Here is a 111633-nt window from a genome sequence, read left to right as displayed (position 1 = left end):
CTCGTTGTGACGGAGCTCCTCGTCGACGCCGACGATGACGTAAGCAGCGAAGTAGATGATCTTTTCGAGATCCTTCGGAGCCAGGTCGAGCAGGTAACCGAGACGGCTCGGAACACCCTTGAAGTACCAGATGTGCGTGACCGGTGCGGCCAGTTCGATGTGACCCATGCGCTCACGACGAACCTTGGCGCGAGTGACCTCGACGCCACAGCGCTCACAGATGATGCCCTTGAAGCGGACACGCTTGTACTTACCGCAGTAGCACTCCCAGTCCCGAGTGGGGCCGAAGATCTTCTCGCAGAAGAGGCCGTCCTTCTCGGGCTTGAGCGTGCGGTAGTTGATGGTCTCCGGCTTCTTGACCTCGCCGTAGGACCAATTGCGGATGTCCTCTGCACTGGCCAAGCCAATGCGGAGTTCATCGAAGAAGTTGACGTCGAGCACGTAACTTCCTTTCCCCGTTGGGGTTACGGTTGCCGGTCACCCGGCAACCTGACTGCCAATTCAAATGTGAACTACGCCCCCGGGCCGCTCTTTCAAAGAGCAACCCGGGGACCGAAACCTAGTTCGCGAGGTCGTCGACCGTCGCAGCTTCGTTCCTGGACAGGTTGATGCCCAGGTTCGCTGCGGCCCGCTCCAAGTCCTCGTCGTCGCCGTCCGCCATCGTGATGGCCGCGCCGTCCGAGGACAGCACCTCCACGTTGAGGCAGAGCGACTGGAGCTCCTTGAGGAGCACCTTGAACGACTCGGGGATGCCGGGTTCGGGGATGTTCTCGCCCTTGACGATGGCTTCGTACACCTTGACTCGACCGACCACGTCGTCCGACTTGATGGTCAGCAGTTCCTGCAGCGTGTAAGCCGCGCCGTAGGCCTGCATCGCCCAGCACTCCATCTCACCGAAGCGCTGGCCACCGAACTGGGCCTTACCACCGAGAGGCTGCTGCGTGATCATCGAGTACGGACCGGTCGAACGAGCGTGGATCTTGTCGTCGACCAAGTGGTGCAGCTTGATGATGTACATGTAACCGACCGAGACCGGGTACGGGAACGGCTCGCCGGAGCGGCCGTCGAACAAGGTGGCCTTTCCGTCGGGCCCGACCATCTGCTCGCCGTCACGGTTCGGCAGCGTCGCGCCGAGGAGACCGGTGAGCTCGTCTTCCTTCGCACCGTCGAACACCGGGGTGGCGATGTTCGAGTCGGCCGGAGCGGACAGCATCTCTTCCGGCAGGGTCGCAGCCCAGTCGGGTCGAGTGCCGTCGGACGCGATCTGAATGTTCCAGCCGGTCTTGCCGATCCACCCGAGGTGGGTCTCCAGAACCTGACCGATATTCATACGACGCGGGACGCCGTGCGTGTTCAAGATGATGTCGACAGGCGTGCCGTCCGAGAGGAACGGCATGTCTTCCTGCGGCAGGATCTTGCCGATGACGCCCTTGTTACCGTGGCGGCCGGCGAGCTTGTCGCCGTCCTGGATCTTGCGCTTCTGTGCCACGTAGACGCGGACCAACTCGTTGACACCGGGAGGCAGATCGTCGTCTTCGTCACGCGAGAACACGCGGATTCCGATGACCTTGCCGGTCTCACCGTGAGGAACCTTGAGGGACGTGTCACGAACCTCGCGAGCCTTCTCACCGAAGATGGCGCGAAGGAGGCGCTCTTCGGGGGTCAGCTCGGTCTCGCCCTTCGGCGTGACCTTTCCGACCAGCACGTCGCCGTCACGAACCTCGGCACCGATACGGATGATGCCGCGCTCGTCGAGGTCAGCGAGGACCTCGTCGGAGACGTTCGGGATGTCGCGAGTGATTTCCTCGGCACCGAGCTTGGTGTCGCGGGCATCGATCTCGTGCTCCTCGATGTGAATCGAGGTCAGGACGTCCTCTTCCACGAGACGCTGCGACAGAATGATCGCGTCCTCGTAGTTGTGGCCTTCCCACGGCATGATCGCGACGAGCAAGTTCTTGCCCAGCGCCATCTCACCGTTCTCGGTGCAAGGGCCGTCGGCCAGAACCTGGCCGGCCTCGACACGCTGCCCCTCGTCCACGATCGGACGCTGGTTGGCGCACGTGCCCTGGTTGGAACGCGCGAACTTGCGCATCCGGTACGTCTTGCGGCTTCCGTCGTCGGCCATCACCGTGACGTAGTCCGCGGAGATCTCCTCCACGACACCGGTCTTCTCGGTGATGATGACGTCGCCGGCATCCACAGCTGCACGCAGCTCCATGCCGGTACCGACGAGAGGCGCCTCGCTGCGAACCAGCGGGACAGCCTGACGCTGCATGTTCGCGCCCATCAGGGCACGGTTTGCATCGTCGTGCTCGAGGAACGGGATCATCGCGGTTGCGACGGACACCATCTGACGCGGCGAAACGTCCATGTAGTCGATGTCGGAGGACGCGACGAACTCGACCTCGCCACCCTTACGGCGGACGAGAATCTTCGAGTCGGTGAAGCGGCCCTCACGGTCGATGGCCGAGTTGGCCTGCGCGACTACGTGGCGGTCTTCTTCGTCAGCAGTCAGGTAGTCGACGTCGTCGGTCACCTGTCCGTCGACGACGCGACGGTACGGGGTCTCGATGAAACCGAACGGGTTGACGCGTGCGTAGACCGACAGCGAACCGATCAGGCCGATGTTCGGGCCTTCCGGGGTCTCGATCGGGCACATGCGGCCGTAGTGCGACGGGTGAACGTCGCGAACCTCGAGGCCGGCGCGCTCACGAGACAGACCACCCGGGCCCAGGGCGGACAGACGACGCTTGTGCGTCAGCCCCGACAGCGGGTTGTTCTGGTCCATGAACTGCGACAGCTGGGAGGTTCCGAAGAACTCCCTGATCGCAGCGACGACGGGACGGATGTTGATCAGCGTCTGAGGCGTGATTGCCTCGACGTCCTGCGTGGTCATGCGCTCACGAACCACACGCTCCATGCGGGACAGGCCCACGCGGATCTGGTTCTGGATGAGCTCGCCGACCGTACGCAGACGACGGTTGCCGAAGTGGTCGATGTCGTCGACCTCGACGGGAACCTCGACGCCGCCCGGAGCCGTCATCGAGGTGTCACCTGCGTGCAGACGCACGAGGTACTCGACAGTGGCGACGATGTCTTCTTCGGTGAGAGTCGATGCAACGATCGGCTGACCCGCGTTCAGGCCGAGCTTCTTGTTGATCTTGTAACGACCAACGCGAGCGAGGTCGTAGCGCTTGTCCTTGAAGAACAAGTTCTCCAGCAGAGTCTGCGCGCTCTCCTTGGTGGGGGGCTCGCCCGGACGCAGCTTGCGGTAGATGTCGAGCAACGCCTCATCGGTGCCGGCGGTGTTGTCCTTCTCCAGCGTGGCCATGAGGATCTCGGAGAAGCCGAAGCGCTCCGTGATCTGCTCGGTGGTCCAGCCGAGTGCCTTGAGCAGGACGGTGACAGGCTGACGACGCTTGCGGTCGATACGGACACCAACGGTGTCGCGCTTGTCGACGTCGAACTCGAGCCATGCGCCGCGACCCGGGATCACCTTGACGCTGTGCAGATCCTTCTCGGTGCTCTTGTCGACGCTCATGTCGAAGTACACACCGGGGGAACGCACGAGCTGCGAGACGACCACACGCTCGGTGCCGTTGATGATGAAGGTGCCCTTGTCGGTCATCATCGGGAAATCTCCCATGAAGACCGTCTGGCTCTTGATCTCACCAGTGTTGTTGTTGATGAACTCCGCGGTGACGAACAACGGCGCCGCGTAGGTCATGTCCTTGTCTTTGCACTCGTCCGTCGAGGCCTTGACCTCGTCGAATCGAGGGTCGGAGAAGGACAGCGACATAGTGCCGTTGAAATCCTCGATCGGAGAAAGCTCCGCGAGGATGTCCTCGAGACCACCGGACACTGCATTGTCGCCGAGTGCCGCTGCTCGTTCGCGCCAACTCTGCGCGCCGACCAGCCACTCGAACGAATCTGTCTGTACGTCAAGAAGCCCGGGAACTTCGAGGGGTTCGCGAACTTTCGCGAACGAAACCCTCTTCGGGGCTCCGGGGATTCCGGAAACTGCCTTGGTCTGGCTAGAGACTGCCAAGATGCGTCCTTCCAGCACCTCACGCGGGCCGCTCCGTACTGTTGCGACCGCCGCTGTATCTGCTTCGAATTTCGCTGGTTACAACCCGAACGAAACCCGTCGCAGAAAGCAAGAAGTTCTTGACTTCGCAGCGGTTGAGACGAGGGGTGGACAGGAGGCAGCCAGCGCAACGTCCAAAAGTACACCCTTACTCAGGAAATGTCGAGTCGGGTGTAACTGAGGGTCTGATTCAGATACTGACGTGAGACTGCCGATCACTCGTCCGTGCATGTTCACCGATCAGAGTGGACCTTGCGGACCGCCCCGTCAAGGGCGAGAGCGCGTGTCGCAGCATTCGAACATTCGTCACCTGAATTCGAACACTGCCACCGGAAGTGTAGCGAGCAACGGCGTCGCACACGAAAAATCTGGACCGACATCGTGCGTCGGTCCAGATCTTCGCGCTGGTACGCAGGTGCTACTGGTCGCGAATCACCGAGCTACTGGTCGCGAATCACCGAGCTACTGGTCGCGAATCTCCGAGCTACTGGTCGCGAATCTCCGAGATCAGCCAGTTTCCGTCCTGCTTCTCCAGGCTCACGATGACCATCCCGGAGCGAGAGTCTGCCGCCACGCCGTTCTGCGTCGAACTGACGTTCAGTTGGGCGAGCAACTGCGCCCGGTCCTTCTCGAGTCGCGTGATCCCGATCAGCGGGACATCAGCGGTCGTTGCCGTCTGGGTTTGTTCGACACCGGCCTTCTGAGTGTCCTTGTACTGCGTCAGTTGGTCACGCATCGACTGATTCAGGCCCTGGACGCCCTTGTCGAAATCGGCGTCGAACGTGTCGGGCGAGAACGTGAAGACTGCGGCCAACGCCGACGGCGTCACACGAAGAACCTCGGCCGTGGCACCTTCGTCCACCCAGGCGACGTCCTCCGTCTTCGCTCCGACTTTGAAGAAGGCGACGCCGGCGAGGATCGCGACGACCAACGCTGCTGCCCCCAGGATCGCGACCAGGCGCCAGCCGGCCTTGGATGGCGGGGAGGTTGTCGCCGACTCCCCCGCGTCTGTCTCCGGGGCAGCGGGGGCGTCGGCCTTCGACTCGTCGGCGACGGTCTTCGGTTCGTCTGCGACGGCCTTCGCCGGCTTGGTGAGATCGGGGCCTGGTGTGGATTCCGGCGCGTCGCTTTCCGTCGTCGCCGGCTCGGCACTCGAGGCTTGCGCCTTCGCCAGGTTCGGCTTGACTGCTTCGGGCGTCGCTGCTTCGGGCGTCGCTGCTTCCGGGGTCGCTGCTTCCGGCTGCTCGATCGTGGGCTCGACCGGATCCGAATCGGGAGTCCCCGCGGGGACGTTGAGCGAGCGAGCGCTTCCCGCGATCTTCGGCCGACGGTTCTGCGGGGAGGACGGTCCGCCGGTACGACGTTTGGGTGGCATTACGCGCTTCTCCTTCGAGGGATGTCGGTGTAGAGGTTCGAAGAACTACTGGCCACCGGAATCACCACCCTCGGTTGTCGGTGCAGGAGCACTGGATGCGGGTGCTTCGGTCCCCGAGCCGGGGGCGGGCGTCGCATCAGGTGCCGGCGTGGAGCCGTCGGCGGCCGGCAGAGTGCCGGAGCCGAGGTCGACCCGCGATCCGACCGGATCGGCCGACTGCGCCTTCCAGACCCCGTCCACCTCGACCATCCCGAGCCGCATCCCGAGCTGGTTCTTGACGAACTGGTTGCCCTGGGTCGTGGTCACTCGAACGACGACCAGAGCCGTGGCGGTCCGATCATCGGTGTTGAGTTCGGTCAGAGCGGACTGCACAACTTCGGTGTCAGCCTTCGAGCCGGAGTTACGCAATTCGTCGGTGATGGAATCCTGAACGGTCTGCAGATACGTCGTCATCTCGTCACCGGTCACCGAAGAACGCATGTTTTCGATCGACTGGTCAAGATTGGCCGAGTCCGCGTTGTTGAGGTTGATCGCGACTTGCTGCGCACCGATCAGAGCGTCGTCACGCATCTCGGCGGTGGTGCGGTCGGTGGTAAGCGCCCGAACGTACGGGACGCCGAACACACCGAGCGCAACCACAGCGGCCAGAAGCAAGACACCGACCGCAATCAGAGACGCTGTCAGCCCCTTCGGTTTGCCGGTTGTCGGCGTTCCCGATTCGACCTGTTCGGTCTCGGGCCCGCCGGACTGCGGGGAACTGTTTCTCTGAATCACACTCACTACCCTACTTACCTGTTTTACCCAGCCTCTGGCCGCGAATCGTCAACTGCCACAACTCAGTAGCCTGAACTGCACAAACTCGATCACATTCGGATCGGTCTACTTCGGTGTCACTCCGAGCATCGGCGCCAACTGCGTCGCGATCGGGTTGAGATTCAACTTGTCCGGATCGACCTTCGGCTTGAAGTCCCAAGGCTGGATGGTGTCGGGATCTGCGTAAACCACGCGGTTGGCACTACGAACACCCGTCTCGCTGCCCAACGGCACCTCACACGACGCCGCGGTGTTGAGCGGGAAATCCTGCTGGGTGTCGTCGAAATTGGGATTCTGACGCTTCATCTCGTCCAGGATCGCCATCGTGCCTTCATAACCCACCGTGCAGGAGAGCGGATTGTTGGTCTCCAACACCAAGCCCTGATGGACCGTTCCGTCGCCGGGAGCAACCGTCGGTGCGGCAGCAGCAAGGCCAGGAAGGAAGATCAGGAACGGCTGCAGCGCGATCGTTCGCGGCGCAAGCGTCTTGGTAGTGGCCGCCAGGTTTGTCAGGTCGGTCGTCAGGCTCGGACCGCCCTCGTCGATGAGAGCGCCAATCTGATCGCTGGCCGGAATTCCGTTGTCGATCAAGCGTCGGATGTCCGGATCGCTCGTCCGCAACTGCGCCGTGACAGCATCCAGATCTGTGCTGAACTGCTTGATCGCGGAAGACTGATCCGACTGCGTCGTCAGAACCGTCTCACTGTTCCGAATCAGCGCGAGCGTCTGAGGCAGGGTGTCGAGACCGGACTGCGAGAGACCGGACAACGAATCGGCCAGGACCTGAATGTCCTCACCCTTGCCGTTGAACGCAGCACCGAGTTCGACGGCGACGGTGTGGAGTGCATCGACCGGCACGGACTTGACCAAGCCGTTGGCACTGGTCAGGACATCCTCGATCGGGATCGGAGTTGTGGTGTCCCCCACCGCAATCACCGACCCGTCCTCGAGGAAAGGTCCCTGATCGGTATCGGGCTGGAGGTCGACGTACTGCTCGCCGATGGCGGAGCGGTTAGCCACGACTGCACGGGCCGACGCGGGAATCTCCGGAGCACTGTTGTCGATCTTCAGGTCTACCTGAATTCCGTCCTCGGTCAGCGACATGTCACCCACTCGCCCGACCGGCACGCCGCGATACGTCACTTCGGCGTTCGTGAAAATTCCACCGGACGTGGCCAATTCGGTCTTGACCGTGTACTGCCCGAACCCCATGAGGTTGTCCAGACGCACGTACTTGGCACCGACGTAGATGAGACCCAGAAGCGCAACCAAGACAAAGCCCACGAGCTGCCATTTGACCAGAGCTGATCTCACTGTCCATCACCACCAATTCCGAACTGTTCCAGCATTCCCTGGATGGGATTGAGTGGGTCCGCTGCCGGACCCGGGGTTGCCGGGTCACCCGCCGTTGTGGCGGGAAGACCAGCGACGACGGGGATCTGCGGCAGGATCGGAGCGATCGGCAGCAGTGACACCGTCGGCCAACCCGGGCGCGGTCCGTTGCCGTTGTAGTACGGATTGGACGGATCGACTACCGGCTTGGGATTGCCGAACTTCGGCTGACGGTATTCCGGTTCACCCTGTCCGACACCAAGACCCGAGAGAGTATTGCCGATCTGCAGGTCAACGCTCAGGAAGAGATTCACGGAACCACCCTGCGCAATCTTCTCGACGCCGTCCGGGAACGGGAATGTCGGGAGGAAAGGAAGTGCCCCGACGAAGTCGTCACCGGAGTCGGCGAGCGCCTGCAGCGTCGGACGAAGAGCCTGAAGATCAGCGATCAGATCGTCCTTGGACTGCGTGAGAACGTCGGTTCCCACTGTTCCGAGTCGATCCACCTGAGCGAGCATCTGCGTCAACTGCGGACGCTGCTCGTTGAGAACCTGTGTCGCAACGGGCAGTTCCTCGAGAATCTTGCCGATCTTCTCGTTCTGATCGTTGACTCGACTCGACAGCACGTCGAGTCCGTCGAGGGCGCGCGTGATGTCGTCACGCTGCTCGTTGAGTCCACCGATGAGAGTGTTCGCCTGCTCCAGAAGACTTCTTGTCTTGCCTTCGCGGCCGTCGAACGCAGCCCCGAGTTCTTCGACGATGGGCTGCAACTGGCCGACACCGCCGCCGTTGAGCAGCAGCGACAATGCGCCGAGAACCTGCTCGATCTCCGTAGCGTGTCGGGTGCGATCGAGCGGGATCAGATCGCCGTCGGCCAGCTTCGCAGAATCCGGTCCGGACGGCGGGGCCGACAGCTGGATGAACTTCTCGCCGAGCAGGTTGGTCTGCTCGACCGCGGCAATTGCGTTGGCGGGCAGATCAACCGACGAGTCGAGGATGATGCCGACGTCCGCGGTCCATCCGTCCGGTCCGACTGACACGTCGTCGACGCGACCGACGGGAACGCCGTCGACCTTCACAGCGGATTGCGGAACAAGGTCCAGGACATCGTCGAACTGAACGGTCAAGTGCATCGGATCCGAGCCCACATCAGGACCGCCGGGAAGCGGGACCGCGTAGATGCCCTCGGACGAGCAGGCGGTTGCCGAGATCAGGACGGCGCACAATCCGGCGCCGACTATAAGTGAACGCTTCACTCGCCCTCCCCGTTTCCACTGGTCAGCCGCGGTGACACGACGCCGGGCACAGTGCCCGGAACTACCTGCATCTGTCGTTCGGAACCGGCAAGGATGCCGAAGGGAAGGTTCAGGCCTGCGGCCTGATTGGCCGCGTCGGTCATCGCTGCGACATTTGCGCACTGGTCGATTGCGGGCTGCATCTGCCGTCCCAACGCCTCGAACCGCGGATCGCCGGGCAACAGTTTGCCGAGGTCCATCAACTTGCAGAGCACTCCGGCCGGGTTCTGAAGATCCGGGAACGCCAGACGCGAAGCGAGTACACCGGATTCGGCGTCGTAAGAGTTGACCAGGTTGGAGATCGCCAACGGCAGCATGGTGAGCGTGTTGGCCAGGCCTTCCTTGTTGTTAGCCAATGTCTGCGTCGGTTCGACCAGTCCCTCGGCTGTCTGGACCAGTTGATCTCGGTTGTCTGCGACGAACTTCGCGACGTCGCCGAGAGCGATCGACAGCTGATTCAGGGCGGCACCGAGATCGTCGCGTTCACCTGCCAAGAATCCGGTCAGGTCCGACAACTGAGTGTTGAACTGACGCACCTGCTGATCGTTGGCAGCGAGCGCACCCACAAACGTATCGAGGTTCTTGATGGTGAGCGAGATGTTGTCACGCGAATCGTTCAGCGTCCGTGCGGCATCCGAGAGGTTGGTGATGCTGTCCCCCAACGCTTCACCGTTGCCTTCCAGGTTTGCCGCACCGGTCTCGACGAAATCGGACAGCGCACCGTTCTTGTTGGCACCTTCGGGACCAAGTGCCGACGCGAGTTCGTCGATGCTGGAGTACAACTGGTCGACCTCGACGGGCGTTGCCGTCTTCTCGATCGGAATGACCGCACCGCTGGTCATCTTGTCGCCGCCGGTGAAGACCGGCGTCAGCTGGATGTAGCGATCGGCAACCACCGAAGGCGTGATCTGTGCGGCACTGGCGTCAGCGGGGATGTCGATCCCACGATCGACACGCAACTCGACCTTGACCTGATCTCCCTGAGGTTCGACGGATTCGACGGTGCCGACCTTGACACCGAGAACACGAATGTCGGAACCGTCGTAGATACCCACCGACTTGTCGAAGTAGGCGGTGATCTTGGTCGTTCCAGCGCGCGTGAACACCCACCACAGCGCTCCACCGATTACGAGTAACCCGATCAGAACAGCGGCGATGATCGCGACCGAGCGCTTCTTGGAGCCGCTTCCGGCTTCGGCAGTATCAGCCATCAGTTGCCTCCCAACGTACGAACGGGGTCACGGTAGCCCGGAATATCCGGCAGACCTGGCGGAAGGAGGTTCACGACGACCTGGTCGAACCAACGGCCGTTGCCGACGACGTTGGCGTACAGCCGAATGAAGGGTTCGTAGAGCTTCAGTGCCTTGTCCAAGTTCTCGTTGTTGGCCTTCAAGATGTCGATGACGCCGTTGAGTTGCGTCAGCGCCGGCCCGATTGCCGCCTCGTTGTCACGAACGAGACCGGTGAGCTGCTGAGAGACTCGCTGAGTTCCGGTGAGTAGCTGCGAAATCGCCTGCTGACGATTGTTGAGCTCCTGCACCAGAAGTCCACCGTCGCGGATCAGCTGGGTGAATTCCTTGTTGCGATCAGCAAGAATCTGTGACGTCTTCCCGGTCGCGTCGAAGAGTTTTTGCAAGTCCTGATCGCGGCTCGCGATCGTCTGGGACAACCGACTGACACCGTCGAGCGAGGCTCGCACGTCGCCAGGTGTCTCGGAGAAGGCTTGAGACAACGTCTCCATGCTCTTCGCCAACTGGTCGGTGTCGATGTCGCCGACTGTGTCCGCCGCGGCCGAGAAAGCCTGAACGACGTCATACGGAGACGTGGTGCGCTCGAGCGGAATCCGGTCCTTGGGATCGAGGTTGTCGGTTCCGCGCGGATCGAGTGCGAGGTACTTCTGTCCCAGAATCGTCTTGATCTGGATGGACGCCGAGGTTTGATCGCCGACCCACGCGTCACTCACCTTGAAGTCGACGAGTACACGGTCTCCGTCGAGATCGACGGAGGTGACCTTTCCGACCTTCACTCCGGCGATACGAACCTCGTTGCCGGGCTTGAGCCCAGCGGCTTCGGAGAACTCGGCGGAGTAGGACGAACCTGCCCCTACGAACGGAAGCGAATCGAGGAAGAACGCTGACAAAGTGGCCAACAGCACCACAAAAATACCGATGGCTCCGGCCATTGCCGGACTGCGACGTTTACTCATCGACCTTGCAACTCCCTCATACCGTCTTGAGTGCATCGCGTGGCCGCGTTGGTGTAGATCGGCTGGTTGACCGTCGGCAGGCCGGTGGGCAGATTCAGCGACGCAGACTGTCCGGGACCGGCGACGATGTCGATTCCACACAGGTAGAACTGGAACCAGGAACCGTAACTCGCGACACGAGCGAGCTTGTCGAGCTTGACCGGCAAAGTCTCGAGCACAGCATTCACGTCGTCACTACGACGGTTGAGTGTGGTCGCCAACGTGTTGAGTGCCGTGATCGAGCCCTGGATGGACGGCCTTGTGGGCTCCAGCAGGTCAGCCGTCGCATCGGTCAGGCCGGCGAGTGAGGTGACGGCCGAACCGACCACACCACGCTCGTTGGCCAACCCGGTGACCAGTTGCTGGGTGTTGACGATCAGCGAATCGAGGTTCTTGTCATTCGCGTTGACGGTGTCGAGGACGTCGTTGAGGTTCTTGATCACCGCGCCGATGACAGCGTCCTTGTCGGCAACGGTGTTGGTCAGGCTCGCGGTGTTGCGTACGAGCTCACTGATGGTGCCCGACTCACCCTGGAAGACCTGGATGATCTGGTACGACAGCTTGTTCACGTCGTCCGCGCTCAGGGTCGTGAACAACGGCTTGAACCCGTTGAAGAGCGTTGTGAGATTGACCGCCGGACGCGTCTGCGCCAACGGCAGGGTGTCGCCGCCGGTAATCTTCTTGCCCTGGCTACCTTCGCCTTGTGAGAGGGAGATGTACCGCTGCCCCACCAGGTTTCGGAACCGGATCGTGGCGATGGAACTCGCTGGCAACCAGTCACGGTCGGATACCGAGAACTGCACCTCGGCCTGGTTGTCGTTGACGATGGCGATCTTCTCGACCTGCCCGACCCGAACACCGGCAATGCGTACCTCGTCGCCCTCGTTCAGCGAAGTGACGTCGGAGAATACTGCGTTGAACTTGGTGCCTCCGCCACCGCCGAGGTTGGCGATACTGGCCGCCAGCAATCCCGTCGCCAGGATGGTGACCACCACGAAGATGATGAGCTTTGTCAGCGGAGCTGCGAGTCCTCTCATTGGACGCTCACCTCCGCACCGGCGAATGCCGGAGCACTGACCATTGTGGTCCACGCCGGAACGTCGTCCGGCGCAACACCGTTGGCCTGTCCGTAGATCACCTTCAACGTATCCTCTTCGAGTCGCGAGCCCGCGTAGCCGGCCTGCTGTGCCGGACCACTGTTGTTGGTCGAGAAGAGCTGCGGTCCGGAGCCCTCGGGTGCGGGCATGAATTCCATGGTCGCGGGTCCTGGGTTGCGGGACGGCACCTGGTAGGAACCGTCACCGTACGACCCGCCGGGGTACTGCGGGAACGGACGACCGGGCTCGGTGACATTGTCGTAGCAAACCGGGCCGCGGTTGTCGACCAGCCGAGGCTCGTCCTGGTTGGGCAGGTAGCGGCCCTTCGGGTTCACGATCTGAATACTCGCACGCACACCGGGATTGGGCGCGTCGGTCGACAGAATCTTGGCCGCTTCCGGAGCAGTGTCCGAGAAGCCCTTGAACGTGCACCCGAACGTCGGCGAGTATTGCGCCAACAGCTGGAGCGCATCGGTCGAATCCGCAGCGAGCGTGATGATCGAGGACGAGTTCGTCTCGAGGAATGCTGCTGTGTTCGACGAGGTCGCGGTGAGCGACGCCAGCAGTGTTCGCAACTGATCCTGCTTCTGCACCACCGTGTTACCCGTGGTCCGCAGATTGTCGAGAGCGTTGACCAGATCGGGCGCAGCGTCCGAGTACGTCTGGGAGAAGTCCGCGAACTTGCGCAGATCCTCTTGCACGGCAGGTAGTTCCGTGTTGACGCCGCGGAAGATCTCTTCGAGACGATCGACGGTCAAACCGAGCTCGGCACCGCGTCCCGTCAGGCCCTGAGCGAGAGACCCGAGAGTGTTCGCCAGATCCTGCGGCGGAATGGCCTGCAGGAGTGGAAGCAGCCCGTCCAGAACGTCACCGACCTCGACAGCGTTGCCGCTCTTGTCCTGGTGGATCACCGTTCCCGCGGAAATCGGGGTCGCGGTCGTTCCCTCCGGAATGATCAGGGAGACGTATCGCTCACCGAAAAGCGTCTTCGGAAGCAGACGCGCCGTGACGTTGGACGGAATCAGATCAGCCTTGTCCGGTTCGATCGCGAGGACCGACGTGACCTGGCCGTCTTTTGTCGACGCGGATCGCACCTCCCCCACCAGCAGCCCACGGACCTTGACGTCCGCGTTGGGCGGCAAAGCATTTCCGACGGTATCGGTCACGAGGTCGATCTTCACGACGTCCTTGAACGTCTTGTTGAAAGTTCCGATTGTGAAGGCCAGGAACAAGGCCAACACCACGAAGAACACGAGTCCGAGCACACGGCGGCGCAGGACTGACGGAGCCTCGATCATCCGGCCACCCTCACTGTCGTCGTGGTGCCCCAGATTGCGAGGCTGAGGAAGAAGTCGAGAACGGCGATCGTCACGATTGCGGCGCGAACAGCGCGGCCGACGGCCACACCCACGCCTGCGGGACCACCCGAGGCGTGGAAACCGTAGTAGCAGTGGATCAGGATCAGCACGAAGGCGAAGACCAAGACTTTCGCAAACGAATACAGCACGTCCTGCGGTGGCAGGAAAAGGTTGAAGTAGTGGTCGTACGAGCCCGTCGACTGCCCGTTGAACACCGTACTGATCACTCTCGAGGCGAGGTACGCCGCAAGCAGACCCACGATGTACAGCGGGATGACGGCGACGAAGCCGGCGATCATGCGCGTCGTGACCAGGAACGGCACCGACGGCACCGCCATGACCTCGAGGGCGTCGATCTCCTCCGAGATTCGCATGGCGCCGAGCTGAGCGGTGAAACCACAGCCCACCGTGGCCGAGAGCGCAAGGGCCGCAACGATCGGAGCGATCTCACGGGTGTTGACGTAAGCGGAGAGGAAGCCGGTCAGAACCGAGCTACCCAACTGTTCGAGAGCTGCGAAGCCCTGCAGACCGACGACGACACCGGTGAATCCCGACATCATCGCGATGACGCCGATCGTTCCGCCGATGACTGCGAGCGCGCCGCTACCGAACGTCACTTCGGCGAGCAGTCGAAGAGTCTCCTTCCGGTACCGGTGCAGGGTGCGCGGAGTCCACGCGATTGCGCGCGCGTAGAACGACATCTGCTCGCCCGCGCGGTCCAACGCGTTCAGTGGAATCTTGGCAACTTTGCGGCTCTTCAGCAGAAACTGATCGCCGCGGCCTCGTGCGATGGTCATTTAGGTCAAGATCCCTTCGCCGGCACGATCTGGAGGTACACCATCGTCAGAATCAGATTGGCGAAGAACAACAGCAGGAACGTGATGACGACGGCCTGGTTCACCGCCTCACCGACGCCTTTGGGGCCACCGGACGGGTGAAGTCCCTTGTACGCGGAGATCACACCTGCGATGACACCGAACACCGCGGCTTTGATCTCACCGCTCCAAATGTCCGGTAGCTGCGCAAAAGCTGAGAACGACGAGATGTAGGCACCGGGGTTACCTCCCTGCAGGACCACGTTGAAGAAGTAGCCACCCGCGATACCGACCACGGACACCAGTCCGTTGAGCAGTACAGCAATCAGCACCATCGCGAGTACTCGCGGAACCACCAGGCGCTGAATCGGATTGATGCCGAGGACTTCCATCGCGTCGATCTCTTCGCGGATGGTTCGTGAACCGAGGTCGGCCGTCACGGCCGATCCGGCCGCACCGGCGACCAGCAACGCTGTCACCAGAGGGCTACCCTGCTGGATCACCGCCAGGACGCTGGCAGCGCCGGTGAACGATTCTGCACCCAACTGCTTGATCAGCGAACCGGTCTGCAGTGAGACAACGGCGCCGAAAGGAATGGCTACCAATGCCGTCGGCAAAATCGTCACGCTGGCGATGAACCAGGCCTGCTCGATGAACTCACGGAACTGAAATGGACGCCGGAACGTATTCCTGACGACGTCGACAAACAGTTCGACGATGTTTCCGGCCTGAGTTAATGCTCCGTTGACCGGACTCAGAACCGAGTTGCGGGTAACCCCCATCCGATATGCCTACCCTTGCCCGTGTGTCGTGTTTCCGTAGGGATCGCCCTCGTATGCAGGAATGACCTGCGTGTCTTGCGAGTTGTCGTTCCACTCCCCCTGATAGCCGCTCGCTTCGGCGTACTGGGGATCGTACTGCCCAGTTCCGTTAACTTCGTCCAGGCTGTCCTGAATTGCCGCCTGAGCGTTAGCTGGGAGGGTGTGCATGATCTGCCGGACGCGCTCCTGGCGACGACGAACAGCCTGACGCTCCGGGTTTCCGGGGGTGGCCTTCATCTGCGGCACGATGCCCTCGACGTCGTCGACACCACCAGCGTGGTGACCTGCGTCGACGAGCGCCTGCTCGTGCGCCATCTGAGCCTCGTCCTTCTCCTCCGACATACCGATCGGACCGATCATCGTTCCGTTGAGGAACTGCTTGACGACGGGTTCGTCCGAGGTGAGCAGCACCTCGCGAGGGCCGAACATCACCAACTGACGACGGAAGAGCATGCCGATGTTGTCAGGCACCGTGCGCGCGAGGTTGATGTTGTGCGAGACGATCAGAATCGTGGCGTCGGACTGGGCGTTGATGTCGATCAGCGTCTGGCTGATGTACGTCGTACGCACCGGGTCCAGACCGGAGTCAGGCTCGTCGACGAGGATGATCTCGGGGTCGAGAACGAGTGCACGCGCCAGACCGGCACGCTTGCGCATGCCGCCGGAGATCTCGCCGGGGAGCTTGTCCTCGGCGCCGACCAGACCGGTGAGGTCCAACTTCTCCATCACGATCTTGCGGATATCGGATTCCGACTTCTTGGTGTGCTCGCGAAGCGGGAAGGCGATGTTGTCGTACAAGTTCATCGAGCCGAACAGCGCGCCGTCCTGGAACAGAACGCCGAACAGCTTGCGGATCTCGTAGAGCTCCTTGGAGGAGCACTGCAGGATATCCGTGCCGTCGATGACGATGGAGCCTTGTTCAGGGCGGAGCAGTCCGATCAGGGACTTCAGGAACACCGACTTACCGGTACCCGAAGGCCCGAGCAGTGCACTGACCTCACCCGCGGGAAGTGTCAACGACACGTCCTGCCAAATCCTCTGCGACCCGAAAGACTTTGTCAGTCCTTGTACCGCTACCTCGACTCCCACCATTACCTCCGCGACGTCCGTTGCATGCATGCACCCGTGTGGGTTGGGTCACTCTATCGCATGGGAGTGGTACCCGTGACTGCGAATACTACTAACGAGTAGGGAAGAAGCATAATTCAGGTCACAGCCTAGTTCGGACGCCCCTCCCACCTGCACCAATTCCGAAATATCACCGGCGAAAAAAGTTCAAAAAAAGAGGGCCACTCCCCGTGGGGAGTGGCCCTCTTCGTTACTACTCGCGAAGAGCAGCGGGAAAACCGTCTTACTTGATGACGATCTTTGCGCCGGCAGCTTCGAGCTTTTCCTTGGCAGCCTCTGCGGCGTCCTTGGCAACCTTCTCGAGGATGGCCTTCGGAGCGCTCTCGACGAGGTCCTTGGCTTCCTTCAGGCCGAGGCCGGAAACGACCTCACGGACGACCTTGATGACCTGGATCTTCTTGTCGCCAGCCGACTCGAGGACGACGTCGAACTCGTCCTGCTCTTCAGCAGCTTCTGCGGCAGCCGGTGCGCCTGCAGCGGCGACGGCGACGGGAGCAGCAGCGGTGACCTCGAAGGTCTCCTCGAATGCCTTAACGAACTCCGAGAGCTCGAGGAGGGTGAGCTCCTTGAACTGGTCCAACAACTCTTCGGTGCTGAGCTTCGCCATTGTGGCGGTCCTTCCTGTAAGTCCCATGTCGCTGATCCGCGACCGGGCGGGGTTATAGCAGTGATGCGCGGGTGCGGATCAGCTTTCGGCTTCGGCCTCGGCCGGAGCCTCGGTGGCAGCCTCTGCGGGGGCCTCTGCGGCTCCGCCTTCTGCAGCCTTCTTCTCCTGCAGCGCAGCGGCCAGACGGGCCATCTGCGAAGCGGGAGCGTTGAACAGGCCTGCGGCCTTTGCCAAGTTGCCCTTCATCGCGCCGGCAAGCTTTGCCAACAGGATTTCGCGGGATTCGAGATCCGCGATCTTGTTGACCTCTTCCACGGACAGCGCAGCGCCGTCCATGTAGCCGCCCTTGATGATGAGCGCCTTGTTGTCCTTAGCGAAGTTCTTCAGAGCCTTCGCAGCGTCGACCGGTTCGCCCTTGATGAATGCAATGGCGGTCGGACCAACGAACAGGTCATCAAGGCCCTCGATGCCAGCCTCTGCGGCGGCACGCTTGACCAGGGTGTTCTTGGCGACGGAGTAGGTGGCACCTTCTCCGAGAGCGCGTCGCAGTGTCGTGATGTTGCCAACCGAAAGGCCACGGTATTCCGTGACCACAGCGGCGGTCGAACCCTTGAACTGCTCGGTGATTTCCGCAACTGCGGAAACCTTCTCAGGCTTTGCCATACTTCGCCTCCTCTCGTGACAGTCGTTGTCCCACTCAGGAACCGCTGCACCTCATCGGGGATGAACCCGAGAAGACACAGTCCGCGACATGCAAAACGCCCCGGCGCAAGCGCACGGGGCGTACAGAGGAAACATGAAGAAGAGGCTTACGAATCAGCGTAACGATGCAACGCAAAGCAGTGCATAACCAGGCGAACTGTAGAACCACTACATCAAGCTATCCCCCTACCTCGTTCACCTACGTGGGCCGCCGGGCACTCCCGGACTTTCAACCACACTCATTACTGAGTGCAATCACCAACGGTCTTGGGTAGAACATGATTTTGGGGTGAAGTTCATATCCAGCACTGAACTCCGCATCGAAGACTACCTGACGGCATACCGATTCACCAATTCGGGCCCGTCACGCGCCCGGTTTCCTCACGCCCCGGGTTTCTTCACGCACCTATGGCCCTGGCGATCTTGTGTTCGATCTCCGCCCGAGCTCGGTCCGGCAATACAAGCAGTCCATCGAGTTCCTTGTGTGCCTTCTTGTACGCGCTCTGACGTTCCTGTGGCGTCGCGCCCTCGTCCATGGCCAGTCGCAGCAGACGCTGTGCTCGTACCAGACGCTCTTGTTCGTCGAGGCTGAAGCCGCTGCGTCTACGGCGCTTGGCCTCCGCTTCCGCGATTTCGAATGCGATCGCGTAAGCGTGTACCGCCTCGCGGTACTCGGTTTGTACCTGCTGGTTGCCGATCATCGTCTCCGGATTGCCTGGTCGGAGCAGATCGGCACGATATTTGGCTCGATGAAAATCGGCCGTCAAAGCCTCGCGCATGTCCGTCATCATCGGGGTGTCGAGCAGCGTGACCGGATCTAGTTCGTAGGAGAACCATCGGGCATCGACCTCATCGTGCTGCTCGATGGCTTTCGCCAACTCGCGACGCTGCGTCTCCTCATCGGCGTGATGTTGTGCGTTGACTTGCGCGATGGCGACCTTGGTCTGCTGCTTGAGCCGGAAACGCTCTTGCCGGCGCTCGATCCGCCTTTCGTTGGCAACCGCGACACCTTTCAGCGCCCCACCGATGGTGCCGCCGAAAACAAACAGCAGCCACCAGAAATTTCCGAGGAACTGGAACGCTTCGTGCATACACCCGATGATGCCACTGCTGGACCTGATGGCACTGCTGGACCGGATACCACTGCTGGACCGAATACCACTGGCGCAGCGAGGCAGACCCCCACAACAGACAAGAAGGCCGGTAGGGAGCGATCCCTACCGGCCTTCTTGTTCGTATGCGAACTGCTTACGCGTCTGCAGCATCCTCGAGGAGGTTGCGGGTACGGTTCGGATCCACCGGGATGCCCGGACCGGTGGTGGTCGAGACCGTGATCTTCTTCACGTAGCGGCCCTTGGCCGACGAGGGCTTCGCACGCAGGATCTCGTCCAGGGCTGCGCCGTAGTTCTCCACCAGCTTCTCATCGTCGAACGATGCCTTGCCGATGACGAAGTGCAGGTTGGCCTGCTTGTCGACGCGGAAGTTGATCTTTCCGCCCTTGATGTCGTTGACAGCCTTGGTGACATCCGCCGTGACGGTGCCCGTCTTCGGGTTCGGCATCAGGCCACGCGGTCCGAGGACACGGGCGATGCGGCCGACCTTGGCCATCTGATCAGGAGTCGCGATTGCGGCGTCGAAATCGACCCATCCACCCTGGATGCGCTCGATCAGGTCTTCTGCACCGACTACGTCAGCGCCTGCAGCCTCTGCTTCTGCTGCCTTCTCGCCAACAGCGAACACGATGACGCGAGCGGTCTTACCGGTGCCGTGGGGCAGGTTGACCGTTCCGCGGACCATCTGGTCAGCCTTGCGGGGGTCGACGCCCAGACGAACTGCAACCTCAACGGTTGAGTCCATCTTGGTGGACGACGTCTCCTTGGCGAGCTTTGCAGCCTGAAGCGGGCTGTAGAGCTTGTCTGCGTCGATCTTCTCAGCGGCGGCGAGGTACGCCTTGCTGCGCTTTGCCATTTGTTCTGTCCTTACTTATCACTGCAGTGAGTTACTTGGTGCAGTGGTGAATGGTTCAGTTGTGGTCGGGGCCTGGCCGGCCCTCCCACGTAATGCTGTGGAGCGGGCTACTAGCCCTGGACCGTGATGCCCATGGAGCGAGCGGTGCCGGCGATGATCTTCGCGGCCTGCTCGATGTCATTGGCATTGAGGTCTTCAGCCTTGGTCTTCGCGATTTCGCGCACCTGATCCATGGTCACCGAGGCAACCTTGGTCTTGTGCGGTTCGCCGGAGCCCTTGGCGACGCCGGCTGCCTTGAGGAGCAGCTTGGCGGCGGGAGGGGTCTTCAGCTTGAAATCGAAGGTCCGGTCTTCGTAGACCGAGATCTCGACCGGCACAACATTGCCGCGCTGGGACTCAGTCGCCGCGTTGTAGGCCTTGCAGAACTCCATGATGTTCACGCCGTGCTGACCGAGCGCGGGACCCACGGGAGGTGCAGGGTTAGCCTGACCTGCCTGGATCTGCAGCTTGATGAGCCCGGCGAGCTTCTTCTTCTTTGGGGGCATCTCTAGTTCCTAGTTTCTAGCTTGGGTGTGTGTCTTGCGTCGAACAAATTGCAAGTTTTGGGGTGGTCAGATCTTCGCGACCTGGTTGAAGTTGAGCTCAACCGGGGTTTCACGACCGAAGATCGACACGAGAACCTTGAGCTTCTGCTGCTCGCCGTTGACCTCGCTGATGCTGGCCGGAAGGGTCGCGAAGGGGCCGTCCATGACGGTGACCGACTCGCCGACCTCGAAGTCGACCTCGATGAGGGGCTTGCCGAAGGACTCGGACGGTGCCTCGCCAGCTGCGACGGCCGCCGCTGCAGCCTGCTGCTTCTTCTGCTCCTGCTGCGGGAGCAGGAACTTGACGACCTCGTTGAGGGTCAGCGGCGAGGGACGCGACGTGGCACCGACGAAACCGGTGACACCAGGCGTGTTGCGCACTGCGCCCCACGACTCGTCGTTGAGCTCCATGCGAACGAGGATGTATCCGGGCAGAACCTTGCGGTTGACCTGCTTGCGCTGGCCGTTCTTGATCTCGGTGACCTCTTCGGTGGGAACTTCCACCTGGAAGATGTAGTCACCGACGTCGAGGTTCTGAACGCGAGTCTCGAGGTTGGTCTTGACCTTGTTCTCGTAACCGGCGTACGAGTGGATGACGTACCAGTCACCCGGGGCGCGACGCAGCGCAGCCTTGAGTTCGGCAACGGGATCCTCGACCTCGAGTTCGGCGGCCGGGGCGGCCTCGTCGGAGTTCTCGGCATCGTCGGAGATGACGTCCTCGGTCGCTGCAGTGTCGGCAGCGTCTTCAGCAACGTCTGCATCGGTGCCTTCGGCAACGTCTGCATCGGTGCCTTCGGCAACCACGACGTCTACTTCGGCTGCCGCCTCGGCAGAAACACGCTCTTCGGCCAAAGCCTCATTCGTGTCGTTCTCGGGGGTGCTCACTGGGGCACTCGCTTCCTCTCGTTACTCGGACCCGGGTCGGGTCTTGTCGCGCTCGCAGGCAAAGACGCCCGACTGCTACGGCGATCAGCCGAACAGCCAGGTGACACCCTTGATCACAGCGATATCGACGCCGCTGATGAAAGCGACCATGAAGACCACGAACGTCAGCACGACGCTGGTGTAGGTGATCATCTGCTTGCGGTTCGGCCAGATGACCTTACGGAGTTCTGCGATGACCTCGCGGAAGAATTTGCGCAGGCGCTTGAAGATGTTGTCTTTCTTCGCCTTGGGCTTCTTGCCGGGGTTCGTTGCAGTCGGCTTGGCCGATGATGTCCGGGACGCCGTCCGGGCCGGAGTCTTCACGGTGGACGCGCTGACCGAGGCGCCGCGCGCAGCGCGCTTGCCGGTCGGCTTGTTGGAAACCCCACTGGATGCGGAGGGAACCTCTTCGGCGCCGTCCTTGTCCAGCGACAGATCGGAACGCGTAGTCGCGTCAGCTGCAGTGTCGTCGACACCGGTCGAATCGGCAGACGTTGAAGTCTCCGCATCCGAAGTGTCGGCGTCGCGCTTGGCGCGCTCCTCGCTCACGTCGTTCCTCTCAGTCGCTGGCATCCGGGGGCAGGGGCGACAGGACTTGAACCTGCAACCTGCGGTTTTGGAGACCGCTGCTCTGCCAGTTGAGCTACGCCCCTTTGGTTGACCTCGACAGGTAGACCCTGCCTGAATCAACCGTTCTGCGATCACACAACATACGCGCTACCCGAGGTGAATGCCTTGCAACATTCAGGGCAGCGCGCAGCGCTGAGGAATCCCAGAAATCTCAGTGTACTTCAAAGCCCCGGAACAAACACAATCCGCCCTGCGATCAGGCTAGACGGACCGTGGCAGTGGCACGACCGAAGATCTTCTTACCTTCGGACTTGGCCACGATTGCCAGTACTGCGGTCTTGCTTTCTTCGTCGACCGACTTCACCTTGGCGGTGAAATCGATCTCGGCAGCCTTGGCGGCCGCCACGATGACCGGGCTCGTGAACCGTACGTTGTACTCGGTCACTGCGCCCGGATCTCCCAGCCATTCGGTAACGTAACCGGCACCGATGCCCATGGAGAGCATGCCGTGCGCAACCACGTCCGGCAAGCCGGCAAGTCGTGCGACCTCGTCACTGAAGTGAATCGGGTTCGGATCTCCCGAGACACCCGCATAGTTGGCGAGGTTTCCGCGCGTCAAGGTGACGGACTTCTCGGGGAGAAGTTCGCCGACACTCACGTCGGAGAATTTACGAAGCGACATGCATCATCACGTCCTTGACTGCGTGGGCGATGTTCTCGTCCACTTCCCCACCCGTTCGAGCGACAAGCGTTGTCCACGTGGTGACAACTGCTTCGTCGTTCTGATCGGTGATGATGTTCTTGGTCACGATGATGTCGCTACCTGCGGCCTGCCTGAAGGAATCCAGATAGACGTCGCAGAAGAGTCGGTCACCGACCTGCATAGGCTTGTGCAGCACCAAACGCTGATCGGTCTGAAGAATCTGACTCAAGTCGTAGCCTGTGACGATCTCTTCGAACAGACGTCGCTGAGCAATGGCACCCACGATCGCGACAAACGTGATGGGAGCGATCAGACCGTCGTATCCGAGGCCTTTGGCTGCCGACTCGTCGTAGTGCGCGGGATGCGCGTCCTGGACGGCGCGAGCGAACTCGCGCACCTTCTCGCGTCCGACCTCGTAGAAGTCTTCGACACGATAGTGGTGACCGACCATCTGGACGGCATGAGCGGCCGGGTCCGTAGGGACCTCGGCCGCTGCCTGGTTCTCTTGCAAATCTGTCACGCGGTGAGACTCTCTTCTAGCTAGGACCCGAAGACGCAGGCCCGGAGAGGGTCTTCCGCGAAAATCGTCGTCCTGTTAAGGACTTACTACTTCGACTCGCGGTGCGACTGGTGGGTTCCGCAGTTGGGGCAGAACTTCTTGAGCTCCAGGCGATCGGGGTCGTTGCGCCGATTCTTCTTGGTGATGTAGTTGCGGTGCTTGCATACCTCGCAGGCCAAGGTGATCTTGGGCCGAACGTCGGTCGAGGAGGCCACGGGATGCCTTCTTTCGGGTGTATCTGATTACGAGCAATCAGGGTGGATCATGCATATTGTGTAGCGGTGACCGGACTTGAACCGGCGACGCAACGATTATGAGTCGTTTGCTCTACCAACTGAGCTACACCGCCTCGGTGTCGAGTGTCGCGCGGAAAGCACGGCACCACAATCCAGCGAGCCCCCTAACGGAATCGAACCGTTGACCTTTTCCTTACCATGGAAACGCTCTACCGACTGAGCTAAGGGGGCGTGGCTCAGGAGTGCGTTGCCGCTCTCTTGAAGCCTCCGAAAGATTACACACGAACGAGCGCCAGCACCAAATCCGCTGGTCATCGGGGCAAAAATGGTGCCGGAGCCCATTCTTGCACTGATCGGGGCCTGTGGCGAGGGCTTTGCGGGAACCAGCTTGACCCCGCACTCCCCCGAAGTCCTCCCCTGAGCCGCAGCAGATACGCGTCACCTGCAAGCAATCGACATCGGAACAAGCACAAAAAAGTCAGCCCCGACTCTCGGAAAGAGAATCGGGGCTGACTTGGTGTGGCAGATGTAGGATTCGAACCTACGTAGGCATAAGCCGACGGATTTACAGTCCGCTCCCATTGGCCGCTCGGGCAATCTGCCGTGCTTGCACCAGGCTTCGATCCGGCGCATTCGCAAGTATATCGCGACGTGCGGCGGCCGAAAACGGCTTCCTCGGTGCGGTGAGAAGAATACAACGAACACACCCCCATTTTGCAAACCGGGTGGTAACGGGCGGTGCCGACCCGATAACGTCGAGGTGTCCACCGGTATGGAAGGTGGGCGGAACTCGATGTTCGTGAACTACCGGAAAGCGGGAGTGTGAAGTGGCTGATTCGTCCTTCGACGTGGTGAGCAAAGTAGACCGTCAAGAGGTGGACAACGCTCTGCATCAGGCTGCCAAGGAGTTGACCACGCGTTTCGACTTCCGAAACACGGGTGCGTCGATCGAGTGGTCTGGTGAAGAGACGATCACGTTGAACGCCGACACCGAGGAGCGACTGCTGGCCGCCCTCGACGTGTTCAAGGAGAAGCTGATCCGTCGTGACATCTCGCTGAAGGCATTCGATGCCGGCGAGCCAGCGCAATCCGGAAAGATCTACAAGCTGTCCGGAACCTTGGTCCAGGGCATCACCAGCGAGAACGCGAAGAAGATCACCAAGAAGATCCGCGACGAGGGCCCCAAGGGCGTCAAGGCGCAGATCCAGGGTGAAGAGCTTCGGGTGAGCAGCAAGAAGCGCGACGACCTCCAGGGTGTCATCTCCCTGCTCAAGGGTGAGGACTTCGGGATCGCCTTGCAGTTCGTGAACTACCGGTAGTAGGGGCTGCGCCCCTGTGCGCCTTTTTGGTAGTTCCGACGACCAGAAAGGCGCACAGGGGCCGAAGGCCCTACATCCCCGCCATCTTCTCCAAACGCTCGATCCGGTCCGCCATGGGCGGATGCGTCGAGAACAGCTTGCTCACCTTGTCCCCCGCTCTGAAGGGGTTGGCAATCATCAGGTGGGACTGCGCCGCGAGTTTCGGCTCAGGCGGCAACGGCGCGGCCGCGACGCCCGACTCGAGCTTGCGCAGCGCCGACGCCAACGCCAACGGGTCACCGGTGAGCTCGGCTCCCGATTGATCCGCCTGGTACTCGCGAGAGCGCGAGACGGCCAGCTTGACCACGGTTGCCGCGATCGGTCCCAGCAGGGAGACGAGCAGCAGCGCGATCGGATTACTTCCCTGCCCGTTCCCTCGGCCGCCGAAGATGCTCGCGTACATCGCGAAGTTGGCCAGGCCCGAGATGACGCTGGCCATCGCGCCGGCCACGGACGAGATCAAAATGTCCCGGTTGTAGACGTGGGAGAGTTCGTGCCCGAGCACGGCCCGCAATTCGCGTTCGTTCAAGATCTGCATGATGCCGCTGGTCACGCACACGGCGGCGTGACGAGGGTTACGACCGGTGGCAAACGCATTCGGGGCGTTCGTGGGGCTGATGTACAGCCGGGGCATCGGTTGGTGCGCCGTCGTGGCGAGTTCGCGCACGATGCGGTAGATCGCCGGTGCCTCGACCTCGGTGATGGGCTGGGCACGCATCGATCGGAGCGCCAGCTTGTCGCTGTTGAAGTAGACGTAGGCATTCATGCCGACGGCAAAGAGAACGGATCCCCACAGAAGCACCGGGCTGCCGAACAGCGAGCCGATGAAGACGATCAGCGCCGACATCCCCACCAACAACCCGAATGTCTTCGCACCGTTCGCGTAGCCGTGCAAACTGCTCACCTCTTGCCTCGCCGGAGCCGAAGGCTCACCCGAACTCCCCGGCGTGTGCACCGGTTCCGTTCAGTCAACGAAGGACAGGGCCATCAGGGTTCCCACCCAGTGACTATCAGGGTTCCCACCCGGAAACCCCGATTCGTCGCGGTGTCAGCCGACTCGTTCGATCGTGTAGTCCACCAGACGCACCAGAGCTTCGTTTGCCGGTCCCTGCGGGAGTTCGGCCAACTGAGCCTTCGCCGCGACGGCGTACTCACCCAGCTTTGCCTTCGCCTTGACCATGCCGGGAGAACGCTCGAGCAGTTCGAGTGCCTCTTCTACCAGGGCATCTTCGGTTACCGGGCCCGCGAGCAGCTCCCGCAGGCGATCTGCGTCGGCCCCTTCTTCGCGGAATGCGTACAGGACGGGCAGGGTGTGGACGCCCTCACGCAGGTCGGTGCCGGGCGTCTTGCCGGACTGGGCCGAGACGGACGAGATGTCGATGATGTCGTCGGAAATCTGGAACGCGGTGCCGACGGCATCACCCAAGCGCTCGAGGCGCTCGATGTGAGCTGCGTCGGCGCCGGAGAAGGTGCCGCCGAATCGTCCGGAGGCAGCGATCAGCGAACCGGTCTTCTCCCACACGACCTTGAGGTAGTGCTCGACCGGATCCTGCTCCTTCTTGACGCCGATCGTCTCGCGCATCTGGCCGGTGACCAGCTCGGCGAAGGTTTCGGCGATGATCCGCACTGCTTCGGGCCCGAGCGTCGACACCAGTCGTGACGCGTGCGCGAACAGGTAGTCGCCGGCCAGGATCGCCACGCTGTTGCCCCAGCGGGCGTTGGCGCTGGGCGCCCCGCGGCGCATGGACGCCTCGTCCATGACGTCGTCGTGGTAGAGCGTCGCGAGGTGAACGAGTTCGGTGACGGTCGCTGCGGTGATGATCGACGGATCGTTCGGCACCGGTCCGAGCTGCGCGGTCAGGATCGTGAACAACGGACGGAAGCGCTTGCCACCAGCTCGCGCGAGGTGCAGCGCGGCCTCGGTGAGGAAGTCTTCGCCGTCGGACAGCTCGCTGACCAACAACTCCTCGACATCGGAGAGTCCACCACGCACTACTGCGGCGAGCTGTTCGTCGCCCAGGTCGATGCCTGCAACGACGGTGCTCGATGCGGTTGCGTCGGCAGCAGTCTTTTCGGTGCTCACGATGTCAGTACCCATTCCTGTCGTCAGTGACGGCTCGGTTCCCACGGTAGTGAACCTAGCGGTTCGCACTCGGGACGGCCTCGCCACGGTGGCGATCGCGAGCCTGGGAAGATGTGAGTGTGTCCGTAGAAGAGCAGTCCCCCGTCGTCGATTCACCTCCGACCGAAACCGACATTGTGGTCATCGGTGCTGGTCCCGCGGGTTCTTCGGCTGCGGCGTGGGCCGCCCGTAGCGGTCGCGACGTCGTGTTGGTCGACGCGGCAGTGTTTCCTCGGGACAAGACGTGTGGTGATGGACTCACTCCGCGCGCCGTAGCCGAGCTGGATCTCCTCGGCCTTGGCGAGTGGGTTCGATCACATACGACGAACAAGGGACTGCGGTTGTCCGGATTCGGCCAGGAACTCGAACTCGAATGGCCGGGAACGTCGTTTCCACCGATCGGCAGCGCGATCCCCCGTACCGAACTCGACGACGCCATTCGCCGGTGCGCCGTCGAATCCGGGGCGGTGATGGTGGAGGGCACGAAGGCGGTGGACGTCGAACTCGACGGCGATCGGGTAGCCGCTGTCGTTCTAGCCGGCCCCTCGGGACGCAGCGCCCTTCGTTGTCGCACGCTGATCATCGCCGACGGTGTTCGCTCGACGCTCGGCAAGAAGCTGGGGCGGCAGTGGCACCGGGACACCGCTTACGGCGTCGCGGCACGCGCGTATGTCGCAACTCCGCGCAGCGCCGATCCGTGGATCACCTCGCATCTGGAACTGCGGGACGCCGAGGGCACGTTGCAGGCGGGGTACGGCTGGATCTTCCCACTCGGAACCGGCGAGGTGAACATCGGCGTCGGAACACTGGCGACGTCCAAGCGCCCGGCACCAGGTGCCTTACGTCCTCTGCTGGATCTGTACACCGATCAGCGCCGAAGCGAGTGGCAGTGGAGCAGCGAAATACATTCCGTCGCTTCGGCTTTACTACCCATGGGCGGAGCCGTCTCCAACATCGCCGGACGCAACTGGGCCGTGATCGGTGACGCCGCAGCCTGTGTGAACCCGCTCAACGGTGAGGGCATCGACTACGGCCTCGAAGGCGGACGCTTGGTGGTCGAAGCGCTCGGCGCCGACGACCTCACGGAACTGTGGCCGAGGGTACTGCGGGAGCATTACGGGCAGGCATTCTCGGTCGCGCGCCGACTCGCAGGTCTGCTGACGGTTCCGCAGTTCCTGCCCGCGTCGGGTCCGATTGCGATGCGCTCACGGGCACTGATGACGGTCGCCGTTCGGGTTATGGGAAACCTCGTCACCGACGCCGACGCCGATCTGACGGCGAGGGCATGGCGTGCGTCGGGAGCCGCATCGAGAAAGATCGACTCCCGACCGCTGTTCGGTTGAGCCAGTGCTGTGCGCAGCAGTTCAGGCAGTGGCGTAGTGCAGCGCCACGATGCCGCCGGTGAGGTTGCGCCACTTGACGTTCTTCCATCCGGCAGCCCCGATCTTGCGTGCCAGCTCTTCCTGGGTCGGCCAGGCACGGATCGACTCGGCGAGGTAGACGTAGGCGTCGGGGTTGCTGCTGACGGTGCGTGCGACCTGCGGGAGCGCCTTCATGAGGTACTCCATGTAGACCGTGCGGAACGGTCCGAAGACGGGCGTCGAGAACTCGCTGACGACGAGGCGTCCACCCGGCTTGGTGACGCGGGCGATCTCGCGAAGTCCGGCCTCGAAGTCGGAGACGTTGCGCAGACCGAAGGAAATCGTCGCGGCATCGAATACGTTGTCGGCGTACGGCAGGTACATCGCGTCACCTGCGACCATCGGGACCTTGCGCGAGATTCCGGCCTCGAGCATTCCCTTGGAGAAGTCGGTGGCGACGCACCAGGCACCGGAGCGGCCTAGCTCGACGGTCGAGACTCCGGTTCCGGCGGCGAGGTCGAGCACCTTCTCGCCCGGCTTGAGGTCGAGGGCTTCGCGGGTGGCCTTGCGCCAACCCTTGTCCTGGCCGAAGGACAGCACGGTGTTGGTGAGGTCGTATCGCTCCGCGACGTCGTCGAACATCGACGCGACTTCGTGCGGTTGCTTATCGAGAGTTGCTCGGGTTCCGTGTGTAGTGGCCACACCCGAAACGCTACCAACCCTCGGGCAGCGAGGGCGTTCAGGCTGCTCTGGCACCCGTTCGTCGCCCGAGGCCCTGCACGTCTTCGTAGTGACGGAGCAGCTCTTCGCAGATGGCCGGCCAGGTGCGGTTCCGCACCGAGCGCCTCGCTGCGGAGCCGAACTGCACCCGCAGGTCACGCTGGCGAAGTGCGTCGACGGCGCTGGGCAGGAGTTCGGTGAACCTGTCCGTCGGCAGGAGGTAGCCGTTGCGGCAATGGGAGATCAGGTCACGTGGGCCACCCGCATCCGGTCCGACGACGGGCACACCGCTCGCGAGGGCTTCCTGAACTGCCTGGCAGAAGGTCTCGTGCTCGCCGGGGTGAACGAACACGTCCAGGCTCGCATAGGCGTCAGCAAGCGCAGTACCGCCGAGTTGTCCGGTGAAGATCGCGTCCGGCATCAGTCGCTGCAGATTCTGGCGGACCGGGCCGTCGCCGACGACGACGATCTGCACACTGGGGTCGGTGGCCAGCGCCGCCAACCGTTCGACGTGCTTTTCGGGCGCGAGGCGACCGACGAAACCGACCACCAATCGGTCGCTGTCGCCGATCCACGACTGCCGCAAAGCCGAGCTACGACGCGAAGGCGCGAATCGTTGTGCGTCGACGCCGCGGGCCCACCGGTGAACGCGCGGAATGCTGTGCTCTTCGAGGGCGTCGACCGCCGAGGTGGAGGGCGCGAGGGTCCTGTTGCAGCTCTTGTGGATTCGACGGGTCCACGCCCACGCCGCGCGGCTGGTGACGCCGAGCCCGTAGCTTTCGGCAAATCCGGCAACGTCGGTCTGGTAAACCGCGACGGTGGGGATTCCGAGGCGTTTGGCGACGGCCACTCCCCCGGCACCGAGCAGGAACGGCGACGCCAGATGGACGACGTCGGGCGCGAAGGTCCGCACGGCCGTAGTCAGACGTGGTTGTGGCAGGCCGACGGGGAGTGAACTGACTTTGGGAACCATGACGGCGGGCACCCGAACCACCTGAACACCTTCGTGTTCGGTGGCGGCGGAGGTGTCGGATCCGACGGTGTCCGGCGCAATGACCATGGCGTCGTGGCCAGTGCGATCGAGGTGTTCGAGCACGCGTAGTACCGAGTTGGTGACGCCGTTCATGTTGGGCAGGAATGACTCCGCAACGATGGCTACTCTCACACCGAGAACGGTGACAGGGCCAGGATAAGTCCACGTCATGTTCGCGTGAAGTTCGGGCGAAGTTCGGGCGAACTAACTCGAGGCGACCGGCGCCGATCGTGGAGCCCCCGCTTCCCGCTTGCGCAGGTACCAGATCGACGGTCCAGCCAGGAGCCACGTCACCACGATCACGGATCCGGCCGGGATCAGCGCCACCGTCGCGTTGCGTCCGGCTACCCGGACCAAATCGGGGTCCGTCTTGTAATACTCCACCTCGATACGTTGTCCCACAGTCAGATTGGTGGGATAGAGCACGCCCAGTTCGGGGTTGTGATTCGCGCCGTCCGGTGTCACGAAGCTGATCGCCGACCGAAGCGAGCCCGCCGAGAGCACCTCGGCGGTTGCGGTCCCCATGTTCGATTCGATGGTCCGATCGTTGCGCCAGGCACCGAGAACGAGGATGACCGCGAGCACCGAAATGCCGACGGCAACCACCAGCACTCCGATGCGGAAGCGACGCAGAACTGTTTGTGTCACAGCTGTGCCCGCACGGAAGCGTGGAGTTCGCGCAGCCCACTGCGATCTGTCGCGACCTCGAGAACACGGATGCCGTTGGCTGGTTGTGCCAGCGTCGTGGCCAGGGCGTCGACGGTGACAGCTGCGTGTGGCACGCGGTACGCCGCACAGAGCGCGGCCAGGTCCATGCCGTGCGGTGTTCCGAAGACTCGCTCGAAGACGCCGGCGTACTGCGGGTCGCCTTGCTCGAGAAGTTCGAAGATGCCGCCGCCGTCGTCGTTGGCGACGACGATGGTGAGGTCGCTCGGCCTCGGCTCACCGGTCCCGATGAGCAGTCCGGAAGCGTCGTGCAGGAATGTCAGGTCGCCCATGAGAGCGACGGTCCGGCCACCGTCGTACGCCAACGCGGCGCCGACCGCCGCCGAGACCGTGCCGTCGATACCTGCGACGCCGCGGTTGGACAGCACCCGCACAGCGGGCTTGGGATAGCTCACGAGGGCCGCGTCGCGAACGGGGTTGGAGGCGCCGAGCAGAAGCTGGTCACCGTTGGCCAGCGCATTCATCACGGCGGCTGCGACGTGCAGACCGGTGGCCTTGGGGTGGGCGTCGAGTTGCTTGCGCACGGCAGTTTCGGCGTGTTCGGTCAGCGCGGCGCACCGAGCAATCCAGGCGGGATCGGGCGTTCCGGTGACCACTGCCCTGGTACCGGTGGCGAGTACGTTGCCGGACACGTCAGGCCAGCGCGGCCCCGTTGTCAGTGCATAGACGTCGACGCTCGGGTCGGCCAACACCTTCGAGACCTGGCGATGCAGCGTCGGGCGGCCGGTGATGATCGCCTGCTTGGGCTTGAGTTGCGAGAGAGCGAGTGGATGCAGCGCGATCCCGTGCATCGGAGCCGTGGGCTCGGCCACCGTCGGCAAGCCGGCCAGCTCGGGTCGAAGCGCACTGCCGTGTCCGGAGATGACCACCGTGTCCGCGGTGAGGTCCAGATCGACCGGAACATCGAGCGTCGCGTTCTGCGTGGTGGTCCAGGCCGCACCGCCGGGACGGCCCTCCGGAACCGGTCCCTGCACGTGCGCGTCCGGCACCAGCGGCTCACGGAGCGGGATGTCGAAATGCACCGGCCCGGCGTTGCCGGATCGGGTTCCGCGGGCAGCGGCGAGAACCCGGCAGACTGCCGAGCGCCACTGGCTGTTCTGCGTCGAGTCGTCTTCGGCCAGGCCCAGGCTGATGGTTGCGCGGACCTGACTGCCGAAGAGCCCGAGCTGTTCGACGGTCTGATTGGCGCCGGTGCCGAGCATCTCGTACGGCCGGTTCGCGCTCAGGACGACGAGCGGCACTCGCGCGTAGTTGGCCTCGAGGACAGCAGGTCCGAGGTTGGCGACGGCGGTCCCGGAGGTCATCACGATGGGGACCGGACGTTTCCCGGCGATTGCCAGTCCAAGTGCCAGAAAGCCTGCGGTCCGCTCGTCGATCCGCATGTGCAGACGCAACCGGCCGTCGAGGTCGGCAGCTTGTAGGGCAAATGCGAGGGGTGCATTGCGAGAGCCTGGACACAGCACGACTTCACGCACGCCACCACGAACCAGTTCGTCGACGACGGCTGTGGCTTGTGCAGTGGACGGATTCACGCCTTCAAGAGTGTCAGATGTTCGGGCGCAAGCATGCCCAGGGTCGGGGACAGCGGCATTATGTGTGGGTGCGCACACTCTTCGATCCAGCCGAGCTCGAACCCCGCCGGTTCTATCAGTTACTCACCGCTTCGGTGGTCCCCCGGCCGATTGCCTGGGTGTCCACAGTGTCGGCCGACGGCGTCGGCAATCTGGCTCCGTACAGCTTTTTCACCGTGGCCAGTTCGGCGCCGCCGATCGTGCAGTTCACGTCGGTCGGACGCAAGGACAGTCTGCGCAACATCGAAGCGACCGGCGAATTCGTCGTCAATCTCGCGACTGCTTCTCTCGCGGACGTCGTGAATGCCAGTTCGGCGTTCTACGACGCCGATGCCGACGAATTTCTCGAGCTCGGTATCGCGAGTGAGCCGAGTGAGCGGGTTCGACCCGTCCGGGTCGCCGACTCCCCGATCGCTATCGAATGCACACTCCACCAGGTCATCGAGGTCGGTAATTCGTTTGTCGTGATGGGAAATGTGGTCGCCGTCGCTGTTCGTCCCGAGGCTGTCGCCGACGACGGGCTACCGGACTTCGCGGCTATCGCGCCGATGAGCCGCCTGGGCCGAGCGCAGTGGGGTCTTCCGCCCGAAGTCGTCGAAAAGGACAGACCCACCACTCCACAGCGACGCTAAATCAGGTTAGGGTTACCTGATTAGGTTCGAGTAACAGATAATCAGGGAGCAACCAGTCATGGCCAAGCGCGCCAAGTTCGTGAAACCGGCCTCACGCAGCATCGTGTCGGCGCAGGTCGTGGCGAACAAGCGAATCAGCCCCAGCTTCATCCGAGTGACCATTGCGGGCGAGGAACTGTCCACCATCGCACCGATGGGTGCCGATCAGTGGTTCCGCATGTTCCTCCCGCAGGTCGGCCAGAGTGAACTCCGGTTGCCGAGCGCGGCGAGCAATCTCTGGTACGCGCAGTATCTGTTGATGTCCAAGGACACGCGACCTGTCGTGCGCAACTACACGATTCGCGCCTACCGCGCAGCTGGATCAGGCCTCTTCGGCGAGACCACGGAGATCGACATCGACTTCGCGTACCACGGGGATATCGGCCCGGCATCCGCGTGGGCGAACACCGCGTCGGCCGGCGACAAGGTCGCCCTCCTGGACGAAGGCTGCATCTACAACCCCACACCCGAAGCCACGTGGCAACTGCTCGTCGGCGACGAGAGTGCGCTTCCCGCGATCATCGGCATTCTGGAAACCGCGCCCGCAGATCTGCGTGCCGAGGTCTTCGTCGAGATTCCGAACATCGAAGACAAGCAAGACATTCCGGAGCTGGCGAACGTCAACGTTCATTGGCTGGTTCGCGAGGACGAACACGCAACACCGGGTGTTCTGACCCTCGAGACCGTCCGCGATGCCAAACTGCCCGAGGGGCCGTCGTACACGTTTGTCGCCGGCGAACAGGCACTCACCACTGGGCTGCGTCGGCATCTCGTGAACGACCGGAAGTTCGCCAAAACCGACATCACCTTCACCGGCTTCTGGCGCCACGGCCATTCGGCTCACTGACGGACGCACCGAAAACGAGCGGCCCGGGAGAAACTCCCGGGCCGCTCGTTGTTTTATGTTCGCCTATGCAGCGTGCTTCTGGATCAGTTCGCCCAGACGGGGCAGAGCTGCAGTCACATGCTTCTTGGCCGAACCGCGCAGCTTCGAGTACATCGACTTGACGACGGCCTTGTCGCTGCCGTCGATACGCTCGTCCGTCACTTCGAGGAGGGAATCGGCAACCGCGTCACCGCGGGCGCTGATGAAATCGGCGAAGCTTCCTTCGCCGGATGCCGAGAAGTCCTGCCAGTACGGCTCGAGTTTTGACACGAAAGCCGGCAGAAGCGCGGTGACGGCGTCCGGCACGATGGACGGGCTCACCTTCTTGACCGCGCCGTAGCCACCCTTGAGAGCCAGCCCTGAGGCCCCCGACTTATCCGAAACCTCTGCGTCGATCAAGGTCTGCACGTCCGCGACGACCGCGGGAACCCGTGATTCCTCGAGCAGGGTTTCGTTCAGAGCTGCAACCACTTTCGATCCCTTCGTTCTTGACTGATGTTCATCAGGTCGGGCCCGAGACTATACGAAATTCGGCTGGTCTCTACTGCCGAGTATCCGATGGCAGCGCCGAGCGCGGTCCAGCCACCAGTCGCGCCGGTCCGCCGGCGCGGCCAGCGTCTCGAGCAGAACAGGGTCGGGCTCGACCGCGCCAACGGACAAAGCGCCGTCGACGGCTGCCCCGGTGACCGCGACATCCCGGACGAACAGGCCGCCCGTACCGAGGCCGCAGGCAAACGGAAGCGAAGGCAAGGCTGCCGCGGCCGCCAATCCCGCGGACATCCCCACAGCCGTGTCCAAGGCACTCGAGACCACCACCGGCACCCCGTAGTCCGCCAGTTGCGCCGACAGCGCCACCACAGCACGCATTCCGCCCAGTGGCGGCACCTTCACGACGGCTACGTCCGCTCCCCCGGCTCGTACGACGCGCAGCGGGTCCTCGGCACGGCGAATGCTCTCGTCGGCAGCGATCCGCACACCGGTCCCCGCGGCGCGGACCCTGACCAGTTCCTCGACGCTTGCACACGGCTGCTCGGCGTATTCGAGTTCACCGCCTTCGGTGATCGCTCGCAGTGCCGTGATCGCCTCGTCCACGCTCCAACCGCCGTTGGCGTCGACGCGCACGTTCGGGATGTGCCGACGCACCTCGTTCACCCGAGCGACGTCCTGCGCCAGAGACTGTCCCTTCTCGGCGACCTTGACCTTGGCGGTCCGGGCCCCGGGGAAGCGTTCCAACAATTCCGGGACGGTAGACGCGTCGATCGCCGGCACGGTGGCGTTGACGGGAACCGCGTGACGAAGCGCCGGCGGCGGACCCAGCCACGCCGCCTCGATCCCGGCGAGTAGCCATTGCGACGCCTCTTCGTCGTCGTACTCGACGAACGGGGCGAATTCTCCCCACCCGGCCGGGCCACGAACGAGCAGGGCCTCACGAGTCGTGATGCCGCGAAAGCGAACTCGCATCGGCAGCGCGAGCACCACGGCGTCCGCGATCAGATCGTCGAACGAGGGAAACATGTCAGGGCTGACCCGGAAGCAGTTCGATCATGAGCGCCTCACCGTCGGCGAGGAGTTTGCCGTCGAGGTCGGTCAGGCGCGCGCTGACAAAAGTCTTGCGACCCTCGACCCGATCCACCTTCCCCTCGATCACCAGTTGGGTGTTGAGCGGAGTGATGGCGCGGTAGTTGATGTGGAGGTAGCCGGTGCGGGAGATGGGGCGGCCACCCGCGTGGACCGTCATCCCGAAGACGTCGTCGAAAAGCAGGGGCAATACGCCGCCGTGAGCGGCGCCGTTACCGCCGAGGTGGTAGCGACGGAAGACACCGGTACTGCGGACTCCTTCGGTGTCGAACTGCTCGACCATCCACGGGAGCATGAGGAGGCTGCCGCGACCGGGCAGTTGAATGTTGGAACCCGCGGGCGACTTGCCTTCCGGGACCTCGTACGGCGTCAACCGATCGGCAAGCTCTTCGGCCTGTGTCGCGATCTCTGCGAGTACGTCGTCGGGCACGTTGGTCGAGACCGCAAGGTCCTGCAACCTCCGCATCGCTTCGACGAAACGGCCGAAGTCCGGACCTGCGGGAGTGTGCCGGAACCGCGGAAATCCGCCCCGCTGCTCACCGTCTGTGACGATCTCCGTGCCATCTGCGGTTTGTTCGCTCATGACCTGCACGTTAGCGCGCCTGGGAACGTGTTCTACCTCAGGTATCCGTTAGACGCGCGAAGCTTGCCTCTATCGTGACTCAGGTGACCTTCAACCCGCAGCTCTGGCGCCCTGTCCCCGGATTCGAGAACCTCACCGACATCACGTACCACCGACACGTCAGCCAAGGCACCGTTCGCGTTGCCTTCAACCGACCGGAAGTACGTAATGCGTTCCGCCCGCACACCGTCGACGAGTTGTACCGGGCACTCGACCACGCCCGCATGACCTCCGACGTGGGAGCGGTGCTCCTCACCGGCAACGGACCGAGCGAGAAGGACGGCGGCTGGGCGTTCTGCTCGGGCGGAGACCAGCGCATCCGTGGCCGCAGCGGCTACCAGTATGCCGAAGGTGAAACAGCGGACACCGTCGACAAGGCACGCGCCGGACGCCTGCACATCCTCGAGGTTCAGCGCCTGATCCGCTTCATGCCGAAGGTAGTCATCTGCCTGGTCAACGGCTGGGCTGCCGGCGGCGGCCACAGCCTGCACGTGGTGTGCGACCTGACGCTCGCCAGCCGCGAGCATGCGCGCTTCAAGCAGACCGACGCCGATGTCGGAAGCTTCGACGGCGGATACGGCAGCGCTTACCTGGCAAAGATGGTGGGCCAGAAGTTCGCCCGCGAGATCTTCTTCCTGGGTGAGACGTACACCGCCGAGGAAATGCATCAGATGGGCGCCGTCAACAAGGTTGTCGACCACGCGGAACTCGAGAACGTCGCGATCGACTGGGCCGGCAAGATCAACGGCAAGTCGCCGCAGGCGCAGCGGATGCTCAAGTACGCATTCAACCTGCAGGACGACGGACTGGTCGGTCAGCAGTTGTTCGCCGGTGAGGCAACACGTTTGGCGTACATGACCGACGAGGCCGTCGAGGGTCGTGACTCGTTCCTCGAAAAGCGTGATCCCGACTGGTCACCATATCCCTGGTATTTCTGAGACAGTAGTTGTGAGAGGGGAGGTCGGACGTGGAAATTCTGAGCAGTCGGACGATTTTACGTCCGAGCGACTACGAACGAACGCTGAGCTTCTACCGAGATACCCTCGGTTTGGCGATCGCTCGTGAATATCCCGGCGGCACAGTCTTCTTCGCCGGCCAAGGGCTGATCGAGGTCGCCGCACACGGCGGCACCGGCGAGGGTGGGTTTCGCGGCGCGATCTGGCTGCAGGTCCGTGACCTCACTGCCGTTCAGACCGAACTGGTTCTCGCCGGGGTCAAGATCGCCCGCGAGGCCAGGCAAGAACCGTGGGGTCTGCACGAGATGTGGATCGCTGACCCCGACGGGACGCCGATCGTGATGGTGCAGATTCCGGAGGACCATCCCATCCGACGCGATTCCCGGCCGCCGGCGGTGTAGTCGAGACACTGCTGTAGCCGAGACACTGCTGTAGCCGAGACCGACAGATGCGGCCAGGAAGAGCGCAGCGCCGACCACTCCGACGACCATGAGCACCAGGCCCCGGCGGCGGTTGGCGCTCGCCGCCCGAGTCAGGAGAATCAGGACTGCGGCTTGATGACGTTCGCGTTCTAATACTTCGTCGACACGCGGTCGGCGCCGAGTTCGGTTCCCCAGGTGCTCTTGTCGGTCGCGACGAGGTACTTGGGATCACACTTGAATTCGCCCGCGGTGGACGGGAACGCCGGCGAGTGGGTATTGCCCTTGAGCGAGGTCATGGGTCCGCAAGTGGCCGGCATGTTCTTGCCGGGATCGGTGACGGCGTGCAGTCCGCCGCCGTCCCACTCGTGAATGTAGTTCCAATCGGAGACCGTCGCGCCGCACCAGGTGGCCTCACCGAAGAAGATGGGGTCGATCCCGACCTGGTCGAGAGCCTTCACGAAGTTCAGTTCAGACGGGCTCGCCGATCGTGACGTCCAGATACCCTTCGCGCCGCACTCCTTGTACTTCTCGGCAAACGGCACGTAACTCGATTCACCCTCGTAGTTGAGGGTCACGCCACAATCCTTGACCTTGAAGCCGCAGCCTCCGCGATCGAACGAATCTTCGTGGTGGAGGCGATGATCGTGCATCATGAAACTGACGTGCGCACGCTTCCTGCATGGCCGAGTTGGCCTGCGTCATCGCAGCGTCGTATCCGGTTCCGACGACCTTGCGACCGTTGAAGCCACCCTGATCGTTGCACCACGAGATGAGTGCGTTCACCGCGTCGCTCATTTCCTTGTTCAGCCCGGGCGACTTCACGTACCCGCGGTTGCCCCGGTGGCATCGCCTTCGCCACACGGCGAATCGGGTGTGCCGAACTTCGGATCGGAGGTGCTCGACGCGACGTCGGCACTGACGCCTGATCCGCCGACAGCGACGGCGTAGTGATCAGCTTCGTGGACTTGTCGGGCTTCACGGTCGGAGCTCTCCTTCTCTCTGACAGACACCGAGATACAGGGGTGAAACCCCTGTTCCGGTGCGCTCGGCGCCCGTAGGTAATCAGCGTTTAAAACGGCCCGAATGTGCCTTCCCGGCGAGTGAGACCAAAAAGTGTGGTCCCACACAGGGTTCGAATTTCGTGGCGCTGAACACATCACGAAGGGCAGCGCCGCAGCCCACGCGAGGGGACCTACTCCACGGAGCGCCTGTTCGCATCCCGTTCGCTGTACTTTTACGCGTTCGATACGCACAATTCACGTTGTGACCGCAGAGCTTTTAATCCTCCTGGTGGTAGTTGTCACCGCCCTCGCGTTCGATTTCACGAATGGTTTTCACGACACGGGTAACGCAATGGCCACCTCCATCGCTACCGGTGCACTCAAGCCCAAAGTTGCGGTCACACTTTCCGCGATCCTGAACCTGGTGGGTGCGTTCCTGTCCGTCGAGGTCGCCGCAACCGTGGCCAAAGGAGTTGTCAACCTCGGCGCGGTCAGTGGGCAGGATCTGCTGCTTATCGTCTTCGCCGGTCTTGTCGGCGGAATCATCTGGAACCTGGCCACCTGGCTGCTCGGATTGCCGTCGAGCTCCTCGCACGCACTGTTCGGCGGATTGATCGGCGCCGCGATCGCCTCCATCGGTATGGGCGGCGTCGAGTGGGGCGGGGTCCTGACCAAGGTCGTCGTCCCCGCGATCCTCGCGCCGGTGGTCGCTGCGCTGGTCGCAGGCGTCGGCACCAAGCTCGTCTACCGAATCACCGCATCCGTCAAGGAAGACGAGCGTGAGCGCGGTTTCCGTTTCGGCCAGATCGGCACCGCCTCACTGATCTCACTTGCGCACGGCACCAATGACGCCCAGAAGACGATGGGCGTCATCTTTTTGGCCCTGGTCGCTCACGGCACCATCACGGCCGAGACCGAGATGCCGTTCTGGGTGAAGTTCACCTGCGCCGTCGCGATCGCTCTCGGCACCTACCTCGGCGGTTGGCGCATCATCCGCACCCTGGGCAAGGGCCTTGTCGAGATTGCCGCGCCGCAGGGTCTGGCAGCCGAAGCGTCGTCGGCCGCAATCATCCTCACGTCGAGCCATCTCGGACTCCCCCTCTCGACCACCCACGTCGCCACCGGATCCATCCTCGGTACCGGCATCGGCCGCAAGGGCGCAGAGGTCCGCTGGGGCGTCGCAGGCCGGATGGCCGCCGCCTGGCTGATCACGCTGCCGTCGGCCGCCGTCGTCGGCGCTATCTGCTGGGCGCTCGCGCATCTGGTCGGCGGACTGGCCGGAGTGCTCGTCGTCTTCGCCGCTCTCATCGCGTTCGCGATCTTCATGTACCTGCGTTCGCGTAAGGAACCCGTAGACGCGGCCAACGTGACCGCCGAATGGGACGAGAATCCGGATGTGACGGTTCAAGAGATTCCGGCCGCCGATCCAACTCCGTCCACCGAACCCACTCGCAACTCCTGAAAGGGGCGCAAGAGAATGCATCTACTCACCGATACCCTCGATTCGCTCTGGCAGGTAGTGGCAGTCGGACTGCTCTTCGGAGCCGGACTGCCGGCGATCTTCGCCTTCGGACTCAAGTCGCTGAGCCTGCCGAACGCCGATGGCACCGAAGGACCGTCCACCCTGGGTAAAATGGGTGCGTACCTCTGTTTTGCGGTCGTGCTCGTCACGATCTTCGCCGGAATACTGTTGTTGATGAAGAACTTCTTGGCCAGCACGTTCGGAATCCACGTCTTCTGAGTGGTCGTCGCGGCACACCACTGAAACCACCGAAACGAAAATGAGGCCGAGGATTTGAGCAAGTATTCATTGCGCAGCGTGCTCGACTGGCTGCGTGCCGGGTACCCCGAGGGCATCCCGGACAAGGATCATTTTGCACTGCTCGCCGTTCTCCGTCGTCGTCTGACCGCCGAGGAGATCGAGCAGGTCGTTTCGATGTCCATCGAGTCCGCACACGAGGTACCGGACCGGCACGTCGACTACGACACCATCCGCGCCATCATCGAGGGAATCCTCAACGAGGAGCCTTCCGAGGACGACGTCGATCGTGTCAGCGAGAGACTGCGTGCAGGCGGGTGGCCGGTCATCGAAGATGTGGAATCCGACAACGAAGTTCGAGACGTGAGCTGACGTCATGGCCCTTCCGCCCTTCCTCACGTCGATAGTCGGCTGGTTGCGGGCCGGCTATCCCAATGGCGTCCCCGAGCAGGACTACATCCCTCTCTTCGCACTTCTCACCCGCAGACTCTCCGAAACCGAGGTCGACGCCGTCGCCGACGCGTTGATCGAGGACGGTGATCTTCCCATCGAGAAGACCGACATCCAGGTCCTCATCACGAAGATCACCAACGAGATGCCACTCGAAACCGACGTCGACCGCGTGCGAAGCCATCTGGCTGCTGGCGGTTGGCCGCTGGCCGGGCCGGACGTCCGGTGAACGTTCTTCGCACACTGGCCGTTCCGCAGGGGGAGGCGGTTTTCGAGGTACTGCCGCGCATCGCGCAGATCCTGGGCGGCGAGCACGACGCCGTGCTCCCCGTCCCGGCGGCCGACGCACGCGAGACGGCTCGCCTGAGCGATGCTCTGCACCCCGATCAGCCCATCGACCACGGTGTTTCGCTGGTAGTCGCAACCTCGGGAACCACCGGCACTCCGAAGGGTGCGATGCTCACGGCGAGCGCACTGCGGGCCAGCGGCGACGCTACCCACGAACGGCTCGGTGGACCGGGATCCTGGTTGCTGGTTCTCCCCCCGCACCACATCGCCGGTATGCAGGTTCTGTTGCGCAGTGTCCTCGCCGGAACGCAACCGGTAATCGTCGACGTCGGTGCGGGTTTCGACCCGGCGGCATTGCCGGGCGCTGTCGCCGCAATGAGCGGACCGCGCCGCTACACCTCGTTGGTGCCGACGCAGTTGGTCAAGGCGCTCGGTGATCGCGCCGCTGTCGAGGCGTTGGCTTCGCTCGACGCTGTCCTGCTCGGCGGCGCTGCGACTCCCGAACCGGTGCTCGCGCAGGCCACCGAAGCGGGCATCACCGTCGTCCGAACCTACGGGATGAGTGAGACGTCCGGCGGCTGTGTGTACGACGGAATCCCGTTGTCCGGGGCACAGATTCGTATCGACGACGGGCGTGTGCTACTGGGCGGGCCGATGCTCGCGTCCGGGTACCGCGGGCTTCCCGACCACCCTGCCTTCGCCGAGCCCGGGTGGTTCCGGACCGACGACGCCGGATCAGTGGTCGACGAGGTCCTGCGCATCAGCGGCCGACTGGACGAGGCTATCTCCACCGGCGGGCTGACCGTCGTACCGCAGGTGGTCGAGGCCGCGTTGGCCGATCACCCCGCCGTTCGCGAGTGCGCGGTGATCGGCATCGAGGACCAGCGTCTCGGGCAGCGGGTGGTGGCCGTCGTCGTACCAGAAGGCGAAGCTCCGACGCTCGAGGAACTGCGCACACATGCTCAGCGGACACTCGACGTCACCGCAGCGCCGCGGGAGTTGTTCGTCGTGGACGCGCTCCCCCTGCGTGGACCGGGCAAGCTCGACCGCGCCGCTCTGGTAACGCGGTTCAGCTAGCAGCCGCAGCACTATTCTTCAGCCGCAGGCCTGATCAGCTCCGCGGCTGAACAATCAGCGCGCGGCTCCGCGGAAGCAAGCCCGCTCGAACCTTTCCCGGACACGTTCGAAGTCGCGTAGATCCGCCCACACCCAGCGGAACACCTCGAACCCCGCGTCCCGGATCGCGTCCTCGCGCAGTTTCTCGCGCTCCACCGCCCTACCCGGATTACCGCCGCGGTACTTGACCATCCCGTCGAACTCGCCCACCACACTGTGCTCTTTCCAGAAGAAGTCGACTCTCCCGATGAATCGGCCACCATGACGGATCTCGTGCTGCAACGTCGGCATCGGCCAACCGTCGGAGCGCATGCGTACGCGACTGATCGACTCCCCTGGACTCTCGGCACCCGGTTCTATGAACTCGGCCACGACCCGCGCCCGGCTCATCCCCAGCCGTCCGCGCGCATGATCGAGCGAAGCGTCGACGTCCTCGCGCCTCATCCCGCGTCGCAAGGCGCAATCACCGATCACCACGGCGTTCTCGAACGACGTCGTACGTGCGAGGTCGACGAACGTTCGCGCGACCGACGTGGTTGCGACACCGTCGACCAGCACGACCTCCTCGGGCGGGACCACCGCTGGATGAAGATGCAAGGTCTGACTCTTCCGCCCACCCGAGCACCGGTTACGCGTCATGTGCACGGTGTCCAATCGCAATCCGCCGCAATCCAATCCGTGCATGACCGCTGCCGAAACATGGCTCACGATTACACCTGGACCACAGGTTTCAGCGGCCGCGAGGACAGCGCATCGGTGGCGTGCTCCAGCATCGAGTTCTCGGAAGTGATCGGCGCGGATGTAGATACCCGCTGCGATTCGGTGCAGCTCGCCGCGCTTGACCGCCCGCTGCAACTGTTCGTCGCTGGTGCCGTCCCGGTGAGCCTGTGCACGGGTGAGAATTTCCATGCACCGAGCGTGATGCCGCCGCACCCGCACACCGACAAGCAAGACCCATCTGGGGATTGTTTGCCGATTGTGGAGCACCGACCTCGCGCGCTGTGCAAGTAACCGCAAGTTCCACGCAAGGTCCATGCAAGATCGGTCTGCCAAGCTTCATCCCATGAACCACACAGCTTCGCCTCTTGCCATCGAGGCCGACGGACTCGTCAAGAAGTTCGGCGAGCACCGCGCGGTCGACGGCGTCAGCCTCACCGTCCCCACCGGCTCGGTCTTCGGCGTCCTCGGGCCGAACGGCGCCGGCAAGACCACCACCGTCCGCATGCTCGCCACCCTTCTACGCCCCGACGGCGGTGAGGCACGCATCTTCGGCCACGACGTCAGCCGTGAACCCACCGCAGTCCGTTCCCTGATCGGCGTCACCGGGCAGTACGCCTCCGTCGACGAGGACCTGACCGCAACCGAGAACCTCGTGATCTTCTCGCGGCTACTCGGTCTGAGCCGCCGCGATGCGCGCACCAAGTCCCTCGAACTCCTCGAGGAGTTCGACCTGGTCGAGGCCGCGACCAAACCTCTGAAGAACTTCTCCGGCGGTATGCGTCGACGCCTGGATCTGGCGGCCAGCCTGATCGCCCGCCCGCCGCTGCTGTTCCTCGACGAGCCCACCACCGGCCTCGATCCGCGCACCCGCGCCCAGATGTGGGTGACCATCCGACGATTGGTCGCCGAGGGTTCGACGGTGTTGCTCACCACGCAGTACCTGGACGAGGCCGATCAGTTGGCGGATCGCATCGCGGTGATCGACCGCGGCCGCGTGATCGCCAACGGCACCGCCGACGAACTCAAGGCTTCGGTCGGGGTCTCCTCGCTCCAGCTCAAGCTGGTCGATCGTGATCGCACCGAGGAAGCTCGCTCGCTCATCGCGTCGGCGCTCGGCGTCGAGGTAGGTGTCACGCCCGAGGTCGGGCGGATCACCGCCCCGTTGAGCGACCCGTCGATCACCGCCGACCTGTTGATCCGTCTGCGTGAGCAAGGAATTGCCGTCGACGAGATCAACGTACAGAAACCCAGCCTGGACGAAGTGTTCCTGACCATCACCGGGCACCAGCCCGAAGACGGTGGACGCAACGACGCCCAGTCCGACAACGACTCCGATCGGAGCGTCGCATGACAACCACCCTCACCAAACCCCGGTCGCCGATAGCGCAGCCGGATGCCGCACCCCGCCGCATCAGCCTGCAGCAGAGCTTCGCGAACACGTTCACGATGGCGTACCGCGGAATTCTCAAGATCAAGCACAACCCCGAGCAGCTGTTCGACGTCGTCATCCAGCCGATCATCTTCACGTTGATGTTCACCTACATCTTCGGCGGCGCACTCGCCGGTGACGTGACGGCGTATCTGCCGACGATCATCCCCGGCATCCTGGTTCAGACCGTCATCACCGGTTCCATCGTCACGGGCACCCAGCTTCGTGAGGACATGGACAAGGGCGTGTTCGACCGCTTCAAGTCCCTTCCCATCGCTCGTATCGCCCCGCTGTCCGGTGCATTACTCGCTGACGTCGTCCGCTACGGCATCGCCACGACCATCACGTTCATCGTCGGTTTCGCGATGGGATACCGTCCGGCAGGCGGCGTGGTCGGCATTCTGTCTGCCGCGATCCTGGTCATGGTGTGCGCGTTCTCGATCAGCTGGATCTTCGCCCTCATGGGCGTGCTGATGAACAAAGCGTCCACGGTGCAGGGCGTTTCGATGCTCGTGCTGTTCCCGCTGACGTTCCTGTCGAATGCGTTCGTCGATCCTGCCACCATGCCGAGTTGGCTTCAGAAGTTCGTGAGTATCAACCCGGTCTCTCACTTGGTGACCGCGGTTCGCGAGCTGGCCAACGACGGACACTTCGGCATCCACGTCGTCTGGTCGTTGGTCGGCGCCGCGGTGATCGTCGCCGTCATGGCACCTCTGACCGTCCGGATGTACATGCGCAAGACATAAGTCCCGCAGCACTTTCCAGCTCTAATCGAGCACCGGTCCGCGAAGCGCAGCCAACACTGCTTCGCGGACCGCTCTGCGTGAGTAGCCCGACACCTTCTCGGTTTCCACACACCACCTGTCGGCTCCGACTACACCAACCGCGAAGTCGGAGAGACGCGCATGGTGGAGCGAGACGAAGTCTTGTCTCCCCGGCATTTTCAACGACAGAGCCATCAGTTCGACCCCGCGTTCGATGTTGCCCGTGACAAGATCGAACGACCCGATCGCCGACGCCAAGGAACCCGCGAGCGGCAGGTCCGCATAACCGTTGGGATCGAACTTGAGAGCACTCGAATCCTTCATCTGCAGAACACGACGTGCCACGAGTTCATGTCGGCCGTGAACGACGTGAGCGCACACTGCCGCGGCACCGAGCAGAACGACGAAAGGGTCACCGAAGATGTTCTCGATTGCAGAACCCAACAGCTCCAGCGCTTCTCGATACCGAGCCAGGCCGTCCTCGATACGGCCGTCGGCGAGATCCGCCTCTGCGATGCTCGCCATCAGTGCCGCGCGCCGTTGATCGGTTTCGATGGCACCGCTCCCAGTCGAGTGCGCCAAGGCCGGGCGTGCCCGATCGAGAAGTGTTCGCCCGCCGGCGGTGTCACCGGCTGCGATCATTGCTCCGGCTTGAAAGCAGATGAGCTGCATCGCCTCGTCACGCGCACCGAGACGTTCCATCGACGCCGCCGCAATCGCGTAGAACTCGATGGCCTCGCCATAACGGGCGGATTGGCTGTGAACCGACCCGACATGTTGGGCCGCCATCGCCAGTCCCCACTCGTCACCGGCACTGGTCGCGTAGTCGAACAACGCTTCCCCATCGAGCAATGCGCCGCGAAGATCGCCGATGTTCTCGCGCATGTTCGAACGCGCGGACAGCGCAGCCATTCGGGTCTCGGGGTCGGAACTGCGAACACCCTCTGCAACCAACCGTGCGAGTTTGTGGTTCGCGATCCCACTCGTCGTCAGTTTGATCAGGAACGCGAGCAAAGGACCGAGATCATCGCGCTCACGCAACAGCTTTCGAAGACGAACCCGCGCACGGGCATGGTTTCGATCGGCCTCCTCGAAGAAGAGATGCATCGCCACCAGGATGAACGTAGCGCCCACCAGTTCCGCATTCACGTCGCGCAGATCGTTGTCCGCGGTCGCCCCGACGATCTTCGACGCCCAGTTCGAGATTTCCGAGTTCGATCCTCGTACTGCCCACAGAATCGCGAGGACGGGAAAGACGTTGGCGACGGTGACCGCGTCGCCGCGCTCCACGGCCCAGCGAAGAACGGCGAGAAGGTTGTCGTGCTCGGCGTCGAGGTCGGCAATCAGACGCAGCTGATCCGTGCGTGCACGCACGACGGCGTCCTCGGCGATCGCGATTGCCCAGTCATCCAGGCGCCGGATAACTTCCGGCGCCTCGCCGGACGCGGTGAGTTGCTCCTCGCCGTATTCACGGACAGTCTCGAGCATGTAGTACCGAAGCTCACCCTCCCCGTCGCTGACGGAAAGAAGTGACTGATTCACCAGCGCTTCGACGGCGCCGGCCACATCGGTCAACTCGCCCCACCCGGCAACGGCCTGCGCCGAGGAAAGTGTGAAACCTGCCGGGAATCGGCACAACCGACGCAGCGCAATCTGATCTCCGCCGCCCAGCAGATTCCAACTCCAGTCGATCACCGCGTGCAGAGTGCGATGCCGATCCGGAGACGTCGGATCATCGGAGCGCAACAACGCGAACCGATCTCGCAGTCTCGAACCGATTTCGTCGACGCTCATCGTCCGGACCCGAGCGGCCGCGAGTTCGATCGCCAACGGAAGACCGTCGAGCGTCGTACACAGCTTGACGACCGCGTCGACGTCCAGATGAACCGAAGGCCGCACCGCGCGGGCTCTCGCCGAGAAGAGTTCGACTGCCGAGCCGGTTCCGTCGTCGATCGCCAACGGCGGCAACGGGTACACCGCCTCGGCGCTGATCATGAGCGGAGATCGACTGGTGGTCAGTACCGTCAGCTGACGGCCGGCGGCGATCATTTCGGCCACGATCTCCGAACACGCGCCGATCACGTGCTCGCAGTTGTCGAGGATGAGCAACATCGGACCGGCCGACAGCGCCTCTTTGAGTCGCTCTCGAGCCGAATGCGTCCGGCCGACGGTCAATTTGCCTGGTGCCAGGTCTGATTCACTGATTCCGAGGGTGCCGCCGATGGCCGCGATCACATCTTCGCTACTGCGCAACGACGCCAGTTCCACGAGCACCACCGACACGCCTGGCTGGTTCACGGATTCACGCAGGCCCAATTCGTGTGCAAGACGGGTCTTTCCGGCACCGCCGGGTCCGAGAATCGTCACCACACGTGAGCGGGCGAGCAAGGATTCGATTTGGTCGATGTCGTTGTCGCGACCGAGCAGGGTGTTGGGGGCAGCGCGCAGACCGATCGCACGCGCGGCCCGCGGTGTTGCCGTCGGCGCCCCCAGAAGTTCCGCGTTCAGAGTCACCAATGCAGGTGACGGATCAGCGCCCAGACGGTTGGCGAGATGGTTGCGGAACTCCGCGAACACCTCGAGCGCCTCGTTGACTCGGCCGGCTCCGGCGAGCGCACGCATCAACGCTTCGGATGCCGTGTCGTCGAATGGGTTCGCCAGGTGCCGTCCGCGCACCAGTGGAATTGCTGACGCGTACTCCCCCAACGTGAGGAACGCGTCGATCTGCGCCGTCTCCAGTTCGTCGTACACGCGGCCCGCGTCGAGCGCGAGACGATCTGCGACGTTTCCGACGACGTCGCTCCCGGGCGTACCGCGCCACAGGCGCAGCGCCTCGGCCGTGACGGCAAGTACCTCGGACGCGTCAGCGCCGCCGGCGCGCAGACGACGGGCCGCGTCCGCTGCCCGGGCCAGGTCGACGCGTGCCCTGGCGAGAGTGAGCCGGTAGCCGGCCGCCGTGACCTCGAGGGCCCCGTCCGGGAGTACAGATCGCAGGCGCGAGACCTGAGTGTGGAGGGCGTTCATCGGTGAGCGCGGCGGCTCCAGCCCCCAGACGTCGTCGATCAGGCTCTGCGCGGTACGTGGCTCACCCGGATTGCGAGCCAGCGCAACCAGCAGAGTTCGAGCTCGCGGACCCGGCAGCGGAACCAGTCGATCGCCCACTTTGGTCGAAACGGGTCCGAGCAAGGCAATGTCAGCCAGGTCTTCGCCCGACTGCGCGTACCTGGCGCGCTCACTCACGTCTCGAGTCATGTACTGATCCACCGCGTTCGATCGTATTGCACAGTGCAAAGATCGTTGTATGGCAACAGCTGCTCAATGGATCGAAGGCGCGAGGCCGCGCACACTCCCGAACGCGATTGCGCCCGTGCTGGTCGGCACCGGAGCCGCAGCGTCCCTGGACCTCGCAGTGTGGTGGAAGGCGCTCCTGGCACTGGTCGTCTCCTTGGCCTTGATCGTCGGGGTGAACTTCGCGAACGATTACTCCGACGGAATCCGCGGAACGGACGACGACCGCGTCGGGCCGCTGCGCTTGGTCGGATCGAAGTTGGTCAGTCCCGGAGCTGTGAAGGCCGCAGCGATCGGCTGCTTCACCGTTGCCGCGGTAGCCGGGTTCGTTCTGGCGGCGACCACAGCCTGGTGGCTGGTCGCGGTCGGCGTGTTCTGCATCATCGGTGCCTGGTTCTACACCGGCGGCAAGAAGCCGTACGGATACAGCGGGTTCGGCGAGATCGCCGTTTTCATCTTCTTCGGGCTGATCGCAGTGCTGGGAACTCAGTTCGTGCAGGCCGAGCGGGTGGATCTGGCCGGGCTGGCCGGAGCGATCGCCATCGGTTCGTTCTCGAGCGCGGTGCTCGTTGCCAACAATCTTCGAGACATCCCGACCGACACCGAGTCCGGAAAGATCACTCTCGCAGTACGGCTCGGCGACGCGAAGACCCGCACGCTGCACGTGATCCTGCTGGCCGTTCCGTTCGTCGCGACCCTGATGCTGATCCTACGTACTCCGTGGGCGTTGCTCGGATTGCTCGCGTTGCCACTGGCAATCCGAGCCAACGCCCCGCTGCGTTCAGGCGGCCAGGGAATGGCTCTGATCCCCGCGCTGCGCGACACCGGACTCGCCATGCTCGTCTGGGGTGCCGCGACCGCAGTTGCGCTCAGTCTCGCCTGAACGTCGACGCGCTCAACGGCTGTCGGGGACGAACGCGCTGAGCAGGAAGTTCACGATCGAAATGATCAGCGCGCCCCAGACTGCCGTCCAGAAGCCGTCGACCGTCAAGCCGTAGGACGTTCCGGACGAGATCCACGCCGTCAGCATCAGCATCAGGGCGTTGATCACGAGCGTGAACAGTCCGAGCGTCAGGATGAGCAGCGGTAGCGAGAGAAGCTGCACTACCGGCTTGATGAAGGCATTGACCACCGTGAAGATCAGGGCGATCACCGCGATCACGAGAACCGTGCCCCAGGTGCCGTTGTCGTGGTTGGCGATCGTGATGCCGGTGACCCACGCCGACGCCAGCCAGATGGCTATGCCGTTGATGATGAGACGTGCCAGAAATGTCATGTCTGAATGCTGGCACATCTCGTCCCGTGCATGCGGAGCCGTGCCGAATCTAGGCGGCGCGATTCATCTTCGCTTCCAACCGCTCACGGATCACCGACATCGTGACCTGCGTTTCGAGGGCCTCACGGGTGGGTCCGTCAGCGACACGCAGGATGCCGAGCAGGATGTGTTCGGCGCCGATGCGATTGTCCTTGTGCGCGAGCGCTTCACGAAGCGAGAGTTCCAGCACCTTCTTGGAGTCCTTCTCGAATCGTGAACGCGGGAACCCGAATCGGCTCTTACGAGAAGTATCGACGCCGTCCGGCACTGGAGTCTCGTCCAGCACACCTTCACCGAAGGACTGCTCGAGACTTTCCCGAACCGCATCGAGATCGATGCCGATCGACTTGAGTATCTCGGCGTCGTCGTCGAGATTGTTCGAGCTACCTTCGTTCGAGCCGGTGCCGGCGTGGCGGATCGCATCGAGCGTGACACCCGACTCGGTGAGCACCTCGGTGGCGATGCCCCGATCAACTGTGACCAGGGCGGTCAAAAGTTCCATCGGCGTGACAGGACCGGAGCCGGCGACAGCATCGACGACGACTCCCCTCGCCTGCGCTGAGAACCTTTCGAACATGGCACTTACCTGCCCTTCTCGCGCAGTGAACGCAGCATCGATTCCGATTGCGCGGACGCATATTTCTTGTGGACGGCTTGACGGCTGACCTCGAGGGTTTCCGCGATTGCCTGCCAGGACCATCCATGACGACGCGCATTGGCGACCTGAATGGCCTCGAGTTTTTCGAGTAGACGTCGCAGCGCTCGAACGGCACGCAATCCCTCGGCGGGATCCGGGCTGCCGGCGGCAGCGGCGAGAGAGGTTGCTTCGGTCATATTGTCAATTTAGATTGACAACTTGTTGTTGTCAACCAAAATTGACACCGCCATGTCAGTACCCGGCAACCGCCCCGTCCACTGCCAACTGCAAGTCAGCCTGCACAGTTCGGGCGATATCCATCGGCTTGCCGGGAAGTTCGGTCACTGGCATTCCGACAAAGACGCTCGCAGCCTTGACGTCGCCGGTCACCGGGCCGTAGTTGATGCCGATCGACACCAAGGCCGGCGAGCACCCCAACTTCTCGGCTCGGGCGACGATGTGACCGATACCGCTGTTGACGTGCTGCAGCCGCGCCGGATCCTCGGTATTGCACGTCCCCTCCGGGAAAATCGCCAGACAATCCCCATTGCCCAGACGCTCGGCCGCGACGTCCATCATCACGCGGCCGGCATCCGAGACAGCGCGAAGGCCGTAGTTCTTGCTGCGAAAAACCGGAATGCTGCCCATCATGTCGACCTTCTTGCGCTGCGAAGGATCAACGAAGAGTTCGTCTTTGGCGAGGACCCTGGTCCGCCCGATCACTCGCCGCAACGGAGTACACCACGCGGTCGCGGCGAGCGTGAATTGGTCGCTCTCCGTCAGATGATTGACTGCCACGACCAATTGCGTCTTGCGTTCGAGCAGAGTCTTCAGCGCAGCTTCCGCCCCCGGCGCGTACCTCACCCGCGGGCGGTATTTCAGCGCCAGAGCGGCATAGGCGAGCTTCGCCATCAACCGGTTCTGTTGATGGCTGCGGTAGTACTCGTACACAGCCTCGTAATTGTCGAGTGAAACTTCAGGATTGCCCATGACCCGCCCTCGCTGGAGAAGTGCCCCTTGGACAAACGATACACAACCTACGGTTGCGTAGGTTTCCCCGAGAGCGCTTCACCAGAGGCCACCTGACGTGGCATCCGCTGGCCCGTCATCACGAAGACGAGGTCCAATTCCGCGAACGCACAGACGCGGGTGACTTCCTCGACGCCGAACTCGACCTTGCCAATCATGCGCGAGGACAGCATCTGCTGAGTCATGCCCGTTGCCTCGGCAATGCTCGCCTGCGAGATCCTCCGCGGCTTCCCCGCCAACTCCTGGCGCACTCGTCGGGCTACTGCCGACGCCACTGTTTCGCCTTCGTTGCCCATCAAGTCCGTTGCGCTCGTCATGGAATGGATATTACATGCACAGCTTGTAACCGCAAGGTCAGAATCATTTGACGCGCTGCCAAAGATCACATCGAGGTCATTACATGCTTGTGTTTCACTTCCTCAGGACGTAACTTCACTCTCGTGAACATGACACCGGCCCAAGAAGTGGCGGCGAATGTTCGCAGTGAAGCTGCAAGACGACGCATCTCCCAGAAGCAGCTCGCCAAGGCGCTCGGCATGAGTCAGCAGATGCTCTCTCAGCGAATGCTCGGCCGGATTGCTTTCAACGTAAACGAGTTGACCGCGGTCGCAAATTTCCTCGAAATACCCGTCAGTCATCTTCACTGCGAGCCGTCGCACGTGTGATCCCCAGAAAAAATGCCCGCCCGGTGCTCGAACACCGAACGGGCAGACCCCCAGAAAGGACCTCTGATGACAGATTCTACGTCTCCTGCTCGGGATGGCAACGAGGCAGGCATCCCACTTACCCGTGACGACATCGTTTCCGCCGTTACTGAGGCACTCCAGTCTGTGACTATCCAGACCGAATCGAAGCCGTTCACCGCGGTGAATTACACGATCAACACCAGTGACATGACCTTTCCCGGCCTTGATGCGTTCAGCGATAAGGCTTCCACGCCTGCCGATCGCGGCGTGCGGAAAGTGTCACCTCATCGTCGAATCGACGTCACGCCCGAGATTCTCGAGGCCGTCGCAGAATTCCTATTCGACACTGGCGTCGAAACTCCGATGATCAACAGTCTCCGTTCGATCGCAGCCTGTCATCGCGTCGATCTCGACGATCCCGTCGACGTCGTGCCACCTTCCGCCGACCCCACTCTCGACGAGCTGGGCAAGCAACTCGCCGACGCCCTGGAACTTCAGAGCGAGCGGAAGCTGGTCTTCCACTCGGCTCAGCGAACGCAGGTCGTAGCTGCGAAACGCTTCGAGGACGCGAGTAGTGCGGTTCTGGACATCGAGAAGCAGATTCGCCGACATGTGAGCGGGGAACCGTCATGAACGACTTCGAACGCCAGTATGCGATCCAACTCCCGAACGGTGAACTGTTCACGTACCCGGAACCGGAGTCGTTGCTGCCGAGTTTCATGCGACCAGCTGTGCCCGCGCGGAAACCACGTCCCGCAGTCTTCGACACTGAGGCCGACGCAATGAAGATTCTCGATCAGATCCGTATCGAAGCGGCGAAGGTCGGCGTCACAAACATCGGAGCGGTCATAATCTCCCGCGTCGTTGGACCCTGGGCCGAGCCTGACCTCGACAGCTTCATTGCCGCGGTCGAAGGTCATGCGAACGGAGATCCGTCATGAGCCATCCATACGAGGGCGATCTCGACTCAGTGCTCGAGAACGTCCCGCCGACCGACCGTGCTCGAGCCCTCGTCGATCACCACACCAGCCTTGCCGACCAGTTCGTTGCCGAGTTCGAGGCCGGCGTCATCGACCACGGCCTCGCTCCGAACCACTTCGTTACCTAAAGCCCCGGTGGCGCCTCCCAAGTAAGACCGTTGCCCGGCCCAGATGACCGGAAGTCGGCGCCACCGGCTCACCTTCTCCCCATTCATTCCCCCAAGACAGGACCCTCCGCGATGACGCATGTCCAAATGCCGATGATCAGCACCTCACCACTCCCCCCGATTGCTGCCGAAGTCTGGCGCAACGTGGTCGCGACCGAGATCCAGAACCACCCGCAGCGAGCTCTGATCGGTGATCCGTCCGAACCCGAAGCTCGGGCGGTTGTCGTGGCCGATCTCGCGCGTCGTGATTTCGATGGCGCCGAGACCGTTCGGCCCTACGTGAAGTTCGATGCGACCGATCCGGATCGCCTCGCGCAGCTCGTGAAGATCTGCAGGTTCCTCGTCGTTGTCCTAGCCGTCGCGGTCTTCGTCGGAATGTGCATCGCGTACACCACCTACCCGGAATTGCGGTGACGAAATGTTCTGGCTCGCACTGATGATCATCGGAGGAATCGCGGCTGTGTTCACCCTCATCGGTTTGGTGGTGGAGCCGTGAGCGCACACCCCACCCTTCGCGAGATGGCATTCAAACTCGACACTCTCGCAATCGAACTCGCAGACAAGGGAAAGCACCGCGAGGCTCGGACTGCGATCAGTCTGGCTATCGCGCTTGAGAATCGTCAGCAGCAGATCAACGCTTCCGACTTCAATCGCCGCGGCGTGGTGGACGACCGATGAGCAACCTCGACGCCGAGGGTGTCATCTTCGCGACAGTTGAAAACCTCTCTGCCGTAGAGGGTTACGGACACTGGCAGCAGACGGATATGGAGACCTTCGCCAATGCGAAGCGCCTCGGATTCTCAACGGCGTACATCGAGATCACCACCCCCGATGACGACGACGACATGATCCACCTCATCGCCGAGAAGCTTCCCGCTCAACAGCAGCACTCCCCCGAATTCGGCGCTGCAGTTGACCACGCCTACGACATGACCGACCACAAGAACGGGATCTGAGATGTCCTCCCCTGCAGCAATGCCCGGAGCCTCGGCAGCTAAGCGCAGACGTCGAGTGCTCGTCGAATACGAACGCATCGCAGGCGAGCGCCCTTGTGCGGTCATCGGCCGCCCGCTAGTCGACTCCGACACCTCCAGCGTGTACACGCGGCACGGGTTCCTCGAACTTCGCGGCGAGTGGCCGAGAACAGACGACATCGCTATCGCGCACCGCCGAGTCATCACAGTCACGTTCATCGACGTGAACGCCGAAATCCCTGCGCTGCTCCGAGATCACGGGCTCGCGCCGAGCGAGGAGCCCCCGTACTGATGAATCTCCTCGCAGCGAAATCCAATCCGGGCGGACGAGTCATCTACACCAACCCGTCGACCGGAGAGAAAGAGTCCGGCGTCATCTCGCACTGCGACAACAGGAACGTTTACGTCCACTACGGCGAACCGCCGATCATTCACCCAACTCACTCCGACAATCTTGAATTCGATAGGAGCAGAGGATGATCCACACCGAACCGCATCCACTTGCAGGCCAGACCGTCGAGATCAAGATCGAAGGCGAGACGCTGGAGTACCGCCTCGAAGACTGGTGGGACCGCGTACACGGATCGTCCTGGATGTTCGCGTACCCAAACCCAGCCGCACTCAAGTATGCGATGCGCGCTGGTTTCGCTGGACTCCCCGTCGACGACGAGGTTGTCTACGGCAAGGTCGACATCTTCGGCCACCTGATCCACGTCTCCGAGATCGTCACGCAGCCATGAGTTCCGACCCGGCCTGGGGTGACCTCGAGGACTTCACGCCTGACGAGCCTGACCCCTTCCACGAGTTCGATCCTCGCGACGACTACCCAGATTGGCGGCGGCGATGAACGAACACATCGACGGGCACAACCGAGTCGTCGTCACCCCTGAGCCTGACAACAAGCTCCGCATCGACTGCTATCGCCGCGACTCCTGGTCCGGCAAATGGCTCCACGAGTACGGCGGAATCCACCCCGCCGCAATCTTTTCCACGCCAAACGACAAGGAAGCAAAATGACCGAGTCCACCACCGTCGGCTACCACGTCATCAATCTCGTCGCCGAGAACTACAAGCGGATCAAGGCGGTCGACATCACGCCCGACCCGAATTCGTCGACGGTGACGATCGCCGGACGCAATGCGCAGGGCAAGTCGTCCGTCATCGACGCAATCTGGGCAGCGCTCGCCGGCACTGCGGCGACCAAGGGCACCGCGACAACCCGACCTATCCGCGACGGCGAGAACACTGCCCGCGTCACTGTCGACCTGGGCAACATCATCGTCACCCGAACGTGGGAAGGCGACAAGACCGCGCTCAAGGTCGAGTCTCGCGAAGGTGCACGCTTCGGCTCTCCACAGAAGATGCTCGACGAGCTGATCGGTCGACTGTCCTTCGACCCACTGGCGTTCGCATCACTCGCACCGAAGGCGCAGCAGGCCGAGCTACTCCAGTTGGTCGAGTTGCCATTCGATCCCGCGACGCTGGCGAGCCAGCGAAAGGCAGCATTCGACGACCGAACCGACGTCGGGCGCGTGGTTAAGCAACTGCAGGGCCAACTCGCCGGATTCCCTGAGATCGGCGATGACGTACCGGACGAGCCCGTTTCGGTGGCCGCATTGATTGAAGAACTGGACATCGCGACATCGCTGCAAGTCGACGCAGAGAACGCGGCCATCAACGCGAATCATGCCGCGCGAGCGGTTGCCGATGCGGAGCAGGGTGTCACTCGAGCCGAGGAACATCTCGCTGCCATGCGCGCTGATTTGGCTAAAGCCGAGGCACACCGGAATCTCCTGCCGGAACCTCCCGAGGTCGAACCGATCCGCACCCGCATCAACAATGTCGAAGAGGTCAATGCTGCGGTCCGCCAGAAGCATCAGCGGCAGGAAGTCGTCGACCTGCTCGACGCCGAGAAGTCGAAGCGGGACGCACTCACCGACAAGATTGCCGAACTCGACAAGACGAAGACCGACGGACTCGCAGCCGCGACGTTCCCCATCGACGGCCTCGGATTCGACGACGAGGGCGTGACCTATCGCGGAGTGCCGTTCGCGCAATCGTCGGCAGCTGAACGCCTTCGCGTGTCCGTTGCAATGGCGATGGCGATGAATCCCAAGATCCGCGTCATCCGCATCACCGACGGCTCGCTCCTGGACTCCGAGAATCTGGCGCTCATCGAGGAGTTGGCGGCTGCCGAGGGATTCCAGGTCTGGATCGAGCGTGTCGACGAAACCGGCAAGGTCGGCGTCGTCATCGAAGACGGCGAGGTCAAGGCATGAGCGCGGGCATGCGACTTGATATCTCAGCCGTTCTCAACGAAGCCGCCGAGGCAATCGAGCGCGAAGGGTGGGGACAGGGCGAGTATCGCAACCCCCGAACGGGTTGCCTCTGCACACTCGGCGCCATCCGCGTCGCAACCGGCGTAGATCAACACGAAGGGCGAATTAGGGACTACTTCAAAGCGGTAGACGCTCTGGTCAAACACGTTGGAGACGTAGCTGTTTGGAATGATGAACCCGATCGCACGCAAGCGGAAGTCGTTGCCAAACTGCGCGAAGCCGCAAAAGGATGCGAGGTCTCAGTATGAGTGCACCCACCGAACCCGGCCTCTACGACGGCATCCCGGATCACGTATACCACGGAGACAGGAACTCGCTCTCGTCGTCCGGGGCACGGAAGCTCCTCCCGCCAAGCACGCCGGCGCTCTTCAAGTACGAACAGGATCACCCGGTCTTCAAGAACACGTTCGACTTTGGACATGCCGCCCACGCCGAGGTTCTCGGTACCGGCATGGACATCGTCGAGGTCATCGCCGACGACTGGCGCACGAAGGCGGCGAAGGAAACCAAGGCTGCGATCCACGCGGAGGGCAAAACCCCGCTGCTGACGAAGGATCTCGCGAAGGTTCACGAAATGGCCGACGCGCTCCGTAGTCACGAGACCGCGGCGACGCTGCTCAGCAACGGCAAGGCGGAGCAGTCGCTCTACTGGCGAGATCAGGCAACCGGCATCATGCGACGGGCGCGCCCCGACTGGCTCCCGAACGTGACCGGTTCGCGCATGGTCGTCGTGGACTACAAGAGCGCGGTATCCGCCGACGAGACCGACTTTGCCAAGGCTGCAGGAGATTACGGCTACCACTGCCAAGCGCCGTGGTATCTCGACGGCATCATCGATCTCGGCATCCACCCCGACCCCGAGTTTGTGTTCGTCGTCCAGGAGAAGGAACCGCCCTACCTGGTCAATGTCGTTCAGCTCGCACCCGATGCGCTCGAACTCGGTCGTCAGCTCAACCGCATCGCGATCGAAACCTACGTGACGTGCAGGCAAACCGGCATCTGGCCCGGCTATGGCGAGGACATCAAGCTCGTCGACCTTCCCCCGTGGGTCTATAACCAGCATGGAGACCCCGAACCCGAAATGGTGTTGTGACAATGGATCTCACCGAATCAATCGCCCCGAAGTCCGACCAACTCAACGCCGAGGATCTGCTGACCGGTCCGCGCACCGTACGGATCGAGAAGGTCACGGCCGGATCGGCCGAGCAGCCGTTCGACTTTCACCTCGTCGAGTTCCCCGGCCGTCCGTTTCGTCCGAGCAAGACTGTCCGACGCATCATCGTCAACGCCTGGGGCAAAGAGTCGTCCGCGTACGCCGGCCGACGCATGACCCTCTACCGCGACCCCGAGATCACGTTCGGCCGCGACAAGGTCGGCGGCATTCGGGTGTCACACATGTCGCACATCACGAAGCCGGAGACGGTGTCGCTCACGGTCACCCGAGGTAAGCGGGCGCCGCACACCGTCCAACCACTGCCCGACATCGCGCCGATCATCACCACCGAGCAGTCAGACGAGATCGCCGCAGCCATCGCGAAGGCTGCCAACCGCGCGGAACTCGACGCGATCGGCGGACAGCTCACGACGTTCGACCTTGCTGACCATCGTGGACGCCTGCAAGGGCTATGGAAATCGCGACTGTCCGAGCTGGAATCCGCCTCAAATCCGGGCGCAAAACCGGAACCCTCGCAGGTCACGCCACCGACGCTTCGCGAACGTCTCGTCGCAGCGCTCGTCCGCGAAGGAAAGGCAGACGAGCCTGAGCAGGCCGGTTACCTGTCCGGCGAGTTCCAGCGTGCAATCCAGACCCTCGACGATCTCACCGACGCCGAGACAATCGAGATCACGGAGTTCCTCGAGGCCGAGCAGGCGAAGGCATCGACATAACCGCCCTCGCACCCGAACCCAAAAACCCCACCAAAAAAGGAGATTCACAATGAACCAGCCCCTGATCGACTCCGCACGTCTCAAGTTCACCGGCATCTCGTCCGAAGACTTCGAGGATATCCCCGACATCGGCGAGATCCGTGTCTTCACCATTCGCGCTCAGTGCACGAAGCACATCGAAGAGCAGATGGCGAACGAAGGTACTCGCAAGATCGCCAACATGAAGATCGAGCGAATCCTCGTCGGTGTCGACAAGAAGATTGCCGAAGAGACGAAACCCGAACCGAGCCTGTTTGATACGCCCGAAGCTGGCGGATCCGACGAGGACGACGAGACCGGTGAAGGATCCGAATCAGGCGACTCTGACACGGAATCGGGCGAATCTGGCGCGGAATCCGAGGGTGATGAATCGGATTCAGGCGAGTCTGAAACGCCGTCGAACGTGGTCGGCATCGGACACGCAGGGCCGCAGTTCTCCGCCGGCGACTAGCCAAACCCCGCAGTAGATCCCGGGCCGCCGTCGTATTGGCGGCGGCCCGCTTATGCACAGGAGCTATCCACAATGGGCACAAACAAAATCGAATGCCTTTGTTGGCCAGTCGAAAACCCCTGGACTTACTACGGGATTGTCGAGCCGGGTGGAGCGCCGGAGCCGAACCCCGATTGCCCCCAACACTTCCCCGCTGAACCTTTGGAGACATTATGAGCCACTACATCACCGTCCGCGTTGAACTTGAAGACGGAACCATTGCTGAAAAGCGCACGGAGATCGACAGGATCGGCAACCCGCGCTTCATCGCATTTGAAACCCGACAGAGTGCAGCGGTCGCAGTTGATGAGGTTGTCGCGATGCTGACAGCGACCCAGCCTAAGCAGATTTTCCCCGATCAGGTGTCCTCATGACCGCGCCCGATCCGGAGAAGCGCGGCAAGGTGTTCCGCGTCGTCGTCGCCTCCTACCCGACACCGGACGGGAAGCCGTTCGTAGACCAGCCAGACGAGTTCTGGGAAGAGATCGTAGGCAACCACAACGACGGACTAGCAGAAAACACAACACCCGACTGGGTGCCTGACATCTCGGAATACCTTTGGACGTCAACCCAACACGGCATTGCACCGCCAGAACGGAAGGGTGCACCGGTCTCGCAGGACGATGAGGGCTATCCACTGCTCGTAGTGCCCGCGCTGACTCGCAAGCATTTCTTCGCACGACATGCAGCAAAGGCCCGCGTCGATCAGCTCGTTGAGTGGGGATGCGTTGCCCGGGTGGAGACGGCAGAGATCGGCCCATGGATGCCATGACCGAGCGACGCTGCCCCGTGTGCTGGCGCCCCATCCCCATCGCGGACGACTGGCGGTTCGCACGCCATCGCGACAAGGCCGGCAACTCGTGCCCGATGTCCAAGCGCTACGTCGAACGCTCCGAACGAGACCACACCGAACCACTCCCAAGGAAGGAGCCCGAGCACCATGCCCAGCGACTACACGCGAATGAACCGCGACATCTGGTCAAGTGACGAGTTTCTCGACCTCTCCCAAGCGGCTCAGCACCTCTACTTCGCGCTGTGGACCCATCCGAATCTGAGCTTCTGCGGCTCCGTTGAATGGCACCCCGGAAGGCTCGCGACTCGCGCTGCAGACCTCACTCCCGAGTCTGTCGTCGAGTCCGGAATCGAGCTATCTCAGAGCCTGTTCATCGCCGTAGATCTGGACACCGAAGAGGCTCTGGTGCGGTCCTGGATCAAGCATGACGGCCTCTGCAGGCAGCCCAATATGGCAGTCGCAATGTCGAAGGATCGAGCCGCTCTGTCGTCTCGGGGGCTACGCGGAATCGTCGTGCACGAAGTCGCGAAACTGCGCACCGCTGAGCCTGATCTGTCGGCGTGGAAGCGCGATCAGGTCGTGAACATGTTGACTCAGAAGGCGATTGACCCGGCCGATTTCCTCGCGTCGAACCCCTGGACAAAGGGTTCGGTTAACCCCTCGGGAAACCCTTCGGGAAAGGGTTCGGTTAACCCTTCCGAAAACCCTTCGCCTAACCCATCGGTTAACCCCTCGGGAAAGGGTTTTCGAAAGGGTCCCGTTAACCCCGGCCCTACTCCTACTCCTACTCCTACTCCACATACTCCAAAGACAAAAGAGGGTGGTGAAGTAAGCGCGGAAGGTTACGAGGGCGACCCAAAATCACCCCCACCCCTCCACTGCTCTCAGCACATCGACGAACCGACGTCCGCGCCCTGTCGGGCATGCGGCGACGCCCGTCGAGCTCGCGAAGTCTGGGACCGGAACGAAGCCCACGCCGTCAAGCGCGCTCAGTCCTCCGAAGCCAAGCGTCGAGCCGAGCTGATCCAAGCCGCGATAGACGAGTGCGGCCTCTGTGACGAGAACGGCTACTTCGGCACGACCGTCTGCGAGCACAACCCCGAGCGAGTCGAGACCAACCGGCGAGGCGCGGCACGTGTCCGCGAAGCACTCGCCGAAGTTGCGAAGCGAAAGGCTGACGATGAACAACTTTGAGGATCTGATGAATCACGAGAAGGCGCTCACGGTTTCGTGCCAGGAGTGCGGCGCCAAGGTTGACGAGGTGTGCACTCGGATCGACATCAAGGGCGATCGCTGGCCGTTGAAGAACTTCCCGGCGCACCTGTCCCGACTCAAGCGCGTCGATCGCCTGGAGCGCTTGCACCAGCTCGACGCTGAGCGCTCGAAGACCTTCCAGACCGACCGAACCCCTTCGGGAACCGTTTCAATCGCTCCTGAGGGCGATCAGCCGGTCGGAATCGACACCGAGGGGCGTGGACGATGAGCGGCGAAGTGATCTCGATCAACCGAAAGGCCCCTGAACCGCCCACGCTCATCTGCGCCTGCGGAAGCGGATGGTTCACCGCACTCGTCTGCTTCGACGGGCAGACGGTGACCGGATACAGCCTGCCGGTCAAGTGCATCGACTGCGGCCAGGAGGTCACACCGTGACCACCGTCGTCGGACTCGATCCGAGCCTTACGGCCGCCGGAGTGGCAATTCTCAGCCATCCGAAAGCGGCTGAGACACCCAACGTCCCAAAACTCGCCACCGTTGGCATGAGTGGGTCCGAATCGGCGACCCTTGCCGAGCGAAGCATCCGGATCGTCGACCAACGCGATCGCATCATCCGTTCGATGCCTCCGAGCGTCCGCCTTGTCGTCATCGAGGCGCTGCCGTTCAGCGCTCCGAAGTTCGCAGGTCTCTATCAGGAGCGATGCGCGCTCTACTACGCGCTCGTCGAGTTCCTGGCGCGTCGGAAGATCCCTGTCGTCGAGGTGGGAGTGACCACGCTCAAGAAATTCGCGACAGGAGATGGCAAGGCCGAGAAACGCGATGTGGTCGCTTCGATGCGCGAACTGTGGCCGCATGCGAAGGTCCGCAACGACAACGAAGCTGATGCACTGACCCTGGGAACGATGGGCGCGATGCACCTTGGTTGGCACGAACCCGAACTGATGCACCACTTTTCACCGAATGTGAACTGGACAGGACTGAACCGATGACCGACATCATCGACGAAATCGACGCGCTGGTTGACGAGCAGCTGGGCGGCTACCACAACCGAAGTGGCTACGACTACAACGTGAATCAAGAGCGGTGCCCTCACTGCGAGCGCCAATGGCATGGGCTGAAAATCACCAGGCGTATCGAAGGCATGGCTGCGCAGGTCGCCTACGACGAGGACTATCGCTACGCCGATGATGACAGCGAAGTTCTGTGCCCTGGTTCGAGTTTCATTGGACCCTGGGCGACGAACCGTCAGATACAAGCCATTCGGACAGCTCGTCTCCTCGGTGGCGTTCCGTCGGTGTCGTACACGCGGATACGCGAGCCCGGCGATCGCGGTATCGAAAGCACGCCGTGGAGTGCACCTCGAATCCGCAACAATCCGTTCTCTCGCCGCAATGGTGAACTGCGGGTGCGACCGTTGGGATATTCGCTGCCAAACAGCGACGAGCACGGGTGGAGCGAAATTGGTCGAGTTACCGAGTTTGGATTGGGCCCTGTCGAGGACTTACGCCGCCGCGAACCTGCCTGGCAGCCCAGCCAGTTGACGCGGGGCGATGTGATTGCCATGGACCTGGCTGGCGGTCGTCGACAATTCGCGGTCATTGTCGACATCGTCGAGCATGACGACGGCACGACCTCGTTTGTCACCGAGGATCCGCGGTACAGCGCACGGGCACAACAGCTTCGCGATGCATTGGCATGTGAGCGCGTCTCGGCTAGGGAAGCGCAGATCCGGGGCGCCGAAGTCTCGCAGACGATCGTGGACGAGACGCACATGTTCGACGACTCACAGTGGTCCATCCTTACGTCCCGATTCCGAGATTCTGGGCCGATCCCGCCTGAATTGCAGTTCCCACGGGAATGGCCGGACTTCATCGAGGCAACCCTGCGCATGCTTAGGAGTCCGAACCCCTTCCTGAACGCAGAGCCTCAACATGGGCCACAGCCCGAACCCGACACCCGCACTCCGCAAGAGCGCGCGCTACCTCGGCCGAGCACAACACCACCGTTCTGGGCCAAGGATGCCGGAACGCAGCGCAGGTCTCGCACCAACTCACGAAGGAGGCACCGATGAACGCACCGAAGCGGGTCGAATGCGAAAGCCTGCCAACGCCGGCCGGCACTGTGTATGTAAGCCAGGATTCGAAGTGGGAATGCCCGATAACCTTCTCCGACGTCGGCGCGCAGTACCCCAGTCTCGACATGGCGCAGGTCGGCAATCTGATCAATCAGGACTTTCGTGTACTCGCACGGAAGGGCCGACTGTCGTTTCCGAACTGGCGATATCTTGGCGGACGCCGCGGTCCCGTCACTTGGACTTACCCGAGCTTGGCCGAGATCCGCGCTGAGTTGGCTGGCAAGGATCTCGCATGTTGGTGCCCTATCGACGAGCCGTGCCATGCAGATGTTTTGCTCGAAATTGCGAACGGGAGCGTCCAATGAACGACCACACTCCCCTTGATCTGAACTTCGAGTTCGGGACTGATTGCACAAACGGAAATCCTTGGTGCGTCTATCCAGAACCTCACAAACATGGTGGGTTCGCATGCGATGAGACTTGCCCGTGCAGAGGGCCGGAGACTAATGCGCGCGGTGCCGCAAAAGTCCTCCGAGGGGAGAGCGGACGATGAGCGAGCCGAAGCGTATCCAGCGCAAGCGAACCAAGGGTTGGAAGATGCCCGAGAATGCCGTGTACGTCGGCCGTCCGACGAAGTGGGGAAATCCGTTTCGTGTAGTCAAGTCGTCATGCTGCCCCACCTGGGATGTCGTGGACGACAATGGTTCGGCTTACGTGGTTGACCATGCTTGGGCGCACGCGAACCAGTGGAAGGACCTGCGACTACCAGGGGCGCTGAATTGGGCAAGAAGTGAAGCGGTTCGGCTGTACCGATTGGACATCACCGAGTTGCTGGTAAGTCCCCCGCTAATCGCCATGGCGCCTAAGGAACTTGCAGGGAAGGATCTGGCCTGCTGGTGCCCGCTCGATTCCCCCTGCCATGTAGACGTTCTGCTCGAACTCGCGAACGGAGCGGCATCATGACTACGGATTGTCACAACTGCGGGCGCACGGTGGCCGACGATTTCGACCTGTGTCACGACTGCATGGCCACGCTCGTCAAGAATCTGGAGCGGGTGCCAGGGCTCGTCTCGGACATCCTGATTACACGCTCGCGTCAGGATCGCATGAGCAGCAACCTTGCTCGCGGTAAGAGTGCCGAGACCGCGTTACCGATCCGGCTGGATCAGTACGACCAGCGTCCGACGCAACGCCCCTTCGATGCACTGACGAATGAGTTGGTCACGTGGGCGCGTGATCTCGACGCGCTGATCGGCGGCGAACTGGATGCGGCCCTGGATTCGCGAGGGCTGCGCGACATGGTTCATCGTCATCGGCACAGTCGCCGGCCGGATCCGGCATCACTGTCGCAGGATGGTGCACTCGACGCCGAGCTCGCGGCGATCTGGCTCTCGCTGTACGCCAACGAGCTGCGCCGCCACCCTGCCGTTGCCGAACTGTTCGACGGAATCGAGGACGCGATTGCTCGGTGCCGCAAGGCGATCGACCGCCTTCCCGAGTTGTCGTACAAGGGACCGTGCCCGCACGTGAGCTACGACGAGGAGCGGCAACCGTTCACCTGCTCGGCCGACCTGTACGTCGAACGCGGCGAGGATTACGTGAGCTGCCCGCGCTGCTGGACGCATCACCGGATTTCGGACCTCGAGCGCGCAATGATGCGCGAGATCGACGATCGCCTGTTCACTGCTGCGGAGATCGAACGTCTCACGCGCGAACTCGGCGAACCTATTCCTGCAGGCACGATCCGGTCATGGCACAGTCGCGACGTGATCGCGCCGCACGCATGGAAACAGGCTGACGGCACTGTCTCTCAATACTGGATGAGAAGGAGTGATCCGCCGATGTACAAGTTCAGTGAAGTGCGAGACGTACGAAACCGGGGTGAAGCGTGAATAAGATCGACGCTATGGACATCGTAGAGTTCCTCGAAGCGCGTCTAGATGAGGATGAGGCTGACGCCACGGAGGCTGACGGGGACCGCCTCTTAGCCTGGTCTAAGCACGACAAGATGGTCATTGTCGATTCGGGATTCATGCAGACATTCACTCCCTCAAGAATCCTCCGCGAGGTCGCAGCTAAACGAGCGATCATTGCCGCACTCAAAGATGGTGACCTGAGGCTCTTTCCCGGGTTATGGAAAGCCGCCGAGCTACTCGCGATCCCGTACTCCGATCACCCGGACTACGCGAAAGTGGAGTCGATATTTCCGGATCGCCCAACCGGCAAGACACGCCTGATGTAACCCCAGACTTGAAACCGCTCTGACCTGCGTGCAACACTTGACCTCGCGCGAGCAATCGTGCACCCCAAATACTGAAACGACACCCCCGGCCAACGTCGGGGGTTGTTTTCGTTTAGGCCCCATTAAAGCCACCCAGCCCTGTTGCAGAGTGCCGCCCCTCGCCGGCTGTGCGCTCCGGGGCTGGGTGCACATAGACCTCCGCTCAGGTGTAAGTCGCCCACCCTGTTCTAATGCGTGACAGGGCACGGAATCCAAGCAACTCCCAATGGCGTCGAGCCCTTTCCCGGGCGCCGAGTTGCTGCCTGCAGCGGACCTTCGTCCCCGCTCTCAGTGGGGTACGCGGCGATCCAATGGCCTGATGTGCCGAGGTAGCCGAACAACTGAATAGGGATTCCCTGTAGCTCAAAGGCAGAGCTGCCCGCCATGATCGGGTGAAGGTGCTGGTTCGAATCCAGCCAGGGGAACTGCCGTTCCAGGTCGAGCCTCTGCTCGCTTCTAAGTCCAGACCAAGTGACCGTCCCTGAATCTTTCTCAGGCGAAGGCGGGGCCAGTCATTCACCCAAGAAACACCGGCCCCGCCGACGGACACTCAACCACAAGGTGGTGACAGCGATGAGCGATACCCTCGTGTCTCTTGCAGAGCGTGAGTTCACACCGGAAGAGCATCAACAGTTCTCGGCGTGGCTGCGGACGATGCCGTATCGGAATCGCTGCGAGTTGCTCGACGTACTCGTGGAGATGAATCGGTCGGTGCTGGCGCCGTTCGATGCCTGCAACATGGCGCACGACATTGCGACTGGATACGCGGTGCAGCTCGATCACCTGGCGGCAGCATGATCTGTCAACTGATCGACGTCGTGCTGATTGGCTGGTCGCTGTTCCGGTTCTGGGTGCTCGGATGCCCACCTTCCGGCTGATCCGTTGGGTCATCGAGGGACTCGTTCGGATGTGGAGGTCGTGAATGGTCACCAGGACCACGACCGAGCGCGGTCTCGGATGGGATCACCAGAAGCAGCGCGAGCGACTGATCCGAGCCCACGTCGACGGCACGCCCTGTTGGTGGTGCACGCGTCCGATGTTTCGCGATCGCGTGCACAACTGGGACTACGACCCGTCATCGCCTGACTCTGCCTCGGGTTCACTCGCCGCCGATCACTCCCACGCCAGAGCGCACGGCGGACTCAAGGCCGACCGCCTGTTGCATGGCAAGTGCAACAAGGAACGCGGAGATGGGTCGAGAGATCACCTGCGCCCCGCTGTCACTGGAAAGCCAATTGCACAGGCTCAGGCCGACCATGAACTCCTCGGCGTCCGCGTGATGCCCTGGCCATGACCGACAGAAGAGGACCATGACCACACTCGAAGTTGAGATGCCCTGGCACTCGGCCGCCCTTGGCATGGTCGAGTTGAGCGAGTCCAGTGCGATCTCGGTACCCAGGCAGAGTGGGCGAACCAGAGTCGCCCTCGACGCGTCACTGCGTGCGTCAGTCCGAGGCGATCGTGTCCTGTACTTGACGGACGGATGGGAACAGTCGAAGGACGCGATGTCTCGTTTCGTTCATCCGCTCAAGCTGAATGACCCACACGTGCTGGCCCGCGTACGCAAAGCTGATGGCGCCCGTGAGGTTGAGCTGACGAACGGTGGGCGCGTTCACTTCGCGCCTTACGGTTCGCGAGGCATTCGAGGGCGCTTCGATCTCACCGTCTGTGACGACTACCGAGGGTATTCGATCGACGACGCACTCATGAACACCGACCGCATCCTCTATGCAGGACTTGGGTCGACGCATTCTGGCGTCCCCACGTTCCGGATCAGTGCCAACCGCGGTGATGACATTGACGATGAGGACGTCTGGAAGCGAGTTCATCCTGGCGTCGGCATCACGACGACCATCGCAATCCTGCGTCGCCTTCACCAATCGTTGACCCGCGAGCGTTTCGCAGTCGAGATCCTCAATATCGAACCCTGATCGTCGCAGGTCAGAGGCTCGTGACCCCGCCCCCGAAAATATTCGAGGGGGTGGGGGTCTCCTGACTGGCCGCCCTAGTCAGGACGATTTTTTTGCTCGGCCTCAAAACTTTCGTGCAAGGGGGCGGAGATGGACGACGAAGCGGACAGTCTCGGACCGCGAGGGCGCCAACTTTTCGACGAAATGTCCCTCGAAGAAGACCCTTACGAGCTCACAACGCTGATTCTCGAGACCTGCCGCGTCAAGGATCGCCTCGACTTCTGTCACCGCGTGCTGAGTGGTGAGAACGCGCTATGGATGCGCCTGATTCCCTCGCGTGGAGATTCGACGGTCCTCGAAGTGCGGATCGACTCGGCGGCACAGGAAGCGCGACAACTCCTGACGTTGTATCGCCAGATGCTCGCCGAGATCAAGAGGAGGCGTGCCGATGACGTCGACCCCGGTGCTGGCGGATACGGAAATCCCCTCGACGATCTGTGACGAGGACATCGACGAGAAGTTCGCGCAGATCATCGCCACCGAGTGGCCGAAACTCGAAGGCCGACAGACACCGAACTCGCTGGCCTACACGCCTGGCGATATGCAACTCGGTCTCAAGGCTGCCGAACTCGCGCGCCGATCATCCTCGCGCATCCGCGCGATGCCGTGGCAGTCCTGGTCTCTCGAACGGATCATGTCGAAGTCGGCAGATGGGACATGGACTCATCCCGAGTGCTGCCTGATCGTCCCCCGCCAGAACGGCAAATCGCTGATCCTCTCGATCCGCGTGCTGTACGGCCTGTACAAACTCGGCGAGAACATCGTCTTCACCGCCCAGCAGTGGGAAACGGCGAAGTCGCTGTGGAAGCGCACGTGGGCGATCGTCAAGAGCACGCCGTGGTTGCGTGAACTGGTCGAGTCCAAGACGTGCTCGCAAGGCCGCGGCACGATCGTTCTCAAGTCCGGCGCCCAGGTCGTGTTCACCACCCGATCGAAAGACGCCGGCCGCGGTCTCGACACCGTCGATCTCGAAATCTACGACGAGGCATATGACCTCACCGAAGCCGACATGGCCGCACTCTCGCCGACCAAGATGGCCGCCGAGGATCCGCAGACGATCTACACCTCGTCGGCGGTCAATCAGGACCAGCATCCGAACGGATCCGTCCTCGCTGCAGTCCGTGAACGTGGCCTTGCTGGCGAAGAGGGATTGTTCTTCGCCGAATGGATGGCGCCCGACGGACTCGACCGAACCGACCACGAGACCTGGCGATGGGCGAACCCGTCTTTCGGGGTGATCCAGACGGTCAAGAAGCTCACGGCAGAACTCAGGAAGTTCTCGACCGCAGCGGGAAAGAAGAGCTTCGACGTCGAATACCTCGGCCGCGGAGACTGGCCCAAACTTGCCAGCGACGTCCCAACCTGGACTGTGATCGGCCGGACCGCCTGGCATGACCTCCACGACGAAGCGCCTGCTCTGACCGGTCCTGTCGCAGTGTCGATCGACCGGACGATGGATGGCTCACTGTGGGTCATCGCCGCCGCCCAACGGACAGAACTCGGTCGGATTCACGTCGAGATCGGCTACTACCAGGCGGGCACACACGAGCAAATCTTGTTGCTCCTGCTGGCGGTGGTTGCCGCCTGGAACCCGTGCGTCATTGCGACGGATTCGAGATCGCATGCCGCAGTGCTCGAGCCGCACCTGACAGCGGCCGGACTCGAACTGATCAAGATGACGACGAATCAGATGGCTACATCGTGTCGTGCTTTCGTCGATGACGCCGAAGGTGCCGTCATCAGTCACTCGAATCAGAAGGCTCTCAACGATTCTGTCGAAGGTGCCGTCGAACGCACGTTACCCGGTGGGGATTTCGTCTTCGACAAGCGAGCTGACGCAGTCGTGGCACCGCTCAACGCGGTGCAAATCGCACGGTGGGGGCTGCTCACCTTTGGATCTCGGGTTTCCACCAAGACTGCCGCACCGAAGGTCGAACAATCGCTGGATTCGATCGGCGCATGGTCCGGGAGTCGCGGATACGAGACCGATGTAAGTCAATTCGACGCTCTCGCAGCGGGATTCTGAAGGGAGGTGCACGGTGGTCGAACTCAAGAAGACGGCAGTGCCCCGGAACGAAATCGGTTACGTCACTACCCAAGGGCAAAACACCGACTGGCAGCAGTGGGATTCCGACGAGCGAGTGCCGGAACTGCAGTGGCCGCAATGCAATCACGTCTACAGCCGCATGATGAAAGAGGACGGCCGCGTTTCATCGGTCTTGTCAGCAATCGGATTGCCGATTCGAAGCGCACATTGGTGGGTTGATCCCAATGGCTCGCGCGACGAAGTGGCCGAGTTCGTCTCACGCAATCTCGGATTGCCGATCCTCGGAACCGAGCCGGACACGCAGCCGCGCATGAAGGGTCGCTTCTCGTGGGCGCAGCATCTGCAGAACGTGCTGTTGATGCTCCCGTATGGGCACAGCATTTTCGAGCAGGTCTATTCGATCAACGAGGATGCGACGCGCGCCATGCTGCACAAGCTCGCGCCGCGCCCACAAAAGACAATTTCGAAGATCAACGTCGCGCTCGACGGTGGCCTGGAATCCATCAGGCAGCACCCTCCGGCGAGCACTGAACGTGTCATGTATGGCATTGGCGGTGTAGAGATTCCCGTCTCGCGCCTTGTGGCATATGTCCGCGATCCCGAGCCAGGAGATTGGCGGGGCAATTCGATCCTGCGGCCGGCCTATAAACATTGGCTGCTTAAGGACGAGTTCATGCGTATCCAGGCAGGCGCCGCCAGGCGCCACGGCATGGGTGTTCCCGTTGGCACCGCGTCGAAAGACGACGACCAGGAAGAGGTCGACCACATGCAGGCGGTCGCCTCCAACTACAGGGGCGGCTCGAACTCTGGCGTCGGACTCGCGAAAGGCCAGAAGCTCGACCTTCTCGCGCCCACCGGCACGGTTTTCGATATGCAACCCGCGATCAACTTCCACGACAAGTCGATCGCGCTCGCTGGCCTCGCCCACTTTCTCAACCTCGACCGAGGCGGGTCGTATGCGTTGGCGTCAGTCCTTGCGGATCCATTCGTGCAGTCGGTACAGGCACTCGGCGAATTCATCCGTGACACCTCGAACGCCCATGTCGTAGAGGACCTCGTCGACATCAACTTCGGTGAAGACGAGCCCGCTCCGCGAATCGTGTTCGACGAGATCGGTTCCCGGCAGGACGCAACCGCTGCCGCCCTCGGAATCCTCGTCCAGAACGGACTCCTCGAGCCCGACGACGAGCTCAAGATCATGCTCCGTCAGAAGTTCGGCCTCACCACGCCCGACTCCCAAAGCGCCAAGGGCGCACCCGATCCCAACGAAGGAGGGGCAGAGTGAGCCGAGCATCCATACGCAACGGCATGCGCGTCCCAATCAATGCCGCTGCCAACAAGCGTGATTGGTACCGAATCCGCAACGCAGCGGACGACGACGATGGCCCTGCCGAGATCCTGATCTACGACGAGATTGGCTACGGCTGGTGGGGTGGCGTCAGCGCACAGGACTTCGCCAAGGATCTCGGCGCCATCACTGCCGACGAGATCACCGTGCGCCTGAACTCCCCCGGCGGCGACGTCTTCGACGGCATCGCGATCCTCAACGCGCTCCGCTCGCACAAAGCAACCATCACCGTCTACGTCGATGGACTCGCGGCCTCAGCGGCGAGCTTCATTGCAATGGCGGGCGACGAGGTTGTCATGCGGCGCAACAGCGAAATGATGATCCACGACGCGTCCAGCTTCGGCGCCGGCAATGCGGGCGACCTACGCAAGCGCGCAGATGATCTCGACCGCGTCAGCAACAACATCGCGTCGATCTACGCCGAACGAACTGGCGGAACTACCGAAGAATGGCGCGACTTCATGCTCGCCGAAACCTGGTATTCCGCACAGGAAGCCGTCGACGCTGGCCTCGCCAATCGAGTCGATACGAAGGACGAGCCCGAGAAAGACGACAAGGACTCGGCGAAGAACTCGTTCGACCTTTCGCTCTTCAACTATGCGGGTCGCCGTGAAGCGCCGGCGCCGCCACAAATCATCCGCCACGCAGACCGTGCCGGATCTCGCCCGAACGCATCGCGTCGGGCGCCCACAACCCCAGCCGCAAGCTCGGTCGGGTCTACACGAAAAGGAGGCTCGACAGTGGCAATGACACTGACTGACGAGCAGGAAACCTCCGTCCTCGAGGCCCTCGGGCTTGAGGAAGGTGCCACCGCCGACGAGGTCGTGACGGCGGTCGAGGAACTGGCCACTGCGCCCGCGGAGAGCGAACCCGAATCGGAGAACGCCGCCACCCGCACCACGACGGCACGTCTGCCCGAGGGAGTTGTCGCGATCGACGCAACCGCGCTCGACGAACTGACGCGCAATGCCGAAGAGGGCGTGCGCGCGAGAGCACAGCAGTTGCGCGACGCCGACGAAACGCTGGTCTCCAACGCAATCCGCGACGGCAAGTTCGGTCCCGCACGCCGCACCGACTGGCTCAAAGCGCTCGCGACCGACCGCGACGGTGCAACCAAGGATATCGACAGCCTTGCCAAGGGATTGGTGCCTGTAGCCGAACTCGGACACGGCCAGAACGAGTCCGAGACCACCGACAACGTCGAAGAGAACGACAAGTTCAAGAGCTGGATGGAGGCCTGAAATGTCCGCAGTCGTACAGGTAACACAGGGCGGCCCGAAGAGTTTCACGCCCACCGAGGTCATCCTCGGCGGCAAACTCGTCGAGGGCCGCGACAACGGCCGAGTCGGCCTCGCCGCCGCCAACAGTCTGCGAGTCCTTGGCGTATCCGTCACCGACGGTCAGAGTCCCGAGACCGCACAGGGCGGAACGACACTCGACGCGATCGGTCGACCGGTCATCAACGCGATGCCGATTCCCACCGTGATCTCTGTGGCCTACTCGGGTACCGAGGTCAAGGTCGAATACTCGGCCGCAGCCAAGTTCGGTGAGCACCTCGTTTCGACCGGCGCAGGCAAGGTCGGGCCAGCCGGTGCCGACCCGGACCCCCGAACCATCGTCGGCAAGTGCACCCAGCCCGCCGGAGTCGCGGCTAACGCCGTCGGCCTCATCCGGATCGCCTGACCCACCTCACACAGGAGAAAATCAACATGGCACCAAGAACTGTCGTGAGTTCGTCGGATGGCGCGGCGATGACAGTCGCCGACTTCCAGGCGAACCCAATGTTCATTCCCACCAAGCTCAAGAAGCTGCTCGAGAATCAGTTCATCGCGGAGGCGCTCCTGCGCAACGCCGGTGCGAACGTCTCGGGCATCTTCACCTACAACGAGGGCGACCCGACGTTCCTCCTCGACGACATCGACGATCTCGCCGAGTTCTCCGAGATTCCGGTCAGTGCTGCAGCGCGCGGCATCCCGAAGGTCGTGTTCTCGACCAAGAAGGGCAAGGGAATTCGTGTCACCCTCGACATGATTCGCAAGAATCAGATCGACGACGTCAACAAGCAGATCACCGCGCTGAAGAACTCGTTCATCCGCGCCAATGATCGCCAGATCAAGATGCTGTTCAACAGCATTCCCTCGTTTCCTGTCTCAACCGCATGGGACGTGGCGAACAGCCGACCGCGTCGGGATATCGCCGACGGCATCTTCGAGATCGCCAGCGCTGCGCCGACGATCGACGAAGGCGGCAGCGAGGACGAGGGCTACGAATTCGCGGCCGACACCATCGTCATCAATCCCGCGCTCAAGCCGATCCTGCTGGACAACGACGACCTGCTCAAGGTCTACCAGGGCAACATCGCCGACAAGAACATCGCCTACGTCGGCGCGCTCCCCGAGTCCATCTCGGGACTGCGGATCATCGAATCCCGCTCGTGGCCCAAGGACAAGGTTCTCTTGCTCGAGCGCCAGACCATCGGCTTCTACGGCGATGCACGGCCCCTCACCTTCACCGAGCTCTACGCCGAAGGCAACGGTCCGAACGGTGGACCTCGCGAGACGTGGCGTTCCGATGCCACGCAGGAACGCGGCGCCGCACTCGATCAGCCCAAGGCTGGCCTGTGGCTGACGGGAGTGACCACACCATGACCGCATACCAACTCGTTGCACTGCGCTTCGATCAGGTGATCAAGCGCAACAGCGAAGGTCGCCCCATCGAAGTGGTCAAACACCGCACCGGCTCTATCATCTCGCGCCTCGACCGTTCCGAAGTTGAGCGCCTACTCAAAGCCGGCGCCATCGTCCCCATCGACGACGACGACGAGGGCACCAACGCTGAGCGGGAGACGGCAGAGGCGGTCGAAGCTGCGGCCGAGGCGGAACGGATCAAAGCCTGGCTCTCCGCCGAAACGCAGTGGACCGAGCAGCAGTCCACCAAGACGGCCGAATCCGCACAGCCCCCGGCAGCACAGCCCTTGGTCCGCCCGAAGGCAGCTTCGACCAAACCGCTGTGGGAGGCCTACGCGACCGAGCGCGGAATCAACGTCGCCGGCCTCGATAAGGACGAGATCATCGCAGCTGTCGACGCTCTCGACGCGAAGTAGCGGGAGGGCGCGACATGACCGATTTCGCTGACAAGAATGACATCTCGAACGGTTGGCGCGCCCTCACTCCCGCCGAGGAGATCGACGTTCCCGCGAAGATCGCCGCTGTGTCGCACTGGATTCGGGAACGCAAACCCGAGTTGGCGACCGACCATCCGCAAGCAAAGTATGTGGTGGTCGACGTCGTCCGGTTCGCGCTGGGTACGGCGAAGTATGCCGGCCACAGTTCCTACTCACGGACTGTCGGCGGGGTGACCCGATCGGGAACCCTCGTCGACCCGGGTGGAACGTTGGTGATCACCGACTTCCACAAGGAGCTGCTCGGAATCTCGAAAGTCGCTGTCCCGCGGTGGAAGTTCGGAGATGGCGATGATGGATGAGCTTGGCAACCAAACAGTTCGCGTGATCAAGCGAGTTCGACTCAAGCGCGGAGTCATGAGCGATGTCACCGATGCCGAGTTTCCTGGCTGCTCAGTCCAGCCCGTGACATCAACCGACGGCGTTCCGATCGCCAAGTCGCAAAAGTGGGTCATCTACGCCCCGCTCGGGTTCCCGGAGTCGAACGAAAACGTCCTCGCCGTCGACGGCATTGGCGATCGGCTACACGTCGACGGCGATCTTCAGACGTGGTTCGACGACGACGGAATCGCGGACCACGTCTGGGGCCATCTAGTGAAGTGGAAAGGCGCTGGCAATGGCTGATCCGAAGCCAGGAACACTCAAGTTCACCTCGCGTGATGCGAAGGCGATCATGAAATCGAAAGCCGTCCAGGCTGCCACGAGTCGCGGCGCAGATCGAGGCATGGCTGCGTTCCGCCGAGCTGCCCGCGTCCCGGGTGGTACCGGAAACCTCGCGGCGAAGGTCCGCAAGGAACCTGCTGTCGGGCGGGACGGTCGCCCGGGCAAGCGCCTCGTCGCCTACTCCGAGGGCAATGCTCCAGCGCTGCTCGGCACGCGGCGCTCGCGCAGGGTTCGGGCGATCGCGGCGGCAGTGCAAGCGATCAACCGGGGAGGTCGGTAGATGGTTGTGCAAGTCGACGAGACGCTCTATCCGAACGTCGAGGACGTCCTCATGTCCTACCTAGCATCGCTGGCCGAGACGGACACCGAGCCGCCGGCCGACGACGACGGAATCGGAATACAGGTAAACAGGGTCGGCGGCAGCGACGACGGAATCACGGACTATCCGCGAGTGGTGATCACGTGCCATCACCCTGACCCTCGCGGCGCTTCGAAACTCGCGCGCCAGGTGCAACAGAGGATGGCAAACATCTCCGGCATCGACATCGACGTCGAGGACGAACCGAAACCGATCTGCGTCGACTTCTGCCGCACCGACACCCCGCCGGAATCCGAGCCGTACGAGAACCCGGACCAGCGCACCGAGGTCGCGTACTACGTCCTCGGATTGCAACGCCCGCGTCCGTAAATCACCGAAACACTTTCCAGCCCATCGGCGTCTGCCATGGGCTTTTTTCATTTGCCGAGGAGGCAACTCATGGTCAGCACACGAGTAGGCGAACTCGAAATCGCCCGGCATCAGCGTCAGCTGATCCTCAAGCCCAACGAGGCCCACATCTTCGGCTTCCCGATGTCCGTGGCCCCGGTTCAGAAAATCACCGAGGGTGTCGACGGCAAGCTCGCCGAGCTGCCCGTCGGCGCGTTCGACTTTGGACTCCTCAACAAGGAAGACGCGATCACGCTCTCTCGTGAGGTCGAGAAGTCCGACATCAACGCGATCGGTTACTCCAACCCGGTCAAGTCTGACTTCACTTCCGACATCTCCGGTATCAATTTCACCGGCCTCGAGACCAACCGCCACAACATCGAGAACAACCTCGGCATGGACCTCTCGGCGATGGTCGCCGACCCAGTCACCGGCGAGATTGCGTTCGACCAGGCAGCCATCGCGCAGATTCGTCAGCTGCGATACCTGCTGATCTCCAAGGCGAATTCCGGCGTCGACACCATCTACATCGGTCGCCAGTTCTACTGCGGCGAGGTCACGGAGATGGGCGAGCAGACCATCACCGACGGAGAAGGTGCGCTGACGTGGCCCACCGTCGTCAACGGCATGGTCGACACCGAGTTCGGCGTCTCGATCCGCCACCACTTCGCTGGTCCCGGCTGGCAGCGCGTCCTCGAAGATGCCGGATTCGCGGGTGGCCCCTTGGCCAATAGCCTGACGATCACCACGACATCGCTCCCCGCGGGCGTCGTCGGCACGCCGTACTCGCAGACCCTGCTCGCCACCGGCGGCAGCGGCGCGAAGACCTGGACCGTGAACTCCGGAACCCTCCCGGCCGGACTCGCCCTCTCGAGCACGGGCGTCATCTCCGGAACACCGACGGCCGCAGGCACACCGAGCGTCACCTTCAAGGTCACCGACAGCGGCGCCACCTCGGTCACCAAGGCACTGACGGTCACCGTCACCGCCTGACCCTCACACGCACCGGACAGGCGGGGATTGGCGGTCGACCGCCTGCCCGGTGTTTCCAGACCGCCCCACCGACCACCACCTCAAGGAGAAATCTCATGGGAACCATGCAAAGCGCAGACGATCCGAAGAACTATCAGCCGACGAGGCTCATCGCCCCAGACGGCCGAGGCTTCACTGCCAGTTCTCGTCGCGAACACAACGAACTCATCAGCCTCGGATACCGCATCGCACCGGCGGTCCCCGAAGAGTCGGCGCCCGCAGCTGTCGAGACGCCGTCGCCCGCCGAGGCATCGTCCGGCGACGTGCAGACAGTCGCCCCGGCGACCGCTGAGACCGCCGCGCCGTCGACGAGTCCCGCTGCTGCCACAACCGCTTCCGCCACTTCCGTCGCCGCTGCACCACGCGGCAAGGGAGCAACCAAGTGAGCGACCTCGACACCGACCGCACTGTCATCGACCCCAGGAGTATTCCCGTGAGCACATACGACGCTGATCGCACGCCCGACTACGACGACTCCGATGTCGTCAAGTTCGGCGGTGGAGAGTCCAAGAAGCCGTTCAAGTTCCAGATCGGCGACTCCCCCACCTTCCATGTCCCCGAGCCGGATTCGGACACTGTCATGGATATCGAGGAGGCCCGGACCACGCGGCAGGTGCTCAAGCTGTTCCTCGGTGAGCAGTACGAGGACGTCGCGGATTTCCTCGGGCCGCAGCACCCGGACAACCTGATCGACATCACGCGCGCGATGTCGCGATACTTCGGTCTCTTCGACGCCGATATCGCGATGAATCGCGCCGAAAAGCGTAGCCGCGCTCGCCGCGGCGGCTCTCGCCGCTGACGATGACCGCGAACGAAAACGGGCCGACGGACTCCTATTTCGAGATTCTTCTCGACGAGGCCGTCGGCCCGTTCTTCGTCACTGTCGGCAAAGGCATCGACCTCGTGCTCGACGTGCCGCTGGCGGACAGTGTCGCGGAACTCGACTCCATCGTCTCCGTGCACACCATGCTCGACACCCTCGTCGGAGAAGAGACGGCAGACACCATCGCCGAGGCGTACGCGCGACGCCCGATCAGCGATCTCGTCGACCTCGTGGACGACATCCGTGAGCACTTCGGGATCCTCGTCGCCCCGGATGCCGGATGGGCGTACCTGGTCGACGAGCTCAACAACTACGGCGTGGCGATCGAGCGCGAGCTGATTGACCACCGCCTCAACCTCTACGACTGGGTGCGCGATCACCGGAACACTCCGTGGAACAAGCTCTTTCGCATCCTGTCTCACCCGATCGACGGCGGCTACTACATCGGCGAAGTGAGCAGCGACATCAATCGCGCGAAGAAAATGCTCGAGAAGGAAGAGAAGGGCGAACTGCCCAAGCCGTCGCCACGCCCGTCGATCATCGGGTGGACCGCGCAGCGCGAACTTCTCACCGAATTCGTCGAGACTGCGCGTCGAATCGAACACGCCACCTATGCCGCGAGTCCGAAGTTCAAAGGCAAGGGCGGCAAAGCCCCCAAGAACTTTCTCCGGCCTCGCACCGCGCGCGACGTCGCAAAGGAATTGCGCAGCTTCGCCGATCACGACGAAATCGGCGCCCAAGTGCTCGGCGATCGCTACAAACCGATCCTGGCATAACCCCTACGGAGGTCTTTCATGCCCGCAATGCAGGGTGCCGAGACGTACATCAACGTCATGCCTTCCATGAATGGCTACTTCAAAAGGGTCTCCGCAGAAGTCAAGCGCAACAGGGTTACTCAGCATGTCGATGTCGAGTTCGATCAGCGTCAGCTCAAGAAGGCGAAGTCCGATCTCGACACCGCTGCAAAAAGCGCAGCCGACGCGAGACGTCGCGAATCTGCGGCCACTCGCGAGGCGGTCACCGCAGAGCGTCAACTGCAGGCCCTTCGCAACAAAGGCATTACCGACGCGAGCCGACTCGCCGCCGCAGAAGACAAAGTTGCGAAGGCGAAGACCAATAGTCGAGCTGCTGCCAATGCACTGAATGCCGCTGAGTCACAGCGCTCGACGGCGGGCGCTCGCGTCACTCGCATCGAGGCCAAGCTCGACAGCAGGCGAGCCGAGGCTGACAGCGAAACTCTCCTCCAGCGGATTACTTCGAAGTTCGAACGAGGCGGCCAGGAGGCGGGTTCGAAGTTCGCCGGCGGCGTCAGTGCAGCCATGAACTCGCACTCGCGCGGCAACGACGAGGGCCGCAGTTTCGCTGCCGGGTTCATCTCGGCACTCGGTAGCGGAATGCGCATGGCTGCTGTCGGTTTCACGCTCGTCAACGACGGGGCGCGCTCGGTCATCCGCAATGTCGGCATGGTGGCCACCGGTGTCGGCCTAGCGGCACGAGCACTGAAGGTCTTCAGCGCGGGACTGCTCGTCAGTTCCTCACTGCTGCGGGTCATGACCGGCGCCGGCATCGCACGACTTGCAGGCGTACTGCGCCTCGCCGCAGCTGCCGCCGGCATCCTCGCCCGCGATATCGCACGCGTGACCTCCGCTCTCCTGCTCATGGCAGCAGCTGCCAGGCTGGTCGGGATCCTGACACGCGTCGGCAAAGCCCTCGGGATGGTCACTGTCGGGTCTGCGGTTGCCCTCGGCGCCATGTCGGCGCTGGGTTCGGTTGTGTCGTCTTTCGTCACCGGGCCCCTGGTAGCAGGTCTGACCGCAGTGGCCGGCGCGATGGGCACTGTCGCCGCGGCTGCAGCGGGCATCCTCGGCCCAGCTATCGGCGTCGCGAAGATGGCATTCGCAGGTCTGTCCGCTGGGGCGAAGGCCTGGGACAAGTCTCAGAATGCGGTCGGTGCCTCGGCAACCAAGGGTGCGTCTGCACTCAAGGCCATCGAGAGCGCCAAGAAGTCGCAGGCCCGCACTGCCGAGCAGGGTGCGCGCCAGATCGTCTCCGCCGAAAAGCAGGTCGTCAAAGCACAGAAGGACGTCAAGGAGGCTCAGGACGAGGTCAATAAGGCGAGGCAGGAAGCCAAGCGAGACGCTGAAGGCTACGCCCGCACGCTCGCCGGCCTCGCTCTCGACGAGGAGAGTGCCTCGCTGGCGCTGGCCGAAGCCAAGAAAACTCTCCGCGAGACGAAGGCCGACCCCGATGCAGACAGCCTCGACATGTGGCGAGCGAACCTCGGTGTTCGCGAGGCACAGCAGGCTTACGACGAGATCAAGGCATCGAACGCGCAGCAGCGCGGGGAGATCGCCGACGCGCAGGCGAAGGGTATCGAAGGATCCGACCGTGTTGTCGAGGCAAAGCAGCGCGAGGTCGATGCGCAGGAGCAGCTGCAAGAGGCTCAGTCCGATCTAGCCCAGACGCAGAAGGATGTGGCGCAAGCCAACATCGACGCCGCAGAGGCGGTTGCGGATGCGTACGAGAGCATGGCCGAATCGCAGCAGTCGGCCGCATCCGGGGATGATCCGTTCGCCGCGATGATCGGGCAACGACTCGCACCGCTGCTCCAGGCACTGAAGAACCTCCGGGAGGAGATCACTGATCGCTTCAGTGGGGCGATGTCCGGTGCGTTCGTCAAACTCGGTGGACTGCTTGACCATCTGAAGCCGAGTCTCGGCGGCCTTGCCACGACGCTCGGTAACCTCGGCTCGCAGATCGTTTCGTCGATCTCGAGTCCGGCCGCACTGGCTGGCTGGGATCGGATGATCGACGGATCGAACCGGTTCTTCCAAAGCCTCTCGCAGGGCGAAAACGGTATCGGCTCTGTCTTTTCCGGACTGATCCAAGTCCTGGGCACGGCAGCGCAGACCTTCGCAGACAGCGGGGCCGGCATCAATGCCTGGCTGCTCGACCTCGGGGAGAAGCTACGGAACATCAGCGCCGACGATCTCCGGGGCACGTTCGACAGCGTCCGGCAGATCTTCCAGAACATCAGCGTGATCGCCGGTCCGCTATTCGATCTCTTCCGAGGATTCGGCTCGGAAGCGGCATCCGGTCTCGCACCGGGATTCTCGGCTATGGGTCAAGCGATCCAAGACTCGATTCCCGGACTCATGGACATGGCGCGCGAGCTGATGCCCGCACTCGGTCAGGCGCTCGTCAACCTCGCCCCAGTCCTTCCCGGACTGGTGGATGCGTTCTCACCGTGGGCGGACATTCTCGCTCTCGTCGCACCGCATTTGGCGACGGTCATCGAGAAACTGGTGCCGTTCGCGCCCTTGCTTCTCGGCATCATTACTGCCGTCAAGCTCATGGGTGTCGCGGTGACGGTGTGGAACGGCATCATGTTCGCCGCGTCGGTCGCGCAGGGCATCTTCGCTGCCGCAACGGGGCGGTCGAGTTTGTCGCTCGCAGGCAACACGATCGCTCTCGCTGCGCATCGAGTCGCGTTGATTGCGGGAGCAGTCGCACAAGGGGCGTGGAACGCGGTCACGAACCTCGGCATCATCGCGGCAGCGCGAACCGCCGCGGGATTCATTGCAAGCCGCGTCGCAATGCTTGCGAGCTCGGCAGCTACCGGCATCGCAGCGGCAGCGCAATGGGCTCTCAACGCCGCAATGACGGCCAACCCGATCGGCATAGTCATCGCCGTTCTCGCGGGACTGGTCGCGGCAGTTGTGCTCGCGTACAAGAACTCTGAGACCTTCCGGGGCATCGTGCAAGCAGCATGGCAGGGCATCCAAGACGCTGTGTCGTTTGCGTGGAACAACATCATCAGTCCCGTCCTCGGATTTTTCGGCGACAAGATCGGCGAAGTCGGACGCGTCGTGTCGTTCTTCTACGACAACGTCGTGAAACCGTACTTCGAGCTCGTCGGCACCGTGATTTCAACGGTGGTCGACGGGGCGAAGCGCGCGTTTTCCGCCTTCACCGACGCCCTCGGCAGTGTTGGAAATTTCTTCTCCAGCACCGTCGAAGGAATCGATAACAAGTGGTCGAGCCTGCGCGGTCTCTTGGCCAAGCCGATCAACTTCATGATCAACACGGTGTGGAACGACGGCATCCTCAAGGCCTGGAACATGGCATCGGGATTGCTCGGGATGGAGCCAACGTCACGGCTTCCGTCGATTCCGGAACATGCCACTGGCGGGCGCATCAAGGGGCCGGGCACAGGCACCTCCGACGACGTCCTGATGTGGGGCTCGAACAGCGAGCACATGGTGACCGCAAAGGAGGTCGAGCGCGCAGGCGGACACAACGTCGTCTACGCGATCCGCGACATGATCATGCGCGGCGTCCCGTTCACGTGGGACGGCGGCAACCTCATTCGCGAGATGGGTCGCGACAACCTCAACGCCTACGGCGCTCAGGTGGCTGCGAAGGGTCTCGGGAACGTCGACCCGCAGGGAATGTTCGACTGGCTTCTCCCGAAGTACAAGGACGGCGGCGAAGTTCGTGCCGGCGCACCGTGGGAGAAGGCACTCGAGAACGGTCACCGTGCCGCGAAGATGCGCAACGGCAATCCGTACACGTGGGGCTTCGAGGACTGCTCGGGCTACATGTCTGCGATCGCCGACGCCATCCTCAACGGCGGTGACGGTAAGTGGACCTGGGCGACCGGTTCCTTCCCGAATGGTCAACCATTCGTGCCGGGTCTCGGCAAGGGCTTTTCGGTCGGTGTGCACGACAACCCGGGCGGACCTGGTGGTGGACACACTGCCGGCACCCTCACCGGTATCGGGCAGTACGCCACCACTAACGTCGAATCCGGTGGCGCGCACAACTACGTCGCCTACGGCGGGCCGGCAGCGGGCGCGGACAGTAGCCAGTTCGTCGGCGTCCGTCCGGGTCAGTACCACCTTGCTATCGGCCCGGACGGCTCGTTCGAGTCGGCCGGCCCCGGTGGCGGCGGTGGGCCGAGTCCTGATCAGAAGCGCTCGTTCCTGCAGAGCAAGATCGCGGACACCTTCGATTGGGTGCTCAATCCGATCAAGGACGGGATCGCCGCGGCGATCGGAACCCCACCGCCCGAAGCGCTGGGCATCCCAACGTCATTCCTGAACAAGGGTCGCGACATGACCGCGGGGTATCTCGCGGACAAGACCCTCGACCTCGGGGACATGCTGTCCTCGGCCTGGGACAAGGCGAAGGATTTCGCCCTCTTCCGGGACACCGGTGGCTGGATCCCGAACGGGCTCTCTGTCGTTCGGAACGAGACAGGCAAGCCAGAGGCGGTGCTGAACTGGGATCAGCTGCAGATGATCCGAGACGTCCTCGGCCGCATCGGTTTCGGCAACACCGACAAGGTTGCCGAGCCCGGTCAAGATCCGGGGCCTGTCGACTGGGGTGGAGTCGGCGCACAGATCGGGACCTCGCTTCTCGCGGAATGGGGTAACGACCTCCTTGGTATGGCTGGGATCTCCAAGCAGTTCGAGGGGATGAAACTCGTCGACGAGTACGGGCGCCGATCCGATCAGGCAGGTGACCGTAACGAAGCGAGCTTCAACGACACCCCGACCTCACCGGAGGAGTCCGCACCTGCGCCGACCGGAGGTACTACGCCTCCGACCGCACCGCAGCCGCCCGCACAGGTGACCCCGGCGAGTCCGGCTGCGCCGATGACGGTCGTGGACAAGGTCAAGGCTGCGTTCAAGCCGTACGGATGGGACAGCGGCGAGCAATGGGCCGCTGCCGACTGGATCATCGGCAAGGAATCGAGCTGGAATCCGCTCGCACGCAACCCATCTTCGGGAGCATTCAGTCTCTTCCAGTTCCTCGGTTCGACCAAGGATCAGTACCTTCCGGACGAGAATCCGGATCCTTACATCCAGGGACAGGCCGGTGCGAAGTACATCAAGGACCGCTACGGCGATCCGATGGCGGCGAAGTCCTTCTGGGAGAAGAACAACTGGTACGACCAGGGCGGTCTCGCATTCGGTAAGGGCTTCATGCTCAAGAACGTCATCCATCCCGAGCGAGTCCTCTCGCCTCGGCAAACGGAGGCATTCGAGGAGCTGGCCCCGATGCTCAACCGACTGCAACTCGCCACAACCGCACCGGGTGACGTCATGCCCGAATCGGCACGCAGCGCACTCGAATTGGCACCAATGCGGGGCGGTCCTACCTACAACATCACGGGAAGGGTGGATCGAGAAACCATGAGCGAAGTAGGTATTCACGAGCGCCAGTCCTCGCGCACGTACGGATCGAGGAACCGATGACCGATCTTCGGCAGTCGATCTCGATCCGTGGTGTCAATGGCGCGGACTGGGCACTCGGTGGGCCTGCTCGAACCGCCAAGGACGCGTGGATCACCGGGGGGCTGAATGGCTTGTTCCAGGAAGCCCCCCGGACCCCGACTCGTACGTCGCGCGCGTACGAGATCGGGTCCACACCTCGGATGGTCAAGATCGAGGAACGCCTGTTGGACTTCCGGGTTCGTCTGGAGGGACTCACCCGGCGAGACTTTGAAGAGTTGTTCGCGGCGTGGAAACGTTCGTGGTCGATGTACGCCGATACCGAGTTGTTCACCAAGTCGGAAGTATTCGGAACACGCAGCCTCAAGGTGCGGCTCGATCGGGTGATGGCGCCGGACATGGAGCACTACTCCATGCAGTCCACGAAGATCGAAATCGAAATGGTCGTCGTGGCCTGCTGGCCGTTCCTCAAATCCGGTATCGACACACTTGAGTGGAACTTCCCGGCCGGAACCAATACGCACCAATTCGAAATCCACAATCCGACGGACGTGCCGTTGTGGATGGAGTGGGGCGGAACGCCGATGACCGCGGCGAAACTTCCGGATGCGTTGTCCGGCCGGATGGTTCCCATCAAGGCGCAATCCAACGTGTGGAAGGTCAGAACGCGCGGCGGCATCGAGCAGCTCTCGTCGTCCAATCACACGAACGAGCTGAAGACATTGCAGGGTCTGAGTTTCTTATACGAGATCCCGCCGAACACACCGCCGACACTGCTGCCGGTAGAGATCACGGCGGCGGTGCCCGGAACGCTGCGGGCGATCATGCCTCGCTATCACGAAATGCCTTGGGGGTGAGTCATGCCGGTCTATAACCTCGACGAAGGCCTGCAGGTCATCGACGACCAGTACGAGCATGACCTCGCTCAAGCAAACGCACGTCCCCGGGTCAGCATTCGAGACAAGTTCCTCGAACTGGTCGGGGACGTGTGGGGCGAGGACGATGGATCTCGTGAGGTGATCTGCAACGAAGCCGGCGAAGCGTCGGTCACGATCCCCGCTGAGGATGAACTCGCGCAGTGGTTGATCGAGCAGCCCAAGGACGCCGACATCTTCCTCGTCTTCGAATCTGAATACGAGCGGGAGTGCTACAAGGTTTTCGACATCGAGCTCGAAACCGACGAAACGGGTATCACTTTCGTTCGCCCCGTCGGTTTGCACATCTTCGACGAGACGAAGCACCTGCAGTGCTGGCCGAACACGATGTCGACGATCCTCGTGCAGACCCCGAAGGTTGACCTACAGTTCGGCAACTCCATCAAGGTCATCAAGGGATTCGCACACCGGAACCTGTTGCGCGAGCAGCAACGCAGCTGGATTCCGCACTTCGATATCTGGAACGCGGCGAATTGGCGCGCGAACTTCGACAGTTCGAAGTGGCCGATGGTGATGATCCCGTACATCGCCGAACGTGACGGCGTCGCAGAGTGGACAGCCCTCGGATCGAGGATGGACAACTTCTACGACCTGATCAAGCTGACTCTCGAAGACGGCGGATTGCAACTCACGGCAAAGCTGTGGCTTCCCGGCGACCCGCAACCGTGCCCGACACACTTCACGCTCAACCGCCCGACTATCGTCTTCGACGTCATTCGCCGCTCCGTCGCCGCAGGTATTACGGGCACGATCTTGGATCCGATTCGCGATCTGCTCCGGATCATCAAGCCGGACGGTACATCCGAGACCGTCACGATCGCCGACCCGAACAACAACCCGAGCACGATCGGCCCGGACGATCCGTACATCATCCTCCGCAAAGGTCAGTATCTCGGCCTGCGATCGAAGATGACCATCCACAAACCGCTCGAGCACACGATTACCACGGGCGGGAAGAGCCCGGACGCAATTAACCAAGGTGCAAAGCTCGTTTCGAACATCCTGCTCGGGTTGCTCGGCAGCTTGATCGGACTCCCATGGCTCACCCTCGGCATCTTCGACAAGACCGTCGAAGACGTCATCCTCGCCTGGGCGATCTTCACCGACCAGGAACGCAAAGCAGCCATGGGTCCGTACGCACACAAGTCCGGATTCGAAACCGGTGGCGGCGTGGCGGTCTCACCATCAGGGCTGCAGACCGGCCGCGTCGGACTACACAAGGCCCGCGGCTACGTCTCCTTCGCTGCCGACTTCGACGACGGCAGCGGCGGCTTCTACATGGGACGTCACATCGAGATCGGGATTCGTTGCGGATTCGAGATCGGTGATCGGATCTGGCTGTCCAACATCGCATCCGGCAAGCAGTCATGGTCACGCACCGTCGCCCCGTTCTGGGCCCTCTCGGTCGGCGACTACCGCGCGGCCGAGCCGAACGGCACGAAAGCACTCCGACACATGGAAACAACCATGGGCGCACTACGTCAGATTTCGAGCGCCACCTGACCCGAGAGGACATCAGTGGACACGTCACAGAATCTCAGTCCTGAACTGCACGAGGCACTTCCCGCGGACATGCATCCCTACGCATACGTGTTCATGCACCCGACAATGCAGAACACTGAACCGAAGTTCGAACCGGACGAGATGAATGATCTCGCTGTGCATCTCGAGAAGCTCGGGTTTCGTCCCGTCGCCGACTGCATGATCCGATACGAACTGCCCGCCAGTGGCCCGGTTCATCCACACAACCCGAGCAAGTGGGTGCCCAAGACCAAACCGCGCGCGAAACCGTTACCCACGGTCGCCGATCGAATCGTCGCGCAGCTCGACCAACTACCCGAAGATCAGCGCGCCCAAGTCGTGGCACGGATGGTCGCCGAACAACCCGAAGAGGAATCGTGACACGCACCTTCACTCGCGCGCAGGTCGACGCAACCCGCGCCTATATCTGGACGAAAGACTGGCTTCCCTACGCGTACGGCGGTTCGGGCAATCCCGGCGGAGATTGCAGCTGGTTCGCATTCGCGGTCGCCGCCCATATTCAGGGCATGCAGGCCAATCGGCGCTACGGCTCCACTGAGAACTGCAACCGCCCTGGAGCCTTCGGCGCATCCGCCACCGGCGACGCCACAAGACTGGGCCTCATCCACGCCCGCAACAAGGCCGACGTGCCGCCGAACGCACTACTCAAGCTCGGCTTCATGCACGGCGGGGGCGGGTACGACTCGCACGTCGCAGGCACATTCGATGGTTTGAACTTCGAATCTCGCGGCATGTACATGGGCCGCTCCGGACATGTCGTCGCAGCGTCCGCGCGAGCATGGAACGACACACTGTTCCATGACTTCTGGTACCTCGACGCGACTGTTGGCGCGGGCGATCCCGACGCCTTCCCTCTGTCATCCGGCTGGTTCTACGGACCACTCGACGGCCCCGAGGAATCGGTATCCGGCGAGGCAGGCGAACCGGCCTATCAGATCGCCGGAATCAAGCACATGCAGGCGAAGCTCGCTATCCCCCAGACGGGCAAATGGCGAGATGCGCAGTCTGCGATTGCAGCCCTTCAGCGCACCGATCCCGCGCTGACACCCGACGGAACTGTCGGACCCAAGACCTGGGCGCTGATCATGCGCCTGGGCTCGACGCCCACACCGAATCCAGGAGGCCCCGTGGCACTCTCGTACGAACAGCACACTGCCCTGCAGTGGGGTCAGTCCGAACCCGTTCGGCAGATCGTTCATCCCGACAACGTCAAGGTGAAAGAGGGCGAGATGTGGCCCCGCGCCGGCCTTGCCGACGTCTGGAACGAAACCGTTTGGGACGGATACAAGTCCCACGTCGAGAACGACGATCGCACCGGCTCCCTCATCTTCTGGGTGCTCGAAGCTCACCGCGAGGCGTTCGAGTCCAAAGCACTTCTCGCATCACTCCAAGCCCGGTTCGCATCGGGCGACACCCGTCAGCAGCCCACCGCTGCGCAGGAAGGCTGAATCATGGCTGAATCGAAAGCAATCATCACCGTCGGCGCCGAAATCGTGGGCGTCCGGACGATCAACTCGAAAGCCTTCTGGCTGGATCTCCTCGATCGCACCGGAAAGACTTTTATCCAGACGTTGCTCATCTTTCTCGCCGGCGGGGCAACCATCGCATCCGTCTCGTGGACAACCGCAATGTCCTCGGCCGCACTCGCAGCGCTGGTCTCGTTCCTGATCGCACTGTCGACGTCGACGGCGCTCACCTCTGGGAACTTTGTCATCGACCTGGCCGATCGCGTCGGGCGCACCTTCGTCAGTGCGCTCGTCGGCGCTATACCCGCAACCGGAACACTCTCGGATATCAACTGGCGCGACGCACTGACCCTCGCAGCAACGGCGGCGCTCGTCTCCGCACTGACCTCGATAGCCTCGAGCAACTTCGGATCCACCAAGGGGCTACCATCCCTCGCGCCCGTCAAACCTGAGCCGATCGCCATCGACGGCACGCCCGAGCAGGTCACCGATACCGAGATCCCAAGCGGCAATGTGGCATACGACGCCGAGGACACTGCCGGCCAGCATCGTCGCACCGACGGGAACTGACCGTGCTCGGTGCGCGGTTGACTGCCGCGACAACCGGGATAATGCATGTCACTGTCGGTCTCCTCTATATTGGCCCCGAAGAACTCGTTCGTAGACCACTGCTACCGGGGCAAGTCTCGGCAGTGGTCTACATCGAGGGCATCGGACCCGTGTGGACTGTCACCTTCGTCATCACCGGGCTCTACCTCATCGGTGCCGCGGTGCGGAAAAAGGGCTTCGTCCCCGGACATATTGCAGCCGCAGGTATCTGGGGACTGTACGGAGGAGCGATCTTGATCTCAGCCCTACTGACCGAACCGCCCGTGCCCGTCCTCGCTGGAACCATTGCGTCATTCGTCGCACTCTGGCATGTCGCAACAGCACGCGGATGTTCCGAACGGGGGCTCAGATGAACCCTGATCTCATCGCGGCGATTGGTGGCGTGATCACCGCTTCCGGGCTCGTCCTCACCGGCATCCTCGGCACCAGGTCGAAGGTCAAGCTCGACGATATCGACCGACTGAACGACGAACTGGACGAAGCCCGAGCCGATCTCGCCAAAGAACGGCAGGACCGCGCCGTCGACCGGGCGTCGCAGCAGGCTCGACATGACACCGAAATCGCCCACCTCGAAGGTCGCGTTGCAACGCTGACCGGGCAGCTGGACGCACGAGATCGCACCATCAACAAGATCGACCGCCTGGTCCTCGTCATGCGAACCCATATCGCGCGACTGAACCGCAGGGTTGTCGACCTCGGTCACGAGCCCCCGCCCCGCCCGCCCGAGATGGATGAATAGGGAGGTTTGACGTGACTTCACCCGATGGCTGGTCCAGTGGCACCCCGAACACAGGCTGGGGCGACATGGGCGATATGGCGAATGCGTACGGAACCGAGATCCTCGGTGTCAAGCAGCAAGTCGAGGACCAGGGCGAACTCATCCAGGTCTACGGCCAGCAACTAATAGACCTCGAGAACGTCACCCGCACCGGAGTGACGACCCCGTCCTACGCATCGGCCGGTGGTCGCGACCTGATCTCGTTCCCGGATGCGATGATGCAGATCGTCGACACATACACCGATACCGGTAACTGGGACTCGACCGTCCCTGCATACAACCCAGACAAACGCGCAGCCGAGTTCGCCTTTATGCGAGGTGGTTTGGACAGGGCAACCCCACTGCAAGTCCTACGAATCATCACGGGATCGGATTCAGGTCTATTCGGCATCGATGCCTGGTATCTCGGCATATACGGCTACGACCAGCCGAACAACCGAATGCTCAAAATCTGGGACTCCGGCGACATCAAAGCGATCCTGGTTGATCAGCGAAAGCGCTATCACATTGCGACAGGGCTCAATCTCATGGCGGAGCCCGACCAGCTCTTTGCAGTCGCATCGCTGCAGATCGCGCCAGGTTTGGCGCAGAAGACCCGTGGGCATGGTGCGATTAAGTTGACCAACATCTCCGAGCAAGCCGGAACGGTCCCACAGGCGCGACATGCACGGTTGGGCAACCAATCTTCTCTCCCCGCAGCAGTTTCCATGAGCGCATTCGAGTACGACAAACGCCGACTGATGTGGGCCGCATTAGGGGCATCGACATCATGATGATCGATGGAAAGCTCTGTGTCTCCGCTGAAGAAGTAGCGGAGTTCGCCGCACCTACGCTCACTCCAGATCTCGGCCCGATCGCACCACACCTTTGGCTGATCGAATTGTCTACCGGCGCAACACAGGTAGTTCGATCCGCTGACTACGACAATCTGCCGGATGGCTGGGCGCTGCTGATGACCGGTCCAGAACCCGATTGGGTCGCGCAGTGGAGTGGCGACTGGCAACGCGCGTGCGACGAACAGATCAACCCACTACTCGCCGACGCGAGTGATGAGATAGGGCAGGTGAACTGATGGGTTCGATTATCAAAGAAGACTTCACCGATATCGCGGTCGCTGGTGTCGAGGTTGTCGTGTCGTTCTCCGCCGTTCCGGTGCGTCCGAAGTCGGGCACTACCGGATTGATCACCCCGAAACCAGTTGCCGTTCGGGCGGTCAATGGCCAATTGGCCTCCCCAGCCCTGGACGGCGGACCTGGGCGCATTCTTATCGAGGCCGGTTCGTGGGTGCAGTCCTATGACGTCGTCTTTCCGGTCGATGGAGTGCATCGACTGCGGGATTTGCTTGAGGACTACGAGACTCCCGACCCGCCGGTCGTCTCACTCGTCAAGCAATACCGAGACGAAACCCAAGAGGCGCGTGACATCGCAGTCGCAGCCGCAGAAGGTGTTGCTGGCGTGGGTGAGGACCTGGAGCAGATCGCACAAGATCGAGCGGCGGCAGAAGCGGCTCGAGATGCAGCTCAAGGGTTCGCCAGCAATGCGAGCGAGTCACGCGGACTCGCTGCGACGGCGGCAGTATCCGCCGGCGACTCCGCCACTCTCGCGGGTCAGCACGAGACTGGCGCAGCAGGCTATGCAAGCGCCGCTTCCGGAAGTGCGACAGCAGCAGAAGAGTCGAAAACTACTGCTGCACAACACAAGGAAGATGCAGAGACTGCAGCGGATCTCGCGGTCTCGACAGCCGCGGGTATCCAGGATGTCGCAGCCGACGCCGCCCAGGTTGCTGCCGATCGGATTGCAGTCGCAGATGACCGAACTGCCGTCGCTGCTGGTCGACAGGCGACTGTCGATGCAAAGAATGGCGCACTCGCCGCACAGGGCAGCGCCGAAGATGCTCGAGATGGCGCGGCTGAGACCAAAACTGCGGTCGACAACACCAAGACCGCAATCGACGCGACGCTGGACGCATACGGCACGCAGTTCACTGCGGACAAGAATGCGGCACAGCAAGCCGTTGTCGACGCGACAACCCAGGCCAACCGGGCTGAGTCCGAAGCGGATCGCGCAGAGCAGGCAGCGGACGACATTGCGGCCGGCGCGGTGGCGGACAACGCCGTCTCGACGGTGAAGATTCAGAACGGCGCGGTCATCAAGGAGAAGACGTCGACCGCGGTGCAAACCTCGCTCGACAAAGCAGACATGTCGGTGCAGGAGGGTGATTCGCGTCTGACGAACGCTCGCCCGCCGACCGCTCACTCCCACGCAGTCGCGGACGTCACCGGGCTGCAGGGTGTGCTCGACGGCAAAGCACCGACATCGCACACACACGCCGAGGGTGACGTGACCGGCCTGACCGCGAAGCTCGCCACGAAGGCGGATCTCGACGGCGCCGGCAAAGTGCTCGCCGCACAGCTTCCCGCGGTCGCACTGACTGACTTCCTCGGCGCAGTCGGAACCCAGGCCGCAATGCTCGCTCTGACCGGGCAGCGCGGCGACTGGTGCACGCGCACGGATCGCGGCACCGACTGGCAGCTCATCGCAGAACCTTCGTCGACCTTGGCGAACTGGCGCGAGAAGACCTACCCCGCTTCCCCGGTCTCGTCGGTGAACGGCAGGACAGGTGCGGTCGACACATCCTCGGCGGACATCACCGATGCGACGACGGTGGGGCGCAACGTCCTGAAGGCTGCCGATGCTGCCGCTGCCCGCACTGCGATCGGTGCGGGCACTGGCAACGGGTCGTCCAATCTTGCGATCGGAACGACATCGTCGACGGCGATGCGCGGCGACGCGAACCAGTTCGTGACCGTCCTACCGACGACAGGCCAGATCACGGGCGTCATTTACCACGTGACGGAGTAGCCAATGCCTGGATACAGCTGGACTGGCAGCGCATGGAAGAAGGTTCTGCGCAAAACGATGTGGACCGGGAGCGCATGGAAGGACATCAAGTCGTCGCATCGCTGGACAGGCTCGGCATGGGAAACGATTTACTCGTCGTTCATGCCCTCCGGGATGACCAAGAATGCTTCGGCGCAGAACTGGACCGGGGCCGCCACGACTCAGGTGACTGGCATGGTCGCCGAGTCCGGATCCACCCTGTTAGGTAGTGCGCTAACGCCAAACGGGTCGAAGACGGGCGCACCGGTCAATGCCCAGGTGGCCATCTCGAACACCAACTTCATGTCCAGCATCACCGCCGAGCTCCGCAAGAACGGCACACTCGTTCCCGGCGGCACGGTCACCGTTTCGACTATCTCGGCGGCGACGGCAATATTGACCATTCCCACGCGGGCGGTTGACGTTGTCGGGACTGATCAGTTCACGATCTGGATCACTCCGAGCGGCAGTACTGGTGGCACGATCGCGGCAGGTGTGAACACCTACGTCCGCATCGCCTGACACCACGACAAAGCCCCCAACCTCATCGCGAGGTTGGGGGCTTTTCGTTGTCTGTGAAATTTGCACTAATCAGTCCATGAACGAGCGCGATTGATAACATTCGCGGACCGCAACGAGGAAATGTGAGGGTGGCTTCGGTTGGAGATAGAAGATGCTCGGCTTGAAGTCGATCAGCGAGTAGTTGCCCGTCTGTGGAACTGGACCCCTGACGCCTTGAGAGACAATGCTCGCAAGGGGTTCAAGGCTGAAGCAGCCGAAGGTCTGGATCCCACAGGGTATGCGGTCTCGGTATTTGCCAAAACGCGCGCACCGGGCGAGTCGATTTCGAGCTTCCTCGATCGCGTTTGTGAAGAAATCCGTGAGTATCGTGTCGCGAAGTGGGTCGCACTGGTTCCAGAAGAGGAGTTGGTCGACGCTGGCTTTCGGATCAATCTCAACGAACCTCCGAAGGACCACTACGACATACCAGTAGGATCAGAAGAAGATAGTCTTCGCGTGGATGACTTGTCGCGCGTATTTGGGACGTACAACCGGAGGAGGATGCCGAAATGAGTGAGATGACCAGGGTGAACGCCTACCTGCGGACTCGCGTCTTCGCGCTTCCTGCCACTGTGACCGTCGCGATCGACCCCAACAGTTTTCATCCCTCGGATCCGGCAATCACGGTTGCTGAAATCGAGGATGCAAACGGAGCGCTCAATCCAGGTGACGAGGTCTTGGCTGTTCAGCGAGGTGAAGACGGCGATCCTGATTTCGTGGGAACGGCAAGTGTGACCAAGGTTCTTGACCAGCATGGACTGATCTACCTCGCGGTGGACTGGAACAGTTTCCACTCCGGTGATGCGTTCTCAAATCGCGCCATCAAGAAAGTGTCTGCGCCGAGGCGTCGACCCAATCGGCTGTTTACGCAGATATCCTCGCACGAACTCCTGGCCGTATGAGGATTGCTGCCGCGTTCCTTGCCACGCACGTGACAATGCCCGAGGGTTCCGGCATCCTCAACGTCCTCGATGCCGGCGTGACGTGGATCGACAGGCCAACATACCCAGCGCCGCTCGACCTCTATCTCGCGCTCCTTCTGGCTGCAACGCCGGAAGAGTACGAACGCACCCTGGAGATGGAAATCGAGATTCGTTCAGTCGATAGTGACGACGTTGCCAAGCCCGGTCTTCGGGTGGCGCACCTGAAAGGTCAGTTCCAGCCCACACTTAATTCGACCGCGCGAGGCGACTCGTTTGGCGCACTTGTGCCACTGGTCGCGGATTTCGGTGCGGTAGACATCCCGTTCCATGGTCACTACCGGATAAGCATTTCGGCGGCAGACGCTGAAGCGACGGTTGAGTTTCAAGCTCGGTCCGACAGTCAGTAGCCCGCGAATATCTGCAACGAAAATGCCCTCGACTTCACACCGAAGTCGAGGGCATTTCTGCTTCACGCGCCGATCAAAATTTTGCCGATCGGGATCGAGGTGCAGGGCGGGGCCGAGCTGGTCTTCCCTTACCCTCCCGACCCCGCGCGAGAGACTGTAGGCGTGGGCACCGACAAACTCAGTTCGGGCCGAATTGCCCGTACACTCCCGAAGGCAGACCAGCGAGGTAGTCGCGGTTCTGCTGGTCAGCTCGGGCAGCAATCTCGGCACTACGCGCACGGGTCGCGAGTTGGCGACGCCAAACAAGTATGAACGCCGTCGATCCGCCCGTTGCAATCCAGACGAGCGAGCCCATGTACAGGGTTTGCGATAGGCAACCGAGCAGGCCGATCAGACTTGTGCAGAGCGCGAACCACAACCAGAAGACACCGCCCTTCAAGCGATCGAACGCCCCCACAAGCTGATCGAACCTGTTCACCCGCACACTCCTCACCTTCAGCGAGACCGGGGCGGCCGACCGCCATGCCCCGGCCGCTCCGCCTGCCACTCGTCAACCGTCTTCTCGGACCATCCTTGGTGCGTCCCGCGTGGGATCGTCCCGTCGTCGTTGATCGGTCCGATCGTCACGTCCGCTTCGGGCAGGTTGTATCCGCTCAGCGTTGGATCTGCCACGCCGATACGTTCAGCGATCTGACGCTTGGACAGGTACCGAGCAGTCTTACGCGGTGCCATGTCGACGCCTCGCGTTGTTGATCGACCATGCCCCGATGCCTGCCCAGATTGCCCACATGGCGAGCATTGGCGTGCTGTACGCCGTCACTGTGAGCACTCCCAAGATCACGCCCGATGCTGCAGTTGCCTGCACGCCGCGATCTGCGATGTATGCGTTCATCATGTTCCCTTTCTCGACTTGAGTGGATCGGTGAGATGATGTGGTGGGGAACCTGCCCGCGACCTTCGGGCAGGTTCCCTCTCACTTAGTCATCGTCCTTGTTGCGATCCTGCCAGGTCTGGATTGCCTGGAGCACGAGACTCGCACCTGCGATGACGAGAGCGACCACATCGGTCCTCATCGAACCTCCTCTCTTTAGTTGTTGCCTTGCCTCTCGGCCTGACAAGAATTAATATACCGCATCGAACGGGACAATACAACCGTTTCGAACGGGAAATTGTTTCTCGATTTCGCTTGTGTCGCAGCAGTTTACGATGTTACGATTTCGGCACAAGTTCAGAGACTGGCTCACAGACTCACCGAGCAAGCCGACAGAGCGTCAGACGCGGGCAGATCGTCATGAGGGTAATGACCCGGGATCACGGTAGAAACGAGAGACAGCCACACACCAACCCCCGAGCAGCCCTCGGGGGTTCTCTATTTCAGGCAGCAAAAAGCCCCCACCTGCGCGAGGTGGGGGCTTTTTGTCGTTTCGAAAGGTTGGTCAACCGGCTCAGTACGCTGCGTTTGCGCCGTACTCTGCCTGCTCAGGCGTGTAGCCCTCGAACTCCAACTGTTCGATCAAGCCGGACTTGGAGAACGACGTCATATCGAGGTACTTCTTGGCGCTCAATGCGGCTTGCTTGTTCCAGTCCGCATCGAGGCTGTCGACCGCATAGGTTGCATCTTCAGTCGAGAAGCCTTCGAATTCCAGTTGTTCAATCAGGCCGCTGCGAGAGAAGGCGGTCATGTCGAGGTATCGCTTTGCCGACTTTGCGGCGTTCTTCTGACTCGCACTGACCTGGGGGGCGGCCGGTGCGGGCGCAACCGTCGTAGTGGTCGCGGGCGCTTGTGCGGGAACCTCCACAGGGGTGGTTACATCCACTGTGGCAACAGGCTGACTGGTGGCGCTCGATGCAGCTGACGCTGCGTCCTCTTTCTTGTCCTTGTCGCCACCGCCAGCGATCGCAGCGATCACAAAGATCACGACGACGATGCCAACGATCCACGGCCACTTCTTCGCCTTCTTCTTGACCGGCTCGGGCTGCTGCGGCGGCTGGTAACCACCGGGAGGCGGACCATACTGTCCCGGCTGAGGCTGTCCATAGGGTTGCTGCGGCTGCTGCTGGCCGTAGGGCTGATTGGGATCCTGACCGTATGGCTGGTTCGGATCCTGCGGCGGCTGTGTCATTGTGCGTTCCTTCAAGTCTGTTTGCTCGCGCGTTACCTGGCGAGTGTTTAGATATCAAACCAGACGGACCGGACGTAACGGGAAGATCGGTCGGATTATGCGGCAGTCGCATCTTTTGCGGGCTTCCATCGACGCACGGTCGCCTCACTGATGCCGACCTTCTGTGCGATTGCCCGGCCGCTGAGCTTGCCCTCGGCGAGTAGGTCGAGCACTCGCTGACGCACGTCGACGTCGGGCTGCGCGTCAGCCTCCGGATCGGGCGCGTCGGTCGGCGCAGTGACCGCGACGAGCTGTGCAAGCATCGGGGAATCCGACGCGTCGCCAGTTGGCGCAACTGATAACTCAGAGTTATGAGTTGCGTCGCCGGGGTCGCATGCGTCGGGGGATGGCGCAGCGTCTACCTGCGGTGACGCATGAAGTGCGTCGGCCCGCTCGGCGTCCTGTCGCACTCTGGCGCGAACAACGGCGAGGTGCGTCATGGCGAGTGCTGCGACCGGGGGCACGACTGCCACAACGGCCGCGACGCCTGGGTGCACTGGCCCCGCCGGCAATAGCGCGTGCGCCGCGTTCCCGACGACGCTCGCCGCTGCGGCGCACCCGAGCAGAGTCCACGCGTACCGACGCGCGTCATGCCGACCGAAGGTCACGACGGCGCGCGTCGCGGCGAGGATCAACCCATCGACGACGAGAGGCCACGCGGCCGCCTGGTGCGGCCCAAGTCCGGCGCGCGACGCGAGGTCGGCGAGAGCGGTGTAGCTGATCCATAGGCCGAGCGCCGCGAGCGCATAGGTCAGAGCAGCGTCGAATCGTGTGACCTTCATGCGTTGCACTCCTCGCGCACGGTTCGGTGTCCGCGGGCCTTGCAGGCGCATCGTCGGACCTGTCCGCCGGTTTCGATCCATCCGTTGGGGTCGCAGTCGCCGCACGATGCCCAAGCGGTCTCGGTCGACCTGTGCGGTCGCGGCATCTCTTTCCACATCGGAATCCACCCGGACGCAAAGCGCGTCGGGTTTACGGGGTTGTGCAGCCCCTTGGCATGCGCGAGCAGCTTGCCCGCTCCGTGGGTCTCGACCAGCTCGGCGATCGCAGCGACGTTCTGAGGCTTCAGGTATCGCCAGGTCGCGGTCAGGCCTGACCTCTGGCTCGCTGCGGCCAACTCGTCGACGAGGGCCAACTGCTCGGTGCTGGGTTGCTTGATCTTCGGAGGATCGACCACCACCACCGACTCTGGCACCGCATCGGCACGTCGGAGGCTCGCCTTGCATGACGGTTGGTTGGTGTTAGTCCTTTGTAGATCAATCCTTGGTAGAGCGCCTGGACTTCCGGCGACCGGGTCACCGACGACCGGATTCTCAGGCGTCGGGGAATCGTCTCGGTCGGCGGGAATCTCGTAAACCGTGGACATGGTCGCCCACTGGCCCGTTTCCGGATCCTGCATCTTTACGCGCACGAGGTATCCGAGGTCTGCCAGCTCGCGCATCGCCGACCGGACAGCGTCTCGGCCGTCCTTGTCCGACTGTGCAGCGATCGACTCCGACCGCGTGCGCCAATCGACAGGCTTGGACAGGAGCCAGATCAGAACGCCGCGGGCTCGGAAGCTGAGCCGAGTGTCGTTGACGACCTCGTTGCTCAGGATGGTGAACTTGTCGGCTCGTCGCGGACCGCGACGGATACCGCCCTGGGGGTGAGCAAAGGTAAGCTGATGCACGTTCGACTCCTCAATAGTCGGACAGCGGCTCGTCGAGAGTTACAGCTCTCGGCGAGCCTTTTGCTTGTTCACTGCGTCCCCGCCCTCGGGTGAGAGCGGGGACATTCAGCACTTACGGATCAACTGGGATTCGAGGCCTTACAAACCATCGTCAAGTGATGTGCCACGATTCGACGGCTGCCGCTTGGCCATGGCTGCCAGCCCTCGGCCGAGTCTGTCGACCGATGACGTGGATCGTCGGGTGTTGGATGCGAGGTAGAGCGTCGTCGTCGACAGGTGTGCGTGACCGAGAGCGGCCTGGACGTCGCGCACGTCGGCGCCGAGGTCGGCCAACCGAGTGGCGAACCGGTGACGAAGCGTGTGCAGCGTGTACGGCAAACCGATGGCCTTCAGGTGCGAGGATGTGATCTGCGTCAGCCTGTTCGGCGTGTAGGCATTGCCGCTCTTCGAGATGAAGAGCGGGCCGGTGCGGTACATGAGCGATCGAATCTCGGCGTAGATGTCGGGCGCGATCCTGATGATGCGCTCGTGTCCGCCCTTGCCGTGCACCACGAGATACGCACCCTTGCCGTTCTCGTCCTCGCGCACATCACTGCGAGTCATGCGAGTGATTTCGCCGCACCGTAGACCGCAGTAGCCGGCGAGCAGAAATACGCAGAAGAGCTGGTGGTCGTGGCGTGATGTTGTCAGTGCTGCCGACAGATCCCGCTCTGGAATCGGCCGAGGCATACGACGCTTCAGCTTCGGGGTCACGAGGAAAACTGTCGGGTCTACTGTGATCAACTCATTGAGCTGCGCCCAGCGATAGAAGGCTCGCACGTGAGCCGTATACGTGGCGATGCTGGACGGCGAGATTCGAAGATTTGTCTGCCAGGCGGCGAGGTCATCGGCGGTTGCTTCGATGAGCGGCTTTCCGAGTTTTGCCTGGATGCGCTGCAGGTTGTCGAGGCGGTGCTTGATCGTCGTCGGGCTCGAGTTGTGCAGGCGAAGGTTGCCGAGGTGCATGGAAATTGGATCTGTGGTCATTGCCTGTTCTACGCCAGACCGACCGTTCCGATAAACGTTATCGGCGACATTCAGGACGTTTGTCATGAATCGGACTTCGGCCGCCGAACGGTCTTCTCGCATAGCAGCGATGCCGACCTCGGACCCGAGCTCTTAGGTTGCCGATCCGCAAGGCTATGGCGCACCTTTGGTTGCGTAGGTTTGTGTTTCACATGGCGTAGCACTGGGAGAAACGCACTTCTCGAGGTAAAACGGTTTCTGTGATCCGCTCGGCCATATCCACCGACCTACCCGCACTGCAACAGATCGAGATCGCCGCGGGCGAACCGTTCCGAGACATCGGGATGGACGCCATCGCAGACGATCCACCGCCGACGCTCGACGAGTTGAACGATTTTCTCGCAGCCGAACACATCTGGGTTCAGACCGACGCAAACGACGTACCCGTTGCGTACGCACTCGTCGAGATCGTGGACGGCGGCGCACATATCGAGCAAGTTTCCGTTCACCCCGACCATGCCCGCAGAGGCCTCGGAGCCCAGCTGATCGACGCCGTCACCGAATGGGCGGCGGACCACCAGCACGATCTCGTGACTCTGACGACCTTCGTCGACGTCCCGTGGAACGCGCCGTACTACGAGCGACTCGGATTCGTGCGCCTAGCGGAGAACACACTCTCCCCCGGCCTGATCCGCATCAGAATGGTCGAGCAGTCGTCCGGGCTGGACGCCTGGCCGCGTGTGACGATGAGCCGCCCCGCCCGCGGTCACGTGTCGGCAGTACAGGAGTACGCGGTGCAGGAGTACGCGGTTCAGGAGTTGGCGGTCCACGCACCCGAACGTACGAACTCGTCCAGCACTGCCGTCGGGCCGAGCAGGTCGATCCCTTCCGACGCCACCCATTCGTCGTTGTAGTAGGTGCCCGAGTAGCGCTCTCCGCCGTCGCACAGCAGCGTGACGACGCTACCGCTGCGTCCGGCGGCCATCATCTCCGCAATCAACGCAAAAGCTCCCCACAGGTTCGTACCCGTCGAGCCGCCCACTTTGCGCCCCAGGGCGGCGCTGGCGTGCCGTGCGGCCGCGATCGAGCCTGCGTCCGGCACCTTGATCATGCGGTCGACCACCTGACCGACAAACGACGGTTCGACGCGCGGACGGCCGATGCCCTCGATCCGGGAGCCTCGAGTACCGACGATCGACGGATCGCTCGCTCGCCACGCGTCGAAGAACACGGAGTGCTCCGGGTCTACGACGCACAGTCCCGTATCGAATTTCCGGTAGCGAAGAAAGCGGCCGATCGTGGCGCCGGTTCCGCCCGTCCCGGCTCCGACGACCACCCAGTCGGGAATCGGATGTTCCTCGTGCTCGAGTTGAGTGAAGATCGATTCGGCGATGTTGTTGTTTCCGCGCCAGTCCGTCGCGCGCTCGGCGTGGGTGAACTGGTCCATGTAGTGGCCGTTCAACTCGCTCGCGAGCCGATGCGATTCCGAGTAGATCGAGGACGGATCGCTCACGAAATGACAACGCCCACCCTGCGCCTCGATCAACGCGACCTTGGCGGGACTCGTGCTCGCTGGCATCACCGCGACAAAATCCAGGCCGAGCAACTTCGCGAAATACGCCTCGCTGACGGCCGTCGAACCGGACGACGCTTCGATGACGGTGGTCTCTTCGGTAACCCAGCCGTTGCAGATTGCGTAAAGGAAAAGCGACCGTGCGAGTCGATGCTTGAGACTCCCCGTGATGTGTGTCGACTCGTCCTTCAGATAGAGCTGGACGGTCCAGTTGCTCGGCAGCGGATACCGCAGCAGGTGAGTGTCCGCACTGCGTTGCGCATCGGCTTCGATCAACCGCACCGCGTTGTCGACCCACCGACGAGACGTCCGACGGTCGACGTCGAGCGACTCCGTGGTCACCGGCCGTCTCCACGCAGCTTGGAGCGGAGATCGTCACGATCGGACCGACGCTGGGCGTCGACCGCCGCGATGCCTGCATTGACACGCTTGCGCAGTTTCGCGAAGAGCAGCAACGACAGCGGCAGCGCGATCAGCACTGCGAACAGTGCCGCGACAATCAGGGGAACGTCAGTGCCGGCGAGCTTTCCGCCGCCGATGATGATGGCACCGATCACGACGACAAGCAGCAGTCGAGCGACCGAGTACAGCACCACGTCGCGGGCCAATTGACCCTTGGTCACCGGCTCAGCAGCTGACTTTGCTTGCCCAGAGGTTGCGGAGGGTTTACTGGCCTTGACCGGCTCAGAAGGAACATTTTCGGGGTTTTCAGACAACTGACTCACCCTCTCAGGTTACCCATTCCGGATACCGGTGGGACTGAGCCCGCCTTATCCATTTTGTCCTTTACTTAAACATTACTTTTTCTTGAAAGATCGACTACCTGGCTATATTTGTGCAAACATTGCGCTACCACTCAGAAAACGGTCGAATGTGAGCGAAGGACTTCGAAACAAACTCGACGCAGGTTTTCGGCAACTGCTCGACACACCGGTTCGGTATCACTGTTCAGAGTCATTGTTCGTCAACGTTCGACATCAACATGGAGGACCTCACAATGAGCGCATCAACCTTCAATACCGCCGCAGACGCACTCATGACGCCCGGACAGGTAGCGGCATTGTTTCATGTCGATCCCAAGACCGTGACCCGCTGGGCACACGCAGGACGACTTGGCTCGCTTCGCACACCAGGGGGACATCGTCGATTCCGTGAGGCCGAGGTCATGCAGCTTTTGCGCTCGCTGACCACGGAAGCGGACCACAACTGAGCATTCTCAGCTCACTTCGAAGTACTTGCACTACCCGACAGATCTTGCAGCACCCGACAGATACAGCACTGACGCACTGAGCCGAAACACTTGTCCCCACCACTTCTGGTGATGCGGGCCAGAGACTGAGTAGGCTCGACCTCAGTTCCCTGAGGAGGTGCGCCGTGTTGTATCTGTTGGCGTTGGTGGGTTTGGTGACATTGATCGTTCTGATGTGGAAGGCATTCGGGCCCGATCCGTCTACGCGTGCCCCGGTGAGCGGCGTGCGCGGACCGGACGACGATCCCGAATTCCTATGGAATGTGAACCAGCAAACACGACGCAAGCGCACGGAAGGGCCGGACGTACCGCCGACTGACGCGTCGACGTAGCGTCCGGGCTCACCCGGCTATCCGATTACCGCCCCGGCAACCCGAACGGGGAGGCCGGAAAGTCCTGCGCAACCACTGCAGCCAATTCCAGCACCGCTTCCCGAGTACCTGGACGCAGCCGGTCCAGATCGATTTCCGCGCCCTCTTCCAAATGCGGGTCGAACGGAATCAACCTCACCGCTCGACAGCGCTGCTCGAAGTGCTCGACGACCCGCGGTAGATCAACCTTGCCCGAGCGAGGCCGCACCGCGTTGATGACGGCTACGGACGTGGCGACCAGCCTGCTGTAACCGTGAGCGTCGAGCCAATCAAGTGTCGCGGAGGCACTACGCGCACCGTCGACGGATCCGGAACTGACGACGATCAACGAATCTGCACCCTCGAGAATGGCCTGCATCGCCGAGTGCATCAAGCCGGTGCCGCAGTCGGTCAGAACTATGCTGTAGAACTTTTCGAGCATGTCGACCGTGCGCGTGTAGTCCACGCCGCTGAATGCCTCCGACACTGCTGGATCACTGTCGGACGCAAGCACTTCGAGCCGGTGGTGGTTCTGCGATGTATAGCCTCTGACGTCGCTGTACTTCTCGATACTGTTCTCGTCACGCAGCAGGTTACGCACAGTCGCCGGCGTCTCGAGCGGGATTTTCTGACTCAGGGTTCCCCGGTCCGGGTTTGCATCGACTGCGACGACGCGATCGCCGCGAATCGATGCGAACATCGATCCCAGCGTCGCAGTTGTCGTGGTTTTGCCGACGCCACCTTTGAGACTGAGCACCGCAACCTTGTAGCAGCCCTGCAGCGGCTGGTTGATCTGGCGCGTCAACTCGACGACATGCTGATCTTTCGCGCCGTTCCCGAGGTTCACCGATCGGCCGGACATCGTGTACAGCGCCTTGCGCCAGCCTCCGGCCGGGGCTGGCCGGACAGGCTTGACGAGGAGCGCAGCCGAGAGGTCTTGCGCGGTCATCGGAAGAGCCGGTTCGGGGCGATTGCCGGGAGCGGCGTTGAATCCGGCCTGCTGTATCGGAGGGTGAACCGGTGCCGCCGGCGGCGGAGAAACCGGCATCGCCTGCCCGTTCTGCAGAGTGTGACCATTCTGCAACGCTTGACCGTTCTGTACCGGCGAGGAGCCGGGATGACCGAACTGCCGAATCACGGGATTGGGCTGATGCATGCCGGGCGAAGGTGCCTGCGGTTGCTGGAGCGGTCTCGCAGATGGGTGCGCGGTCGGACCGGGTTGGTTCTGGACGGGCTGCGATCTCTGGACGGGCTGCGGGTTCTGGACGGGCTGCGAGTTCTGGACTGATCCTGCACGATTCGTGGGTTCATAGGTTTGCATCGGCATCGCGGGCGAAGTCGAGAACTGGCCGTCGATCGGACCGGGCTGCGCCGCCGGGTACTGGATGACCGGAGTTTTGGGGCCCGAAGTTTTAGGAGCCGGAGTGTTAGAAGCCGGAGCCTTCGGGCCCGGGGCTTGAGCTGATCCTGGAGATTGAGTTGTTCCTGCCGCCGGAGTCGCCGGGGTCGTCAGCGGCGGCTGGGCGGGTGCACTGGGCGCCTGGCCGGCTACTTCCTGGAGCCGACCGGAGTCGACCGGGGCCACGAAGAGACTGCGAACGTCGCTGGGAACCGAGTCGGATGACGGCTCGGGCGCGGATGCGCGCGGCTCGCGCCGCGTCGGCTCGGCAGGGCGCACCGGCTCCCACAACCCTGCTCCGGCGTCTTCGATCTTGTCGGCCATCTCGCCGTTCCCCCTCGTCGATCCCGCAGCTACCAGACAGCTAGTTATTGACCGAGCTGCATCGTAGCTGGTGCCGCCCCTGACCTACCTACCGGTAATACCTACAAACCGGTCGGCAGCCACCCACGGTACCTCGAGAGGATCAGTTGAGTCCCGCGTAGGAGTGCAAGCCGGAGACGACCATGTTGATGATGAAGAGATTGAACAGCATCGCAACGAAACCGGCGATGTTGATCCAAGCAGCCTTCGTCTCCCGCCACCCGGACGTTGCCCTCGCATGCAGGTAGGCCGCGTAGATCACCCAGGCGATGAAGGACATCGTCTCCTTGGGATCCCAACCCCAGAAGCGTCCCCATGCAGCTTCCGCCCAGATGGCACCGAGTATCACGCCTGCGCCGAACAGCGGAAACGCGATGATCGTGCTCTTGTATGCCAAGCGGTCGAGAGTTTGGGCGTCCGGCAGTCGCTCTGCGATCCGGCCGCCGATGCTCGTGCCTTCGTCACCGGGCGGGAACTTCAGTCGCAGCAGGAACAGGAGGCTCGCGATACCGCCGATCATGAAGATGCCGGAGCCGACGCTGACGATCGTCACGTGAATCGGAAGCCAGTACGAGCGCAGCGCCGGAACCACAGGAGCCGCGTCGGCGTAGAGGACCGTGCCGGCGAGGAACATCAGAATCAGAACGGGTACCAGCAGGAAGACCCACATCGGACGGTAAGCCGGCTTGATCAACAGGACGTGCCCGACCAGCAACGACGCCGCACATGCCATCGCCACGAATTCGTACATGTTGCCGAGCGGGAATCGTTCCGTCGCAAATCCGCGCAGCACGATCGACGCGATGATCAGTACCGTTCCGACGACCAGGACAGCTCGGCCCATTCCGCCGAATCGCTCCGAGAGCGACTTGGTCGGAGTCTCAGCGACCCTGCCCGGCACGGAAGCGTCGACTCCCCCGGCCGAGACCAGTTCCTTGTCCTGAACCGCCTTGGCTCTGGCCGACGCGTACTGCACGATGAGCAGCACAAACGCCAGAACGAGCACGGTGAAGGCGGACTTGAAGGCCCAGTCGCTGTACTGCGCGAGTGTCTCGTTGGTTGTCATCGGGCGTTCTCCTGCGCGTGCGGTTCGGTCACCGCGGTGGTCGGATTGCTTTTCAGCAAGCGGTCGGCGAGGCGGTCGAACTCGTCGCCCCAGCCTGCGTGGTCGGTGCGGGCAAGCCCACCAAGTTCTACTACAGTACGTCGTTCGTCATCTGGATAGATACGTGCCCAGACGCGGCGACGCTTGATCACGAGCGAGACGAGCAGACCCGCCATCATCGTCAACGCCGAAACCAACACCCACACCTGAGCGGGATCGTGCGAAACCTGAAGGTTCACGAAGTCGACGGCACCGTCGAATCGCACCTGGGTTCCGTCGGCAAGCGTCGCGCTCTCCCCCGGGAAAAGGTTGACTCGGTCCTGCTTGACCAGTCGACCCTGATTGATCAGTTCGGTGTTGAGTTCGAAGAGCGATTGCGGGTTACCGGTATCGAGTCCGGTGTCGCCCTTGTAGATGTCGATCGCGACTGCCGGATCGTTCATCGCCGGGTAACTCGACGACAGAAGGTTGCCGTGGAACAGCGCGGTGGGCGCGAACAATCCTTCGATGGCAATCTGATTCTTCCGACGCTCGTCCGCATCCGGATACATGCCGCCCGGCGGGTCGAAACGCATCGCGCCACTGCTCAGGAACGTCGTGGCGTCGTCCGGACGCCACTGAAGCGTCTCGGTACGGGTCTCGCCGTTCGGGAACGTGACGGTGAAGGTCGGCGCGTATCCGTGTCCCTGCAGGTACACACGATCGCCGGCGATCCGCAGCGGGTGGTTCACCTGAATGGTCGTGTCCCGCCACGTATCGGAGTCGAGGTCGTCGCCTGCCTGGTACGAGATGTCCGAGGTGAACATCTCGGCCTGACCGGTCTCGAGGTAGTCGGCCTGGAAGTTCTTCACACGGACACACAGCGGCGTCATGCCGGTGCCGTCGAGGCTCAGGCCCGCGACGAACGAGTCGAACACCGCCGGCGACGTAGTGCAGAACCCGGGGCCGTCGTTGGCGATGACGATGCGATTGCCTTCGTAGCCGAACAACTTGCCCGCGGCGATCGCGATCAGCAGCCCGACCAGCGACAGGTGGAACACGAGGTTGCCGAATTCGCGGAGGTATCCCTTCTCCGCCGAGATGGTGATCTCGCCTTCGCGTCGTGATTTCGTATCGCCGAGGCGCGTTTCGACGCGCCAACCACGCAGTTCTTTCGACACACGGGCAGCAAGTTCGTCGGGAGTCTCGCCGTCCACGACGCTCGTGGTGTGGTGCGGCAGACGAGCGAGGTTACGCGGCGCATTCACCGGACGCGTGCGCAGTGCCTTTGCGTGCTCCACACAACGCGGCAGGATGCAGCCGACCAGCGAGATGAAGAGCAATGCGTAGATCGCGGTGAACCAGAAGCTGCTGAACACGTCGAACAGTTCGAGGCGGTCCATCCACGGACCGAGCGTCGGTCGCGCGGCGATGTAGTCGGCGACCTTGCCCTCGTTGAGGGTTCGCTGTGGCAGCAGGGCGCCGGGGATCGCAGCGAGTGCGAGGAGAAACAGCAGAACCAGCGCGGTCCGCATCGAGGTGAGCCCGCGCCAGGTGTTGCGCCCGAGTGCAACGACTCGACCGATCACCGACTGCTTAGGCAGCACGGGTGTCGGGTTGTCGTTATTGTCGTCAGCTGTCATATCGGCAGCGTCACCTCCGAGATAAATGCGTCGCGAACCCAGCCGACGAACTGGTCCCACGCGCCTGTGACGAGGGCGATTCCCACTGCCACCAACATGATTCCGCCGAAAATTTGAATGGTGCGTGCATTACGACGCAACCAGCCGACGCCGGTCAGCGCACGCGCCGACCCCAGCGCCAGAAAGATGAACGGCAGGCCGAGTCCGATGCAGTACGCGACGATCAACGTGACACCACGCGCGGCGGTCATCCCGTCGGTTCCCGCGGCTACGGACATCACGCCTGCCAATGTCGGTCCGAGGCATGGCGTCCACCCCAGCGCGAACACTCCCCCGAGCAGCGGCGCCCCCACCAGTGACGACACACGACGCGGTTCGAAACGAACGTCCTTCTGCAGCGCTGGGATCAGTCCGATGAACACCAGACCCATCGCGATCGTGACCACACCGCCCACGCGCATCAGGACCTCGCGGTTGACGAGCAGAGTCGAGATCACGCCGAACACCGACGCGGTGGCGAGAACGAAGACAACGGTGAAGCCGGCGACGAACAGTCCGGCCGCACCGGCGACCCTCAGGCGGCTGCTCCGGGTGATCGTCCGGGTCCTCGCCTCGTCGGCGGTGATCGCGGGGGCGTCGGCGCCGACGACGCCGGCGAGGTAGGAAAGATAGCCGGGAACGAGCGGCACGACGCACGGTGAAGCGAACGACACCAGACCGGCGAGAACGCAGGCACCGAGGGCCAGCAGAAGCGGACCGGACGACGCCGCGTTCTGAAACGCTTCGCCCACACCGGCACTCAGTGTTTCGCTGCCGGCCAGCAGCGTGGTGGTCGTGGTTGTCATGTCTACTGCGCGTCTTCCTGAGCTATTCGCTGGACGACGGGCAGCAAATCCTCGGCGAGAAGTTCTTGGAGAAATACCGCGGCGACGCGGTGCTGGCGATCGAGGACGATCGTCGTCGGAATGACCGACGTGGGGTAGCCCTTGCCGAGGGCAATCAGCGAGCGCATCGACGGGTCGTAGATCGACGGGTACGAGACCTTGTTGTCGACCACGAAGTCCTGCGCCTTGTTCTTGGTGTCGTCGCGGACGTTGATACCGAGGAACTGCACGCCAGAATCCTTGGTCTGCTCGTAGACCTGTTCAAGATCGTCGGCTTCGGCCCGGCACGGTCCACACCACTGACCCCAGACGTTGAGGACGACGACCTTGCCTTCGAAGTCGTCGACGCCGACCTTCTGGCCTTCGTTCATCAGGTCGGGCCCGGAGAGGTTGCCGATGGTGCCTCGGTCGGACGGCGGATCGTAGAAGATCTTGGTTTGTCCGCCCGGTGAGACGAAGTCGAAAGTTCCGCCCTGTGCGACGGCGTCGTCGCCGGTCGCGCAGGACGAGAGAAGGAGCATCGCGGACGCAGCGACTGCCAGTACTGCGGCGATGCGGCGCGAAATCATGCCACCGGAGCGGAGCGGAGTCATGCTCCTGTCACTCTCGGGTCGGAGGCGCCGGCGGGTTCGGAGTAGACGATGTCGACCAAGGTGTCGCCTTCGTAGACCAGTGACGTCAACGAGGCCAGACCGCACTGACGGTGACGGGGATCGTGCCAGAGACGCTCACCCTGCAGGAATCGACGCAGAGTCCAGACCGGAAGCTGATGGCTGACGACGACGGCTTCGTGTCCGACTGCCGCGACGCGTGCGGCGTTGACGGCTGCCAGCATGCGATGTGCGATCTGCAAGTAGGGCTCGCCCCAGGACGGGGTGAACGGGTCACGCAGTTTCCACCAGTGACGCGGACGGGAGAGCGCACCGTCGCCGACGGCAACCTTGAGACCCTCGAACTCGTTGCCTGCCTCGATGAGGTTCTCGTCGGTGACGATGTCGAGCTTGTGTGCCTCGGCGATCGGAGTCGCGGTTTCCTGCGCGCGCTGCAGCGGCGACGCGACCACGTGGGTGATGTCGTGATCGGCGAGCACGGACGCGACCGCACGAGCCTGTGCTTCGCCCGCCACCGACAACCGGAAGCCCGGGAGCCGTCCGTAGAGGATCCCGCGCGGGTTGTGAACTTCGCCGTGGCGAAGGACGTGGACGATAGTGCGGGTGGACGTGTGGTCGGGGTGATCGGCGTCGGTCACAGTCGAGGGTCCTCGCTGAAGATGATGGATGTCGGAAGCGTGCGGGTGTTGCTCGGGCTTGAACGTGTCAGGACTTGACGGCAGCCGCCGCGGCCTTGGCTGCGTGAGGCATGGCGTCGGCGATGATCGAGAATGCTCGATCGTCGAGTGCTGCGGAGACGAACCACGCTTCGAATGCGCTCGGCGGCGGGTACACGCCACGGGAGAGCAGCGCGTGGAAGAAGGCGGGGAATCGCCAGGTTTGCGCGGCTTTGGCTTCGTCGTAGTTGGTCACCGTGTTCTCGGTGAAGAACACGCTGACCAAGGTGCCTGCGTACTGCACGCGGTGTTCGACGCCTTCGGCGGTGAGCGCTTCGGTCATGAGGTCCCCGAGGACGGTCGCGTTCCGGCCGAGCTTGGCGTACACCTCGGCGTCGGCTGCGCGCAGGCTTGCGAGTCCGGCGGCGACGGCCACGGGGTTACCCGAGAGGGTGCCGGCCTGGTAGACGGGACCGTCGGGTGCGAGGTGACCCATGATGTCGGCGCGGCCACCGAATGCTGCAGCGGGCAGTCCGCCGCTCATGACCTTGCCGAAGGTGTAGAGGTCGCCGGCGACGTTGTCGATGCCGTACCAACCCGAGGCGCTGACGCGGAATCCGGTCATCACCTCGTCCATGATCAGGAGTGCGCCGTGCTCACGGGTGAGGCGACGCAGGCCCTCGTTGAAACCGGGAAGCGGCGCGACGGCGCCCATGTTTCCGGCGGCAGCTTCGGTGATGACGCACGCGATGGCGCCGGGGTTGGCGTCGAACGCCGCGGCCACTGCGTCGAGATCGTTGTAGCGGACGACGATGGTGTCTTCGGCTTGAGCGCCGGTCACGCCGGGCGAGGTCGGCAGTCCGAACGTCGCGAGGCCCGATCCGGCGTCGGCGAGAAGGGCGTCGACGTGGCCGTGATAGCAACCGGAGAACTTGATGATCTTGGTGCGTCCGGTAAATCCGCGGGCGAGGCGGACTGCGCTCATCGTGGCTTCGGTTCCGGAGTTGACCAGGCGAACCTTTTCCACGGGCGCGACGCGGGCGACGATTTCCTCGGCGAGGGCAACTTCGCCTTCCGTCGGCGCACCGAAGGAGAGACCGCTGAGAGCGGCTTCGCGAACGGCTTCGACGACTGCCGGGTGAGCGTGCCCGAGAATCATCGGACCCCAGGACGACACCAGGTCGACGTAGTTGTTCCCGTCGACGTCGGTGAGGGTGTAGCCGGACGCCTCGCGGATGAATCGCGGTGTTCCGCCGACCGAACCGAACGCACGGACGGGCGAGTTGACGCCACCCGGAATCACGTTGCCGGCACGTTCGAAGAGCCGAGCGGAGTTCGTTGCATGCACGTCGGGATCACCGGAAGACACAGTCACGGCTTCCAGTGTCCCAGTTCTGTCGAATCTGACAACGACAGGGTGTAGGACTTCGGTGCTCGAGGCGAGTTTTCCGGTCGAACCGGACCTCACGTGAGACGATTTCGAGCATGAAGCGACTGTTGACGACGCTGATGGTCTCAGCTGCGATTCTTCTCACATCATGTGGTTCGGACGCTTCCAATGACGACAAGGCGACAATTTCGTCGCCGCCAAGTGCCACGGAGACGGTTGGAACGACCGCGGCAACGAGCACCGAGCCCGCGTTTCTCGGCGGGTGTTCGGCCGTGTCCGTCTACGTTCAGCAGCGTGTTCAGAGCGGCGACACGTCGACACAGACGGCGGGAGCCGACTTCCTGAAGATCGTCGAGAACGACCCTTCGTACCAGGCTATGTCCGAGAGCGAGAAGGAACTCTTCCGTCAGGGAATCGAAGCGGGCGCCGCAGGCTCCTGCTGAATGTGAGGGTTGGGATCGAACCGGGTTGCCCGCGGTGCGCTACGCGCTATCGTCGGTTCCATGGCCACCACAGCGGACCACCTCAGGACAACACTCGACGGACGCTGGCGGGAGGTGCGTGAGCGCGTTCGCGGCGAATTGAACGACGAACGTTTTGCTCCGCACTACACACCCAACACCGCCATAGCGCGTTCCAAGGCTCTCGAACAGATGCGGGTTCTCGCCGATCTCGGCTACGCCGCAAACGGTTTCGCGGTATCTCACGGCGGAACGGGCGACGCGGGCGGCGCCGTCACCAGCATCGAGATGCTGGCGATGTCCGACCTCTCGCTGATGGTCAAGGCGGGCGTCCAGTGGGGATTGTTCGGCGGCGCCATCGAAAACCTCGGCACCGAGCGTCACCACCAGGCATACGTCAAACCGCTGATCGATCTGGACCTGCTCGGTTGCTTTGCGATGACCGAGACCGGCCACGGCAGCGACGTACAAGAACTCGAGACCACGGCAACCTACGACGTCGAGACGGGCGAGTTCGTCGTCAACTCCCCCACTCCGTCCTCGCGCAAGGACTACATCGGCGGCGCTGCACAGCACGCCACCGTCGCGGCGGTGTTCGCTCAGTTGATCACCGGTGGCGAAAGCCAGGGCGTCCACTGTTTTGTCGTGCCGATCCGCGACGACGCCGGCAACGACCTCCCCGGTGTCACGACGTCCGACTGCGGACTCAAGGGCGGACTACCCGGCGTGGACAACGGCCGCATCGTCTTCGACCAGGTCCGCGTCCCGCGTGAGAACCTACTCAACCGTTACGCCGATGTCGCCGAGGACGGCACTTACAGCTCGGCGATCGAGAACCCGAACCGTCGTTTCTTCACGATGGTCGGCACGTTGGTTCGCGGACGTGTCACCGTCGGAGGTTCGGCAGCAGCTGCCGCCCGCGTGGGATTGGCCATTGCCGGTCGATATGCCCTGCAGCGCAGGCAGTTCAGCGCCCCGAAGAGTGATGACGAGGTCCTCATCATGGACTACCTCGTCCATCAGAAGCGTCTGCTGCCGTTGATCGCCCGCTCGTACGCACTGCAGTTCGCACAGAACGAACTTGTTGCGGCGATGCACGACATCCAGAGCAGCGAGAACCCGGATCCGCAGGAGCAGCGCGAACTCGAGGGTCGCGCCGCCGGACTCAAGGCCGCCAACACGTGGCATGCCACCCGGGCTATCCAGGAAGCACGCGAAGCTTGCGGCGGCGCAGGCTATCTCGCGGAGAACCGTCTCACCGCACTCAAGGCGGACACCGACGTGTTCACAACGTTCGAGGGTGACAACCACGTTCTGACGCAGTTGGTTGCCAAGGAACTGCTCACCTCCTACGCCGACGAAGTACGCGGCATGAGCCCGGTCGACTGGATGCGCTTCGCCGCTACGACGGTCTCCGACGTGGTCAAGAAGCGCACGGCGGCGCAGCAGATCCTGCAGACGATCGTCGACACCCGCCAGGACAACGAAGAGGATGGCAGCCTCTTCAACCGCGGCACCCAGATGAAGATGTTCGAGGACCGCGAGGAATACCTACTCTCCACTGCGGCAAGGCGATTGCAGGCCGCACAGAAGCGCGAGGAGAACCCCTTCGACGCGTTCAATTTCGTGCAGGACCACGTGCTCAAAGCCGCGCAAGCGCACATCGAGCGCGTCATCCTGGAGGCTTTCGTCGCCGGCATCGACTCGTGCGAGGACGAGGCCACGAAGGAACTCTTCGGCGAGGTGTGCGACCTCTACGCACTGTCGGTCATCGAGGAGAACAAGGCCTGGTTCATGGAGCACCGGCATCTGTCGGTGGAGCGTTCGAAGGCCGTGACGCGCGGGATCAACGAGCGTTGCCGCACCCTGCGTCCGCACGTCGAGACGCTGATCGACGGGTTCGGCATTCCGGATATCCTGCTGGGGTCGGCGATGTTGGATGGTCCGGGTACGGACGCAGTACGGCTGAAGTAGGCGGTGTGGTGGGGGGGGGCAACCCCCCCCCCCCCCCACAAAAATAGGGTGGGGGAGTTTTTTCAGGGGGGGGGGCACCCAACC

133 protein-coding genes, 5 tRNA genes and 1 pseudogene (1 of these 139 cut by a window edge) are annotated in these 111633 nt (G+C 62.5%); 79 read left to right on the top strand and 60 right to left on the bottom strand.

The window, feature by feature from the left end; translation table 11 throughout:
- From QM716_RS16210 to QM716_RS16080, 27 genes are all read right to left on the bottom strand, one after another.
- On the bottom strand, positions 1-441 hold the 5' portion of the coding sequence (locus tag QM716_RS16210) for a DNA-directed RNA polymerase subunit beta' (protein ID WP_283305053.1). It extends 3516 nt beyond the left edge of the window; 441 of the gene's 3957 nt are visible here — the first part of the coding sequence; its start codon is at positions 439-441; its stop codon lies off the left edge, out of view.
- A 118-nt stretch (positions 442-559) separates the two neighbouring features.
- The gene (rpoB, locus tag QM716_RS16205) at positions 560-4066 is read right to left on the bottom strand and encodes a DNA-directed RNA polymerase subunit beta (protein WP_283305052.1); all 3507 of its coding nucleotides are present in this window, start codon (positions 4064-4066) and stop codon (positions 560-562) included.
- Positions 4067-4571: 505 nt separating this feature from the next.
- Positions 4572-5462 carry a hypothetical protein gene (locus QM716_RS16200; RefSeq protein ID WP_283305051.1) on the bottom strand — a complete coding sequence of 297 codons (891 nt, stop codon included), beginning with the start codon at positions 5460-5462 and terminating at the stop codon, positions 4572-4574.
- Between the two features lie 45 nt (positions 5463-5507).
- On the bottom strand, positions 5508-6242 hold the full coding sequence (locus tag QM716_RS16195) for a hypothetical protein (RefSeq protein ID WP_349307353.1): 735 nt from the start codon (positions 6240-6242) through the stop codon (positions 5508-5510).
- A 99-nt stretch (positions 6243-6341) separates the two neighbouring features.
- Positions 6342-7589: an MCE family protein gene (locus QM716_RS16190; RefSeq protein WP_283305049.1), complete on the bottom strand. Its 1248-nt coding sequence runs from the start codon at positions 7587-7589 to the stop codon at positions 6342-6344.
- Positions 7586-8863 carry an MCE family protein gene (locus tag QM716_RS16185; protein ID WP_283305048.1) on the bottom strand — a complete coding sequence of 426 codons (1278 nt, stop codon included), beginning with the start codon at positions 8861-8863 and terminating at the stop codon, positions 7586-7588. The genes QM716_RS16190 and QM716_RS16185 overlap by 4 nt, the downstream gene beginning before the upstream one ends.
- On the bottom strand, positions 8860-10113 hold the full coding sequence (locus QM716_RS16180; protein ID WP_283305047.1) for an MCE family protein: 1254 nt from the start codon (positions 10111-10113) through the stop codon (positions 8860-8862). The genes QM716_RS16185 and QM716_RS16180 overlap by 4 nt, the downstream gene beginning before the upstream one ends.
- A complete protein-coding gene (locus tag QM716_RS16175) occupies positions 10113-11108 on the bottom strand; it encodes an MCE family protein (protein ID WP_230812152.1) in 996 nt (331 codons plus the stop codon). Before QM716_RS16175 ends, QM716_RS16180 begins: the two co-directional genes overlap by 1 nt.
- Positions 11105-12184 (bottom strand): MCE family protein, encoded by a 1080-nt coding sequence (locus tag QM716_RS16170; RefSeq protein ID WP_283305046.1) that lies wholly within the window; start codon positions 12182-12184, stop codon positions 11105-11107. Before QM716_RS16170 ends, QM716_RS16175 begins: the two co-directional genes overlap by 4 nt.
- Complete coding sequence (locus QM716_RS16165; protein WP_283305045.1) at positions 12181-13542, bottom strand: MCE family protein; 1362 nt, start codon at positions 13540-13542, stop codon at positions 12181-12183. The genes QM716_RS16170 and QM716_RS16165 overlap by 4 nt, the downstream gene beginning before the upstream one ends.
- Positions 13539-14399 carry an MlaE family ABC transporter permease gene (locus QM716_RS16160; protein WP_230812149.1) on the bottom strand — a complete coding sequence of 287 codons (861 nt, stop codon included), beginning with the start codon at positions 14397-14399 and terminating at the stop codon, positions 13539-13541. The genes QM716_RS16165 and QM716_RS16160 overlap by 4 nt, the downstream gene beginning before the upstream one ends.
- 5 nt (positions 14400-14404) lie before the next feature.
- Complete coding sequence (locus tag QM716_RS16155; protein WP_283305044.1) at positions 14405-15199, bottom strand: MlaE family ABC transporter permease; 795 nt, start codon at positions 15197-15199, stop codon at positions 14405-14407.
- Between the two features lie 9 nt (positions 15200-15208).
- Positions 15209-16330 carry an ABC transporter ATP-binding protein gene (locus QM716_RS16150; RefSeq protein WP_283305154.1) on the bottom strand — a complete coding sequence of 374 codons (1122 nt, stop codon included), beginning with the start codon at positions 16328-16330 and terminating at the stop codon, positions 15209-15211.
- Positions 16331-16589: 259 nt separating this feature from the next.
- Positions 16590-16973 carry a 50S ribosomal protein L7/L12 gene (gene rplL, locus QM716_RS16145; protein ID WP_283305043.1) on the bottom strand — a complete coding sequence of 128 codons (384 nt, stop codon included), beginning with the start codon at positions 16971-16973 and terminating at the stop codon, positions 16590-16592.
- 78 nt (positions 16974-17051) lie between these two features.
- The gene (rplJ, locus tag QM716_RS16140; RefSeq protein ID WP_003942074.1) at positions 17052-17636 is read right to left on the bottom strand and encodes a 50S ribosomal protein L10; all 585 of its coding nucleotides are present in this window, start codon (positions 17634-17636) and stop codon (positions 17052-17054) included.
- Positions 17637-18073: 437 nt separating this feature from the next.
- The gene (locus tag QM716_RS16135) at positions 18074-18766 is read right to left on the bottom strand and encodes a hypothetical protein (RefSeq protein WP_283305042.1); all 693 of its coding nucleotides are present in this window, start codon (positions 18764-18766) and stop codon (positions 18074-18076) included.
- 157 nt (positions 18767-18923) lie between these two features.
- Positions 18924-19643 carry a 50S ribosomal protein L1 gene (gene rplA / locus QM716_RS16130; RefSeq protein ID WP_243619740.1) on the bottom strand — a complete coding sequence of 240 codons (720 nt, stop codon included), beginning with the start codon at positions 19641-19643 and terminating at the stop codon, positions 18924-18926.
- Positions 19644-19753: 110 nt separating this feature from the next.
- Positions 19754-20188, bottom strand: coding sequence for a 50S ribosomal protein L11 (rplK, locus tag QM716_RS16125; protein ID WP_003941896.1), 435 nt, complete (start codon positions 20186-20188; stop codon positions 19754-19756).
- A 66-nt stretch (positions 20189-20254) separates the two neighbouring features.
- Positions 20255-21112 (bottom strand): transcription termination/antitermination protein NusG, encoded by an 858-nt coding sequence (gene nusG / locus QM716_RS16120; RefSeq protein WP_050655835.1) that lies wholly within the window; start codon positions 21110-21112, stop codon positions 20255-20257.
- Between the two features lie 84 nt (positions 21113-21196).
- Positions 21197-21700 (bottom strand): preprotein translocase subunit SecE, encoded by a 504-nt coding sequence (gene secE, locus QM716_RS16115; RefSeq protein WP_283305041.1) that lies wholly within the window; start codon positions 21698-21700, stop codon positions 21197-21199.
- A 31-nt stretch (positions 21701-21731) separates the two neighbouring features.
- Positions 21732-21804 (bottom strand) — tRNA-Trp (locus QM716_RS16110).
- 173 nt (positions 21805-21977) lie between these two features.
- Positions 21978-22403 carry a (3R)-hydroxyacyl-ACP dehydratase subunit HadB gene (gene hadB / locus QM716_RS16105; RefSeq protein ID WP_283305040.1) on the bottom strand — a complete coding sequence of 142 codons (426 nt, stop codon included), beginning with the start codon at positions 22401-22403 and terminating at the stop codon, positions 21978-21980.
- Positions 22390-22944, bottom strand: a complete 555-nt coding sequence (hadA, locus tag QM716_RS16100) for a (3R)-hydroxyacyl-ACP dehydratase subunit HadA (RefSeq protein ID WP_283305039.1) — start codon at positions 22942-22944, stop codon at positions 22390-22392. The genes hadB and hadA overlap by 14 nt, the downstream gene beginning before the upstream one ends.
- A gap of 86 nt (positions 22945-23030) precedes the next feature.
- A complete protein-coding gene (rpmG, locus tag QM716_RS16095) occupies positions 23031-23198 on the bottom strand; it encodes a 50S ribosomal protein L33 (RefSeq protein WP_003941903.1) in 168 nt (55 codons plus the stop codon).
- Between the two features lie 61 nt (positions 23199-23259).
- Positions 23260-23332, bottom strand: a tRNA-Met gene (locus tag QM716_RS16090).
- 45 nt (positions 23333-23377) lie between these two features.
- Positions 23378-23450 (bottom strand) — tRNA-Thr (locus tag QM716_RS16085).
- Between the two features lie 289 nt (positions 23451-23739).
- A tRNA-Tyr gene (locus QM716_RS16080) sits at positions 23740-23822 on the bottom strand.
- Between the two features lie 224 nt (positions 23823-24046).
- Here QM716_RS16080 and QM716_RS16075 point away from each other — a divergent pair.
- Positions 24047-24538 carry a YajQ family cyclic di-GMP-binding protein gene (locus QM716_RS16075; protein WP_283305038.1) on the top strand — a complete coding sequence of 164 codons (492 nt, stop codon included), beginning with the start codon at positions 24047-24049 and terminating at the stop codon, positions 24536-24538.
- 70 nt (positions 24539-24608) lie between these two features.
- Here the strand turns inward: QM716_RS16075 and htpX are convergent, their stop codons facing one another.
- Positions 24609-25472 (bottom strand): zinc metalloprotease HtpX, encoded by an 864-nt coding sequence (htpX, locus tag QM716_RS16070; RefSeq protein WP_283305153.1) that lies wholly within the window; start codon positions 25470-25472, stop codon positions 24609-24611.
- 153 nt (positions 25473-25625) lie between these two features.
- Entirely contained in the window at positions 25626-26675 is a 1050-nt protein-coding gene (locus QM716_RS16065) for a polyprenyl synthetase family protein (protein ID WP_037129929.1), read from the bottom strand.
- 104 nt (positions 26676-26779) lie between these two features.
- Here QM716_RS16065 and QM716_RS16060 point away from each other — a divergent pair, with 104 nt between their 5' ends.
- Positions 26780-28042, top strand: coding sequence for a geranylgeranyl reductase family protein (locus QM716_RS16060; protein WP_502942066.1), 1263 nt, complete (start codon positions 26780-26782; stop codon positions 28040-28042).
- Between the two features lie 21 nt (positions 28043-28063).
- On the opposite strand, the gene QM716_RS16055 is transcribed toward QM716_RS16060, so the two are convergent.
- The 4 genes from QM716_RS16055 to menD form a co-directional block, all read right to left on the bottom strand.
- Positions 28064-28762, bottom strand: coding sequence for a demethylmenaquinone methyltransferase (locus tag QM716_RS16055; RefSeq protein WP_283305036.1), 699 nt, complete (start codon positions 28760-28762; stop codon positions 28064-28066).
- A gap of 37 nt (positions 28763-28799) precedes the next feature.
- The gene (locus QM716_RS16050) at positions 28800-29945 is read right to left on the bottom strand and encodes a glycosyltransferase family 4 protein (RefSeq protein ID WP_283305035.1); all 1146 of its coding nucleotides are present in this window, start codon (positions 29943-29945) and stop codon (positions 28800-28802) included.
- 72 nt (positions 29946-30017) lie between these two features.
- The gene (locus QM716_RS16045) at positions 30018-30461 is read right to left on the bottom strand and encodes a DUF3592 domain-containing protein (RefSeq protein ID WP_283305034.1); all 444 of its coding nucleotides are present in this window, start codon (positions 30459-30461) and stop codon (positions 30018-30020) included.
- Complete coding sequence (gene menD / locus QM716_RS16040; RefSeq protein WP_283305033.1) at positions 30458-32071, bottom strand: 2-succinyl-5-enolpyruvyl-6-hydroxy-3-cyclohexene-1-carboxylic-acid synthase; 1614 nt, start codon at positions 32069-32071, stop codon at positions 30458-30460. The genes QM716_RS16045 and menD overlap by 4 nt, the downstream gene beginning before the upstream one ends.
- 68 nt (positions 32072-32139) lie before the next feature.
- On the opposite strand from menD, the gene QM716_RS16035 reads away from it, so the two are divergent.
- Entirely contained in the window at positions 32140-32742 is a 603-nt protein-coding gene (locus tag QM716_RS16035; protein WP_283305032.1) for a flavin reductase family protein, read from the top strand.
- 58 nt (positions 32743-32800) lie between these two features.
- A complete protein-coding gene (locus QM716_RS16030; protein ID WP_283305031.1) occupies positions 32801-33628 on the top strand; it encodes a siderophore-interacting protein in 828 nt (275 codons plus the stop codon).
- A gap of 63 nt (positions 33629-33691) precedes the next feature.
- On the opposite strand, the gene QM716_RS16025 is transcribed toward QM716_RS16030, so the two are convergent.
- Genes QM716_RS16025 through QM716_RS16015 form a run of 3 tightly spaced genes read right to left on the bottom strand, consistent with a single transcriptional unit; the run spans position 33692 to position 35828 of the window.
- Positions 33692-34138, bottom strand: coding sequence for a DUF6918 family protein (locus QM716_RS16025; protein ID WP_230812140.1), 447 nt, complete (start codon positions 34136-34138; stop codon positions 33692-33694).
- Between the two features lie 48 nt (positions 34139-34186).
- Positions 34187-35182 carry an o-succinylbenzoate synthase gene (locus QM716_RS16020; protein WP_283305030.1) on the bottom strand — a complete coding sequence of 332 codons (996 nt, stop codon included), beginning with the start codon at positions 35180-35182 and terminating at the stop codon, positions 34187-34189.
- Between the two features lies 1 nt (position 35183).
- The gene (locus QM716_RS16015; RefSeq protein WP_283305029.1) at positions 35184-35828 is read right to left on the bottom strand and encodes a PaaI family thioesterase; all 645 of its coding nucleotides are present in this window, start codon (positions 35826-35828) and stop codon (positions 35184-35186) included.
- An 83-nt stretch (positions 35829-35911) separates the two neighbouring features.
- Between QM716_RS16015 and QM716_RS16010 the strand changes: the two genes are divergently transcribed.
- Together QM716_RS16010 and QM716_RS16005 are read left to right on the top strand one after the other, a co-directional pair.
- Positions 35912-36805, top strand: coding sequence for a 1,4-dihydroxy-2-naphthoyl-CoA synthase (locus QM716_RS16010; protein ID WP_283305028.1), 894 nt, complete (start codon positions 35912-35914; stop codon positions 36803-36805).
- 29 nt (positions 36806-36834) lie between these two features.
- Positions 36835-37224 carry a VOC family protein gene (locus tag QM716_RS16005; RefSeq protein WP_283305027.1) on the top strand — a complete coding sequence of 130 codons (390 nt, stop codon included), beginning with the start codon at positions 36835-36837 and terminating at the stop codon, positions 37222-37224.
- 170 nt (positions 37225-37394) lie between these two features.
- On the opposite strand, the pseudogene QM716_RS29260 reads toward QM716_RS16005, so the two are convergent.
- Positions 37395-38255: pseudogene (locus QM716_RS29260) on the bottom strand (hypothetical protein).
- A 253-nt stretch (positions 38256-38508) separates the two neighbouring features.
- On the opposite strand from QM716_RS29260, the gene QM716_RS15990 reads away from it, so the two are divergent.
- The 5 genes from QM716_RS15990 to menE are packed head-to-tail and all read left to right on the top strand — an operon-like array spanning position 38509 to position 41820.
- Positions 38509-39708: an inorganic phosphate transporter gene (locus tag QM716_RS15990; protein WP_283305024.1), complete on the top strand. Its 1200-nt coding sequence runs from the start codon at positions 38509-38511 to the stop codon at positions 39706-39708.
- Between the two features lie 15 nt (positions 39709-39723).
- Positions 39724-39987, top strand: a complete 264-nt coding sequence (locus QM716_RS15985) for a hypothetical protein (RefSeq protein ID WP_003942079.1) — start codon at positions 39724-39726, stop codon at positions 39985-39987.
- A 54-nt stretch (positions 39988-40041) separates the two neighbouring features.
- The gene (locus QM716_RS15980; RefSeq protein WP_283305023.1) at positions 40042-40377 is read left to right on the top strand and encodes a DUF3349 domain-containing protein; all 336 of its coding nucleotides are present in this window, start codon (positions 40042-40044) and stop codon (positions 40375-40377) included.
- Between the two features lie 4 nt (positions 40378-40381).
- Entirely contained in the window at positions 40382-40684 is a 303-nt protein-coding gene (locus tag QM716_RS15975; RefSeq protein WP_003941976.1) for a DUF3349 domain-containing protein, read from the top strand.
- Positions 40681-41820: an o-succinylbenzoate--CoA ligase gene (gene menE, locus QM716_RS15970; protein WP_283305022.1), complete on the top strand. Its 1140-nt coding sequence runs from the start codon at positions 40681-40683 to the stop codon at positions 41818-41820. Before QM716_RS15975 ends, menE begins: the two co-directional genes overlap by 4 nt.
- Before the next feature lie 54 nt (positions 41821-41874).
- On the opposite strand, the gene QM716_RS15965 is transcribed toward menE, so the two are convergent.
- A complete protein-coding gene (locus QM716_RS15965) occupies positions 41875-42768 on the bottom strand; it encodes a hypothetical protein (RefSeq protein WP_283305021.1) in 894 nt (297 codons plus the stop codon).
- 154 nt (positions 42769-42922) lie between these two features.
- Between QM716_RS15965 and QM716_RS15960 the strand changes: the two genes are divergently transcribed.
- Both QM716_RS15960 and QM716_RS15955 read left to right on the top strand, forming a co-directional pair.
- On the top strand, positions 42923-43930 hold the full coding sequence (locus tag QM716_RS15960) for an ATP-binding cassette domain-containing protein (RefSeq protein ID WP_283305020.1): 1008 nt from the start codon (positions 42923-42925) through the stop codon (positions 43928-43930).
- Entirely contained in the window at positions 43927-44754 is an 828-nt protein-coding gene (locus tag QM716_RS15955; RefSeq protein ID WP_283305019.1) for an ABC transporter permease, read from the top strand. The genes QM716_RS15960 and QM716_RS15955 overlap by 4 nt, the downstream gene beginning before the upstream one ends.
- 21 nt (positions 44755-44775) lie before the next feature.
- Here QM716_RS15955 and QM716_RS15950 read toward each other — a convergent pair whose 3' ends face one another.
- Entirely contained in the window at positions 44776-48024 is a 3249-nt protein-coding gene (locus tag QM716_RS15950; RefSeq protein WP_283305018.1) for an AfsR/SARP family transcriptional regulator, read from the bottom strand.
- Positions 48025-48073: 49 nt separating this feature from the next.
- Here QM716_RS15950 and QM716_RS15945 point away from each other — a divergent pair, with 49 nt between their 5' ends.
- A complete protein-coding gene (locus QM716_RS15945) occupies positions 48074-48943 on the top strand; it encodes a 1,4-dihydroxy-2-naphthoate polyprenyltransferase (protein WP_283305017.1) in 870 nt (289 codons plus the stop codon).
- A gap of 12 nt (positions 48944-48955) precedes the next feature.
- On the opposite strand, the gene QM716_RS15940 is transcribed toward QM716_RS15945, so the two are convergent.
- From QM716_RS15940 to QM716_RS15920, 5 genes are read right to left on the bottom strand one after another with little or no spacing between them, the layout of a single operon-like run.
- Positions 48956-49336: a phage holin family protein gene (locus QM716_RS15940; protein ID WP_283305016.1), complete on the bottom strand. Its 381-nt coding sequence runs from the start codon at positions 49334-49336 to the stop codon at positions 48956-48958.
- 49 nt (positions 49337-49385) lie between these two features.
- Entirely contained in the window at positions 49386-49952 is a 567-nt protein-coding gene (locus QM716_RS15935) for a Clp protease N-terminal domain-containing protein (protein ID WP_283305015.1), read from the bottom strand.
- Between the two features lie 5 nt (positions 49953-49957).
- Positions 49958-50209, bottom strand: coding sequence for a helix-turn-helix domain-containing protein (locus tag QM716_RS15930; RefSeq protein WP_230812121.1), 252 nt, complete (start codon positions 50207-50209; stop codon positions 49958-49960).
- 55 nt (positions 50210-50264) lie between these two features.
- Positions 50265-51002 (bottom strand): 1-acyl-sn-glycerol-3-phosphate acyltransferase, encoded by a 738-nt coding sequence (locus QM716_RS15925; RefSeq protein ID WP_283305014.1) that lies wholly within the window; start codon positions 51000-51002, stop codon positions 50265-50267.
- 47 nt (positions 51003-51049) lie between these two features.
- Positions 51050-51358, bottom strand: coding sequence for a helix-turn-helix domain-containing protein (locus tag QM716_RS15920; protein ID WP_283305013.1), 309 nt, complete (start codon positions 51356-51358; stop codon positions 51050-51052).
- Between the two features lie 129 nt (positions 51359-51487).
- Between QM716_RS15920 and QM716_RS15915 the strand changes: the two genes are divergently transcribed.
- From QM716_RS15915 to QM716_RS15620, 60 genes are all read left to right on the top strand, one after another.
- Positions 51488-51706, top strand: coding sequence for a helix-turn-helix domain-containing protein (locus QM716_RS15915; RefSeq protein WP_283305012.1), 219 nt, complete (start codon positions 51488-51490; stop codon positions 51704-51706).
- Between the two features lie 66 nt (positions 51707-51772).
- Complete coding sequence (locus tag QM716_RS15910) at positions 51773-52360, top strand: hypothetical protein (protein ID WP_283305011.1); 588 nt, start codon at positions 51773-51775, stop codon at positions 52358-52360.
- Positions 52357-52668 carry a hypothetical protein gene (locus QM716_RS15905; RefSeq protein ID WP_283305010.1) on the top strand — a complete coding sequence of 104 codons (312 nt, stop codon included), beginning with the start codon at positions 52357-52359 and terminating at the stop codon, positions 52666-52668. Before QM716_RS15910 ends, QM716_RS15905 begins: the two co-directional genes overlap by 4 nt.
- Positions 52665-52835: a hypothetical protein gene (locus QM716_RS15900; protein ID WP_283305009.1), complete on the top strand. Its 171-nt coding sequence runs from the start codon at positions 52665-52667 to the stop codon at positions 52833-52835. The genes QM716_RS15905 and QM716_RS15900 overlap by 4 nt, the downstream gene beginning before the upstream one ends.
- 111 nt (positions 52836-52946) lie before the next feature.
- Entirely contained in the window at positions 52947-53288 is a 342-nt protein-coding gene (locus tag QM716_RS15895) for a hypothetical protein (protein WP_283305008.1), read from the top strand.
- Positions 53289-53366: 78 nt separating this feature from the next.
- Positions 53367-53552 carry a hypothetical protein gene (locus QM716_RS15890; RefSeq protein WP_283305007.1) on the top strand — a complete coding sequence of 62 codons (186 nt, stop codon included), beginning with the start codon at positions 53367-53369 and terminating at the stop codon, positions 53550-53552.
- Positions 53549-53830: a hypothetical protein gene (locus QM716_RS15885; protein ID WP_283305006.1), complete on the top strand. Its 282-nt coding sequence runs from the start codon at positions 53549-53551 to the stop codon at positions 53828-53830. Before QM716_RS15890 ends, QM716_RS15885 begins: the two co-directional genes overlap by 4 nt.
- Before the next feature lies 1 nt (position 53831).
- Entirely contained in the window at positions 53832-54140 is a 309-nt protein-coding gene (locus QM716_RS15880; protein ID WP_283305005.1) for a hypothetical protein, read from the top strand.
- 184 nt (positions 54141-54324) lie between these two features.
- Positions 54325-54588 (top strand): hypothetical protein, encoded by a 264-nt coding sequence (locus QM716_RS15875; RefSeq protein WP_283305004.1) that lies wholly within the window; start codon positions 54325-54327, stop codon positions 54586-54588.
- 103 nt (positions 54589-54691) lie between these two features.
- Positions 54692-54865 carry a hypothetical protein gene (locus QM716_RS15870; protein ID WP_283305003.1) on the top strand — a complete coding sequence of 58 codons (174 nt, stop codon included), beginning with the start codon at positions 54692-54694 and terminating at the stop codon, positions 54863-54865.
- Complete coding sequence (locus QM716_RS15865; protein ID WP_283305002.1) at positions 54862-56127, top strand: AAA family ATPase; 1266 nt, start codon at positions 54862-54864, stop codon at positions 56125-56127. Before QM716_RS15870 ends, QM716_RS15865 begins: the two co-directional genes overlap by 4 nt.
- On the top strand, positions 56124-56435 hold the full coding sequence (locus QM716_RS15860; protein ID WP_283305001.1) for a DUF6197 family protein: 312 nt from the start codon (positions 56124-56126) through the stop codon (positions 56433-56435). Before QM716_RS15865 ends, QM716_RS15860 begins: the two co-directional genes overlap by 4 nt.
- Positions 56432-57280, top strand: coding sequence for a PD-(D/E)XK nuclease-like domain-containing protein (locus QM716_RS15855; RefSeq protein WP_283305000.1), 849 nt, complete (start codon positions 56432-56434; stop codon positions 57278-57280). The genes QM716_RS15860 and QM716_RS15855 overlap by 4 nt, the downstream gene beginning before the upstream one ends.
- A gap of 2 nt (positions 57281-57282) precedes the next feature.
- On the top strand, positions 57283-58074 hold the full coding sequence (locus tag QM716_RS15850) for a hypothetical protein (protein WP_283304999.1): 792 nt from the start codon (positions 57283-57285) through the stop codon (positions 58072-58074).
- 49 nt (positions 58075-58123) lie between these two features.
- Positions 58124-58564: a DUF7171 family protein gene (locus tag QM716_RS15845; RefSeq protein WP_283304998.1), complete on the top strand. Its 441-nt coding sequence runs from the start codon at positions 58124-58126 to the stop codon at positions 58562-58564.
- A 212-nt stretch (positions 58565-58776) separates the two neighbouring features.
- A complete protein-coding gene (locus QM716_RS15840; RefSeq protein WP_283304997.1) occupies positions 58777-58977 on the top strand; it encodes a hypothetical protein in 201 nt (66 codons plus the stop codon).
- Complete coding sequence (locus QM716_RS15835) at positions 58974-59375, top strand: hypothetical protein (RefSeq protein ID WP_283304996.1); 402 nt, start codon at positions 58974-58976, stop codon at positions 59373-59375. The genes QM716_RS15840 and QM716_RS15835 overlap by 4 nt, the downstream gene beginning before the upstream one ends.
- Before the next feature lie 168 nt (positions 59376-59543).
- A complete protein-coding gene (locus tag QM716_RS15830) occupies positions 59544-60590 on the top strand; it encodes a hypothetical protein (protein WP_283304995.1) in 1047 nt (348 codons plus the stop codon).
- The gene (locus tag QM716_RS15825) at positions 60577-60879 is read left to right on the top strand and encodes a zinc finger domain-containing protein (protein WP_283304994.1); all 303 of its coding nucleotides are present in this window, start codon (positions 60577-60579) and stop codon (positions 60877-60879) included. Before QM716_RS15830 ends, QM716_RS15825 begins: the two co-directional genes overlap by 14 nt.
- Complete coding sequence (locus QM716_RS15820; RefSeq protein WP_283304993.1) at positions 60876-61046, top strand: hypothetical protein; 171 nt, start codon at positions 60876-60878, stop codon at positions 61044-61046. Before QM716_RS15825 ends, QM716_RS15820 begins: the two co-directional genes overlap by 4 nt.
- Complete coding sequence (locus QM716_RS15815) at positions 61043-61600, top strand: crossover junction endodeoxyribonuclease RuvC (protein ID WP_283304992.1); 558 nt, start codon at positions 61043-61045, stop codon at positions 61598-61600. Before QM716_RS15820 ends, QM716_RS15815 begins: the two co-directional genes overlap by 4 nt.
- Positions 61597-62682, top strand: a complete 1086-nt coding sequence (locus tag QM716_RS15810; protein ID WP_283304991.1) for a hypothetical protein — start codon at positions 61597-61599, stop codon at positions 62680-62682. The genes QM716_RS15815 and QM716_RS15810 overlap by 4 nt, the downstream gene beginning before the upstream one ends.
- Positions 62679-63050, top strand: coding sequence for a DUF4326 domain-containing protein (locus tag QM716_RS15805; RefSeq protein ID WP_283304990.1), 372 nt, complete (start codon positions 62679-62681; stop codon positions 63048-63050). Before QM716_RS15810 ends, QM716_RS15805 begins: the two co-directional genes overlap by 4 nt.
- 184 nt (positions 63051-63234) lie before the next feature.
- Positions 63235-63648 (top strand): DUF4326 domain-containing protein, encoded by a 414-nt coding sequence (locus QM716_RS15800; protein WP_283304989.1) that lies wholly within the window; start codon positions 63235-63237, stop codon positions 63646-63648.
- Positions 63645-64577 carry a hypothetical protein gene (locus QM716_RS15795; protein ID WP_283304988.1) on the top strand — a complete coding sequence of 311 codons (933 nt, stop codon included), beginning with the start codon at positions 63645-63647 and terminating at the stop codon, positions 64575-64577. Before QM716_RS15800 ends, QM716_RS15795 begins: the two co-directional genes overlap by 4 nt.
- Before the next feature lie 14 nt (positions 64578-64591).
- Entirely contained in the window at positions 64592-64927 is a 336-nt protein-coding gene (locus QM716_RS15790; protein WP_283304987.1) for a DUF6221 family protein, read from the top strand.
- A gap of 391 nt (positions 64928-65318) precedes the next feature.
- Positions 65319-65391: transfer RNA gene (locus QM716_RS15785), tRNA-His, on the top strand.
- A 148-nt stretch (positions 65392-65539) separates the two neighbouring features.
- Positions 65540-65764: a hypothetical protein gene (locus tag QM716_RS15780; protein ID WP_283304986.1), complete on the top strand. Its 225-nt coding sequence runs from the start codon at positions 65540-65542 to the stop codon at positions 65762-65764.
- A 124-nt stretch (positions 65765-65888) separates the two neighbouring features.
- Positions 65889-66260 carry a hypothetical protein gene (locus tag QM716_RS15775; RefSeq protein WP_283304985.1) on the top strand — a complete coding sequence of 124 codons (372 nt, stop codon included), beginning with the start codon at positions 65889-65891 and terminating at the stop codon, positions 66258-66260.
- Between the two features lie 16 nt (positions 66261-66276).
- Positions 66277-66897: a hypothetical protein gene (locus QM716_RS15770; RefSeq protein WP_283304984.1), complete on the top strand. Its 621-nt coding sequence runs from the start codon at positions 66277-66279 to the stop codon at positions 66895-66897.
- A gap of 129 nt (positions 66898-67026) precedes the next feature.
- Complete coding sequence (locus QM716_RS15765; protein ID WP_283304983.1) at positions 67027-67377, top strand: hypothetical protein; 351 nt, start codon at positions 67027-67029, stop codon at positions 67375-67377.
- Complete coding sequence (locus tag QM716_RS15760; RefSeq protein WP_283304982.1) at positions 67325-68962, top strand: terminase large subunit domain-containing protein; 1638 nt, start codon at positions 67325-67327, stop codon at positions 68960-68962. Before QM716_RS15765 ends, QM716_RS15760 begins: the two co-directional genes overlap by 53 nt.
- Positions 68963-68975: 13 nt before the next feature.
- The gene (locus QM716_RS15755) at positions 68976-70268 is read left to right on the top strand and encodes a phage portal protein family protein (RefSeq protein WP_283304981.1); all 1293 of its coding nucleotides are present in this window, start codon (positions 68976-68978) and stop codon (positions 70266-70268) included.
- Positions 70265-71572, top strand: a complete 1308-nt coding sequence (locus QM716_RS15750) for a head maturation protease, ClpP-related (protein WP_283304980.1) — start codon at positions 70265-70267, stop codon at positions 71570-71572. The genes QM716_RS15755 and QM716_RS15750 overlap by 4 nt, the downstream gene beginning before the upstream one ends.
- 1 nt (position 71573) lies before the next feature.
- Entirely contained in the window at positions 71574-72014 is a 441-nt protein-coding gene (locus QM716_RS15745; protein ID WP_283304979.1) for a hypothetical protein, read from the top strand.
- Between the two features lie 26 nt (positions 72015-72040).
- On the top strand, positions 72041-72979 hold the full coding sequence (locus QM716_RS15740; RefSeq protein WP_283304978.1) for a phage major capsid protein: 939 nt from the start codon (positions 72041-72043) through the stop codon (positions 72977-72979).
- Positions 72976-73434 (top strand): lipase chaperone, encoded by a 459-nt coding sequence (locus QM716_RS15735; RefSeq protein WP_283304977.1) that lies wholly within the window; start codon positions 72976-72978, stop codon positions 73432-73434. The genes QM716_RS15740 and QM716_RS15735 overlap by 4 nt, the downstream gene beginning before the upstream one ends.
- A gap of 14 nt (positions 73435-73448) precedes the next feature.
- Positions 73449-73814, top strand: a complete 366-nt coding sequence (locus QM716_RS15730; RefSeq protein ID WP_283304976.1) for a Gp19/Gp15/Gp42 family protein — start codon at positions 73449-73451, stop codon at positions 73812-73814.
- Entirely contained in the window at positions 73804-74136 is a 333-nt protein-coding gene (locus QM716_RS15725) for a hypothetical protein (RefSeq protein WP_283304975.1), read from the top strand. Before QM716_RS15730 ends, QM716_RS15725 begins: the two co-directional genes overlap by 11 nt.
- Positions 74129-74455: a hypothetical protein gene (locus tag QM716_RS15720; protein ID WP_283304974.1), complete on the top strand. Its 327-nt coding sequence runs from the start codon at positions 74129-74131 to the stop codon at positions 74453-74455. The genes QM716_RS15725 and QM716_RS15720 overlap by 8 nt, the downstream gene beginning before the upstream one ends.
- Entirely contained in the window at positions 74456-74863 is a 408-nt protein-coding gene (locus QM716_RS15715) for a hypothetical protein (protein WP_283304973.1), read from the top strand. It begins immediately after the preceding gene.
- A 69-nt stretch (positions 74864-74932) separates the two neighbouring features.
- A complete protein-coding gene (locus QM716_RS15710; protein ID WP_283304972.1) occupies positions 74933-75874 on the top strand; it encodes an Ig domain-containing protein in 942 nt (313 codons plus the stop codon).
- Positions 75875-75969: 95 nt separating this feature from the next.
- Positions 75970-76299, top strand: a complete 330-nt coding sequence (locus QM716_RS15705; protein WP_283304971.1) for a hypothetical protein — start codon at positions 75970-75972, stop codon at positions 76297-76299.
- Positions 76300-76346: 47 nt separating this feature from the next.
- Positions 76347-76712 (top strand): hypothetical protein, encoded by a 366-nt coding sequence (locus QM716_RS15700; protein ID WP_283304970.1) that lies wholly within the window; start codon positions 76347-76349, stop codon positions 76710-76712.
- Positions 76713-76714: 2 nt separating this feature from the next.
- The gene (locus QM716_RS15695) at positions 76715-77512 is read left to right on the top strand and encodes a hypothetical protein (RefSeq protein WP_283304969.1); all 798 of its coding nucleotides are present in this window, start codon (positions 76715-76717) and stop codon (positions 77510-77512) included.
- 18 nt (positions 77513-77530) lie between these two features.
- Positions 77531-82999, top strand: a complete 5469-nt coding sequence (locus tag QM716_RS15690; RefSeq protein ID WP_283304968.1) for an aggregation-promoting factor C-terminal-like domain-containing protein — start codon at positions 77531-77533, stop codon at positions 82997-82999.
- On the top strand, positions 82996-83832 hold the full coding sequence (locus QM716_RS15685) for a hypothetical protein (protein WP_283304967.1): 837 nt from the start codon (positions 82996-82998) through the stop codon (positions 83830-83832). The genes QM716_RS15690 and QM716_RS15685 overlap by 4 nt, the downstream gene beginning before the upstream one ends.
- Positions 83833-83835: 3 nt before the next feature.
- Entirely contained in the window at positions 83836-85413 is a 1578-nt protein-coding gene (locus QM716_RS15680; RefSeq protein WP_283304966.1) for a Gp37-like protein, read from the top strand.
- Positions 85414-85428: 15 nt separating this feature from the next.
- Positions 85429-85812 (top strand): phage gene 29 protein family protein, encoded by a 384-nt coding sequence (locus tag QM716_RS15675; RefSeq protein WP_283304965.1) that lies wholly within the window; start codon positions 85429-85431, stop codon positions 85810-85812.
- On the top strand, positions 85809-86900 hold the full coding sequence (locus QM716_RS15670; RefSeq protein ID WP_283304964.1) for a hypothetical protein: 1092 nt from the start codon (positions 85809-85811) through the stop codon (positions 86898-86900). Before QM716_RS15675 ends, QM716_RS15670 begins: the two co-directional genes overlap by 4 nt.
- Before the next feature lie 3 nt (positions 86901-86903).
- Complete coding sequence (locus QM716_RS15665; protein ID WP_283304963.1) at positions 86904-87488, top strand: holin; 585 nt, start codon at positions 86904-86906, stop codon at positions 87486-87488.
- A 17-nt stretch (positions 87489-87505) separates the two neighbouring features.
- Positions 87506-87880 carry a hypothetical protein gene (locus QM716_RS15660; protein WP_283304962.1) on the top strand — a complete coding sequence of 125 codons (375 nt, stop codon included), beginning with the start codon at positions 87506-87508 and terminating at the stop codon, positions 87878-87880.
- Entirely contained in the window at positions 87877-88266 is a 390-nt protein-coding gene (locus tag QM716_RS15655) for a hypothetical protein (protein ID WP_283304961.1), read from the top strand. Before QM716_RS15660 ends, QM716_RS15655 begins: the two co-directional genes overlap by 4 nt.
- An 11-nt stretch (positions 88267-88277) precedes the next feature.
- On the top strand, positions 88278-89078 hold the full coding sequence (locus tag QM716_RS15650; RefSeq protein ID WP_283304960.1) for a hypothetical protein: 801 nt from the start codon (positions 88278-88280) through the stop codon (positions 89076-89078).
- A complete protein-coding gene (locus QM716_RS15645) occupies positions 89075-89377 on the top strand; it encodes a hypothetical protein (protein ID WP_283304959.1) in 303 nt (100 codons plus the stop codon). Before QM716_RS15650 ends, QM716_RS15645 begins: the two co-directional genes overlap by 4 nt.
- A complete protein-coding gene (locus tag QM716_RS15640) occupies positions 89377-91167 on the top strand; it encodes a hypothetical protein (RefSeq protein ID WP_283304958.1) in 1791 nt (596 codons plus the stop codon). The genes QM716_RS15645 and QM716_RS15640 overlap by 1 nt, the downstream gene beginning before the upstream one ends.
- Positions 91168-91170: 3 nt before the next feature.
- Positions 91171-91707 carry a hypothetical protein gene (locus tag QM716_RS15635; protein WP_283304957.1) on the top strand — a complete coding sequence of 179 codons (537 nt, stop codon included), beginning with the start codon at positions 91171-91173 and terminating at the stop codon, positions 91705-91707.
- Between the two features lie 138 nt (positions 91708-91845).
- Complete coding sequence (locus QM716_RS15630) at positions 91846-92259, top strand: hypothetical protein (protein ID WP_283304956.1); 414 nt, start codon at positions 91846-91848, stop codon at positions 92257-92259.
- On the top strand, positions 92256-92648 hold the full coding sequence (locus QM716_RS15625; RefSeq protein ID WP_283304955.1) for a hypothetical protein: 393 nt from the start codon (positions 92256-92258) through the stop codon (positions 92646-92648). Before QM716_RS15630 ends, QM716_RS15625 begins: the two co-directional genes overlap by 4 nt.
- Complete coding sequence (locus QM716_RS15620) at positions 92645-93076, top strand: DUF6941 family protein (RefSeq protein WP_283304954.1); 432 nt, start codon at positions 92645-92647, stop codon at positions 93074-93076. The genes QM716_RS15625 and QM716_RS15620 overlap by 4 nt, the downstream gene beginning before the upstream one ends.
- 178 nt (positions 93077-93254) lie before the next feature.
- Here the strand turns inward: QM716_RS15620 and QM716_RS15615 are convergent, their stop codons facing one another.
- From QM716_RS15615 to QM716_RS15585, 7 genes are all read right to left on the bottom strand, one after another.
- A complete protein-coding gene (locus tag QM716_RS15615) occupies positions 93255-93554 on the bottom strand; it encodes a hypothetical protein (protein ID WP_283304953.1) in 300 nt (99 codons plus the stop codon).
- 17 nt (positions 93555-93571) lie between these two features.
- Positions 93572-93808 carry a hypothetical protein gene (locus QM716_RS15610; protein WP_283304952.1) on the bottom strand — a complete coding sequence of 79 codons (237 nt, stop codon included), beginning with the start codon at positions 93806-93808 and terminating at the stop codon, positions 93572-93574.
- A complete protein-coding gene (locus QM716_RS15605; RefSeq protein ID WP_283304951.1) occupies positions 93795-93971 on the bottom strand; it encodes a hypothetical protein in 177 nt (58 codons plus the stop codon). The genes QM716_RS15610 and QM716_RS15605 overlap by 14 nt, the downstream gene beginning before the upstream one ends.
- Positions 93972-94521: 550 nt before the next feature.
- Complete coding sequence (locus QM716_RS15600; protein WP_283304950.1) at positions 94522-95199, bottom strand: Ltp family lipoprotein; 678 nt, start codon at positions 95197-95199, stop codon at positions 94522-94524.
- Positions 95200-95294: 95 nt separating this feature from the next.
- Positions 95295-96020, bottom strand: coding sequence for a DUF2637 domain-containing protein (locus QM716_RS15595; RefSeq protein ID WP_283304949.1), 726 nt, complete (start codon positions 96018-96020; stop codon positions 95295-95297).
- Positions 96017-96907 (bottom strand): helix-turn-helix domain-containing protein, encoded by an 891-nt coding sequence (locus tag QM716_RS15590; RefSeq protein WP_283304948.1) that lies wholly within the window; start codon positions 96905-96907, stop codon positions 96017-96019. The genes QM716_RS15595 and QM716_RS15590 overlap by 4 nt, the downstream gene beginning before the upstream one ends.
- Before the next feature lie 138 nt (positions 96908-97045).
- Positions 97046-97933 carry a tyrosine-type recombinase/integrase gene (locus tag QM716_RS15585; RefSeq protein WP_283304947.1) on the bottom strand — a complete coding sequence of 296 codons (888 nt, stop codon included), beginning with the start codon at positions 97931-97933 and terminating at the stop codon, positions 97046-97048.
- A 239-nt stretch (positions 97934-98172) separates the two neighbouring features.
- On the opposite strand from QM716_RS15585, the gene QM716_RS15580 reads away from it, so the two are divergent.
- Entirely contained in the window at positions 98173-98826 is a 654-nt protein-coding gene (locus QM716_RS15580) for a GNAT family N-acetyltransferase (RefSeq protein ID WP_283304946.1), read from the top strand.
- Here the strand turns inward: QM716_RS15580 and cds1 are convergent.
- Together cds1 and QM716_RS15570 are read right to left on the bottom strand one after the other, a co-directional pair.
- Complete coding sequence (cds1, locus tag QM716_RS15575) at positions 98724-99827, bottom strand: L-cysteine desulfhydrase Cds1 (RefSeq protein WP_283304945.1); 1104 nt, start codon at positions 99825-99827, stop codon at positions 98724-98726. The genes QM716_RS15580 and cds1 overlap by 103 nt on opposite strands.
- Positions 99824-100210, bottom strand: a complete 387-nt coding sequence (locus QM716_RS15570; RefSeq protein WP_502942061.1) for a DUF4229 domain-containing protein — start codon at positions 100208-100210, stop codon at positions 99824-99826. The genes cds1 and QM716_RS15570 overlap by 4 nt, the downstream gene beginning before the upstream one ends.
- A gap of 272 nt (positions 100211-100482) precedes the next feature.
- Between QM716_RS15570 and QM716_RS15565 the strand changes: the two genes are divergently transcribed.
- Together QM716_RS15565 and QM716_RS15560 are read left to right on the top strand one after the other, a co-directional pair.
- Positions 100483-100695: a BldC family transcriptional regulator gene (locus tag QM716_RS15565; RefSeq protein ID WP_283304944.1), complete on the top strand. Its 213-nt coding sequence runs from the start codon at positions 100483-100485 to the stop codon at positions 100693-100695.
- A gap of 164 nt (positions 100696-100859) precedes the next feature.
- Positions 100860-101066, top strand: a complete 207-nt coding sequence (locus QM716_RS15560) for a hypothetical protein (protein ID WP_283304943.1) — start codon at positions 100860-100862, stop codon at positions 101064-101066.
- A 25-nt stretch (positions 101067-101091) separates the two neighbouring features.
- Here QM716_RS15560 and QM716_RS15555 read toward each other — a convergent pair whose 3' ends face one another.
- From QM716_RS15555 to hemL, 7 genes are all read right to left on the bottom strand, one after another.
- Positions 101092-102405, bottom strand: a complete 1314-nt coding sequence (locus QM716_RS15555; protein ID WP_502942065.1) for a MinD/ParA family ATP-binding protein — start codon at positions 102403-102405, stop codon at positions 101092-101094.
- A gap of 544 nt (positions 102406-102949) precedes the next feature.
- The gene (gene ccsB, locus QM716_RS15550) at positions 102950-103912 is read right to left on the bottom strand and encodes a c-type cytochrome biogenesis protein CcsB (protein ID WP_019744351.1); all 963 of its coding nucleotides are present in this window, start codon (positions 103910-103912) and stop codon (positions 102950-102952) included.
- Positions 103909-105573: a cytochrome c biogenesis protein ResB gene (gene resB, locus QM716_RS15545; RefSeq protein ID WP_283304942.1), complete on the bottom strand. Its 1665-nt coding sequence runs from the start codon at positions 105571-105573 to the stop codon at positions 103909-103911. Before resB ends, ccsB begins: the two co-directional genes overlap by 4 nt.
- Positions 105570-106418, bottom strand: coding sequence for a cytochrome c biogenesis CcdA family protein (locus QM716_RS15540; RefSeq protein WP_283304941.1), 849 nt, complete (start codon positions 106416-106418; stop codon positions 105570-105572). Before QM716_RS15540 ends, resB begins: the two co-directional genes overlap by 4 nt.
- 2 nt (positions 106419-106420) lie before the next feature.
- The gene (locus QM716_RS15535) at positions 106421-107026 is read right to left on the bottom strand and encodes a TlpA disulfide reductase family protein (protein ID WP_283305150.1); all 606 of its coding nucleotides are present in this window, start codon (positions 107024-107026) and stop codon (positions 106421-106423) included.
- A 20-nt stretch (positions 107027-107046) separates the two neighbouring features.
- On the bottom strand, positions 107047-107706 hold the full coding sequence (locus QM716_RS15530) for a histidine phosphatase family protein (protein WP_003941868.1): 660 nt from the start codon (positions 107704-107706) through the stop codon (positions 107047-107049).
- Positions 107707-107773: 67 nt separating this feature from the next.
- Entirely contained in the window at positions 107774-109099 is a 1326-nt protein-coding gene (gene hemL / locus QM716_RS15525) for a glutamate-1-semialdehyde 2,1-aminomutase (RefSeq protein WP_283304940.1), read from the bottom strand.
- Positions 109100-109209: 110 nt separating this feature from the next.
- Here hemL and QM716_RS15520 point away from each other — a divergent pair, with 110 nt between their 5' ends.
- Together QM716_RS15520 and QM716_RS15515 are read left to right on the top strand one after the other, a co-directional pair.
- Complete coding sequence (locus QM716_RS15520) at positions 109210-109557, top strand: hypothetical protein (protein WP_283304939.1); 348 nt, start codon at positions 109210-109212, stop codon at positions 109555-109557.
- A gap of 60 nt (positions 109558-109617) precedes the next feature.
- Positions 109618-111549 (top strand): acyl-CoA dehydrogenase family protein, encoded by a 1932-nt coding sequence (locus tag QM716_RS15515; protein ID WP_283304938.1) that lies wholly within the window; start codon positions 109618-109620, stop codon positions 111547-111549.
- Positions 111550-111633: the final 84 nt, after the last annotated feature.

The organism is Rhodococcus sp. IEGM 1409 (assembly GCF_030056735.1).
In the GTDB taxonomy this organism is placed as follows: domain Bacteria; phylum Actinomycetota; class Actinomycetes; order Mycobacteriales; family Mycobacteriaceae; genus Rhodococcus_F.
Note: the sequence above shows the minus strand (reverse complement) of the source record. Positions and strands in the feature narration are given on the sequence as shown.

Bases quoted from the DNA above. Each gene is read 5' to 3' on its own strand.
- QM716_RS15910 (WP_283305011.1), top strand. From the start codon at position 51,773: ATGACAGATTCTACGTCTCCTGCTCGGGATGGCAACGAGGCAGGCATC.
- QM716_RS15645 (WP_283304959.1), top strand. From the start codon at position 89,075: ATGATGATCGATGGAAAGCTCTGTGTCTCCGCTGAAGAAGTAGCGGAG.
- QM716_RS15540 (WP_283304941.1), bottom strand. From the start codon at position 106,418: ATGACAACCACGACCACCACGCTGCTGGCCGGCAGCGAAACACTGAGT.
- QM716_RS15610 (WP_283304952.1), bottom strand. From the start codon at position 93,808: ATGGCACCGCGTAAGACTGCTCGGTACCTGTCCAAGCGTCAGATCGCT.
- QM716_RS15555 (WP_502942065.1), bottom strand. From the start codon at position 102,405: ATGCAAACCTATGAACCCACGAATCGTGCAGGATCAGTCCAGAACTCG.
- QM716_RS15810 (WP_283304991.1), top strand. From the start codon at position 61,597: ATGACCGACATCATCGACGAAATCGACGCGCTGGTTGACGAGCAGCTG.
- QM716_RS16065 (WP_037129929.1), bottom strand. From the start codon at position 26,675: ATGGGTACTGACATCGTGAGCACCGAAAAGACTGCTGCCGACGCAACC.
- QM716_RS15595 (WP_283304949.1), bottom strand. From the start codon at position 96,020: ATGAAGGTCACACGATTCGACGCTGCTCTGACCTATGCGCTCGCGGCG.
- QM716_RS15765 (WP_283304983.1), top strand. From the start codon at position 67,027: ATGGACGACGAAGCGGACAGTCTCGGACCGCGAGGGCGCCAACTTTTC.
- QM716_RS15820 (WP_283304993.1), top strand. From the start codon at position 60,876: ATGAGCGGCGAAGTGATCTCGATCAACCGAAAGGCCCCTGAACCGCCC.
- QM716_RS15925 (WP_283305014.1), bottom strand. From the start codon at position 51,002: ATGGGCAATCCTGAAGTTTCACTCGACAATTACGAGGCTGTGTACGAG.
- QM716_RS15625 (WP_283304955.1), top strand. From the start codon at position 92,256: ATGAGTGAGATGACCAGGGTGAACGCCTACCTGCGGACTCGCGTCTTC.
- QM716_RS15800 (WP_283304989.1), top strand. From the start codon at position 63,235: ATGAGCGAGCCGAAGCGTATCCAGCGCAAGCGAACCAAGGGTTGGAAG.
- QM716_RS15680 (WP_283304966.1), top strand. From the start codon at position 83,836: ATGCCGGTCTATAACCTCGACGAAGGCCTGCAGGTCATCGACGACCAG.
- QM716_RS15875 (WP_283305004.1), top strand. From the start codon at position 54,325: ATGATCCACACCGAACCGCATCCACTTGCAGGCCAGACCGTCGAGATC.
- QM716_RS15735 (WP_283304977.1), top strand. From the start codon at position 72,976: ATGACCGCATACCAACTCGTTGCACTGCGCTTCGATCAGGTGATCAAG.
- QM716_RS15945 (WP_283305017.1), top strand. From the start codon at position 48,074: ATGGCAACAGCTGCTCAATGGATCGAAGGCGCGAGGCCGCGCACACTC.
- QM716_RS15640 (WP_283304958.1), top strand. From the start codon at position 89,377: ATGGGTTCGATTATCAAAGAAGACTTCACCGATATCGCGGTCGCTGGT.
- QM716_RS15600 (WP_283304950.1), bottom strand. From the start codon at position 95,199: ATGACACAGCCGCCGCAGGATCCGAACCAGCCATACGGTCAGGATCCC.
- QM716_RS15745 (WP_283304979.1), top strand. From the start codon at position 71,574: ATGTCCGCAGTCGTACAGGTAACACAGGGCGGCCCGAAGAGTTTCACG.
- QM716_RS15975 (WP_003941976.1), top strand. From the start codon at position 40,382: ATGGCCCTTCCGCCCTTCCTCACGTCGATAGTCGGCTGGTTGCGGGCC.
- ccsB (WP_019744351.1), bottom strand. From the start codon at position 103,912: ATGACAACCAACGAGACACTCGCGCAGTACAGCGACTGGGCCTTCAAG.
- QM716_RS15685 (WP_283304967.1), top strand. From the start codon at position 82,996: ATGACCGATCTTCGGCAGTCGATCTCGATCCGTGGTGTCAATGGCGCG.
- QM716_RS16160 (WP_230812149.1), bottom strand. From the start codon at position 14,399: ATGACCATCGCACGAGGCCGCGGCGATCAGTTTCTGCTGAAGAGCCGC.
- QM716_RS15730 (WP_283304976.1), top strand. From the start codon at position 73,449: ATGACCGATTTCGCTGACAAGAATGACATCTCGAACGGTTGGCGCGCC.
- QM716_RS15950 (WP_283305018.1), bottom strand. From the start codon at position 48,024: ATGACTCGAGACGTGAGTGAGCGCGCCAGGTACGCGCAGTCGGGCGAA.
- QM716_RS15860 (WP_283305001.1), top strand. From the start codon at position 56,124: ATGAGCGCGGGCATGCGACTTGATATCTCAGCCGTTCTCAACGAAGCC.
- QM716_RS15915 (WP_283305012.1), top strand. From the start codon at position 51,488: ATGACACCGGCCCAAGAAGTGGCGGCGAATGTTCGCAGTGAAGCTGCA.
- QM716_RS15515 (WP_283304938.1), top strand. From the start codon at position 109,618: ATGGCCACCACAGCGGACCACCTCAGGACAACACTCGACGGACGCTGG.
- QM716_RS15665 (WP_283304963.1), top strand. From the start codon at position 86,904: ATGGCTGAATCGAAAGCAATCATCACCGTCGGCGCCGAAATCGTGGGC.
- QM716_RS16180 (WP_283305047.1), bottom strand. From the start codon at position 10,113: ATGGCTGATACTGCCGAAGCCGGAAGCGGCTCCAAGAAGCGCTCGGTC.
- QM716_RS15955 (WP_283305019.1), top strand. From the start codon at position 43,927: ATGACAACCACCCTCACCAAACCCCGGTCGCCGATAGCGCAGCCGGAT.
- rplK (WP_003941896.1), bottom strand. From the start codon at position 20,188: ATGCCCCCAAAGAAGAAGAAGCTCGCCGGGCTCATCAAGCTGCAGATC.
- QM716_RS15940 (WP_283305016.1), bottom strand. From the start codon at position 49,336: ATGACATTTCTGGCACGTCTCATCATCAACGGCATAGCCATCTGGCTG.
- QM716_RS15565 (WP_283304944.1), top strand. From the start codon at position 100,483: ATGAGCGCATCAACCTTCAATACCGCCGCAGACGCACTCATGACGCCC.
- QM716_RS15535 (WP_283305150.1), bottom strand. From the start codon at position 107,026: ATGATTTCGCGCCGCATCGCCGCAGTACTGGCAGTCGCTGCGTCCGCG.
- QM716_RS15695 (WP_283304969.1), top strand. From the start codon at position 76,715: ATGACCGCGAACGAAAACGGGCCGACGGACTCCTATTTCGAGATTCTT.
- QM716_RS15690 (WP_283304968.1), top strand. From the start codon at position 77,531: ATGCCCGCAATGCAGGGTGCCGAGACGTACATCAACGTCATGCCTTCC.
- QM716_RS16175 (WP_230812152.1), bottom strand. From the start codon at position 11,108: ATGAGTAAACGTCGCAGTCCGGCAATGGCCGGAGCCATCGGTATTTTT.
- QM716_RS15605 (WP_283304951.1), bottom strand. From the start codon at position 93,971: ATGATGAACGCATACATCGCAGATCGCGGCGTGCAGGCAACTGCAGCA.
- QM716_RS15930 (WP_230812121.1), bottom strand. From the start codon at position 50,209: ATGACCGAAGCAACCTCTCTCGCCGCTGCCGCCGGCAGCCCGGATCCC.
- QM716_RS15720 (WP_283304974.1), top strand. From the start codon at position 74,129: ATGGCTGATCCGAAGCCAGGAACACTCAAGTTCACCTCGCGTGATGCG.
- QM716_RS15520 (WP_283304939.1), top strand. From the start codon at position 109,210: ATGAAGCGACTGTTGACGACGCTGATGGTCTCAGCTGCGATTCTTCTC.
- QM716_RS15760 (WP_283304982.1), top strand. From the start codon at position 67,325: ATGACGTCGACCCCGGTGCTGGCGGATACGGAAATCCCCTCGACGATC.
- resB (WP_283304942.1), bottom strand. From the start codon at position 105,573: ATGACAGCTGACGACAATAACGACAACCCGACACCCGTGCTGCCTAAG.
- QM716_RS16200 (WP_283305051.1), bottom strand. From the start codon at position 5,462: ATGCCACCCAAACGTCGTACCGGCGGACCGTCCTCCCCGCAGAACCGT.
- QM716_RS15830 (WP_283304995.1), top strand. From the start codon at position 59,544: ATGCCCAGCGACTACACGCGAATGAACCGCGACATCTGGTCAAGTGAC.
- QM716_RS15770 (WP_283304984.1), top strand. From the start codon at position 66,277: ATGACCACACTCGAAGTTGAGATGCCCTGGCACTCGGCCGCCCTTGGC.
- QM716_RS15920 (WP_283305013.1), bottom strand. From the start codon at position 51,358: ATGACGAGCGCAACGGACTTGATGGGCAACGAAGGCGAAACAGTGGCG.
- QM716_RS16020 (WP_283305030.1), bottom strand. From the start codon at position 35,182: ATGTTTCCCTCGTTCGACGATCTGATCGCGGACGCCGTGGTGCTCGCG.
- QM716_RS15985 (WP_003942079.1), top strand. From the start codon at position 39,724: ATGCATCTACTCACCGATACCCTCGATTCGCTCTGGCAGGTAGTGGCA.
- QM716_RS15790 (WP_283304987.1), top strand. From the start codon at position 64,592: ATGGACATCGTAGAGTTCCTCGAAGCGCGTCTAGATGAGGATGAGGCT.
- QM716_RS15870 (WP_283305003.1), top strand. From the start codon at position 54,692: ATGAACGAACACATCGACGGGCACAACCGAGTCGTCGTCACCCCTGAG.
- QM716_RS15885 (WP_283305006.1), top strand. From the start codon at position 53,549: ATGAGCAACCTCGACGCCGAGGGTGTCATCTTCGCGACAGTTGAAAAC.
- QM716_RS16015 (WP_283305029.1), bottom strand. From the start codon at position 35,828: ATGAGCGAACAAACCGCAGATGGCACGGAGATCGTCACAGACGGTGAG.
- QM716_RS15960 (WP_283305020.1), top strand. From the start codon at position 42,923: ATGAACCACACAGCTTCGCCTCTTGCCATCGAGGCCGACGGACTCGTC.
- rplJ (WP_003942074.1), bottom strand. From the start codon at position 17,636: ATGGCAAAGCCTGAGAAGGTTTCCGCAGTTGCGGAAATCACCGAGCAG.
- QM716_RS15965 (WP_283305021.1), bottom strand. From the start codon at position 42,768: ATGGAAATTCTCACCCGTGCACAGGCTCACCGGGACGGCACCAGCGAC.
- QM716_RS15855 (WP_283305000.1), top strand. From the start codon at position 56,432: ATGAGTGCACCCACCGAACCCGGCCTCTACGACGGCATCCCGGATCAC.
- rplL (WP_283305043.1), bottom strand. From the start codon at position 16,973: ATGGCGAAGCTCAGCACCGAAGAGTTGTTGGACCAGTTCAAGGAGCTC.
- QM716_RS15740 (WP_283304978.1), top strand. From the start codon at position 72,041: ATGGCACCAAGAACTGTCGTGAGTTCGTCGGATGGCGCGGCGATGACA.
- QM716_RS15805 (WP_283304990.1), top strand. From the start codon at position 62,679: ATGAACGCACCGAAGCGGGTCGAATGCGAAAGCCTGCCAACGCCGGCC.
- QM716_RS15620 (WP_283304954.1), top strand. From the start codon at position 92,645: ATGAGGATTGCTGCCGCGTTCCTTGCCACGCACGTGACAATGCCCGAG.
- QM716_RS15845 (WP_283304998.1), top strand. From the start codon at position 58,124: ATGAACCAGCCCCTGATCGACTCCGCACGTCTCAAGTTCACCGGCATC.
- QM716_RS15710 (WP_283304972.1), top strand. From the start codon at position 74,933: ATGGTCAGCACACGAGTAGGCGAACTCGAAATCGCCCGGCATCAGCGT.
- QM716_RS15775 (WP_283304985.1), top strand. From the start codon at position 65,889: ATGGTCACCAGGACCACGACCGAGCGCGGTCTCGGATGGGATCACCAG.
- QM716_RS16155 (WP_283305044.1), bottom strand. From the start codon at position 15,199: ATGGGGGTTACCCGCAACTCGGTTCTGAGTCCGGTCAACGGAGCATTA.
- QM716_RS15725 (WP_283304975.1), top strand. From the start codon at position 73,804: ATGATGGATGAGCTTGGCAACCAAACAGTTCGCGTGATCAAGCGAGTT.
- QM716_RS16170 (WP_283305046.1), bottom strand. From the start codon at position 12,184: ATGAGAGGACTCGCAGCTCCGCTGACAAAGCTCATCATCTTCGTGGTG.
- QM716_RS15895 (WP_283305008.1), top strand. From the start codon at position 52,947: ATGACGCATGTCCAAATGCCGATGATCAGCACCTCACCACTCCCCCCG.
- QM716_RS16150 (WP_283305154.1), bottom strand. From the start codon at position 16,330: ATGGTGGGAGTCGAGGTAGCGGTACAAGGACTGACAAAGTCTTTCGGG.
- QM716_RS15655 (WP_283304961.1), top strand. From the start codon at position 87,877: ATGAACCCTGATCTCATCGCGGCGATTGGTGGCGTGATCACCGCTTCC.
- QM716_RS15635 (WP_283304957.1), top strand. From the start codon at position 91,171: ATGCCTGGATACAGCTGGACTGGCAGCGCATGGAAGAAGGTTCTGCGC.
- QM716_RS15780 (WP_283304986.1), top strand. From the start codon at position 65,540: ATGAGCGATACCCTCGTGTCTCTTGCAGAGCGTGAGTTCACACCGGAA.
- QM716_RS15880 (WP_283305005.1), top strand. From the start codon at position 53,832: ATGTCCTCCCCTGCAGCAATGCCCGGAGCCTCGGCAGCTAAGCGCAGA.
- QM716_RS15835 (WP_283304996.1), top strand. From the start codon at position 58,974: ATGACCGCGCCCGATCCGGAGAAGCGCGGCAAGGTGTTCCGCGTCGTC.
- QM716_RS15905 (WP_283305010.1), top strand. From the start codon at position 52,357: ATGAACGACTTCGAACGCCAGTATGCGATCCAACTCCCGAACGGTGAA.
- QM716_RS15705 (WP_283304971.1), top strand. From the start codon at position 75,970: ATGGGAACCATGCAAAGCGCAGACGATCCGAAGAACTATCAGCCGACG.
- QM716_RS15900 (WP_283305009.1), top strand. From the start codon at position 52,665: ATGAGCCATCCATACGAGGGCGATCTCGACTCAGTGCTCGAGAACGTC.
- QM716_RS15850 (WP_283304999.1), top strand. From the start codon at position 57,283: ATGGATCTCACCGAATCAATCGCCCCGAAGTCCGACCAACTCAACGCC.
- QM716_RS16165 (WP_283305045.1), bottom strand. From the start codon at position 13,542: ATGATCGAGGCTCCGTCAGTCCTGCGCCGCCGTGTGCTCGGACTCGTG.
- QM716_RS15585 (WP_283304947.1), bottom strand. From the start codon at position 97,933: ATGACCACAGATCCAATTTCCATGCACCTCGGCAACCTTCGCCTGCAC.
- hadB (WP_283305040.1), bottom strand. From the start codon at position 22,403: ATGTCGCTTCGTAAATTCTCCGACGTGAGTGTCGGCGAACTTCTCCCC.
- QM716_RS15715 (WP_283304973.1), top strand. From the start codon at position 74,456: ATGGTTGTGCAAGTCGACGAGACGCTCTATCCGAACGTCGAGGACGTC.
- QM716_RS16135 (WP_283305042.1), bottom strand. From the start codon at position 18,766: ATGCACGAAGCGTTCCAGTTCCTCGGAAATTTCTGGTGGCTGCTGTTT.
- QM716_RS15795 (WP_283304988.1), top strand. From the start codon at position 63,645: ATGACTACGGATTGTCACAACTGCGGGCGCACGGTGGCCGACGATTTC.
- QM716_RS15865 (WP_283305002.1), top strand. From the start codon at position 54,862: ATGACCGAGTCCACCACCGTCGGCTACCACGTCATCAATCTCGTCGCC.
- QM716_RS15825 (WP_283304994.1), top strand. From the start codon at position 60,577: ATGAACAACTTTGAGGATCTGATGAATCACGAGAAGGCGCTCACGGTT.
- rplA (WP_243619740.1), bottom strand. From the start codon at position 19,643: ATGGCAAAGCGCAGCAAGGCGTACCTCGCCGCCGCTGAGAAGATCGAC.
- QM716_RS15840 (WP_283304997.1), top strand. From the start codon at position 58,777: ATGAGCCACTACATCACCGTCCGCGTTGAACTTGAAGACGGAACCATT.
- QM716_RS16030 (WP_283305031.1), top strand. From the start codon at position 32,801: ATGGCCAAGCGCGCCAAGTTCGTGAAACCGGCCTCACGCAGCATCGTG.
- QM716_RS15935 (WP_283305015.1), bottom strand. From the start codon at position 49,952: ATGTTCGAAAGGTTCTCAGCGCAGGCGAGGGGAGTCGTCGTCGATGCT.